This window comes from Streptomyces sp. NPDC001832, from assembly GCF_040297265.1.
Taxonomy (GTDB): Bacteria; Actinomycetota; Actinomycetes; order Streptomycetales; family Streptomycetaceae; genus Streptomyces.
On record NZ_JBEOYU010000027.1, the window covers coordinates 1 to 83368 of the forward strand.

Here is an 83368-nt window from a genome sequence, read left to right on the forward strand (position 1 = left end):
CCGCGCGCAGAAGCAGCTGCGCCGCGCCAGCCGTGTCGTCTCGCGCCGCCGGGGCCCCGACCGGCGCACCGGGCAGCAGGCATCGAAGCGCTGGGAGAAGGCCAACCGGGCCCGGAACAAGGTGCACCACCGGGTCGCGAACCTCCGCGAGGACACCCTCCACAAGATGACGACCCGCCTCGCCCGCGAGTACGGCACGATCGTTGTCGAAGACCTCAACGTTGCCGGAATGGGCCGTAACCGGCGCCTGTCCCGCCGTGTCGCGGACGCCGCGTTCGGCGAGATCCGACGCCAGCTCACCTACAAGACCCGCTGGTACGGCACACGACTCGTCGTCGCCGACCGCTGGTTCCCCTCCTCGAAGACCTGCTCCCGCTGCGGTGCGGTGAAAGCCAAGCTGGCCCTCAGCATGCGCGTTTTCGAGTGTGACAACTGCGGCCTCGTCATCGACCGGGACGCCAACGCCGGACACAACCTGGTCGCCCTCGCGGCCCGGACCACAGGTACCGGAGTGGCCGGAGACCTGGACTACGCCGTCGAGGCGGAGTCGAAGCCCCGTGGAGCCGACCACAAGACCCGCATCACCCGCCCGCGCCGCAAGGCCGGGACGGGGCGGGCAGGTGGCACAAACCCCAGCCCCCGGGCCGGGAAGGAAACGGGAGACCGTCAACAAGCCACCAGGGCACAACTCGCGCTCTGGTGACCCGTTACGGACCATTCCGGTGGAAACATCGGGATTACTGAGATCACTTGATGATCAAAGCAACGGCCAGCTGAGATGGGCGACGGCCGCGTAGTCGATGCCGAGGACCTCGGCGATGAGCGGCTGGGATTCGTCGTTCGAGGTGCTCGCAGCCGCGAGATTTCCCCAGTCGCCAAGCGTTGACGTCGTGTGCAGCAGCGTCTCCCTGCCAAACGGCCGCATCGCGGACGGGACGCGGCTCCTGCGCGGCGACGCCGCCCACCGGGCCGCGGCCGAAATGATCGCCCGGATCTCAGCGCGAGGCGGGGACACCTCCCGTATCACCACCAGCGGACATCTGATCTACACGCGCACCAGAATCAGAGCGCCGCGCGACTGGCCAGGGTCACACGGTAGACGTTGTTGTACATCCCCGTGGCCAGCTCGACCGCAGAGACAGGCACAGCCGTGGGGCCGAAGGCCAGGCGGCAGATCTCCGCAATATCCTGGGCGGTCAGTCACTGCTGGAACGCCTCCGAGGCGCGCTCAACCGGCTGGAAATCCATACCGCTCAGGATGCCCCGCCCGACAGCCGCTCGTCACATCCACCGCGTACAGCGACACGGCGGAAACGTCCGTCCTGCCACGGCCCCGGCTCCCGCCCGCGCACATCCAGCACCAGCCCGTGCGCCTGCACCACCCCGCAGCTCGTCGGCAGAATCCACAACGCCGAATACCCCGCCGAGCCCAGCAACCAGATGGGTCCCGCAGCCACGCTCTTCCGAGCCCGATGCCAGGCATGCGGCGGCAGTACGAAAAGCCGTGGCACCGGACCGGCAGCACACCCATCAACCGGACAGGCCGCCCAGAAAAGTGAAAACCCGCCCAGGGTTACTTGTCACCTGGTTCGCCGCTCGTTAACGCACCCCTCGTTGCCGCCGCCCCGAGGGCCGGGGAGTACAGCCTGCTGTACCTCGAACCGGGCGGCCATCGGGATCGGCCTGCGGGGGGCCTGATCCGTAGCGTCGTGCGACGACGGCGCGAGAGCCCCGTGAACCAGTGGAGGAACTCATGACGAGCACCGACCCCTACCGCCTGACCGTCGTCCCCGGTGATACCGCCGACACCCCGACCGGTGTCCCCCGCGGGGAGGTCGTCCGGACTTTGCTGTGGGCCGTCCTGGTGATCAGCGCGGTCGCCAACGTCGCGGCCTCGTACGCCGGTTCCGGCACCTCGGCGCACCTGGCCTGCGGTGTGGTCACCATGCTCTGCGCGGGCGCCCTCGTCGTGCGCAACCTGCGAGGACGCCGATGAACACCGCAGTCGCCGCCACCACCGCACAGCGCGCGCCCGCCATCGCACTCGCGCAGGTGGGCAAGACATACACGGGCGACGTACGCGCCCTGGACGACGTTTCGCTGACCGTGGAGCACGGCACGTTCCTCGCCGTGATGGGGCCGTCGGGCTCCGGCAAGAGCACGCTGATGCACTGCGCCGCCGGGCTGGACTCGCCGACCTCGGGGAGCGTCCGCATCGACGGCCTCGAGATCACCGGGCTGGACGAGACCCGCCGCACCGAACTGCGCCGGGAGCGCGTCGGTTTCGTGTTCCAGGCGTACAACCTGATCCCTTCGCTGTCCATCGAGGACAACATCACGCTGCCGCTCAGACTGGCGGGCCGGCGTCCGGACCTGGAGTGGGTGGGCACGTTGGTCGAACGGGTCGGTCTGGCCGGCCGGCTCGACCGCCGCCCCGCCGAGCTCTCCGGTGGGCAGCAACAACGGGCCGCCGTCGTACGGGCGTTGGTGGCGAAACCGGCCGTCGTGTTCGCTGACGAGCCGACCGGCGCGCTCGATCTGCGCAGCGCACACCAGGTGCTCGACCTGCTCCGCGCCCTCGTCGACGACCTCGGTCAGACGGTCGTGATGGTCACCCACGACCCGGCCGCCGCAGCCCGCGCGCACCGGGCCCTGGTGATGGCCGACGGCCGCGTGGTCGAGTCCATGGACGCCCCGACCGCGGCCCGACTGGCCGGTCGTCTCGCGTCGTTGGGGGAGTGGTAGGTCATGCTGCGTCTTGCCCGGCACATGGCCGCGCACCGGATCACCGCACTGCTCGCCGTGGCGTGCGCGGTGCTCGGCGGCGCCGCGCTGATCACGACCACTGGCGTGCTCGCCGAGTCGGGACTACGCTCCCAGCTGCCGCCCGGCCGGCTCGCGGGCGCGGACATCGTGGTCGCGGCCGATCAGGAGTTCCACCCGGGTGGGGATCTGCCGGCCGCGCTCCCCGAGCGCGCCACGGTCCCGGCCCGGCTGGTAGACCAACTGGCCGGACTGCCGGGCGTCACCGCAGCGGTCGGCGACATCGGCTTCCCCGCCGCCCTCGTCGACCCGCGCGGACAGGTCCTGTCCACTGACGATCCCCGGACGGCCGGCCACGGCTGGTCCTCGACGAAGCTGCTGGCGGATCCTCGCGTCGAGGGCCGCGCGCCGACCGGTTCCGGCGAGGTCGCCGTGCCCGCCACGGCGGGCATCCAGGTGGGCGAACGGGTCCAGGTCGTCGCGAACGGCCGACCGGCCGCGTCCTACCGAGCCTCGGCCGTGGTCGACGCGCCGGACGCGGGTGTCTTCTTCGCGGACGAGACCGCCGTACGGCTGTCGGAGCGGGCCGGTGAGGACGGCGGCTCGCGCGCCGGAACCGTCGACCTGATCGGCCTCACGACCGAACCCGGCGCCGAGGAGCGGGTCGCCTCCACGGTTCGCGACCGGGTGGCGGGCACCGGGCTGAAGGTCGTCACCGGCGCGGAGCGGGGGGAGACCGTGTCGCCCGGCGTCGGCTCGGCGCGCTCACTACTCGTCCTCCTCGCCGGCTCCCTCGCCGGAATCGTGCTGCTGATCACGGGGTTCGTGACGGCCGGTGCACTGGGCGTGGCGGTCGCCGGACAGCGCCGCGACCTGGCGCTGATGCGGGCCGTCGGCGCGACGCCGAAGCAGATCCGTCGACTGGCCGCCGCCCAGTCGACGGTCGTCGCGGCCGTGGCGCTGGTGCCCGGGATCGCCCTCGGGTATCTGCTGGCCGGGCAGTTCCGCCGCGTGCTGGTGGACCGCAACGTCCTGCCCGCCGAACTTCCTCTGAGTATCAGCCCGTTGCCCGCCCTGGCCGCGCTGCTCCTGCTGGCGGCGACCGTGCAGGTCTCGGCCCGGTGCGCGGCCTGGCGGACCTCGCGGATGCCGGCCACCGAAGCGGTCGCCGAGTCTCGCAGCGAGCCGCGGAAACCGTCGAGGTCCCGGACCCTCGCCGGTCTGCTGCTCATCCTGGCGGCGAGTGTGCTGGCGGTCGTACCGCTGCTGTCCCGGACCGTCCTCGGCGCCACCGCCACGTCCATGGCGGGCATCGTCGCCGCGATCGGTCTGGCACTGGCCGGCCCGGCCCTGGTCAAGGGCGTGGGCGACACCATGATGCGGCGCCTGCGTCCGGGCGTCTCGGCCCCCACCTGGCTGGCGACGGCCAACGTACGCGGGTACGCCCTGCGCCTGTCCGGGGTCGTCAGCCCGCTGGCCATGGCGGTCGTCTTCGTCCTGACGTACACCCTCGTGCAGACCACCGTGCTGGCCGCCACCTCGGACGAAACCCGCACCGGCACCCTCGCCCAGCACCGCCTGAGCGCGCCGGGCCTGGGCGGACTGCCCCAAAACACGGTCGATGCCGTACGGAAGGTGCCGGGCGTACGGGCGGCCGCACCCGTCGGCACGACCAGCGTGGTGTGGCAGTACGAGCTGTTCGGCGAAACCGAGACCGAGTCCGCCTCCGCGACCATCCTGACGCCGGCCGCGGCCGACGTCGTCGACCTCGGCGTACAGGACGGCGGCCTGGACCGGCTCACCGGCAACACGATCGCCGTCAGCAGCGATGCCGTCCGCACGCGCGGAGCGGAACTCGGCGGGCGGGTACGCCTGATCCTCGGCGACGGTGCGCCCGTCGTCGCCCGGGTCGTCGCCGTCTACGACCGTGGCCTCGGCTTCGGCCCGGTGGTCCTCTCCCGCGACCTGGCCGCTGGGCACACCACGACGAGCCTGGACCAGAGCGTCCTCGTCCGCACCGACGATACGGCCGCGGCCGAGCGCCGCCTGACCGCGCTCGTGGCCGCCCACCCCGGGCTGACCATGTCGCGCACCGACGCCGGTTCGACCGCCTGGCAGGACGCCCCGCCCGAGGTGTGGATCAACCTGGCCGTCGTCGTGGTCCTGCTCGGCTACCTCCTGCTCAGCATCGCCAACAAGCTCGTCGCGGCCACGGCCCAGCGCCGGGCCGAGATCGCCGCGCTCCGCCTGGTCGGTACGACACCGCGTCAGATCCGCGCGATGATGCGCCGTGAGGCCGCGGTGATCGCGGCCTCGGCGATCACCGCGGGCCTGGCGCTGTCCGCCCTCCCGCTCGCCTTCCTGGGACAGGGCTTCCTCGGCCACCCCTGGCCGGCCGGCCCCGTCTGGCTCCTGCCCGCCATCGCGGCGATCGTTGTCGCGACCGCGTTCCTCACCACCGAGTTGCCCACGCGGCAGGCACTGCGTACGCCGCCTGCGGATGCCCTCCGCGCGGTGTGAACCGGACGTCCCGGAACACGGGACACGTGCCTCCCAGGCCCCGAAGGGCCCGGGAGGCCGACCCGGGTGACTGACCGTATTGCACCGTATGTTTAATTGTTGACGTAAATGCGTCGGGCGAGGCTCGCACCTCACTCCAGTGCAAGGCTCGGCATGAGGTGTGAGCGGAAAACAGACGAAGGAGGCAGCGCACAATGAAGGCTGCGCGCTACTACGACCGCGGTGACATCCGCATCGAGGACATCCCGGAGCCCACTGTCGGACCGGGCACGGTGGGCATCGACGTCGCGTACTGCGGGATCTGTGGCACCGACCTGCACGAGTACCTCGACGGACCGATCTTCGTCCCGCCGGCCGGCCACCCGCACCCGGTCTCCGGTGAGTCCGCCCCCGTCACGCTCGGCCACGAGATGTCCGGCGTCGTGTACGCAGTGGGTGAAGGCGTCGAGGACCTGAAGCCGGGCGACCGGGTGGTCGTCGAGCCCTACATCCTGCGCCCCGACGTCGACACCAGCGAGAACAACCCGACTTACCACATCTCGCCCGACATGAACTTCATCGGGCTGGGCGGCCACGGCGGCGGGCTCGCGGAGAAGATCGTCGTCGAGCGCCGCTGGGTCCACGCGGTCGGAGACGTCCCGCTGGACCAGGCGGCCCTCATTGAGCCGCTGTCGGTGGCGTACCACGCGTTTCAGCGCTCGGGCGCGAAGGCGGGCGACTTCGCGCTCGTCGGCGGCGCCGGCCCCATCGGGCTGCTCACCTGCGCGGTGCTCAAGGCGATGGGCGTCGAGGTCGCGGTCTCCGAGCTCAGCCCGCTGCGTCGGCAGAAGGCCCTGGACGCCAAGGTCGCCGACCACGTCATCGACCCCGTCGTCACCGATGTCGCCGAGGAGGTCCGGCGCCTCACCGGCGGGAAGGGCGCGGACGTCGCGTTCGAGGCCACGTCCGTCAACGTCGTCCTCGACACGCTGTTCGACGCCGTCAAGCCGGGCGGTGTCATCACCGTCATCTCGATCTGGGGCAAGCCGGCGTCGATCGACATGCAGAAGCTCGTCCTCAAGGAGGTCGACCTGCGCGGCACGATCGCCTACGTCAACTCCCACCCGCAGACCATCAAGCTGGTGCAGGAGGGGCGCATCGACCTGGCGCCGTTCATCACCAAGAGTATCGGCCTGGACGCCCTCGTCAGCGAAGGATTCGAGACCCTGATCCACCACAACGAGACGGCCGTCAAGATCCTCGTGGACCCCCGCAGCTGATACGCCCCCGGACCTGATCCCGGCGGACCCGGCCACGGCCGGGACCCCCTCCGCCCTGACGGTGACAGCGCCATCCGAGCGCAATCAGCCGCCAGAGGTTCGCCCCCCAGCGCCTGTAGGTGCTGCGCAGGCGGACCCCTGGCGGCTTTTTGCGGTCTGGCGGTTACCGGTCGGCGGTGTCGTGCCGGGGGCGCGGGTCAGTCGTGCCGATGTCGAGCGCGTGCCGGGCGAACCGCAGGGCGTACGGCAGCGCGGCCCGGGTGAGCGGGCCGGCACCGATGGCAACGGCGGCGGCAGCGGCCGAGATCACGGGCTCCGCGCATACGACGGCGCGCAGCCGGGCGGGCAGGCCGGGAAGTACGAGGGTCAGGGTCCGGTCGTCGGTGTCGGGACGCGGCCAGGTGAGTTCGATGCGCATGAGACGGCCTCTGCGGATGTGGGGCTCGAACGCCCGCGGCCCGGACGGCGTCGCCCTCGTACAGCGGGACGGCCCGGTCCGCGGAGGAGCGCGGGACGGGCCGGCCGGCGTGCGCAGGGGCCGCGGTCAGGCCGGAAGGGCGGTGAGGGGAGTGACGGTGGTGAGGGTCGGCTTTCTGGAACAAGGGTCGGGACTGGACCGGGCGCTCATGCCGTCACCTCCTCATGCGGGACATGCGCGACTGTTCGGTCTGTGATCCGCGGTGGCTCGCGCGGGGGCGGACCTCAACTCCACCATCCGGCGGCATGCGGATACCTCCAGAGTTGCCGAAGTTGTCGGATCTGGTCAAGGTTGTCGAGAAGGTGAGGTATGTCACTGCCTCGTTTGTATGCCTTACCTGACCTACAAAGGGAGAACGACCATGACTGGCAGTTCCCAAGCGCATGGCACATCCCGTGCGCACGGCTCAGGGGACACGACGGCGCGGCATCCCGTCCAGGAGACGCTGACGCACCCCGTGCAGATGGCGACGACGGCAGTGGAGAAGGTCCCCGGCGCCGACCGGGCCAAGGAGTTCGTCGACGGTGTGCTGGACTCCGTCGGGATTGTCTCGCCCCGCGCACGGCGCGTCGCGGCGTACACCGGTGCCGGGCTGCTCGGTGTGGCCGGCGTGGTCGAGTGGCCAGTGGTCGCGGCGGGCGCCGCCGCCGTGTGGCTCACCCAGCAGCGCCCCAAGGACGCCGAGGCGGCCCGGATGGCCGGCGAGGCCCGTGCCGAGGGGGCGCAGAGGAAGCACGCCGCCAGGTCGGCCAAGGCGTCGACCGCCACCGGCAAGGCGAAGTCCCCTGCCGGCAAGGCCGGTTCGGGTACGGCGAAGACCCGCGCGTCGAAGTCGGCGAGCACCACGGGCGTGGCCAAGGCCAAGCAATCCGGGCGGACCACCAAGAGCGCCTCGGCGGGCACCTCGCGCACCAAGGCGGGTGGGCGGAAGAAGAGCTGACGTCGGCCTCTGTCCGCTCCGACGACCATTCGTTCCGCCCCCCAAGCCCGTGCGGCAGGCCCGCGAAGGTGAGACATGCTGCTCCGCTTACTGACCGGGCTGCCCGCCGCGGTCCTCCGAGACGCCCTGGCGTCCCCCGTCGAGGCCACGCGCCGGATTGCCCCACCGGCCACCGACACGGCGCGGATGGCCGCCGAACTCGTGAGCGCCGGCGCACGTGGCGTCGTGAGCGGCGCGGCGGCGGTGTCGGCGACCGCACTGCGGGTCGGCAGGGTCGCCCGCAACGCCATGACCCCTCAGACCGGTCACTGGCGCGCCGGGTCCCGCATGCACCTCGCGCTGCGGCAGAGTCCGGAGGCGCGGAGGCCCGCCCTGGAGCAGTTCGAGGCCGTCTGCGAGAAGGTGGCCGTCGAGCTGGCCGAACACCCTGATGTGCTGGTCGCCTACTGGGACAGCGGCCTGGAACGGCTGGTCGTGCAGACCACCGAGGCCGCGGTCGGCGAGCAGTTGGTGGACCGGGCGTCCGAGATCGCCGCCCGACACGGGCTGATGCGCGTCGACGAGCAGGCGCTGGAGCACACGCACCCGGGGGCGGCCGGAGGGGTGCGCGTCAATGCCGTCGCCGTGGCCTGCGACGCGGTCGGCATCGCCACGGCCCTCGTGGCGAGGACAACCCTGCTGAGGTCCGTGCCGGAGATCGTCGTGGCCGCGGCCGTCGTGATGCGCGAGGACTCCCGGGTACGGAGGGTGCTGGACCGTGCGCTGAGCCCGGACCTGGCCGACCTGGTGCTCGCCGCGGCCCATGCGGCCGCCTGCGGGATCGGGCAGTCGCCGAGCCCGCTGCTGCTCGACGCGGCCTTGCGGATCGCCCAGGCGGCGGAGTCCGTCGCCCAGCTCGCGGCGTTCGATGCCCTGCACGACACGCTGTGCGCCCCGGGCAGGCCGACGGTGGGCGGAAACGACACCGTGCGTCCGCCGCTGCGTTCGTGCCCCGGCGAGGAGTACGCCGACGCCGCGATCAACGGAATGCTGGGCGGAGCCGTCACCGCGCTCCTGTTCACCCGCAGCGTCGATGGGGCGGCGGAGACCGCACTCGCCGGTTCGCCCAAGGCCGCTCGCTACGGCCCGGCGGCCTTCACCGCGGCGCTCGGCAGTGTCCTGGCACGCGAGGACGTGCTGGTACGCAGCCCGGAGCGGCTGCGCCGGCTGGAGATCGTGGACACCGTCGTCCTGCATTCCGGAGCGCTGCGCAGCACCCGGCGCACCGTGCTGGAGGCCCATCCGAGCAGGGCCGGGTGGAATCACCGTCGGTTGTGGCGGGAGGCCACCGCAGCCCTGAGCACGCCCGGGGACGGGGCAGCGGCGTCCCGGGCAGGGAAGTCGGGAGTCGACCTGCGGCCGGTGCCCGACGAGGCGGTGTCGGACACGGAAGCGCCGGACACGGGCCTGATGATCGCGTCGGTGCGCGGCAGGGACGTCGGTACCGTCCTGGTCGGCCGGGAGCTCGACCCGATGGCTGAGGCCGTGCTGGACGCGGCGCGCCGGGCCGGTCTGCACGTCGTCGTACCCGACGACCACTCGCTGGGCGAGTTCAGGACCCTGGCCGACCAACTCATCCCTCCCGGGCTTCCGTTGGCCGAGGTGGTGGCCGGTCTGCGGAACGGCGGGCGGACGGTCCTGACGGTGGCGCGCGTGCCGGCCGGCCGGACGGCGGCGGAAGGGGCGTCGGCCGACGCCGCCCGCGACGTGCTCGAAGGGCTGCTCGGCAGCGACATCGCCGTGGCCGTCGCCGACGCGCGCGGCGCCGTCGTCTGGGGCGCCGACGTGCTGCCCCTGCGCGGTCTGGAGGGCGCGTGGCGGCTGCTGGCCGCCGTGCCCGCGGCACGGGCGGCCGGTCGTCGGGCCAAGTTCCTCGCCGAGGCGGGTGCCGCGCTCTCCGAACTCCTGGTGCTCACCCGCGGGGCCCGGACCCAGCCGGCCCCCTTCCCCTTCCCCCTCGAACTGCGGATCAGCCCCGTCAGCATCGCCACCGCCGCGTCTTTGGTGTCCGGCTGGTGCGGCGCGCTGGGGGCCGCCTCCGGTGCGCCCCCGCACCCCAGCCCGCGGGTGCCGTGGCACGCACTGCATCCGGAGGAGGTGATGGCCCGGCTGGCGAGGGTGCCACGGGCCGCACCCACCGCGTGGGAAGTGGTGCGGGGCCGGGCCGGCCACACGCTGAACACCGCAGTCGCTCACCCGGTCCTTGCGCCGGTCCGGGTCGGCGTGCGTCTGGCGGGCGCCACCTGGGCCGAACTCGATGACCCGTTCACCCCCGTCCTGCTGATCGGTGCCATCGCGTCCGCGCTGATGGGGTCCGCGGTGGACGCGATTCTCGTGGTCGGGGCCGTCGCGGGGAACGCCCTGGTCGGCGGGGTACAGCGGCTGCGCGCGGAGCGGGCGCTGGCCGAACTCGCCACGGGACAGCGGCGCACGGCCCGACGCCTGCCCGACGTGTCGGCGGACGAGCCGTCCATCGTCGAGGCCGGACGACTGGCGCCCGGCGACGCGATCGAGCTGCGTACCAACGATGTCGTGCCGGCCGACGCACGTCTGCTGGAGGTCAGCGGCTTCGAGGTCGACGAGTCCTCGTTGACCGGCGAGTCGCTGCCCGCCCACAAACAGGTGGCGCCGGTATCGGAGGTGTCCGTCGCGGAACGCAGTTCCATGGCGTTCGAGGGCACCACGGTGGTGGCCGGGCGCGCCCGCGCCGTGGTGGTGGGCACCGGCGATCAGACCGAGGCCGGTCGCGCGGCGTCCCTCGCCGCCCGGGTCCCCCCGTCGGCGGGGGTCCAGGCGCGGCTGCACCAGCTGACCCGCCGGGCCCTGCCGCTCACCCTCGCAGGCGGCGCCGTGGTGGCGGCTCTGTCCCTGCTGCGCGGCCGCCCGGTGCGCACCGCGCTCCAGGGCGGGCTGGCGGTCGCGGTGGCCGCCGTTCCCGAAGGCATGCCACTGGTGGCGACGGTGGCGCAGATGGCCGCGGCCCGGCGGCTCAGCGGGCTGGGCGTCCTGGTCCGCACGCCGCGCAGCCTGGAGGCCCTGGGACGGGTGGACACCATGTGCTTCGACAAGACCGGGACCCTCACCGAGAACCGGTTGCGGGTCGTCCGCCTGGTCACCGTCGCCGGCGCCGAGCACCCGGCGTCCGGCCCCGAAGCGGAACAGATCCTTCGCATCGCCGCCCGGGCCTGCCCCCGCGTGGCCGAGCAGCCGGGCGTTCACGCCCACGCCACCGACGAGGCCGTTCTGGCGGCCGCCCCGCGAGAGACCGGGTGGACCGTCGTGCGGGCCCAGCCCTTCGAAGCGAGCCGGGGCTACGCGGCCGCCGTCGGGAGGGACAAGGACGGTGGGGACACCCTGGTCGTCAAGGGAGCGCCCGAGGTCATGCTGCCGAGCTGTCCCGACGCGGATCCGGCAACCGTCGACAAGGCGCGCGCCCTTGCCGCCCAGGGCCTGCGGCTGCTGGCCGTAGCCAGGCGCCGCCTTGCGGCGGAGGAGGCGGCCGAGGCACTGGACAAGCCGCTCGAATCGCTGGAACTCGTCGGGTTCGTGGCGCTCGCCGACCGTCCTCGCGCCAGTTCGGCCCCGCTCGTGGCCGGTCTCGGCGAGGTCGGCGTACGACCCGTCATGCTCACCGGCGACCACCCCGAGACCGCCCGTTCGGTGGCGTTGACCCTGGGCTGGCCGTCGGATGTCACGGTCGTCACCGGCGACGAACTGGCCGCGCTCGACCGGGCGGGGCGAGCGCGGCTGCTTCGGGACTGCGGCGTCGTGGCTCGCGTCGCGCCCGAGCAGAAGCTGCAGGTGGTCGAGGCGCTCCGGGAGGCGGGGCGCGTCGTGGGCATGGTTGGGGACGGCGCCAACGACGCCGCCGCCATCCGCGCCGCCGATGTCGGGGTCGGCATCGCGGCGCGCGGGTCGGCCGCGGCGCGCAACGCCGCGGACCTCGTGATCATCAACGACGAGCTGTCCGTGCTCATCGACGCCATCGGGGAGGGTCGTGCTCTGTGGCGCAGCGTGGCCGACGCGATCAGCATCCTGCTCGGCGGGAACGCCGGTGAGGTCGGCTTCTCCGTGTTGGGCACCCTGCTGTCCGGTACATCGCCGCTGTCGACGCGTCAGCTGCTGCTGGTCAACCTGCTCACCGACATGTTCCCGGCGATGGCGGTCGCGGTCACCCCGCACGACCCGGAGTCCGCCGGCGAGCCCGCCGCCGTCGGCGTACCCGTGGGTCTCGCCGTCCTCGGGTCGCCGCTGACCCGTCAGATCCGCGACCGGGGCCTGATCACCGGGGTCGGTGCGGCCGTCGCGTGGCTGCTCGGCGTGCTCACCCCCGGCTCGGTCCGGCGCACCAGCACGATGGCCCTGTGCGGTGTGGTCGGAGCCCAGCTCACCCAGACCGTCGTCGGACGCCGCCACAGCCCGCTGGTCCTGGTCACCGTCCTCGGCACCGCCGTCGTGCTCGTCGCCCTCGTCCAGACGCCGGGCGTCAGCCGCTTCTTCGGGTGCACGCCGCTGGGACCGGCGGCATGGACCGGCGTGGCCGTCGCCGTCGCCGCCGCCGCCCTCGGGCCCCGCGTACTGCCGCACGCCGACCAACTGTTGTCCGACCTCACCGCGCGGGTGCGTCCCGTGGTGCGGTTCGTCCGCTGAGGGCCGTCAGCTTCTGAGGGTGGTTCAGCGGGAGGTGGTCGCCCGGCGCCGGCCTCCGCTTGCGCGAGCTGTGCAGCGCGGTGCGCAGGGGTGCCGAGGGGGCGACGTGGGGGGCGGGGGGACGGGAGCTATATTCCTGTTACGGGATAAAAGGTTTGCCTTCCCTAACAAGACACTCAGGTGCTCAGGTGCTCAGGTGGTCGCGGTGGTGAGGATGTCGATGGTCTCAGTGCAGTCGGATGCGCGCCGGAAGGACGGCCCGTCCGTGCCGGTGGAGTCCACGCCGGACGCGAGACTGGCCGACCTGCGCCCGGGGATGAGCGGCCGGGTGACCGACATCGACGAGTCGGTCGAGCCGAGCACCGCGCGACGACTGTTCGACCTGGGGTTCGCCCCCGGCGCGGAGGTCACCGTGCTGCGGAAGGCACCGCTCGGCGACCCTGTTGTCCTGCGGGTCGCGGATTACGAAGTGGCGCTGCGCAAAGCACAGACCGCGGGCATCCACGTACGGCGCAGCGCGTGAGCGGGCACTGCGGTCCGGCGGCCGGGACGGTCACCGGCGAGACTCGCCTGGCTCTGGTCGGCAGCCCGAACTCGGGCAAGAGCACGCTCTTCAATGCCCTTACCGGCCTGCGGACCAAGACCGGTAACTACCCCGGAGTGACCGTCGCGCGCTATGAGGGGTTGGCGCGTGTCGGCGAGCACGAGGTGGTCATCGAGGATCTGCCCGGCACCTACAGTCTCGACCCGATCAGCCCGGACGAGCAGGTCGTCGCCGACGCGCTCGACCCGAACAACTCGGGCATCGGTACGCCCGACGGGATTCTCGTCACGATTGACGCGACGACGCTGCGTCGTTCCCTCGGGCTGCTTGCCCAGGTCATGCAGACCGGCCTGCCGATCTGTGTGGTGCTCACCTTCCGTGACGAGCTGACCCGTCGCGGAGGCACGCTCGACATCCCGGCCCTCCGGCGTGCTCTGGGCGTGCCGGTCGTCGGGGTGACGAGCGGGTCGCGCAACGACCTGACGCAGTTGCAGTCCATGCTGCTCGACCAGTCCGCATGGGAGCGGCCGGTCGTCCCGCCGCCCACCGATCCCTCGCAGCGACGGGCCTGGGTGGAGTCGCTGCTGCAGACCGCGGGCTACGAGGTGCCCGAGGTCGATCACCGCACGCGGCGCATCGATGGCGTGCTGCTGCACCCGCTGTGGGGCACGCTCATCTTCTTCGCGACCATGTTCGCGTTCTTCCAGGTCATCTTCACCGTCGCGGCACCACTGCAGGACGCGGTGCAGAGCTTCTTCGACTGGCTCGGCACGCTGGTCACCGAGCACGTCTCGAACCGCTTGCTCGCCGGCTTCCTCGGCAGCGCCCTGATCGGTGGCGTGGGCAGCGTACTGGTCTTCCTGCCGCAGATCGCCCTGCTGTTCCTCATGATCGCGTTGCTGGAGGGCAGCGGCTACCTCTCCCGCGCGGCATTCCTGATGGACCGGCTCATGGCCAAGGCCGGGCTGGAGGGCCGGGCGTTCGTCGCCCTGCTCTCCTCGCTCGCCTGCGCCGTCCCGGGCATCATGGCCACCCGTTCCCTCCCGTCGGCCAGAGACCGCTTCGCGACCATGATGGGCGCGCCGCTGATGACCTGCTCGGCGCGCCTGACGGTCTATGTGCTGCTGATCGGCATGCTGGTGAGTCCCGATGCCAGGGTCGGTCCCTTCAGCGCCCAGGGCGTCGTCATGTTCGCCCTGTACCTCGTCGGCGCGCTCTCCGCCATGGTGACCGCCTGGGTCTTCAAACGGTTCAGCAGCCGGGGCGGGCCGGTGCTGCCGTTCTACATGGAGATGCCGTCCTACCAGCTGCCGCGCCTGCGGTCGGTGGCCGAGGCCGTCTGGAGCGCGTGCAAGGGCTTCCTGTACAAGGTCGGTAAGGTCATCCTGCTTGTCACCGTCGGGCTGTGGCTGCTGCTCAGCCTGCCCATGCACAGTGATGCCGAACTGCGCTCCGCCGGGGTCGACCCGGCCGACCGGACCGCGGTCGCGGCCTACGAAGTCGACCACAGCTACGCCGCCGACATCGGTCGCGCCATGGAACCCGTCTTCGCGCCCCTCGGCTTCGACTGGCGGATCAACATCGGCGTGCTGGGATCGTTGTCCGCCCGCGAGGTGTTCGTCGCGACCCTCGGCCAGGTCGCCGCCGCCGAGAACCCCGACGAGCCGGCCGACGCCCTGGAAAACATGACCTACACCGACGGGCCGCACAAGGGGCAGAAGGTCTTCACCCCGGCCACGACGTCCGCCTTGCTGGTCTTCTTCGTCTACGCGTTGCAGTGCATGTCGACCATCGGGGTCATGCGCCGTGAGACCGGCTCGTGGAGATGGCCCGCGGTCGCCTTCGGCTACATGTTCGCGCTGGCCTGGACCATGGCCTTCCTGACGCACACCGTCGTGGATCAGCTGACATGAGTGTCGTCCCCATGCATCCCGAGGCCACGGCTGACCCGCAGACCGTCCGCTGGGTCATTCCCGCCGGCACGCTGCCGGTCGTCGGAGAGATCGCCGAGGCACCGGACGAGCTCGGGGAGATGCTCCACTCGGAGGACGTCGCCTCCATCGAGGTGGAGACACAGGCCGTGGTGATCCGGCTCGCCGACGGCCGGAACTGGTCCGGCGCCGGAGCACGGGTGCGCGACGCGCTCGGCGCCGCACTGCGGCACCCTCAGGGGTGGCGGCCGGCCGCCGCGGTCACCGAGGACGACATGCTGCGTGCCGCGCTGCACGCCGTCCTGGACGGATCCATCGGCGACTACATCCGCTCCCACGGCGGCGAAGTGACGGTCGTATCCGCCCACGACCGGCGCGTGGAGGTGCGGATGGCGGGCACCTGCACGCACTGCCCGGCTGCCGGGTTCACCCTCCACTCGCGCCTTGAGTCGGCCCTGCGTGCCCGGTTCCCCGACCTGGTCGAGCTGCGGGCCACGGAGGAGCCCGGCAAGGCGGCGAGGCCCACCTGGCTCACCCTGCGTCGCCGCGGCGCGTGTCCGCCCAGCGGAGGCGCGACGACGGGCCGGCCGTAGCGCTCGCCCCGGCCGGCAGGCGGCGCACGGCTGCCGCGGGCCGTTCCCGGGGGATGGGCGTCACCTTGGCGGCAGCGGTGGGCGGCGGCGGTCCGGGGCCGTGTCGTACGTCGGCGGGGTCGCTGCCGGGTGCGAGTCCAGCAGGTCCAGGGCCACCCGCACCGCGTCGTCCAGCACCGCGTACCGGCCCTCGGCCCAGTCGAGCGGGGTGCGCAGGGCCTCCAGGTCCGGTTCGACGCCGTAGTTCTCCACCGACCAGCCGTACACGTCGAACCAGGCCGCGTTCATCGGCACCGTGATCACCGTGCCGTCGCCCAGCCGGTGCCGGCCGGTCATGCCGACCACACCGCCCCACGTCCGCTGGCCCACCACCGGGCCCAGTTTCAGCAGGCGGAACACGGCGGTGATCATGTCGCCGTCGGAGGACGTCGCCTCGTCGGCCAGGGCGACCACCGGGCCGCGGGGGGCGTTGGAGGCATACGAGACCGGCTGGGCGTTGCGGGTCAGGTCCCAGCCGAGGATCGTGCGGGTGAGCTTCTCGACCACCAGCTCGCTGATGTGGCCGCCCGCGTTGCCGCGTACGTCGACGATCAGGGCCGGGCGGGAGACCTCCATGCGCACGTCCCGGTTGAACTGGGCCCAGCCCGAGCCGCCCATGTCGGGGATGTGCAGATAGCCGCACTTGCCGCCGCTCAGCTCCCGTACGACTTCCCGGCGTTTGGCCACCCAGTCCTGGTAGCGCAGGGGGCGTTCGTCCACCAGCGGAATGACCGCGACCCGGCGGGAGTGGACCTCGCCGCCGGCGGGTCTGAAGGTCAGCTCGACCGTGGTGCCGCCCGCGGCGGAGAGCAGGGGGTACGGCCCCGTCACCGGGTCGACCGGTCGGCCGTCGACATGGGTGAGGACCGCGCCCGCCCTGATGCCGGTACCGGCCAGCGGGGAACGGGCCTTGGAGTCGGAGGAGTCGCCAGGCAGGATGCGCCGGATCGTCCAGTCGCCGTCCCGGCACACCAGGTTGGCGCCGAGCAGGCCGATCGCCCGCTGGTAGTGCGGCGGGCCCTCGTTGCGGCGGGCCGGTGTCACATACGCGTGCGAGGTGCCCAGTTCGCCCAGGACCTCCCGCATCAGATCGGCGAACTCGTCGGGGGAGGCGACCCGTTCGACCAGTGGGCGGTACTGGTCCAGCACCCCCGCCCAGTCGATGCCGCACATGTCCGGTTTCCAGAAGTACGAGCGGATGATGCGGCCGGCTTCCGCGTACGCCTGCCGCCACTCCGCCGCCGGGTCGACCTCGTGCAGGATGCGGCGCAGATCGAGGTAGACCGTCGTGTCGCTGTCGGCGATCTCGGTGGCGGGTACGGCGCGCAGCTCACCCTCGTCCATGACGACCAGTCGCGTCGCGTCGCCACTGACCGCGAACCAGTCCAGATGGCCCACGAGTTCGGTTTTCCGGGCCCTGGAAATGTTGAAGTGTTCCAGCGTGGGACGGCCCGACAGGTCCGCGGGGTTGGCGAACGTCTCGCCGAGCGCGCCCGAGATCGGCCAGCGCAGCCAGACCAGCCCGCCGCCGCTCACCGGACACAGGGCCGAGTACTTCGACGCGGAGACCGGGAACGGCGTCACCCGGTTCTCCAGGCCCTCGAACTCGACGCTGACCGTCGACGGCCCCTCGCCCGCACCGGTCTCCGGAATGTCGGCGACCGGGTCGAGACCGCCCGCCGCCGGGCGCCCCTCGGGGGACAGGGCGAACGGGGAGGGCGTCGCCGAGGAGAGCGGCACCAGGTACGGGCGGCAGCCCAGCGGGAAGGAGAGGTCCCCGGTGTGGACGTCGTACACCGGGTCGAAGCCCCGCCAGGAGAGGAAGGCGAGGTAGCGGCCGTCGCCCGTGAAGACGGGATTCTCGTCCTCGAAGCGACCGTTGGTGACATCGACGATCACCGGCGAGCCGGTGCCCAGGATGCGGGCCAGCTTGATCTGCCGCAGCGAACGGCCGATGCCGGGGTGCGACCAGGTCAGCCAGGCACCGTCCGGGGAGAACGCCATGTCGCGGACCGGGCCGTTGACGGAACGGATCAGTTCCACGGGCTCGCCGGTGGAGGTCTCCTCGTCGGTGTCCAGGAGCAGCAGCCGCCCGTCGTGCGTCGCGATCGCCAGCCGCTCGCCGTCCGGGTCGGAGATCAGCTCGTGGACCCTGCCGACCTGCCCGGAGGCCAGTCGGCGCGGTGCGCGGTCGCCGCTGGCGCGCGGCAGGCCGGCGATCTCGATCGCGTCCTCGCCGTCCGCATCCGTGACATAGGCGATCTGGCCGCCGCTGCCGAGCATCTCGGGCAGCCGGACCCGGACCCCCGGGGTGTCGGCGATCGTCCGGGCGGGGCCGTCGCGGTGGGTGAGCCAGTACAGGCTGCCGCGTACGGAGACGGCGCTGGCCCGGCCCGTCTCGTCCACGGACAGCGAGTCGACGTTGCTGGCGGTGGGCACCTGGTACGTACGCCGCCCGGCGCGCGGCCCGCCGAGCCGTACCTCCAGCTTCCGCGGTACCGCGTCCGGCGACTCCAGGTCGTCCACCAGCCACACATCGCCCGCGCACTGGTACACCACCCGGCTCCCGTCGCTGGACGCGTGCCGGGCGTAGAAGGCGTCGTGGTCCGTGTGGCGGCGCAGATCGCTGCCGTCGGGCAGGCAGGAGTACAGATTGCCGACGCCCTCGTGGTCGGAGAGGAAAGCGATCCGGCCGGCGACGAACATGGGCGAGTCGAGATGGCCGCCGATGTCCGGGAGCAGCCGCTTGCCGTGCAGCCACAGCCGTCCCGTCGCGCCGCCCCGGTACCGCTTCCAGGAGGCCGGTTCGTGCGGCGGCTTCCCGGTGAGCAGCAGCGTGCGCCGCTCGCCGTCGATGTCGGCGACCGCGATGTCGGAGACCGGGCCCCAGGGCAGCTTGCCGCCGGGGCTGCCGTTTGTGGGGAGGGTGTAGGCCCAGGAGACGTGCGAGAACGGCTGGTTGTGCGAGGACACGGCGAGGATCTGGGAGGCGTCGCCCGGGTCGGGGGTCCAGCCGCAGACCCGGGCGTCCGTCGACCCCCAGTAGGTGAGCCGCCGTGCCGGGCCGCCCTCGACCGGCACAAGGTGGATCTCGGGGTCGAGGCTGCGCCAGGTCGTGTACGCGATACGGCTTCCGTCGGGGGAGAACCGCGGATGGCCGACCCGGGTCCGGTCGACGGTCAGCCGCCACGCGCGGTCGGGCCGCTGCCCCTCGGCGGCGAGGGGAGCGATCCAGAGGTCGTCCTCGGCCGCGAAGCAGAGCAGATCCTCGTGGAGGTGCGGGAAACGCAGATACGCGAGTTCGTCACTCACGGCCTCACCCTCCAAATGCTTTCCGCGCGAGAGGGCACCGGCAACTTGTGGGTGGTGTCAGGCGCGGGTCATGAGCGTCAGGCGTGGATCATGCGGGCGCGTGGGTGCCGACGCCCTCGTCGTCGACGTTCTCGCCTTGGATACGCTCCAGGAAACGGATCAGCGGTGCGTTGTCGAGCTGCACCACCTCCACGCCGTCCTTCGAGTGGAGCTCCACGACCAGTTGCGTCCGTCCGCACGGCCACACCCGGACGCCGCCGCGTTCGGCGGGGGAGAGCAGTCCGCGCTCCAGCAGGTCGCGGTCGAACGCCCAGTCGATGCCGCCGGGGAAGGCGACATGGACGGTACGCGGGTCGTCGTCGGCGTCGTACAGCAGATCGACCGGCACCGCCGGCAGGTCAGGGGTGTCATTGACGAGCCAGGCCTCGGCCTGTTCTTGGATCACGGGGGGCATGGCCGACTCCCTCCTGTGCGTTCTCCTTCGTCATTAAATGTCGCATATTTTCCGCCACGGGCGCGTCGAGCGGTCAACAACTGTGACATCCCCGCTCTTGCGAAGAGTTTGCAATAAGGCCCTATCATCGAACGGTTCACGACACCGTCCAGCGGCAACGCAGGATCGCAGGAAGCGGAGCCTCCCCATGCATGTACCCGACGGATTCATCAACGCGCCCGTCTCCGCCGCAGCCGGAGTCGTCGCCGCAGGTGCCGTCGCCGTCAGCCTGCGGGGCGCCCGCCGGGAACTGGATGAACGCACCGCGCCGCTCGCGGGCCTCGTCGCCGCGTTCATCTTCGCCGTACAGATGCTGAACTTCCCGGTCGCGGCGGGCACCAGCGGGCATCTGCTGGGCGGAGCGCTCGCCGCGATCCTGGTCGGGCCCTACACCGGGGTGCTCTGTATATCCGTCGTACTGCTCATGCAGGGCATCCTCTTCGCCGACGGCGGCCTCACCGCGCTCGGCGTGAACGTGCTCGACATGGGCGTCGTGACCACCGTCGTCGCGTACGCCCTCTTCCGCGGGCTCCTCGGCGTCCTCCCGCGGACCCGCCGCTCCGTGACGGCCGCGTCCTTCGTCGCCGCCCTGGTCTCCGTACCGGCCGCGGCCGGCGCCTTCACGTTCATCTACTGGATCGGCGGCACCACCGACATCCCGATCGGCGAGGTCTTCACCGCCATGGTCGGGGTCCACGTCCTGATCGGCATCGGCGAGGCCGTGATCACCGCGCTGACCGTCGGCGCCGTGGTCGCCGTACGCCCCGATCTGGTCCATGGCGCCCGCGGACTCACCGCCCCGCTCAAGCTCCGCGTCGACGGCGAGCTCGTCGACGCCCCCGCCCGGCAGTCCGTCGCTCCGGTCGCCGCCCGCTCAATCCGCGGAATCTGGGCCGTCGGCCTGGCCGCCGCCCTCGTCCTGGCGGGCTTCGTCTCCTTCTACGCCTCCGCCAGCCCCGACGGACTGGAGAAGGTCGCCGCCGACCAGGGCATCGACAAGAAAACCGAGGAGCACGCCGCCAAGGACTCCCCGCTCGCCGACTACGGTGTCAAGGACGTGTCCAACGCCCGCATCTCCGGCGGCCTCGCCGGAGTGATCGGTGTAGGTGCCACGGTCCTGGTCGGCAGCGGCGTCTTCTACGTGGTCCGCCGCCGTCGCACGCCAAAGACGCCCGCGGCTACCTCGGGGATCCGGGAGAACGCCTGACATGGGCGCCGGACACGCGCACCGGCTCTACCGGCACGGGCACTCGCCGGTCCACGACCTGCCGCCGCACTGCAAGCTCGCCGCCGTCTTCTGTTTCGTCGTGGTCGTCGTCTCGACGCCGCGCGAGGCGGTGTGGGCATTCGCGCTGTACGCGGTGCTGATCGGCGCCGTCACCGCCCTGGCACGTATTCCCGTGGGCGTCCTGCTCAAGCGGTTGCTCATCGAGGTGCCGTTCGTCGCGTTCGCGCTGCTCATGCCGTTCGTGGTGCCCGGCGAGCAGACCCACGTCCTCGGCCTCTCCGTCAGCGTCCCCGGCCTCTGGGGCGCCTGGAACGTCCTTGCCAAGGGCACCCTCGGCGTCGCCGCGTCCGTGCTCCTCGCCTCCACCACCGAACTGCGCTCGCTGCTGCTCGGTCTCCAGCGGCTCAGGCTGCCGCCGCTGCTCGTCCAGATCGCCTCCTTCATGATCCGGTACGGCGATGTGATCACCGACGAGATGCGCCGGATGTCGATCGCCCGCCGCTCCCGCGGCTTCGAGGCGCGCGGGGTACGGCAGTGGGGTGTCCTGGCCAAATCGGCGGGCGCGCTCTTCATCAGGTCGTACGAGCGCGGCGAACGCGTCCACCTCGCGATGGTCAGCCGCGGCTACGCCGGTTCCATGCCGGTCATCGACGAGGTGACGGCCTCCAGGACCCAGTGGGCGCACGCCTCGGCCCTCCCCGTACTGGCCCTCGTCATCTGTCTGCTGGGATGGACCGTATGAGCCTGCCCACCGCCCCCGCGCCGTCCCTGGAAGTCAGTGGCCTCGCCTACGCCTACCCCGACGGCCACCAAGCGCTCTTCGGGGTGAACCTGACGGTCGCCCGAGGTGAACGCGTCGCCCTGCTCGGCCCGAACGGGGCCGGCAAGACCACCCTCGTCCTCCACCTCAACGGCATCCTCGACGCCGGTGCGGGCACCGTTCGGGTCGCCGGTCTCCCGGTCGAGAAGCGCAACCTCGCCGAGATCCGCCGCCGCGTCGGCATCGTCTTCCAGGACCCCGACGATCAGCTCTTCATGCCCACCGTCCGCGAGGACGTCGCCTTCGGCCCCGCCGCCTGTGGGCTGCGCGGCGCCGAACTGGAGGAACGCGTCACCGAAGCCCTGCGGCAGGTCGGCATGGACGAGTACGCGAACCGGGCGCCGCACCACCTCTCCTTCGGCCAGCGCCGCCGCGTCGCCGTCGCCACTGTCCTCGCCATGCGGCCGGAGATCCTCGTCCTGGACGAGCCGTCTTCCAATCTGGACCCGGCCTCGCGGCGCGAGCTCGCCGACATCCTGCGGTCCCTGGACGTCACCGTGCTCATGGTTACGCACGACCTGCCGTACGCCCTGGAGCTCTGCCCGCGCGCGGTCGTCCTGAGCGAGGGCGTCATCGCCGCCGACGACCGCACCCAGGACCTGCTCTGCGACGAGGAGCTGATGCGCACCCACCGTCTGGAGCTGCCCTTCGGCTTCGACCCGCGTTCCGTGACTGTGGACATGAGGTGACCCGCCACACGTCCGACCTGCGGCGGGATGCACCATGGGGGGATGAGCGGGAGCGCAGGAGCAGGCGTGGACGTACGGGGCACGGTGGCGGCCGGATTCGAACCGGTCCGGGATGCTTTCGTCCATAACTTCGAGCAGCGTGGCGAACGCGGTGCGGCTGTCACGGTCTACCGGGACGGGCACAAGGTCGTCGATCTGTGGGCCGGTACGAGAGACGTCGACGGCGTCGAACCATGGGCCGTCGACACCGTGCAGATAGTCCGCTCGGCGGGCAAGGGCATCGCCGCCGCCGTACCGCTGATGCTGCACCAGCGCGGCCAGGTCGACCTCGACGCCCCGGTCGGCACGTACTGGCCGGAGTTCAAGGCGGCGGGCAAGGAACGTGTGCTCGTCCGCCACCTCCTCGCCCACCGGGCCGGCATCCCCGCCCTCGACAGCCCGCTGACCCCCTCCAAGGCGGCCGACGGGATCTCCGGGCCACAGGCCGTCGCGGCCCAGCGCCCCCAGTGGGAACCCGGCACCGACCACGGCTACCACGCCCAGACCTACAGCTGGCTCATAGGCGAACTGGTGCGCCGGGTCACCGGCCGCACCGTCGGCCGCTGGGTTGCCGAGGAGATCGCCCGCCCGCTCGGCCTGGACTTCTGGTTCGGTCTCCCGGCGGACGAGGCGCACCGGGTGGGCCGAATCGGGCCCGTCGAACCCTCGGCCGACGCGGGCAACGGCGGCGCCCTGCGGATGCGGCCCAAGCGGTCCGTCACCGAGGCGTACCGCGACCCGGAGTCCCTCACCCGCCGCTCCTTCGGGGCCATCGACCCCCTCCCCGACGAGAACGACCCCTCCTACCGGGTGGCCGAACTCCCCGCATCCAACGGCATCGCCACCGCCCGAGCGCTGGCCCGCTGCTACGCCGCGATGATCGGGCCGGTCGACGGACACCGCCTGTTCGCCCCGGCCACGCTCACCCTCGCCCGCACCGAGGAGTCGGCGGGCCCGGACCGGGTGCTGGTCGTCAACACCCGCTTCGGCCTCGGCTACATGCTGCACGGCCCGGCGGCCCCGCTGCTGGCCCCCGGCTCGTTCGGCCACCCGGGCCGCGGCGGCTCGCTCGGATTCGCCGATCCCGAATCCGGTATCGCTCTGGGCTATGTGACGAACGGTCTGCAGAAGGGAGTCACCGCCGATACCCGTGCCCAGGCCCTGGTCAGGGCAGTACGGTCGGCGCTATGACTCCTCCACGGCCCCGCGGGCGGACGCGTCACGACCCCGCTCGCAGCACCGCCGCCACCACCGGTCCCGCCGCGTCCCCGCCGTGGCCGCCGGCCTGGACGACCGCCGCTGCGGCCAGGTCGTTGCTGAAGCCGGTGAACCAGCTGTTGGACGTCGCCTGGCCGTCCACCTCCGCCGAGCCCGTCTTGGCGCCCTTGTCGCCGCCGACCGAGGCCATCGCGTCCTTTCCGGTGCCCCAACTCGCTGTCTGACGCATCATGTTGGTGAGCTGCTGGGAGACGGCGGGGGACAACGAACGGGCTGCCGTGGCGATCGGCCGGCCGTCCAGGTCCCGGTCCACGAGGATCGGCTGGCGGAAGGTGCCGTTCTTCGCGGTGGCGGTGATGGACGCCACGTTGAGCGCGTTCATCTGGACCGTGCCCTGACCGATGTACTGGGCGGCCGCCTCGCCTCCGGTGGCCTCGGGCACGCTGCCGTCGAAGGACACGACGCCGGTCTGCCAGTCCAGGCCGATTCCGAAGACGTCGCGGGCCTCCTTGGCGAGTGCCGCGTCGTCCTTCGTGTCGTCGATCAGCTTGATGAAGGCGGTGTTGCAGGACCGCGCGAAGCTGGTCGTCAGGGTGCCGTCGGGGATGGAGAAGCCGTCCAGGTTCTGGAAGGTGCGGCCCTGGTACATCGCGGTGGGCGGGCACTCGATCTTCTGGTTGGCGGAGGTGAGGCCCTTCTCGATCAGCATCGCAGCCGTCACGATCTTCATCGTCGACCCGGGCGCCTGCTTGCCCTGCATCGCCGCGTTGAATCCGGTGGCCGGATTGTTGGCGATCGCGCGGATCGCGCCCGTGGACGGTCTGACCGCGACCACCGAGGCCTGGCTGAACTTCTTCACGGCCGCCTCGGCCGCCGCCTGGGCGTTCGCGTCCAGCGTGGTCCGCAGCTTGCCCGGCCTGCCCTTGGTGAGGGTCAGCAATGTCTTGTCGGAGCCGCCCGCGTCCGCGTTTTCGATCCAGGTCTCGATGCCCGCGGTGCCGCCGGCCTTCTCCCCGTACTTCTCGCGCAGCGCGTCCAGAATCGGTCCCAGGGACGGGTACTTCTCCTTGGTGAGCACCGTGCCGTTGTGGTCGACGGCCTCGATCGACGGCGTCGACGCCTCACCCGTCTTGAGCGACGCACCGGCCGTCAGTTCCGGGTGGATCACGGCGGGGTCCCAGTCGATCAGCGGCCTGCCGGTGGTCAGGCCGCGCACCACGGTCAGTTCGGAGGAGTACGACCAGGGCTTGGACTTCCCCTCGAGCGACACGGTCGCCTTCACCGTGTACGGCACCTTCGTGCCCGCCGCCGGGCCCGGAGTGATCACCGCCTCGGTGACATGGGCGCTCTCGCGGTAGCCGGTCAGGGCCGTTTCGGCCTCGGCTGCGTTGTTGGTGAGCTGTGATGCGGCGGCCGCGTCACCGCTCGCCCAGGCCTTGAGGAACTTCTTCGACGCATCGTCGATCTCCGCCTTGGTGACCGGCCCCGTCTTCACCTCGGCGGAGGTGGACCTGCCGTCCGTGCCGTCGCCGCCACCGCCGTTCAGCCCGTCCAGGACGTTGTACGCCCCGTAGCCCACCCCGCCGACCACGACCGCGAACACTCCGCCGACCATCGCAACCTTCGCTCCACTGCGCATTCCTGCAGTCCCCTCCCCAGGAGTTCCCCTTGAACGTGTTCAAGGGGATGCTGCCGGTCACCTTACGGGGCGGTGGTGCCAGCCGAGGCGGTTGTTATCGGAACGCGATATGTGTGGCGTGAATGCATCCGTCAAATCAATATGTGCCGGTCAAATCCATGTATCCAGCCACATTCGGTTCCGCCACGACTCGTCGGGAATAGGCGTTCCCGTATAGATCGGCCAGAAATAAATGAAGTTCCAGATGATCAGCAGTACCAGTACACCCACTGCGATCACCCCCAGCATCCGCCGCCGTTCCTCCGACGGATCACCGGACATCAGTCCGGGTTCCCGTTCGATCCCGGTCCTTGTCGCCGGACTCAGCATCGCGCCGATCATCATCGTGACCGCCAGACACAGGAACGGTACGAACACGACCGCGTAGAAGAGGAAGATCGTCCGCTCCTGGTAGAAGAACCAGGGCAACCAGCCCGCCGCCACACCGCAGGCGATCGCCCCGGCCCGCCAGTCACGCCGGAAGAACCAGCGCCACAGCACGTACACCAGGGCGAAGCACGCCGCCCACCACAGCAGTGGCGTCCCGATGGCCAGCACTTCGCGAGAGCACTTGCCGGTCTCCGAAGCCGCGCAGCCCGGCTGTTCCTCCCAGAAGTACGAGACGGGCCGGCCGAGCACGATCCAGCTCCACGGATTGGACTCGTAGGTGTGGCCGGACGTCAGGCTCACATGGAATTCGTAGACCTGGTACTCGTAGTGCCAAAGGCTGCGCAGCCAGTCAGGCAGCCATGTCCAGTTGCCACCGCTGCCGTCGGTCTGTGCCCAGTCCCGGTAGTAGCCCTTGTTGGTGACGATCCAGCCGGTCCAGGAGGCGATGTACGTGACGAGCGCGACCGGAACCGTCGAGACGAAGGCCGGCGTCAGATCCCGCTTCAGCACCGCCTTGTACGGCCGGCGCGCACCCGCGGTCCGTCGCGCGCCCACATCCCACAGCACCGCCATCAGACCGAAGGCGGCCAGGAAGTACAGACCGTTCCACTTGGTGGCGGAGGCCAGACCCAGCATCAGACCGGCGGTGAGCCGCCACGGACGCCAGCCCAGCCGCAGGTTCTCCGCGACCCCGGCATCCGGGCGCAGCACACCGTCCTCGTCGACCGGTAGCGCGGCGGCGAGGCGGCGCCGCGCCCAGTCGCGGTCGATCAGCAGAGCACCGAACGCCGCCAGCACGAAGAACATCAGCACCGAGTCGAGCAGCGCGGCGCGGCTCATCACGAAATGCAGACCGTCGACGGCGAGCAGCGTGCCGGCCAGACACCCCAGGAACGTCGAGCGGAACAGCCGCCGCCCGATCCGGCACAGCATCAGCACCGACAGCGTGCCGAGCAACGCCACCATGAACCGCCAGCCGAACGGCGTGAAACCGAAGATCAGCTCACCGATCCCGATGATCCACTTGCCGACCGGCGGGTGCACCACATAGCCCGGATCCTCCGGGACTTGCACCTGCGACGGATCCTCGAGGATCAGCTTGTCGATGTCCTTGGGCCAGTCCGCCTCGTACCCCTGGTTGACCAGCGCCCAGGCATCCTTGGCGTAGTACGTCTCGTCGAATATCAGCGCGTGCGGGCTGCCCAGGTCCCAGAACCGCAGCACCCCGGCGAACAGGGCCACCAGCAGCGGACCGCCCCAGGCGGACCACCGCACCAGGCGCTCGGCCATGAGCGGGGAGATCCTGAGCACCGCCCACAACCGGTCGCCGGGGTGGGTGTATGGCGGGACCAGCCGTTCGCGCAGCCCGATTCCGGGCCGGGGAGAATGGCCGAAGCGGCGCAGCCGCTGCTGCCAGGAGGCCGGCTCTTCGCCGTGCGGTTTCCCGGCGTCTTGGCCCTGCGGGGCTTCGGGCGAGGTACTCGTCACCGCGCCATCGTAGGGAACGCATCTGTGCGAGTGCTGCCGCCCGTGCTGGGAGGATGACTCATGTGACTGGAACGACTGGAACGCTGGTACTCGCAGGAACCCCCATCGGCGATGTGGCGGACGCCCCGCCCCGCCTCGCCGCCGAACTGGAAACGGCCGATATCGTCGCCGCCGAGGACACCCGACGGCTGCGCCGCCTCACACAGGCGCTCGGCATCCACACCACGGGGCGGGTCGTCTCCTACTTCGAGGGCAACGAGTCGGCCCGTACGCCCGAACTCGTCGAGGAGCTGACCGGCGGCGCCCGCGTCCTGCTGGTCACGGACGCCGGGATGCCGTCCGTCTCCGACCCCGGCTACCGGCTCGTGGCCGCAGCCGTGGAAAAGGACATCAAGGTCACCGCGGTTCCCGGCCCGTCCGCAGTGCTCACGGCTCTCGCCCTGTCCGCGCTGCCCGTCGACCGTTTCTGCTTCGAGGGCTTCCTGCCACGCAAGGCGGGCGAACGCCTCGGCAGACTGCGCGAGGTCGCCGACGAGCGCCGCACCATGGTCTTCTTCGAGGCCCCGCACCGGCTGGACGACACCCTCGCGGCGATGGCAGAGGTCTTCGGCGCCGACCGCCGGGCGGCTGTCTGCCGGGAGCTGACCAAGACGTACGAGGAAGTGAAGCGCGGCCCGCTGGGCGAGCTGGCGGTGTGGGCGGCCGAAGGGGTACGCGGCGAGATCACCGTCGTCGTCGAGGGAGCGGCCGAATCCGGACCCGAAGAACTGGACGCAGCGGAGCTGGTACGCAGGGTGCGGGTGCGCGAGGAGGCGGGGGAGCGGCGCAAGGAGGCCATCGCCGCCGTTGCCGCAGATGCGGGGCTGCCCAAGCGCGAAGTCTTCGATGCGGTCGTCGCGGCAAAGAACGCGGCGCGAAACGCCCCAGAAGAAGGCAAAGGACTAGCGTAAAAGGCAAAGCGTGAGCCGCGCACCGGGCTTTTCTGCCACGAGAAGGCCAAATCCGCTCCAACACTCGACAGGGCTTGATGCGCTCCAGCCGGTAAGGGCATCCACTGGATGAGGGACGCATTCTCCGGAGTGCTTGTCCGGCGGACAAAGGAGCAGGCATGAGCGAGAGCGCAGCAACCACCGTGCATGAGGCGTATGCCTTCGCCTGTATGAGGTGCGGATACGGCTGGGAGCAGGCCTACGAGATAGAGCACCACGTCGACGGTTCCAATAACGATTTCGTCATCTACAAGGCGGACGGCGAACGGGTGCCCTCACCCCTTTCCAGGCCGACCTGCACGAACTGCGGCGGACACGTGGTCCGGATCATGGGGGCCGGCCGGGTCTCGACCGTTCAGCAGCTGCTTCACAGCCTCGAGCCGACGCGTCCGGCGACCGAGGACACCGGCGCCCGCGAGGGCGAGGCCGCCACCGTCGCATCCGCAGGTGCGGAGCACCACTGGCACCTGTCCGACCTGCTGCACCCCTTCCACCGCAAGTAAGGCCACCGGTCCCACCGCAAGTAGCGGCCTGGTGCACGATAGAGAGTGCACCAGGCCGTAAGGCCACCGGCGCGGTCCTCGTACGATCGTCGTCATGAGCCGTACCGAAGCCCCGCCGCTGCCCGAACCCCTCCGGGTACCGGTCGCCGATTCGCACACCCACCTGGACATGCAGGACGCAACTGTCGAGGAGGGCCTGGCCAGGGCAGCGGCGGTCAATGTGACCACCGTGATCCAGGTGGGCTGCGACGTGGCCGGTTCGCGCTGGGCCGCCGAGACCGCCGCCGCGCATGCGAACGTGCACGCGGCGGTCGCCCTCCACCCCAACGAGGCGCCGCGCATCGTGCACGGCGATCCCGATGGGTGGTCGCGGCAGGGGGCGCGCGAAGGGGGCGGGCAGGCGGCGCTGCACGAGGCCCTCGCGGAGATCGACGCGCTGGCCGCACTCGACCACGTACGCGGTGTCGGCGAGACCGGGCTCGACTGCTTCCGTACCGGCCCCGAGGGCATGGCCGCGCAGGAGGAGTCCTTCCGGGCCCACATCGAGATCGCCAAACGGCACGGCAAGGCACTGGTCATCCACGATCGCGAGGCGCACGCCGATGTGCTGCGCATCCTCGCCGACGCGGGCGCCCCCGAGCGGACCGTGTTCCACTGCTACTCCGGCGACGCCGACATGGCCCGGATCTGCGCGGACGCCGGCTACTTCATGTCCTTCGCGGGCAATGTCACCTTCAAGAACGCCCAGCCGCTGCGTGACGCACTGGCCGTCGCGCCGATGGAACTGGTCCTGGTCGAGACTGACGCACCGTTCCTGACCCCCGCCCCGTACCGCGGGCGGCCCAACGCGCCATACCTCATCCCGGTCACGCTGCGTGCCATGGCGGAGGTGAAGGGCGTGGACGAGGACACCCTGGCGTCGGCCATCTCCGAGAACACCGCCCGCGCATTCGACTATTGACCGGTACTGGCCCAACGGGGGCGAGCCCCCGGCCGCGGCACGGCCGTAGGCTTACCGGGTGAGCACCACTGAGCCCGATGCCCTCCTGGGCCCCGCAGACATTCGCGAGCTGGCCGCCGAGCTGGGCGTACGCCCGACCAAACAGCGCGGCCAGAACTTCGTCATCGACGCCAATACGGTCCGCAGGATCGTGCGGACGGCGGAAGTCCGCCCGGACGATGTCGTCGTCGAGGTCGGTCCGGGCCTCGGCTCGTTGACCCTGGCACTGCTGGAGGCGGCGGACCGGGTCGTCGCCGTCGAGATCGACGACGTACTGGCGGGTGCCCTGCCGGCCACGGTCGCCGCCCGGATGCCGGGGTGCGCCGACCGGTTCTCCCTGGTGCACTCCGACGCGATGCTGGTGCGGGAGCTGCCGGGCCCGGCGCCGACCGCGTTGGTCGCGAACCTTCCGTACAACGTCGCCGTGCCGGTCCTGCTGACCATGCTGGAGCGCTTCCCGTCCATCGAGCGGACCCTCGTCATGGTCCAGGCCGAGGTCGCCGACCGGCTGGCCGCCAGGCCGGGCAACAAGGTCTACGGCGTGCCGTCGGTGAAGGCCAACTGGTACGCGGACGTCAAGCGGGCCGGGTCCATCGGCCGCAATGTCTTCTGGCCCGCCCCGAACGTCGACTCCGGTCTGGTGTCGCTGGTCCGGCGCACCGAGCCGATCACGACGAGCGCGAGCAGGACCGAGGTCTTCGCGGTCGTCGACGCGGCCTTCGCCCAGCGCCGCAAGACACTGCGGGCGGCCCTGGCCGGCTGGGCGGGCTCCGCGCCCGCCGCCGAAGCAGCCCTGGTCGCGGCCGGGATCTCGCCGCAGGCCCGCGGCGAGGCGCTGACCGTCGAGGAGTTCGCCGCCATCGCCGAGAACAAGCCCGTTGGGAGTGGCGAGTGAGCGTCACCGTCCGCGTACCCGCCAAGGTCAACGTTCAGCTCGCGGTCGGCGCCCCGCGCCACGACGGCTTCCACGACCTGGCCAATGTCTTCCTCGCCGTCGGCCTGTACGACGAGGTCACCGTCACCCCCGCCGACGAGCTGCGCATCACCTGTTCGGGCCCGGACGCCGCCAAGGTCCCGCTGGACGCGACGAACCTTGCCGCCCGTGCCGCGATCGCACTGGCCGAACGGCACGGCATCGCACCCGATGTGCACATCCACATCGCCAAGGACATTCCCGTCGCGGGCGGCATGGCGGGCGGCAGCGCCGACGGTGCGGCCGCCCTGCTGGCCTGCGACACCCTCTGGTCCACCGGCGCCGGCCGGGAGGAGCTCCTGGCCATCTGCGCGGAGCTGGGCAGCGACGTCCCGTTCAGCCTGGTCGGCGGCGCGGCCCTCGGCGTCGGACGAGGCGAGCAACTGACCCCGGTCGACGTCGGCGGAACCTTCCATTGGGTCTTCGCGGTCGCCGACGGCGGGCTCTCCACTCCGGCCGTCTACGGCGAGTTCGACCGGCTCATGGCTGGTACGGACGTCCCGGCCCCCGCCGCGTCCGCCGCACTCCTGGACGCGCTGCGGACCGGTGACACCGCGGCTCTCGCAGACGCCCTGAGCAACGACCTCCAGCCTGCCGCGCTCTCCCTGCGCCCCGCCCTCGCCGACACCCTCGCCGCGGGCACCGCGGCCGGCGCCCTGGCCGCCCTGGTCTCGGGCTCCGGGCCGACCACAGCGTTCCTGGTGGCGGACGCGGAGTCGGCGCGGAAGGTCGCCGAGGCGCTGATCACTTCGGGGACGTGCCGGAACGCACGGGCCGCGGTGTCCCCGGCGCCGGGCGCGAAGATTCAGCGGCCGTAGTGGTAGCGGCACGAGACGATACGTACCTCGTCCTCGATCACGCGGTAGATGAGTCGGTGTTCTTCGCTGATCCTGCGGGACCAGTACCCATGGAAATCATGCCGCAGGGGCTCCGGTTTACCGATGCCTTCGTTTCCGTTGCGGACGACGTCCTGGAGCAAGGTGTTGATCCGCTTGAGGATCTTCCGGTCCTGGGTCTGCCACCACACGTAGTCCATCCATGCGGAGTCGTGCCAGACGAGCTTCATTCAAGGAGCTCCCGTACCGTGCCGCCACCACTTTCGAGATCGTCGATCGCCGCCAGGACGCGACGCGCGTTCTCGGGGCTGCGGTACAGGTAGGCCGTCTCCTTCATGGACTCGTACTCATCGAGCGCCACGATCACCACGGGCTCGTGGCCGGCGCGCGTCACTATGACCTCTTCGCGGTCGTCGACAACAGCACTCAGGGTCTCCGCGTACTTGGCGCGCGATTCCGTGTAGGTCATGGTGCGCATACGCGCCTCCCGGCGTGAGTTTATGTACAGGAAGCTGTACGTACGGAAAAGCGTACGTCTCAGGCGGCTGGAAGGCAAGGCCGCCAGCGGAATCCCGCCCTCGGGCCCCGTACCCTGGGAAGTCGATCGATCCCACCGGGGCAGGAGTGAAATGGCCGTCAATCTGGTCAATGTCGAGCAGGTCAGCAAGGTGTACGGCACCCGTGCCCTGCTCGATGGCGTGTCCCTCGGTGTGTCCGAGGGGGACCGGATCGGTGTCGTGGGCCGTAACGGCGACGGCAAGACGACCCTTATCCGGATGCTCGCCAGGCTGGAGGAGGCGGACAGCGGCCGCGTCACCCACAGCGGCGGGCTGCGCCTCGGTGTCCTCACCCAGCACGACTCGCTCGACCCAGGGGCGACCATCCGCCACGAGGTGATCGGCGACCTCGCCGACCACGAGTGGGCGGGCAGCGCGAAGATCCGCGATGTGCTCACCGGACTCTTCGGCGGGCTCGCCCTGCCCGGCTTCGAGCACGGCCTGGACACCGTCATCGCCCCGCTCTCCGGCGGCGAGCGGCGCCGGATCGCGCTGGCCAAGCTGCTCATCGCCGAGCAGGACCTGATCGTCCTCGACGAGCCGACCAACCACCTCGACGTCGAGGGCATCTCCTGGCTGGCCGGCCATCTGCGGGCGCGCCGCTCGGCGCTCGTCTGCGTCACTCACGACCGCTGGTTCCTCGACCAGGTCTGTACGCGCATGTGGGACGTCCAGCGCGGCACGGTCCATGAGTACGAGGGCGGCTACAGCGACTACGTCTTCGCACGGGCCGAGCGGGAGCGGATCGCCGCGACCGAGGAGTCCAAGCGGCAGAACCTGATGCGCAAGGAGCTGGCCTGGCTGCGCCGCGGCGCCCCCGCCCGCACCTCCAAGCCGCGCTACCGCATCGAGGCGGCCAATGAACTGATCGCGGACGTCCCGCCGCCGCGCGACACCAGCGAGCTGATGAAGTTCGCCAACGCCCGGCTCGGCAAGACCGTCTTCGACCTGGAGGACGTGACCGTCCAGGCAGGCCCCAAGACGCTGCTCACCCACCTCACCTGGCAGCTCGGCCCCGGCGACCGGATCGGCCTGGTCGGGGTCAACGGCGCGGGCAAGACCTCACTGCTGCGGGCGCTCGCCGAGGCGGCCCGCACGCAGGGCGACGCGCAGCCCGCCGCCGGGAAGGTCGTCGTCGGCAAGACCGTCAGGCTCGCCTACCTCTCCCAGGAGGTCCACGAGCTCGACCCGAACCTGCGGGTACTCGAAGCGGTCCAGCAGGTACGGGACCGGGTCGACCTCGGTAAGGGCCGGGAGATGACCGCGGGCCAGCTCTGCGAGCAGTTCGGCTTCTCGAAGGAGAAGCAGTGGACCCCGGTCGGCGACCTCTCGGGCGGTGAGCGGCGCCGGCTCCAGATCCTGCGCCTGCTGATGGACGAGCCGAACGTCCTCTTCCTCGACGAGCCCACCAACGACCTCGACATCGAGACCCTTACCCAGCTGGAGGACCTCCTCGACGGCTGGCCCGGATCGATGGTCGTGATCTCCCACGACCGGTTCTTCATCGAGCGGACCACGGACCGGGTGATGGCGCTGCTCGGCGACCGCACGCTGCGGATGCTGCCCCGCGGGATCGACGAGTACCTGGAGCGCAGGCAGCGGATGGAGGAAGCGGCGACGCCCTCCGCCGCTCCCGCGGCCAAGGAGAAGGCCGCTCCGGCCGCGACCGTCTCGCCGCAGGCCGCACGTGCGGCGAAGAAGGAACTGCAGAAGGTGGAGCGGCAGCTCGACAAGATGTCGACGCGGGAGACCGCGCTGCACGCACAGATCGCGGACAACGCCACGGACTTCGAGAAGGTGGCGAAGCTGGACGCGGAGCTGCGCGAACTGGTCGCGGAGCGCGATGAGCTGGAGATGCGCTGGCTGGAACTGGCCGAGGACGCCTGATCGCCGGGGCGCCTTAGGCGTGACCGGTGGCAGGCCGCAGATGATGCTGCGGCACCCGGCGGCGGCCGCTTCGGTCGCGCACGCGAGGATCAGCGGGACCGACGGCGAGGCGGAGAAGTCGAAGAAGTCGATGAAGTCGGCGGTGCGCTTCAGCAGTTGACGGTCCGAGGTGTAACGGCGGCATCACGGGCCGGTTCTCCCTTGGGGACGGGGGGTGGACCGACCCGCAGGGCGGGGTGTTACGGGTGGTACAAAGAAGCCCCGCTCGACTGTCGTAAGCCGCGGGATTCATGCCTGATTCGCCCTTTCCGGGGGGTTCGAGGAGTCTTGTGGGCCTCTTCGAGCCCTGCGGAATCGCGGGGGGAACGGAACGGGCACCGGACCGCACGAAGGGGGGACGTGCTGATGACCCAGCCGCCCAGTCAGCAACCGCCGCAGGGGGGCTTCGGCGCACCGCAGGAGCCGCCGCAGGGAAGTCCTCAGCCGCCGCAGACCCCGCCACCCCCGCAGCCCGGCTACGGCTACCCGCAGACGCCCGGTCAGGCCCCGGGCCAGGCCCCCGGTTACGGCTACCCGCAGCAGCCCGGCCCGTACAACCAGCCGCAGCAGCCCGGCCCCTACGCCCAGCAGCCGGGCCCGTACGCCCAGCAGCCCGGCCCGTACAACCAGCCGACGCAGCCCGGTTTCGGTTACCCGCAGCAGCAGTACCCCGGAGCACCGGGCCCCGGCGGTCCGGGTGGCGGCGGCAAGTCCTCCAAGCGTAAGCCCGCGTTGATCATCGGCGCCGCGGCCGTCGCGCTCCTGGTGATCGGCGGCGGCATATCCATCGCCATGAGCGGGAGCGGCGACGACAAAGAGCCCGTTGCGGAGAAGAGCGGCGACGCCGAGCCGAGCAACTCGCCCGCTGTCAACGAGGGCGACGGCAATGGCGACGGCCGCGAGGTCGACGACGATCTCAACGCCGGGCGCAAGGCCGGCGAGGCGAAGGTCCTCTGGCTGCAGAAGAACGACGTCGACCTGCCACGCAACGGCTCGGACGTGTACGGCCCCTGGGTCGTCGGCGACACCGTGGTCAAGGGTATGTACCGTACGGTCTCCGGCTACTCCGTGGCCGACGGCAAGCAGAAGTGGACCGTGAAGCTGCCCGCCGAGCTGTGCGCGGCACCCTCGCAGCCCACCACCGACGGCAAGATCGTCATCGGGGTCGAGAACGGCACCACCGACACGGCGGACTGCGCGGACCTCCAGATGATCGACCTCAACACCGGCAAGGTCGGCTGGAAGAAGTCGATCAAGAAGAACGGCATCGGGGACATCCTGTCGGACATCTCCCTCGCCATCAGCGGTGACACCGTGGCGGTCGGGCGCATCGGCAACTCCAGCGCCTACCGGGTCAGTGACGGCAAGGAACTGTTCGGCAACCAGCCGGGCGACTGCCAGCCGTTCGCTTTCGCCGGCGGGCCCAAGCTGATCGCCGCGTCCAACTGCCGCACCGATGATGTGGACAATCCCCAGCAGCAGATCCAGGAGCTCGACCCGGTCACGGGGAAGCCCCGATGGACGTACCAGGCCAAGCGCGGATGGGAGATCGACCGGGTCTACTCGGTGAGCCCGCTGGTGGTCTCGCTGAAGCAGGACAAGCAGTGGGGCATCCTCGCGCTCAATGAGAACGGCACGCGCCGCTCCGGGCTCGTCAGCGACAAGGGCGACAAGTTCGAGACGGACTGCGGCAACGCCTTCGCCGCCTTCGGTAATTCCCTGGACGGCTGCACCGGTGTCGCCGCCGATGCCAATACGTTCTACATGTCGACTGCGCCGGAATCCAGCGGCACCGCCAGTACGAACAAGGTCGTGGCATTCGACCTGAACACCGGCAAGTCCAAGTGGAAGGCCGCGGCCCCGGCCGGGCGCACGATGAAGCCGCTGCGCATGGACGGCGGCAATGTGCTGCTCCATGTGAAGGCCGGGTACGACGGGGGTGGCGGGATCGCCACGCTCGCACCGACCGGCGGCACCCCGCAGATGGTGCTGAAGCACCCCGCGTCGACGGCCGAGATCGAGAACTCCTTCTACAACTCGAAGATCGTCTACGCGGGCGGCCGTTCCTTCATCGCGAGCGGACGGGTCAGCGCGCGGAACGACGAGGAAGAGCTGAAGACGAAGACCATGATGGCCTTCGGTAACTGACGGCTCACCCAGGCTTTCGACGGACCCGACCCACCAACTCCCTTTCCCCCGAGGTACGTACGCCATGACGCAGCCCCCCCAGCCGCCCAACGAGCCACCCCAGGGCGGATTCGGTGCCCCGCAGGACCCTCCGCCGGGTGGTTTCGGGGCACCGCCCCCGCCGCCCGCCGACCCGTTCGGCCAGCAGCAGGCCACCCCGCCCGCGGGCGGATTCGGCGCCCCGCAGCCCCCGCCGCCCGCGGGCACTGGGCAGCAGCCAGGCCCGGTTTACGGCTATCCGCAGGGGCAGCCCCCGCAGCCGGGCTACGGCTACCCCCAAGGGCAGCCCCCGCAGCCGGGTTACGGCTACCCGCAGGGGCAGCCCCCGCAACCCGGATACGGCTACCCGCAGGCGCCCGTGCCCGGACAGCCGCAGCAGGGTTACGGATTCCCGCAGGGCATGCCGCCCGGTCAGCCGCCGCAGCAGGGGTACGGCTACCCGACCCCCCCGATGCAGCAGCACCCGCAGCCCCAGCAGAGCGGGAACGGTGGCAAGAAGTTCACCACCCGGATGCAGATCATCGTCGCCGCGTCGGTCGCCGTGGTGCTGATCGTCGCTACGGGTGTCTGGTTGGCCTCCGGCGGCGGTGACGAAGACAAGAAGGGCCAGGCGTCCCAGACGGGCGGCTCCGCCGGCGGCGGTGAGGGCGGCACCATTGGTGGCGACGGCAAGGAGAAGGCACCGGCAGACCCCAATTCCAGGCTCGCCTTCAAGCTGCCGGAACCGAAGGTCGACGACATCACCAAGGTCGACGGTTCCTGGATGACCGACAAGGCGTACGTGAAGACCGGCGTGAACGAGATCGTCGGCTACGACGCGGTCAAGGGCACCAAACTGTGGTCCATCCCGCTGCCGGGCCAGCTCTGCGCAGCCTCCCGGCACATGTCCAAGGACTACAAGACGGCCATCGCCTTCGAGCCCGGCAAGCCGACCAAGGCCAAGAGGTACCAGCCGTGCAACCAGATCGGTGCGCTCGACCTGAACACCGGCAAGCTGATGTGGAGCAAGTCGGTGACCGCCGCCACCAGCGGTGACGAGCCGATCAGGTACAACGAGGTCACGCTCAGCGGCACCACGGTCGCCGCGGCCGGCACCGAGGGCGGCGCGGCGTTCGACCTCAACACCGGCGCCGAGCTCTGGAAGCCCAAGGCGTCCACCGACGGCTGCTACGACGCGGGCTACGGCGGCGGCGAGGCACTCGCTGTCGTCCGCAAGTGCGGTACGTACGACGACCCACAACTCGTCATCCAGGCGCTGAACCCGACCACCGGCGCCCCGCTCTCCTCGTACAACATGCCGCCCGGCGTCGAGTACGCGAGCATCGTCTCCACCAAGCCGCTGGTCGTCGCGGCCGACGTCGGCGACACCGCCGGTGACGGCAGCGGCATCTCGGACTTTTTCTCGATCGACGCCAACACCGGCAAACTGCTCACCAGGATCGCGGCGGACGGCGAGAAGTACGCCGCGCGCTGCCAATCCACCGCGGTCGAGAGCTGCAAGAAGCTGGCCGTCGGCAACAACCGCATCTACGTGCCGACCGAGGCCCACGAGGGCACCGGCGAGTACGGCGACACCAACGAGATCGTCTCCTTCGACCTCACCACGGGCAAGCCGACCAGTGACCGGGCGGACGCGGGCGACCGCTACACGATGTTCCCGCTCCGTATGGACGGCGGCAACATCATCGCGTACAAGACGCCCCCGTACGACAAGGGCGGCCAGATCGTCTCCATCGACGGCTCCACCTTCAAGCAGACCGTGCTGATGGAGAACCCGGCCGAGAAGTCCGTCCGCGACGCCGAGAGCAGCTTCACCCCGGACTACTCCGAAATTCTCTACTCCGCCGGCCGGTTGTACATATCCCAGACGATGCTCAGCAAGTCGAGTGGGGCCTCGTTGAGCGGCAAGAAGTACCTCGCAGTCTCCTTCGGCACCAGCTGATCCGCACGCAGTTGCTGCGACCCGGCCCTGTCCGGTCGATCATCCGACCGGCAGGGCCGATCGTTTTCCCTCGATCGTTTTCCGCCCGTTGAACAGCCCCGAATGACGGATAATCCGACACTCCCGGGGGCTTCTGCCGGGTAAGGGGTCCGGAACGTCGAACAAGCGTGTAACTTGCCGGGTCAGGGCGGGCCGGGGGGCCTGGCGCCGGTGCTTTGGGGGTGCTCGATGAGCGTGCGGCTCATGGTGGTCGATGATCACAGACTGCTCGCCGAGGCGCTCGCTTCGGCGTTGAAACTCCGGGGCCACCGGGTGCTCGCGGCGGCCGCGCCGACCTCGGGGGCGGCGGAGCTGGTGGTCAGCAGGGCTCCGGAGGTCTGTCTGTTCGGTACCGCGGCACCTGCCGAACCGGGCGCCTTCGCCCCGATCGTACGGATCCGGCGCGAGCGCCCCCAAGTGGCCGTGGTGGTGCTCGGGCCCGTGCCCAGTCCGCGCGGGATCGCGGCGGCCTTCGCGGCAGGCGCCGCGGGATATGTGCGGCACGACGAGCGCATGGAGGGCGTCGAACGGGCGATGGTCAAGGCGCGAGCCGGAGAGACCGCGGTGGCGCCGCGACTGCTCCAGGGCGCCTTCGCCGAGCTGCTCAATCCGGCCGCGGCGCCGGACGACGAAGGGCAGCGACTGCTGCAGATGCTCACCCCGCGCGAGGTCGAGGTCCTGGTGCGGGTCGCGGAGGGCGAGGACACCCGGCTGATCGCGGCCGGGATGCGGATCGCGTCGAGCACCGCGCGTACGCATGTGCAGCGGGTGCTGATGAAGCTGGGCGTCGGCTCCCGGCTGGAGGCCGCGGCGCTCGCGGCCCGCACGGGGCTGCTGGACCGGGCGGCGCAGCCGGACAAGCGCGGGCCCGGCGGCAACGGGTGATGCCGCCGGGCCCCTGCTGAAGGCGGTACGTCAGCCGTCGGCCGGGTCCAGGCCGTCAGTCGGTGCCTCCTCGGCGTCCGGGGACTCGGTTCCGTAGACCAGACCGATGCTGAGGACGACGACGAAGCGGATCGCCGGGATCGTGTAGCCGAGCCCGTTCGCAGGGAGCCTCGGCGGCTGTTCTTGTGTTCAAAAACTGAACACTTTCCCGGGGAACTTGTTTGATTGTGATCGTATGGCCGGTAAATCCAGGCAGGAACCGGCAGAGATGGGCCCCGATAGACCCTGCTGCGCATGCAACCCCTGTGCATCATTGACGGGCCTGTTGGCTTGTGGTTCATTGTGTTTGGTTATGTTTGGAGGAACCTGGTGAAGAAGACGGTTACGGCGCTCGCCGACGGCCGGGAGCTGCTCTACTACGACAGCCGTGACGACGTCGTGCGTGACGCCGTCGACCGGCGGCCCCTCGATACCGTCTCGACCTCGTCCGAGATCCGCCGTGACCCGTTCCTCGGTGACAGCGTCGCCATCGCCTCGCACCGCCAGGGCCGCATCTACCACCCACCGGCCGACGAGTGCCCGCTCTGCCCCTCGCGGGACGGCCGGCTGAGCGAGATCCCCGAGGCGGACTACGACGTCGCCGTCTTCGAGAACCGCTTCCCCTCGCTCGCCGGTGACTCCGGCCGCTGCGAGGTCGTCTGCTTCACCTCCGACCACGACGCGTCGTTCGCCGACCTCAGCGAGGACCAGGCCGCCCTGGTCCTGGAGGCATGGACCGACCGCACCGCCGAACTCGCCGGGCTCGACCAGGTCCAGCAAGTGTTCTGCTTCGAGAACCGGGGCGCCGAGATAGGCGTCACGCTCGGCCATCCGCACGGGCAGATCTATGGCTACCCCTTCGTCACCCCACGGACCGAGCTGATGCTCCGCTCGATGGAGGCCCACCGCGCCAAGACCGGCCGCAACCTCTTCGACGATGTGGTGGCCCGCGAGGAGAAGGACGGCTCGCGGATCGTCATCAGCGGCGAGCACTGGGTCGCCTTCGTGCCGTACGCGGCGCACTGGCCGTACGAGGTCCATCTCCACCCCCGTCGCCGCGTCCCCGACCTGCGGGAACTCGACGAGGCGGCGCGCACGGAGTTCCCGCGGATCTATCTGGAACTCTTGAGGCGATTCGACCGGATCTTCGGCCCCGGCGAGCCGCCGACCCCGTACATCTCGGCCTGGCACCAAGCCCCGTTCGGTGTCCCCGGGCGGGAGGGCTTCGGGCTCCATCTGGAGCTTTTCACCATCCGACGCACCTCCGGCAAGCTGAAGTTCCTAGCGGGTTCCGAATCCGGCATGAATGTGTTCATCAACGATGTGCCGCCGGAGGCCGCGGCCCAGCGACTGCGAGAGGTAGCGAGCGAGTGAGCAAGCCCCAGAAGAAGTACCTGGTCACGGGTGGCGCGGGCTACGTCGGCAGCGTGGTCGCCCAGCATCTGCTGGAGGCCGGTCACGCGGTCACCGTCCTCGACGACCTCTCGACCGGGTTCCGGGAGGGCGTCCCGGCCGGGGCCGAGTTCATCGAGGGCCGCGTCCAGGACGCGGCCAAGTGGCTGGACCCCTCCTATGACGGGGTGCTGCACTTCGCCGCGTACTCTCAGGTCGGCGAGTCCGTCACGGACCCGGAGAAGTACTGGGTGAACAACGTCGGCGGGTCCGTCGCGCTGCTCGCCGCGATGCGCGACGCCGGAGTGCGGACCCTGGTCTTCTCCTCCACCGCCGCCACCTACGGCGAACCGGCCACTACCCCCATCACCGAGTCCGACGCGACCGCGCCCACCAACCCCTACGGCGCCACCAAGCTCGCCGTCGACCACATGATCACCGGCGAGGCGGCCGCGCACGGGCTGGCCGCCGTCTCGCTGCGCTACTTCAACGTGGCCGGGGCGTACGGCAGTTGCGGGGAGCGGCACAGCCCCGAGTCGCACCTCATTCCGCTGGTCCTCCAGGTCGCCCTCGGCCGGCGCGAGTCGATCTCGGTGTACGGCGACGACTACCCGACCCCCGACGGCACCTGTGTCCGCGACTACATCCATGTCGCCGACCTCGCCGAGGCCCACTTGCTGGCCCTGGACGCGGCCACCGCGGGCGAGCACCTGATCTGCAACCTCGGCAACGGCAACGGCTTCTCGGTGCGCGAGGTCATCGAGACCGTCCGCGAGGTCACCGGCCACCCCGTCCCGGAGACCACGGCCCCCCGCCGCGCCGGTGACCCCGCCGTGCTGGTCGCCTCCGCCGCCACCGCCCGGGAGCGGCTCGGCTGGACGCCGTCGCGCGCGGACCTGACCGGAATCGTCTCCGACGCCTGGACGTTCGCCCGCCGCGAGGAGCCCACCGCCCCATGACCGACGACGCCGAGCTGCTTACCGCTTTCACCGAGCTGTACGGCACCGCCCCCGAAGGAGTCTGGGCGGCGCCCGGCCGGGTCAACCTGATCGGCGAGTACACCGACTTCAACGACGGCTTCGTGATGCCGCTCGCCCTGCCGCACACCGCACGCGCGGCCGTCGCCCGCCGCACCGACGGCGAGCTGCGGCTCCACTCGACCGACGTACCGGGCGGCGTCGTCCGGCTCCGGCTCGACGAACTGGCCCCGCATCAGGGGCACGGCTGGGCCGCATACCCGGCCGGAGTCGTCTGGGCGCTGCGCGAGGCCGGTCACCCGGTGACAGGGGCGGACATCCAGCTGACCTCCACCGTCCCCACCGGCGCCGGACTCTCCTCCTCCGCGGCCCTCGAAGTCGTCACCGCGCTGGCTCTGAACGACCTCTTCGAACTGGGACTCTCCGCCCCGGAGCTGGCGGTCATCGGCCAGCGCGCCGAGAACGCCTTCGTCGGCGTGCCGTGCGGGGTCATGGACCAGATGGCATCCGCCTGCTGCACCGAGGGCCACGCCCTGTACCTCGACACCCGCGACCTCACCCAGCGCCAGATCCCCTTCGACCTGGCCGCCCACGGGCTGCGGCTGCTGGTCGTCGACACCCAGGTCAAGCACGCGCTCGGCGACGGCGCGTATGCCGAGCGGCGGGCCGGCTGTGAGGCGGGGGCCGCCGCGCTCGGCCTGCGGTCGCTGCGCGAGCTGCCGTTCGACGGGCTCGGCGCGGCCCTGGACACCCTGGCCGAGGCGGACGTCGACGAGTCCGTGGTGCGCTACGTACGCCATGTCGTCAGCGACAACCACCGGGTGGAACAGATCATCGCCCTGCTCGACGCGGGAGACGTGCGGGCCGCGGGCCCGGTCCTCGACGCCGGGCACGCCTCGCTCCGCGACGATCTGCGGGTCTCCTGCCCGGAGCTGGACCTGGTGGTGTCGGCGGCGGGCGAGGCCGGGGCGCTCGGTGCCCGGATGACCGGCGGCGGCTTCGGCGGCTCGGCGATCGTGCTGGTGGACGAGACGCAGGCGGACACGGTCACCAAGTCCGTGCTGGAGGCGTTCGCTTCGGCGGGTTACGCGACGCCGCGGATCTTCCCCGCCGTTCCTTCGGCGGGTGCCCGGCGTCTCAGCTGAGGTCCCCTTCTGTCTCAAGACGGAACATCCACCACAGTCTGCGGAGCAGAGCCGGTCAGTTCTGCGAATCGCCTTCCACACCGGCTCCCCAGCCGTACCCTGATGCACAGCACCGGTGGGGGCCGGTGCTGATTCAGGGGTACGAGACAGTCGGGTACGGCGCCCGGGGCGGGTTGCGGTCGAAACACGGCGGCGGCCGTGGGACTGCGGTCCATTTCCCCGATCCGGGCGGCCGTACCCGCGCCGTTCCGTCCCTTCGTCGGGCCGGGGGCTCAGCAACAAGAGGCGGCATGGGGGTGCCTGTGGTTCGTATCCGGGTTCTCGTGGTGGACGACCACCGCATTTTCGCCGAGTCGCTCGCAGCGGCACTCGCGGCCGAGCCGGACGTCGATGTGGCGGCGGCGGGCAGCGGCCCCACCGCGCTGCGATGTCTGGAACGGGCGGCCGCCGAGGGGCGAGGCTATGACGTGATGCTGATCGATGCCGAACTGGGCATCCTGCCCACAGCGAGGGGCCACCGGGCACCCGTCCCGGTGGCCCGCACCGGGGAGGAAGGCCCGGTGGACGGCATCTCGCTGGTCGCCGGGGTCCATTCGGGCCGGCCGTCCGTGCGTACGGTGGTGCTCGCCGAGAAGGACGACCCGCTCCGGGCCGCGCTGGCGCTGCAGGCCGGGGCCTCGGGCTGGGTCGCCAAGGACTGCTCGCTGCAACGGCTGCTCACGGTCATCCGGGGGGTCCTGCGCGACGAGACGCATCTGCCCCCGGCCCTGCTCACGGGCGTGCTGCGGGAGCTGACGGCAGCGCGCAAGCACCGCACCGAGAGCGAGGAGCTGGTCGAGTCACTGACCCCGCGCGAGCGCGAGGTGCTGCGCTGCATGGTGGCGGGCCTGGGCCGCAAGGCGGTGGCGGAGCGGCTCTACCTCTCCCCGCACACGGTGCGCACGCATATGCAGAACGTGCTGGGGAAGCTCGGCGTGCACTCGACGCTGGCCGCGGTCGCACTGGCCCGACGGGCGGGTGTCGGACCGGTCGATCTGGAACCGGACCGGGCCCTGGTGCCGGGAGCGGCCCTAGCCGGGGATGTTGTCGAACGGGGCGGTCAACTGGCGTAGCAGTCCGGCTAGTTCGCCACGCTGCTGGGCGGACAGCTCGACCAGGATGGCGCGCTCCTGGGCGAGCAGGCCGGCCAGTGACTGGTCGGCCTTGTCGCACCCCTCGGCGGTGAGCCGGACCAGCACGCCGCGGCGGTCGCTGGGGTCGGGGAGCCGCTCGACAAGGTTCTTCTTGGTCAGCCGGTCGATGCGGTTGGTCATCGTGCCCGAGGTGACCAGGGTCTGGGTGAGCAACTGGCCGGGGGACAGCTGATAAGGATCACCCGCACGGCGCAGCGACGTCAGTACATCGAACTCCCACGGCTCCAGATCGTGCTCGGAGAAGGCGATCCGTCGGGCCCGGTCCAGATGACGGGCCAGGCGGGAGACGCGACTGAGTACCTCGAGTGGTTCCACGTCGAGGTCGGGGCGCTCGCGGCGCCATGCAGCGACCAGTCGGTCGACCTCGTCCTCCATGTCGATCAGTGTAGAGGGTCTGTCGACATGAAGTCTCTTGAATTCAAGTGTCTTGACGTCAAGACACTTGAGGCTTGATCCTGGTTCCATGACAACCCCACCCACCTGGGATCCGCAGCAGTACCTGCGCCACGCGGACCATCGCACCCGCCCCTTCCACGATCTCCTGGCCCGCATCGCCGAGCCTCCGGCCGCACCCGCACCCCGTGTCGCCGACCTCGGCTGCGGAGCGGGAAACGTCACTGTCCTCCTCGCCGACCGCTGGCCGAAGGCCCGGATCACCGGCTACGACAACTCCCCGCAGATGCTGGAACGGGCCCGCGCCCACGCCGGCCCCCTCCTGGACTTCGCCGAGGCCGACGCCACGACCTGGGCCCCCGCGGAGCCATACGACCTGATCGTCTCCAACGCCCTGCTCCAGTGGGTCCCGGACCACACCTCCCGCTTCCCTCTCTGGCTGGACGCGATCACCCCCGGCGGGACGTTCGCCTTCCAGGTCCCCGGCAACTTCGACCAGCCCAGCCATGTCCTGATGCGGGAACTCGCCGGGTCCCCGCGCTGGCGCGACCGCCTCGCCGGCGAATTGCGCCACGCCGACGCCGTGCTCAGCCCCGCCGCCTACCTCGACGCGCTGACGGCCCCCGGCATCACGGCGGACGTCTGGGAGACCACGTATCTGCATCTGCTGCACGGCGAGGACCCGGTGCTCGACTGGGTGAAGGGCACCGGCCTGCGCCCCGTCCTGACCGCCCTGGCCGACGACCCCGAGGCCCGCGAGGCATTCCTCGCCGAATACCGCGACCTGCTCCGCACCGCGTACCCGGCGGGCCCGCACGGCACGGTCTTCCCGTTCCGCCGCATCTTTGCCGTGGCCCGCAGGGAGACGCGGTGATCAACGCCGTCGTCAGAGCCGGTCGAGCGCGTCCAGCGTGATGTCGATGTCGATCGGGAACGGCACACCCGTCTTGAGCCGGTCGTGGTGGATCCCGGTCAGGGCGTACGTCTTGGACACGGGGTCCAGCTCGTAGACCCGTACCACCGGGTGCTGGTCTGTGCCGGTCATCTCGACCAACCAGAAATTCGGGATACCGGCCGCGGCGTACTTCTGCGGCTTGGCGTCGCGGTCGCGGGCCTCGGAGTCGGGGGAGACGACCTCGACGGCGAGGAGGACGTCGGCGGCCTGGAAGCGGGTCAGGTCCGGTCCGGTGACGGCTTCGGCGCGGACGACGGAGATGTCGGGCTCGGGGCCGTTGCGGCGGTCGAGGACCACCGTCATCTCACGCACGGCTTTCAGCTCACGAGGTGCGCAGCTGCGCAGCCCGTACATCAACAGGTCGATCATGCGGCTGTGGAAGATCCGCTGTGGACTCACAAAAACCAGGCTCCCGTCGAGCAGTTCAGTGTGCGGCGGGAGATCGGGCAAGGTGAACAGGTCGTCCACCGTGTATCCGTCCTGGGGCGGCACCGGCCAGCGGGAGCTGTGCGCGGTGATCGGCTCGGCGGTCATGGTTCCTCCCATGGACGGGATTCTGGGCCTGCTCCCTCACGGTAGCGGTCGGAATCGAGCGGCGTCATCACAAAGAGTGACGCCGGCCGGTGTCGACCTCGGCCCGGACGAGGAGACCGCCGCACGCGTGCCGCTGTCCCCAGCGGGAGGCCAGCGCGTCGACGATCAGCAGCCCGCGCCCGTCCTCCTGATCCGGCGATGGCGTGCCCGCCACGGTCGCTCCGCCTCGCCCCTCGTCGATCACTCCGACGACGGCCGTCCGGCCGGTACGGGACAGCACCACGGTGATCGAACGGCTCGCGGTGTGTTCCAGGGCGTTGGCGGCGAGCTCTCCGGTGATCAGTTCCAGGGCGTCTGCTGTGTCCGGTGGTAGTCCCCAGGACCGGGCCGTCGTTCGCACGTAACGGCGGGCCGCGCTCGCGGACACGAGGGTTGTGCCGGGTAAGGAGACCAGGCCCAGCGCCTGTGGAGCGGTGGCGCAGTGTGCGAGGGCGTCGTGGACGATTTCGATGAGCGGCGGCATGACCGCACCTCCTTCAGCGCTCGACATCGGCGTCCACCGAGGTGAGGCGGTCGCCGCGGCTTTCGGCGATGAGCAGGGCGTCGCGCAGTGCGTCGGCCAACTGGGCGGTCAGGAGCCTGAGTTCCGAGGTCTCGGGTGTGGCGTCGGAGAGTACGACTCGTACGTGGTCGAGGAGCTTGCCCGCGAGGCCGAGCTGTACGTACTCGATCTGGTCGGCGAGCCGGGACAACGGGCCGGTGCCGTCGGTGGAGAGGTAGCAGGGCCTCCCGTCCTCCCCGGTCCAGGGCAGCAGCCGGATCATCGGGCCACCTCCATGCCATGGATGCGGCGCGGGCCGACGTCGATGCCGTACGTCGCGAGCCAGAGCGCCCGGCGGCGGCTGCGCTGCTCGGGGGTGAGCAGGTAGGGGCGGACCAGGGCGGTGGCCCGGCCGTCGATGGGGGTGTCGGTGGCGTACGGCCCGGGGCAGGAGCCCGGGGAGGCGGCCTGCGGGGGTGTGGGGGAGGGGTGCAGGGCGCGGTGCCGGCCGCGTGGGGCGAAGAGGCTTCGCAGTCGGGCGGTGGTGCGGGTGGCGAGGCTGGTCATGACCTCAACTCCCTTTCCTGGGGCAGGTGGACGGGGCAATTCGCGCAGACCTCCACGGCCCAGCCGAGACGTCCGCCATCGGGGCTGTGGGTGTACGCGTGGCCGCCGGGCCGGAGGGCTTCGGTGCTGCCGCAGCGGGCGCAGGCGAGTCTGGCGAGGCGGAGGCGGGTCTCGGGGGTGAGGGAGATCAGGTCGTGGACCTTGGTGCGTACGTCTTCGGAGCCGGTTGGAGCCGACTTCTTCGCAGGCATGACTCCCATCCCTTCCTTCTGGGCTGACGCGAGAAAGCGCTCCTCTGAGATCGCTAAAAGCGATCAAGAGCACACGTGGAGTGCTTGTTGAGTACCGTGTCATTGAATTTCAATCAGTGATAGCTCTATGGGTGGGATTCCTTCGGAGGGGTGAACGCCGGTGGACCGAGATGAAGCACTGACTGCCGCGTACGCTCGGCGTGTTGATTGCATCGCTGGACAAGCTGGCGGCAAAAACAGCCGCGTTGGAGGAGCACCGTGACCGTACGAGGCTCGGCAGGGCCGGCTGGGCGCATGCAGATCGCCCGTGGGCTGAAGGCGCTTCGCATGCGAGCCGGCCTCACTCAGTCCGAGGTGGCCAAACGGGCCGGTGTCTCCGTCGGAACCGTGAACCGGTACGAGACCTGGCAGGACCGCGCCAAGCTCAGAGTGCCCACCGTGAGCGCGCTCGCGGAAACCTGCGGTGCTTCACCTCAAGAACGCGAGGCGTTGGTCGAACTCGTCCGCAACCAGCAGAACGGCTGGTGGATGGATCACCCCGGTTTGCCTGAAGTCATGGACCCGCTGATGTCCTTCGAAGACGTGGCCGAGTACGAGCACGTCTACGCCAACGCACTGGTTCCCGGGCTGCTCCAGACGCCTGACTACGCGCTTGCGCTCCACCGGGCGCAGGATGTCCGGGCGGAGGTGGAGGCGGACGCGATCGCAGAAAAGGTCGACGCACGAATCAGGCGTCAGGCGATCCTGGAGCGCTCGCCCGCCCTTCACTTGTGGGTCGTTCTCGACGACGCTGTTCTCCGCCGCCCTGTCGGGGGTCCGGACGTGATGTCCGCGCAGATCGACCACCTGAGCACCATGGCCCAGCGTCCCAACGTGGACATCCAGGTGCTCAAGTTTGCCGCGGGGGCTCACGCCGCAGGGTCTGGCGGACACTTTCTGATCCTTGGACGGGACGACGAGAAGAATCCGCTCAACAGCATGAACGTGGTCTACCTCGAACTGCACAAGCGCGGCCTATATCTCGACGCTCCCACCGAAGTGCAGAGCTACAAGCTGATGTTTGATTACTTGCGATCCCAAGCGGCCGATACGTCGAACAGCGTCGAACTGCTGGCCGCAGCACGACAGGAGCTGATCCGATGAACAATGCACCAACCAATGCCCAGTTCGCTGCTACGGACTGGACGAAGAGCAGCTACAGCGCAGCCGACAACGAGTGCGTGGAGGTTGCATTCGCCCGGTTGTGGGTCGGGGTCCGGGACTCGAAAGCAAGGCAGGGGCCCGTACTCCCTGTGACCGTGGAAGCGTTCACCGCGTTCGTGAACGGGGTGAAGGGCGAGGAGTTGACGTGAGAGCGCCAGCCGAATCGCGCCGGCCAAGAGCCTGTCGGGTGATCTCTGATACCGGCGCTTCTGGCGCGGTAGTGGATGGTGGCACCAGCGCCTCTAAGACGGTGAGTTCCGGTGGTGAAGGACCTCGGCTCGACCACTTCTCGCCTCTACTTCGAGTGGGAGAGACTGTGACCTCTTCCTTGGCCCGTACGGCTCTCTCGCCTCGGATCTGTACGGGCATCCCGAGGCATCGACTTGGGTTCGCTCGTTGCCGAGTCGGCTGGACCGTGGACAGCGCGGCAGGACTCACGGCTGGGCCGCCCCAGCTGGGCCGCCCCAGCTGGGGCGGCCCGATCAGGCTGACCGCTCGGGCCGACCGCCCTGGGCGCCGCCCCCTCAGCTCTTGCGGTGCCCCATCAGCCGCGGGTTCGACTCCAGGTTCTCCAGGCCGTGCCAGGCCAGGTTCACCAGATGGGCGGCGACCTCCGACTTCTTCGGCTTGCGGGCGTTGACCCACCACTGGCCGGTCAGGGCGACCATGCCGACCAGCGCCTGCGCGTACAGGGGGGCCAGTTTCGGGTCGAAGCCGCGGGCCTTGAATTCCAGGCCCAGGATGTCCTCCACCTGGGTGGCGATGTCGCTGATCAAGGAGGCGAAGGTGCCCGTCGACTGGGCGACGGGGGAGTCGCGGACCAGGATGCGGAAGCCGTCGGTGTACGTCTCGATGTAGTCGAGCAGGGCGAAAGCGGCCTGTTCCAGGAGTTCGCGGGGATGGCCCGCGGTCAGGGCGCCGGTGACCATGTCCAGGAGCTGGCGCATCTCGCGGTCGACCACGACGGCATACAGGCCCTCCTTGCCGCCGAAGTGCTCGTAGACGACCGGCTTGGAGACGCCCGCCCGGGCCGCGATCTCCTCGACCGAGGTGCCCTCGAAGCCCTTGTCGGCGAAGAGGGTGCGGCCGATGTCCAGCAGCTGCTCGCGGCGTTCCTTGCCGGTCATCCTCACGCGGCGGGTACGCCGCATGGAAGAGGGACGGTTCTTCTCGCTGCTCGTGCTGCCGTCGGTCGCCACATCGTCAATCATGCCGCGTCGGCGCGCGCGGGGTGGCGGCGGGCATCGATCCGGGCGGAGTCCGGCCAGCGCACGTCGTATGCCCAGCCCAGTTTCTCGAACCAGCGGATCAGCCGGGCGCTCGAATCGATCTGGCCCTTCAGCACGCCGTGGCGCGCGCTCGTCGGGTCCGCGTGGTGCAGGTTGTGCCAGGACTCGCCGCAGGACAGGACCGCGAGCCACCACACGTTGCCGGACCGGTCACGGGACCTGAAGGGGCGCTTGCCCACCGCGTGACAGATGGAGTTGATCGACCAGGTGACGTGGTGCAACAGGGCCACCCGTACGAGAGAGCCCCAGAAGAAGGCGGTCGCCGCGCCCCACCACGACATCGTCACCAGCCCGCCGGCCAGCGGCGGAAGCGCCAGCGACACGGCCGTGAAGGTGAAGAAGTGGCGGGAGATCCTGCGGATCGCCGGGTCCTTGATCAGGTCGGGGGCGTACTTCTGCTGCGGGGTCTGCTCCTCGTCGAACATCCAGCCGATGTGCGCCCACCAGAGGCCCTTCATCAGGGCGGGGAGGGTCTCGCCGTAACGCCACGGCGAGTGCGGGTCGCCCTCCACGTCGGAGAAGCGGTGGTGTTTGCGGTGGTCGGCCACCCAGCGCACCAGCGGGCCCTCCACGGCCAGCGAACCCGCGATGGCCAGGGCGACGCGGAGTGGGCGCTTGGCCTTGAAGGAGCCGTGGGTGAAGTGGCGGTGGAAGCCGATCGTGATGCCGTGGCAGCCGATGAAGTACATCGCCACGAGCAGACCCAGATCGAGCCAGCTCACACCTCGGCCCCAGGCCAGCGGCACCGCGGCGACCAGCGCCACGAACGGCACCACGATGAACAGCAGAAGGGCGAACTGTTCGACCGACCGTTTGCTGTCCCCGCCGAGCGTGGCGGAGGGCAGGGTCTGACCGTCGGCCGCCGGTGGCTGGGTGTCGTCGATCACAGCGGGGCTGGTGTTCATGGGGAGTCCCGTGGGGATGAGGAATACGACGGATGGCTCTGACTACGCATCCGTAACCTACGGCTACGAATCAGTGACCTACGGCTACGTAAGCATGGCAGTGCGGAGGCCCGCTGCACGAGAGCGTGACGGGCCGCCCGTGACGGGGAAACCCGATTGGGGTGCGAGCGGCGCCGACGGCATGGAGACCTATCCTGGTGGGGTCGGACAGCGCGGTCCGCACTCTGCCTTCCCGGGGTGGTGTCAGAACCGCTGCCAGCGTCGGGCCCCGGAGATCCCGTTTCCACCCGTCTCCCACCGCCCCCCTTGTTGGGAGTCGCTACGCGACGCACCTTCTCATTCACTGCAAGGAGCCGCACACCGTGAGCAGTGCCGACCAGACCCCCGCCGCCAGCCCCGGGCTGCGCGCCGACATCCGCCGCCTCGGCGATCTGCTGGGCGAGACCCTGGTACGCCAGGAGGGCCAGGAGCTCCTCGACCTCGTCGAGCGGGTCCGCGCCCTGACCCGCACCGACGGCGAGGCCGCGGCCGAGCTCCTCGGCGACACGGACCTGGAGACCGCCGCGCAGCTCGTGCGCGCCTTCTCCACCTACTTCCACCTCGCCAACGTCACCGAGCAGGTCCACCGCGCCCACGAGATGCGTGACCGGCGCGCCGCCGAGGGCGGTCTCCTCGCCCGTACCGCCGACCGGCTGAAGGACGCGGACCCGGTCCACCTGCGCGAGACCGTCAAGAACCTGAACGTACGGCCCGTCTTCACCGCGCACCCGACCGAGGCCGCGCGGCGCTCCGTGCTGAACAAGCTCCGCCGCATCGCCGAGCTGCTGGAGACGCCCGTCATCGACGCCGACCGGCGCCGCCAGGATCTGCGACTCGCCGAGAACATCGACCTCATCTGGCAGACCGACGAGCTGCGCGTGGTCCGGCCCGAGCCCGCCGACGAGGCCCGTAACGCCATCTACTACCTCGACGAACTGCACACCGGCGCCGTCGGGGACGTACTGGAGGACCTGGCGGCCGAGCTGGAGCGGGTCGGTGTGGAACTGCCCGCGGGCACCCGCCCCCTCACCTTCGGTACATGGATCGGCGGCGACCGCGACGGCAACCCCAACGTGACGCCCGCCGTCACCCGGGAGGTGCTGATCCTCCAGCACGAGCACGGCATCACCGACGCGCTGGAGCTCGTCGACCACCTGCGCGCGCAGCTGTCCAACTCCATCCGCTACACCGGCGCCACCGACGAGCTGCTGACCTCGCTCCAGGCCGACCTGGAGCGCCTCCCCGAGATCAGCCCCCGCTACAAGCGGCTGAACGCCGAGGAGCCGTACCGCCTCAAGGCCACCTGCATCCGGCAGAAGCTCCTCAACACCCGTGAGCGCCTCGCCGGCGGCACCCCGCACCGCCCCGGCTGCGACTACCTCGGCACCGCCGACCTCATCGCCGACCTGAAGCTCATCCAGACCTCGCTGCGCGAGCACCGCGGCGGCCTGTTCGCCGACGGGCGGATGGACCGCACGATCCGCACGCTCTCCGCGTTCGGCCTGCAACTCGCCACCATGGACGTACGCGAGCACGCGGACGCCCACCACCACGCCCTCGGCCAGCTCTTCGACCGGCTCGGCGAGGAGTCCTGGCGCTACGCCGACATGCCGCGCGACTACCGGCAGAAGCTGCTCGCCAAGGAACTGCGCTCGCGCCGCCCGCTCGCCCCGACCCCGGCCCCGCTGGACGCCGCGGGCGAGAAGACCCTCGGCGTCTTCCACACCATCAAGGAAGCCTTCGAGCGGTTCGGCCCCGAGGTCATCGAGTCGTACATCATCTCGATGTGCCAGGGCGCCGACGACGTCTTCGCGGCCGCCGTCCTGGCCCGCGAGGCCGGACTGATCGATCTGCACGGCGGCTGGGCCAAGATCGGCATCGTGCCGCTCCTGGAAACCACCGACGAGCTGCGCGCCGCCGACGTGATCCTCGACGAGATGCTCGCCGACCCGTCGTACCGCCGTCTCGTCGCGCTGCGCGGCGAGGTTCAGGAGGTCATGCTCGGGTACTCCGACTCCTCCAAGTTCGGCGGCATCACCACCTCGCAGTGGGAGATCCACCGGGCGCAGCGCCGGCTCCGTGACGTCGCGCACCGATACGGCGTACGGCTGCGGCTCTTCCACGGCCGCGGCGGCACCGTCGGCCGCGGTGGCGGCCCCTCGCACGACGCGATCCTCGCGCAGCCGTGGGGCACCCTCGAAGGCGAGATCAAGGTGACCGAGCAGGGCGAGGTCATCTCCGACAAGTACCTCATCCCGGCGCTCGCCCGGGAGAACCTGGAGCTGACCGTCGCGGCCACCCTCCAGGCCTCCGCGCTGCACACCGCGCCCCGCCAGTCCGGCGAAGCCCTGGCCCGCTGGGACGCGGCGATGGACACCGTCTCCGACGCCGCGCACGCCGCATACCGCAGGCTGGTCGAGGACCCGGACCTGCCCGCGTACTTCTTCGCCTCCACCCCGGTCGACCAGCTCGCGGAGCTGCACCTCGGGTCGCGACCGTCGCGGCGTCCGGACTCCGGCGCCGGCCTGGACGGGCTGCGGGCCATCCCGTGGGTCTTCGGCTGGACCCAGTCGCGGCAGATCGTGCCCGGCTGGTACGGCGTCGGCTCCGGGCTCAAGGCGCTGCGCGAAGCCGGTCTGGACACCGTTCTGGACGAGATGTACGAGCATTGGCACTTCTTCCGGAACTTCATCTCGAACGTGGAGATGACGCTCGCCAAGACCGATCTGCGGATCGCCCGCCACTACGTCGACACACTCGTCCCGGACGAGCTGAAGCATGTCTTCGCCGACATCGAGGCCGAGCACGCGCTCACGGTCCAGGAGGTCTTGAGGGTCACCGGCGGCTCCGAACTGCTCGGCACCAGTCCGGTGCTCCAGCAGACCTTCGCCATCCGGGACGCCTACCTGGACCCGATCTCCTATCTCCAGGTCTCGCTGCTGGCCCGCCAGCGCCGGGCCGCCGAGCGCGGCGAGGAGGCCGACCCGCTGCTCGCCCGGGCCCTGCTGCTCACGGTGAACGGTGTCGCCGCGGGTCTGCGCAACACCGGCTGATCTCGCAGCACGCCAGTGCCCCCACCGGACGCATCCGATGGGGGCACTTTGCTGCGCGGACGTCAGTGCTGCTGGGCCTTGCGGCGGCGCATCACCAGGAAGCCGCCGGACGCGGCGAGTGCCGCGGCGACTGCCGCCATGATGCCGACCGGGGCACTGCTTCCGGTCTCGGCGAGGTTGCCCGAGGCGCCGCCCTGGGAGGCCGAGGCACCGGCCGGGGTGCTCTCCGAGGCGGACGGGGCGCCGGACGGCTGCTCGCCGCCGGGGGTGGACGGGCTGGCGGACGGCGGCGCGGTGGGTTCCCCGCCGGGCTTTGTAGGCTCTTCGCCCGGCTTCGTGGGTTCTTCGCCGGGCTTTGTGGGTTCTTCGCCCGGCTTCGTGGGTTCCTCGCCGGGCTTCGTGGGTTCCTCGCCCGGCTTTGTGGGCTCTTCGCCGGGCTTGCCCGGCTCGCAGTCAGTCTTGAAGACCTTGTGCTTCGCCTTGCCGTTCTCGCCCTCGAAGTTCCAGAACAGCTTGTACTGGCCGTCGGGCAGGGTCATGTCGGCGGTACGGCCGTGGCCGGAACCATCGAGCGCGAAGGCGCCCGTCTTGACCGTCTCGCCCTTGTCCAGGTCATTGTCGGCCCAGGCCTCGATGTGCCACTGGACCTTCTGGGAGGCGTCGAAGCCGAACGCGTCGAGGTAGAAGGAGCAGACCTTCGGCTCGTTCCTTGGAAGCTCCTCGCCGGTCTTGGCGTCGTGGATCTTCACCCTGCCGTTGTCGCCCTTGGGCGTCGCGGAGGCGGAAGGTGCCAGCAGCAGCGAAGCGGTCACCGCGGTGACCAGGGCGCCGGCGGGAATGAGTATGCGCATGGGCAGTCCAACGTGAGAGGTGAGGGATGCCGTGGGGGGTCAGCTCAGCTTCTTGTGGTTGCTTGAGTCCGTCAACGTTGATGTGTGCACATCCGCCCCTTATGCGGCGCTCTGCATCGATGATCCCGGATAACGATCGAGCGAACACATGGTTCCGGCACAGGAGTCCGCACCTCGGGGCGGCCGGGGAGCGGCCCGGAGCGCGGCCCGGGAGTCGTTCAGGGTTCGGCTCAGAGGGCGATGAACGCCGCCATCAGCAGGGTTCCGCCCGCGATCCCGGTGCCCCAGGCGATCCGGGACAGTCGCAGACCGCCGCCGATGATCAGGGCGGCCAGCAACAACGCACCGCCCAGCGGCACCCAGGCATGCAGGAAGCCGGCGGCTCCGGTGCGTACGACGTCGTCCGTGCCGGGCTTCACGACGACGGGGAAGCGGTCGCCCCGCTGCGCCGCGACGGACTTCTCGATCGTCACCCGGACGCGCGCGGTGGCCTGTCCGGACGGTGTGAACGGTCCGGTGCAGACATCGGCGCCGCAGCCCGTGACGGTCATCGTGCCGTGCTCGCGGCCCTTGGCCAGAACGATGTGGTGCGCCGAACTCCAGGAGGACTGCACGCCCGAGATGAGCAGCAGCAGGACGACACAGCCCATGGCGGCGCTGCGGGCGTAGACCAGGGCGCGGTGAGAGGAGCTCCGCTTCATGGGGAGTGATCCTTGGGCAGAGCGACGCGCTTGGTCAACTTGGGCCGACCGGTAAATGGGGGGCGGCACCGCCCATTTACCGGTCGGCCTTATGGCCGAAAATCGCCGGGGTGCCGGCGAGAATGTCAGAGTTGTGCGCGCCGCGACCGTGACTGCGGATGTCAGGAGTTGTACGCGCTCTGCGCGCGCTCCAGTCCCTCCGCGAGCAGGCACTCCACCGAGTCGGCGGCCCGGTCCACGAGGTAGGCGAGTTCCTTGCGCTCGGTGGACGAGAAGTCCTTCAGCACGAAGTCCGCGACCTGCATCCGGCCCGGCGGCCGGCCGATCCCGAACCGGACCCGGTGGTAGTCGGCGCCCATCGACTTGGTCATCGACTTGAGCCCGTTGTGCCCGTTGTCGCCGCCGCCCAGCTTCAGCCGGAGCGTCCCGTAGTCGATGTCCAGCTCGTCATGGATCGCCACGATGTGGTCGGTCGGCACCTTGTAGAAGTCGCGCAGCGCGGTGACGGGGCCGCCGGAGAGGTTCATGTACGACATCGGCTTGGCCAGGATCACCCGGCGGTTCTCCGGTCCCGGCGGACCCATGCGGCCCTCGACGACCTGTGCCTGGGCCTTCTGCGCCCGCTTGAACTTCCCGCCGATCCGCTCGGCGAGGAGGTCGGCGACCATGAAGCCGACGTTGTGCCGGTTCGCCGCGTACTCGGGACCGGGGTTGCCGAGGCCCACGATGAGCCAGGGTTCGGTGGCGTCGGACATCTGCGCTCGGTCTCCTCGCGTACGGATGATTACAGAGAAACGGGGCGACAGGCCCTCGAAGAAGGATCCGCCGCCCCGTCAGTGAAGCAGAGAAGGCGAGGCTGTCAGGCGGCCGCCCGATCAGCGGTCAGCCGACAGCCTCTCAGCCTCAGGCCTCGGCGCCCTCGGCGCCCTCGGCGGCCTCGGCGGCCGGCTCCTCGGCCTGCGCGGCGACGACCTGGAGCACGACGGCGTTCTCGTCGTCGGCCAGCACGGAGCCCTCGGGCAGCGGGATGTCCTTGGCGAGGACGGACGCACCGGCGTCCAGGCCCGCGATGGAGACCGTGACGGACTCGGGGATGTGGGTGGCCTCGGCCTCGACGAGCAGGGTGTTCATCACGTACTCGAGGAGGTTGCCGCCCGGGGCCAGGTCGCCCTCGGTGTGCACGGCGATCTCGACGTTGACCTTCTCGCCGCGCTTGACGGTCAGCAGGTCGACGTGCTCGATGTCGCCCTTGAGCGGGTTGCGCTGCACGGCCTTCGGGATGACCAGGGCGTCCTTGCCCTCGATCTCCAGACCGATCAGGACGTTGGCGGTCTTGAGCGCCATCATCAGGGCGTGGCCCGGCAGAGTGATGTGAACCGGCTCGGCACCGTGGCCGTAGACGACCGCGGGAACCTGGTTGGCGCGGCGGGTGCGGCGGGCGGCGCCCTTGCCGAACTCGGTACGGACCTGGGCGTCGAGCTTGACCTCAGCCATGACTGCACTCCTCGTGGGGTGACGAAATCTGGACGGTCACCCGGCCCACGACAGGCCTGCTACGAAGAGCGCGTCGATAACGGACCGCCGTACGCATGAGTACGGCCTCCCTCGCCGAGCAACTCACTGAGTCTACCCGGCGGGAAGGCCGCGCCCAAAGTGGATCTTCTGTGCTGTGCCGCTTCTGCCGGTCGGCCCTACTGCTCTTCGAAGAGGCTGGTGACCGAGCCGTCCTCGAAGACCTCGCGCACCGCGCGGGCGATCGTCGGGGCGATCGAGAGCACCGTGATCTTGTCGAGCTCCAGCTCGCCGGGGGTCGGCAGAGTGTCCGTGAAGACGAACTCGCTGACCTTGGAGTTCTTCAGACGGTCCGCGGCCGGACCGGAGAGCACGCCGTGGGTGGCCGTCACTATGACGTCCTCGGCGCCGTGCGCGAACAGGGCGTCGGCAGCGGCACAGATGGTGCCGCCGGTGTCGATCATGTCGTCGACCAGGACGCAGACCCGGCCCTTGACGTTGCCGACGACCTCGTGGACCGTCACCTGGTTGGCGACGTCCTTGTCACGACGCTTGTGGACGATGGCGAGGGGGGCGTCCAGGCGGTCGCACCAGCGGTCGGCGACGCGCACGCGGCCGGCGTCCGGGGAGACGATCGTCAGCTTCGAGCGGTCGACCTTGGCACCGACGTGGTCGGCGAGAATCGGCAGCGCGAAGAGGTGGTCGACCGGGCCGTCGAAGAAGCCCTGGATCTGGTCGGTGTGCAGATCCACGGTGAGGATCCGGTCGGCACCCGCCGTCTTCATCAGGTCGGCGATCAGACGGGCCGAGATCGGCTCACGGCCGCGGTGCTTCTTGTCCTGGCGGGCGTAACCGTAGAACGGCACGATCACCGTGATGGAGCGGGCCGAGGCGCGCTTCAGCGCGTCCAGCATGATGAGCTGCTCCATGATCCACTTGTTGATCGGGGCCGTGTGGCTCTGGATCAGGAAGCAGTCGGCCCCGCGGGCGGACTCCTGGAAGCGGACGTAGATCTCACCGTTGGCGAAATCGAAGGCCTTCGTCGGCACGAGGCCGACACCCAGTTGGTGCGCAACCTCCTCGGCCAGCTCGGGGTGGGCGCGGCCGGAGAAGAGCATCAGTTTCTTCTCGCCGGTCGTCTTGATCCCGGTCACAGCACAGTCTCCTCAGACGTGTTTCTGGCGCTGCACGCATGTGTCCCGATGTGCAACGAGCCAGCCGAAATGGGGTGAGTACGTATCACGGTACGCCGTGCGCGGCGCACCTGTTTCCGGTCAGCTTTCGCCGTCGTGCTCCGAGACGGCGGACTGAGCCGCCTGCGCGGCGGCGCTTCCCGGACGCTTGCGGGCCACCCAACCCTCGATATTCCTTTGCTGACCGCGGGCGACGGCCAGCGAACCGGGCGGCACGTCCTTGGTGATGACCGAGCCGGCGGCGGTGTAGACGCCGTCCCCGACCGTGACAGGCGCCACAAACATATTGTCCGACCCGGTACGGCAGTGGGAGCCGATCGTGGTGTGGTGCTTGGCCACACCGTCGTAGTTCACGAAGACGCTGGCGGCACCGATGTTGGTGTGGTCGCCGATCGTCGCGTCGCCCACATAGCTCAGGTGCGGGACCTTGGTGCCCTCGCCGATCGTGGCGTTCTTCATCTCCACGTACGTACCGGCCTTGGACTTCGAGCCGAGCCTGGTGCCGGGCCGCAGATAGGCGTACGGGCCGACCGTCGCGCCCTCACCGACCTCCGCCCCGTCGGCGACCGTGTTGTCCACGCGCGCGCCCGCACGGACGACGGTGTCCTTGAGCCGGGAGTTGGGGCCGACCTCGGCGTCCTCGGCGAGGTGCGTGGTGCCGAGCAGCTGGGTGCCCGGGTGCACGACCGCGTCCCGCTCGTAGGTGACGGTGGCGTCGATCAGCGTGGACGCCGGGTCCACGACGGTCACGCCGGTCAGCATGGCCCGCTCCAGCAGCCGCTGGTTCAGCAAGCGCCGGGCCTCGGCCAGCTGGACCCGGTTGTTGATGCCGAGAATTTCGCGGTGGTCGTCGGCGACACAGGCGCCGACCCGGTGTCCGGCCTCGCGAAGGATGGAGAGCACATCGGTGAGGTACTCCTCGCCCTGGCTGTTGTCGGTACGCACCTTGCCGAGGGCGTCCGCGAGCAGCCGGCCGTCGAAGGCGAAGACCCCCGAGTTGATCTCCTGGATCGCGCGCTGGGCCTCGGTGGCGTCCTTGTGCTCGACGATCTCGGTGACCGCTCCACTGGCCGGGTCGCGGACGATCCTGCCGTAGCCGGTGGAGTCCGGGACCTCGGCGGTCAGCACGGTGACGGCGTTGGAGTCGGCCATGTGGGTGGCGGCGAGCGCGGTCAGTGTCTCGCCGGAGAGCAGCGGGGTGTCGCCACAGACGACGATCACGGTGCCGTCGACGGTCCCGCCGAGCCCGTCGAGACCGACGCGCACCGCGCTTCCGGTGCCCCTCTGCTCGGCCTGGTAGGCGGTCTGCAGGCGATCGTCGATGGCGGTGAGATGCGCGGTGACCTGCTCGCTCTCGTGGCCGACGACCACGACGAGGTGTTCGGGGTCCAGCTCGCGGGAGGCGGCGACGACATGTCCGACGAGCGAGCGCCCGGAGATCTCGTGCAGGACCTTGGGGGTCTTCGACTTCATGCGGGTGCCCTCACCCGCTGCGAGGACTACGACGGCTGCCGGGCGTTCGGAGCTCACGGAAATGCCCTTCGGCTTCGGGTGGTGGACACCTGAAGGATACCGGGGGGGCATGGGGCGGACATGGGTGCGGGCCCCGACCATGATGGTCGGGGCCCGTGTGTGTGGGCTCCGCCGGCTGGATTCGAACCAGCGTCTCAAGGCTCCAAAGGCCTGCGGGATGCCGCTACCCCACGGCGGATCACGCCTCAAACCTTACCGGGTCGATCACCGCACTGAAGCCGGGTGTTGGCGTCGGAAGTTATGCCGGATCACCAGCCCTCGATGCGGCGGTACAAAAAGGCACCTTGCGAGACGCGGATGACGTCATGCCACAGGTCGCCCGAAAATGGGATGCGCCCGCCCGTAGGGTGGACGGCATGACCGCAACGGGGGCATACCGGGAAGCCGCGGGTACGACCGCCCGCGGCTATTGGTGGTGGGAGCGGCGGCGCAGTGTCGCCCTGGACGTGGGGCTGGCGCTCCTGTCGGCGCTGGAATGCGCGCTGGAAGGGGTGGAGTTCGCCGGGGACACCGGGCTGCCGGTGCCCGTCGGCGTCGTGTTCGGGCTGCTCGCGGGGGCCGTGCTGGTGCTGCGGCGGCGCTGGCCGATTGCCGTGGTGCTGGTGGCGATCGCGACGACGCCCGCCGGGATCGGCTTCCTGATGGGCTTGGTCGGCCTCTACACGCTGGCCGCCTCCGACGTACCGCGAAGAATCACCGCGGTGCTGATGGGGATGTCCTTCACGGGGACGTTCATCGTCACGTACGTACAGCTGCGGCAGAGCGTCTCCCAGCAGACCGACTTCGGGCGCGACGGCTGGTACGTACCGCTGACGTCCCTGTTCATGTCGCTCGGACTCACCGCACCGCCCGTGCTGTTCGGCCTCTACATAGGGGCCCGGCGGCGGCTGATGGAGAGCCTTCGGGAGCGGGCGGACTCGCTGGAGCGGGAGCTGTCGCTGCTCGCCGACCGGGCCGAGGAGCGGGCCGAGTGGGCGCGTACGGAGGAGCGCACCAGGATCGCCCGCGAGATGCATGACGTGGTCGCGCACCGGGTCAGCCTGATGGTCGTGCACGCCGCCGCGCTCCAGGCCGTCGCGCCGAAGGACCCGGCGAAGGCGGTACGGAACGCCGCCCTGGTCGGTGACATGGGCCGTCAGGCGCTGACGGAGCTCCGAGAGATGCTCGGGGTGCTGCGGAGCGAGGAGCCCGCGGCGCCCCGGTCCGCGAACGTGCCGCTCGCCTCCGTCGGCCGGGCGGCTGCGGCCGCGGCGGCCGCAGCCACGGAGGAAGGGCCCCGGCTGCACGAGGTGGAGACCCTGGTCGGGGAGTCCAGGGCGGCCGGCATGACCGTGGAGCTCTCGGTGGACGGCGAGCCCCGCCCGTACGCCCCCGAGGTCGAGCAGACCGCGTACCGGGTGGTGCAGGAGGCCCTGACGAACGTGCACAAGCACGCGGCGGGCGCGAAGACGTGGGTGCGGCTTGCGCACCGGGGCTCGGAAGTCGCGATGCAGGTGGAGAACGGCCCGACGGACGCCGCCACGGCGGACGCCGGGCTGCCGAGCGGGGGCAACGGGCTGGTCGGCATGCGGGAGCGGGTGCTGGGGCTGGGCGGCGTCTTCGTCTCAGGGCCGACGGATGCGGGTGGTTTCCGGGTGTCGGCGGTGCTGCCGGCCCAGGGGGCGGCCTGATTTGCCAGCCCGCCCGGCCTGATCGTGCCGGGCGGGGAACCCGGGCCTGATCGTGCAGGGCGGAGAACCCGGGCCTGATCGTGCAGGGCGGAGAACCCGGGCCTGATCGTGCCGGGCGGAGAACCCGGGCCTGATCGTGCAGGCCGGAGAACCCGGGCCCGTCCGGCGTTTGATGACGGGACCGTCGAGCGGGGGCTCCGGTCGACCGGACAGACAGGACGCGGGAGGCGGGGTCAGCCCAGGATGAGCCGCTCCGGCTGGATGCCTCCGACCAGCGTCGCCAGTGCCTGGTCGATGTCCGGGCCGAGGTACCAGTCCCCGGTGTGATCGATGCTGTACACCCGCCCCTGTGCGTCGATCGCGAGGACCGCCTGCCCGTCCCCCTCCTCGCCCAGCGGGCTGACCTCGGTCTCCAGCGCCCGGCCGAGGTCACCGAGCGTGCGGGCGAGATACAGCCCGCTCATCGGGTCGATGCGCACCGGGGCCGGTGCGATCTGCCGGCCCGGCGCGGACGCCGTGATGTGCAGTCCGCCGAACTCCGCCCAGGCCTCCACGGCCGCTGGGAAGACAGCGTGTTGATGACCGGCCGGCGATGCGTGTGAGCGCAGCGCGTCGGCCCACTCCTCGGCCTGTCGGATGTCCCAGCGGCCGGGCTGCCAGCCCGCGGCACGCAGGGCTGCGTCGACGGCGACGGCGAAGCGGGTCGAGGCGTGGCGGTCGCGGCCCGCGGGGCCGGCCTGTTCGGGTAGGTCGGTTCGGTCGTGCATCGGCGTGCGGTCAGCCCTTCTCGGTGGTGGTCGCCGCCCCGGTGGTCGTGAGGTCGACGGGACGTACGCCGAAATGGGCGAGCATCGCTGCGCAGGAGCGGCACGGCGGCGCGTAACTGCCGTGCATCGGGTCGCCGTCCTCGCGGATGCGCCGTGCGGTGAGCCGCGAGTGCTTCAGGGCGCGGCGGGCCTCGCCGTTGGTCAGCGGTTTGCGCTGAGCACGCTTGGAACGGCCGGCTTCGGCCGCGGTGAGCTGCCGGGAGAGCAGTATCGCCTCGGGGCAGCGGCCGGTGAAGCGTTCGCGCTGGCCGCTGGTGAGGGTGTCGAGGAAGTCCTGGACCAGCGGGTGCAGTACGGGCGGCTGGTCGCCCTTGCCCGCCGTGCAGGTGAGCGTCTCACCGCGTACGGACAGCGCTGCGGCCACCGCGGGCAGGATGCCGTCGCGGCGGTGGTGCATACGGGGTGTGCGGTTGGTCCCGGTGCTGCTCCAGCTGAGGCGCGGATCCCCGGATGTGACTGTTTGTGCGCTGTGCATGGTGCTCTTCCTTCCGTGCCCGCAGCGGTAGCTGCGCGATGTGCACGCCCCCCGAGTTGCGGTGACAGCCTGCCAAATGTCCCGGCTGGTGGGGAAGCTGGGGCAGGAAACGCGCCTTTGTGTCACCCGGTAGTGGGCAGGAGCATCGCTCTTCCGTAACCCGGTTGTGACGGTTCGTGACGGAAGGGGAGAGGGGTGGCGTAGGGGCGAGACCCGCTCTTGTGCCACCGCATAGGCTGTGCCCGGACCGTCCCCTTGGGCAGGTCGGTCCTCATCAGTCAGATGCAGCAGGGGGCAACCGCCATGACGACAGGTCGGCTCGGGCAGCAAGCCGCGCCACCGAACGCGGCCTACGCCGGGCAGCTCGTGCATTTCCCGGACCCGGTCCGGGCGTCCCGCCACCCCAGAGGTGTGCGCATGGACGAGAACGGCAGTCCGGACTTCGCGCCGTACGCGCGCGCCGCCGCCGAGATAGCCGAGCCCCCGCAGGGCTTCGGTGTCGACGAACTGCGGCTCACCGACTACGTCTCGGCCAACGCGGCGCTGGCGGCGAGTGGCCATGAACTGTGGGACACGATCCCCGCGGTCGCCACCCCGCACGGCTGGACCTGGCACCACGTACCCGGCGGTCGGCGCGTGGAGCTGATCCCGGTCGAGGTCAAGGCGCTGCTCAGGCACCATGGCGGCCTGGCCGCCACCGCGGTCGACCAGGACAAGCGCGGCACTCGCCCGCTGCAGGAGGCCCGGCCGGCGCACTTCCGGCTGCCCAAGGGTGCCGTGGCGGTGAGCGAGCAGCAGATCCTGGGCGTCGAGGAGGACCTCGGCTACCGGCTGCCCGGTGCCTACCGCTCCTTCCTCAAGGCGGCGGGCGGCTCGGCCCCGGTCGGCGTGGCGCTCGACGCGGAGCTCGGTCTCCTGGTCGACCAGCCGTTCTTCACGGTGCGCGAGGAGGCCGCCGTGAACGACCTGGTGTACGTCAACAAGTGCCTGCGGGACCACCTCACCAAGGACTACCTGGGCGTCGGCTTCGTCCAGGGTGGCCTTCTCGCGGTGAAGGTGAGGGGCGACGGTGTCGGCTCGGTCTGGTTCTGCGCGTATGACGACGCCCGGGATCAGGACGGCTGGAACGTGCAGGAACGGGTGGACCGGCTGCTGCTGCCGTGCGGCGGCGACTTCGACGCCTTCCTGCAGCGTCTGGCGGGCAATCCGCCGGAGCTGGAGACCGTGGCGAACCTGATGGTGGACGGCGGCTTCGCGCGGGCCGTCCCGGTGGAGGGGTGAGCGCGATGGTGACCTTTGCGCAGGCGCAGGAGCGCGCGGACGAGTGGATCAATGGCGACGTGCCCGCGTACCAGCACCGCGAGGTGCGGGTACGGGAGTTCGAGCTGGGCTTCGTGGTGTGGGGCGAGGACCGGGCCGAGGGCCCGGTCTCGGACGGCGGCCGGCAGCGGATGGTGATCGCCCGGGACAGCGGTGAGGCGACCCTGTGGCCCGGACTGCCGGCGGGCGAGGTGATCCGGCGGTACGAGGAGGAGTACGGCGTGCTTGATACGGCACCGGCCGCTCCGGAGCCGCCGCAGCGCATCGATCTGAACCAGACGTCGTTCCTGCTGAGCCCCCCGGAGTGGCTCCAGGAAGCGGCCGACAAGCTGGGCATCCCGGACCATCGGGCGGGCCGGGACGCGGACGTGGCTCCTTCGGCCGCACCGGCCCCCTCGGCTGCTTCGACCACTTCGCCTCCCGCCGCCCCTGCTGCTCCCGCGCCCGCGGCTGCGCTGGGTTCACAGGGTGGGCCGGTCGCGTACGAGCCCACCGTCGACGACGGTGTTCCGGCCTTCCCGCCGAACGTGCCTGCCGGGGCCACGCCCTGGGCCGGGACCGACACCAATGTGGGCTCCGATGATGGTGCGGTGCCCCTGCCGGACACGGTGTTCGCACCGCCGCTCTCGGGCGCCGACGAAGACGGCACCCCGCCGCCGGTCGTACCGGCCGATGCGCCGACCGCCCGGATGTCCGGCGGCGGCCGGCTGCCCCGGACACCGCTCGTCCCCGGCCCGGACCAACAGCAGGCAGTCGGCACACCCGCAACCGGAACGCCTGCCCCGAGTACCCCGAGTGTTCCCCCCGGTGCCGGTGACATCGCGGATGCGGCCACCAGCAAGGCCGTCGTGCCGCCGCGCGGTGCGCGCGGGGGCGGTCCGACGGCCCCGCCGCCGCCCGGTGCCCCTGGCACCCCGGGTGCCAGGCCGGGTGCGCCCGTGCCACCGCCTTCGGGACCGGGTGCGCCCGGCGCCCCTGCCGGCGGGTACCTGCCGACGCAGCTCGTCTCCCAGGTCGGCCCCCCGCCCGGAGCTGCGCAGCCTCCGGCGCCTCCCGGCCCTCCCGGCCCGCCCGGGGTTCCCGGCGCCCCGCAGCCTCCGGCGCCTCCCGGCCCTCCCGGCCCGCCCGGCCCTTCTGGTTCGACGCCTCCGCCGCCCGGTGGTGGGGTGCATCAGGCCGCGACGATGCTCGCGAGCCCGAGCGTGGCCGGCCCGGGTGTGCCGCAGCCTCCGGGGCCGCCCGGGGTTCCCGGAGCTGCGCAGCCTCCGGCGCCTCCCGGCCCTTCTGGTTCGACGCCTCCGCCGCCCGGTGGTGGGGTGCATCAGGCCGCGACGATGCTCGCGAGCCCCGGCCAGGTCGGGCCGTCCGCGCCGCAGCCGCCCGGCCCGCCCGGCCCTCCCGGTCCGCCGGGAATGCCGCAGACCGGCGGCCCCGGCCCCGGCCCCGTACCGCCGAATCCGCACACCCCGCCTCCGGCGAACGGATATCCGCAGGCGCCGACCGGTCAGCCGACCGTCGGCCCCGGCTACCAGGCCGTGCTGCGCTACCGCGCGCCCGACGGCAGCGAGCAGCAGCTGATCCGCCGTTCGGCGCCCGGCACCCCGCACCCCGAGTGGCAGATGCTGTACGAGCTGCGGGCCATGAACGTGCCGCCGCAGCAGGTCATCGAGCTGCACACCGAGCTGGAGTCGTGCGAGCTACCCGGTGGCTACTGCGCGCGGATGATCCGTGAGACCTGGCCGCAGGTGCGGATCACCAGTGTCGCCCCGTACGGCACCGATCACGCCAGTCGCCAGCAGGGCATGCAGCATCTGCTCACCCATCAGGGTGAGCTGCATCAGGTGGCGGATGGACCGGCTCGTCCCGTGCCGGTCCGGGCTCCGCTGCCGCAGATGCCGCCCGCGCCGCCGGTGCCGCCGGAGGCCATCGCCCAGGAGCTGCTGCAGACCTTCGGGCCGCAGGGCGTCCTCCGCTTCGACCAGCGTGCGGTGTCCCGTCAGGGAGTGCCCGAGGCCGTGGCACGGACGCTGGTGTGGGCGGGGCTGCCTGCCGACTTCGGGCCGTTCTTCTGGGCGCAGCCGGGTCAGCCTGTGGTGCCGACGCTGGCTGAGCTGGCCGCACAGCGGCAGGTCCAGGCCGCCCCCGACGCGGGAGCATACCTCGTCATGGGGTCCGACTTCGGGCGGGCGATCTGTGTCCAGTACGGCACCGCGAACATCGTGGCCGTGCCGGTCGAGGCCGGCCCTGGTGGGCAGTCGGTGGAGCCGCAGTTCGTGAACACCGGGCTGCCGGAGTTCCAGCGTTCGATGGCGATGCTCGGCCGGATGTGGCGGCTGCGCTTCGGGCTCAACCCGGAGCAGGCGGGCCGCTGGACAGTCGACTTCCAGGCTCAGCTGGCGGCGCTGGACGCGGCGGCGCTGGCGTCGCCGGAGAGCTGGTGGTCGGTACTCCTTGAGCAGATGTGGGACGGGCTGATCTGACCCGGCAGGCTCTGCGGACGGTGCCCGCCCCCGCACCAGGGGGCCGGGCACCGTGCCATGTGCGGCCTGTGATGCCGGTCGCTTCGGTCCGGAACGCAGGGAAACGATTCCGACTTCTGTGTCAATTGCCGCATCCTTGACGTACTGCAGGTGAGCGGAGAGTCGAAAGAGGCTTCAGGGATGAGTTCTGCACCGGTGTCCGCGCATGGCTTCGTCGTGCTGCGAGGACGTGGCTACCGCCCGGAGCAGGTGGATGGCAAGGTGTCCGACCTGTCGGTGGAGCGTGAGGAAGCATGGGGCGAGGTGGCCCGGCTGACCGCGCTGGCCGAGGAGCTGGCGGCCGAGTCGGCCCGGCTGAACGAGGTCGTCGCCCAGCTCGCCCCGCAGGACTACGCATCGCTCGGTGAGCGCGCCCAGCGGATCCTGGCGCTCGCCGAGTGCGAGGCCGGGGCTCTCCGGGGCGCCGCCCAGGAGGAGGCGCAGGCGCTGCGGGACGCGGCGGACGAGGCGGGTCGGGGGCTTCGCGCCTCGGCGCGCGCGGACGCCGAGGCGATGCAGGCAGCGGCCGAGAAGCAGGCCGACGAGACGCTCTCCATGGCCTGGGGCATCGCCGAGAACACCGTCGCCGAGGCCCGCAAGGAGGCCGCGGAGGTGCGGGAGCAGTCGGATTCCGTGATGACCGAGACACGTCACCGTACTGCGAGCGTCCTCGCGCACCAGGAGCAGGAGCACGCCGAGCGGTGGAAGACGGCCGAACGTGAGGTGGCGGAGGCCGAGGCCGCGCAGGCGGCCCACCACGACAAGCTGATCGAGCAGGGCGAGGCCCGTCTGGCCGAGGCGCGGCGGGCGCTGGCTCAGACCGAGGAGGCCGCACGGCACGGCCAGGAGGACGCCGAGGCGCAGGGTGCGGAGCTGATCGCGGCGGCCAGGTTCCGTGAGGAGCGGGTGGTCCGCGAGACGGAGCGGATCCTGCGGGAGCACGAGGAGGGCCGCGAGGAGGCCCGGGCGCACATGGCGCACGTACGTCACTCACTCGCGGCGCTCACCGGGCGGGTGACCTCGGACCCGGCGGAGGACTGATCGGTTCCGCTGCCACGGTTTTACGCGTTCATGGAACTGGCCCGCGCGGGCGTCCCTGGCCCAGGACGCCCGCGCGGGGTGGCGCCAGGTCGGCGGGAGGGTCAGACCGCCTGGCCGACCGGGCGGACGACGACGGAGTTGATGTCAACGCCGGCGGGCTGGCCCACGGCCCACACCACCGAGTCGGCGATCTGGTCGGCGGTGAGGTTGATGCCGCCCTGGGGTGCGCCACCAGCGGCGTCCCAGAAGCCGGTCTCCACCCGTCCCGGGGCTACCAGGGTGACGCCGACGCCGTCGGCGGTGACCATGCGGCGGGTGTTCTCGGCGAGGCCGGTGACCGCCCACTTGGTGGCACCGTAGATGTTGCCGGGCGTGTAGACGACTCCGGCGACGCTGCCGATCAGCACGATCCGGCCGCGCGTCTCCTTGAGTGCGGGCAGGGCGTAGTGGATCAGCAAGGCCGGGCCGAGAACGTTGGTGAGGACCATGTCGCTCCACCCGGCCGGATCGCCGTCGGCGAGCGAGTCGTGCGTGGCGTACCCGGCGTTGGCGACGACCGTGTCGATGCGGCCGTACGCGTCCAGGGTGGCCTGCACGGTGGCCTCGACGGAGGCGTGGTCGCCGGCGTCGCCGGGGAGCGTGAGGAGGGTGCCGGGCTTGGCGTCGGTCTCGTCGGCGAAGTGCTGGAGCCGTTCGCCGCTACGGCCGGTGACGGCGACGCGGTGCCCCTCGGCGAGAAGCTTGCGGGCGGTGGCCGCGCCGATGCCGCTGGATCCGCCCGTGATCAGGGCTACTGGGGCGATGGCTTCGTCGATCACGAAGTGGTGCTCCTGCTCTGCGAGTTCTGAGGTACGGCAAATGGTCTGGTGTACGGCGAGCAGCTACATGTCAGGCGGCGTTCAGCGCCGCCCCGGCGCCGGTGGCACTCCCGCCAGTATCCGCGGCTCCTCCCCGTCGTACAGCCGGCGGGCCTCGGCTGCCGTGTAACGCGGCAGCACCGTGCCCAGCCAGCCCGCCAGGAATCCGGCCGGGATGGAGACGAGTCCGGTCGTGGTGAACGGGTACCAGTTGAAGTCGTGCTCGGGGAAGACCGAAGAGGGTGCGCCCGAGACCAGATTGGTGCCGGTGATCAGCACCAGGACGGTGACGGTGCCGACAATCAGGGTGCAGAGCAGTCCGGTACGGGTGAAGCGCCGCCAGAACATGCTGTAGATGAGCGCCGGGGCCAGCGCCGACGCGCCGACACAGAACGAGAGCGCCGCCATGGCCTGTACGTTCCAGTGCCTGGCCATGACGGCGAGCGTGGTGGCGAGCAGCCCGACGGCGACCGCCGAGGCCTGTGCCGTACGCATTTCGGACAGACCCCGCAGCGGCTTCCGGTCCGGGGCGCGCACCCCGTGCAGGCCGTGCGCGAAGAGATCGTGCGCAAGGGAGTTCGCGCAGGCCAGGATCATTCCGGCGACCGAGGCGAGCAAGGTCAGGAAGATCGCCGTCGTCATCGTCGTGACGACCAGTGCGCCCAGTTGGCCACCGCCCGCTACCACCTCGCTGATCTGGAGGATCGAGCTGTTTCCGGACGCCCCGGCGGCGGTGATGCGGTCGTGGCCGACGAGAGCCGCCGCACCGAACCCGATCACGACGAGCAGCAGACAGATCCCGGCGACCACGACGACCGCCCAGGACATCGAGCGGCGGATGGCCTGGGTGGAGCGGCTGCTCGTCATGCGCATGGCCACGTGCGGCAGACAGGCGGCACCGAGTACCACGGTCAGTTCGGAGCTGACCATGTCCAGTCCGCTGCCCTCGAACTGGAGCCCCGAGCGCAGATACGCGGCCCCCGCGCCGCTGCTCTGCCGGGCGGCCGAGATCAGGGCGCCGGTGTCCCAGTCGAAATGGTTCATGATCAGTACGGCGATGGTGAACGCGGCGACGAAGAGGACCACGGTCTTCACGATCTGGATCAGCGAAGTGCCCTTCATGCCGCCGATCGCCGCGTAACCGATCATCAGGATGCCGAGCCCGATGATGGCGCCGCTACGGAATCCCGAACTGTCGAACCCCAGGATGAAGGCGAGCAGATCGCCGCTGCTGGCGAGTTGGACGACCATCATCGGAATGAGCGCGGCGAGGGTCGTCGCGCAGGCGGTGATGCGGACCGCGCGGCCGGGGGCGCGGCGCACGAGCACGTCGCCCACGGTGAACCCGCCCGCGTTGCGCAGGGGTTCGGCCAGCAGGAACATCAGCAGGACGAGCGAGAGAGTGATGCTCAGGGCGAGGATTATCCCGTCGTAGCCGGTGAGGGCGATGATGCCGGTGGTGCCGAGAACCGTGGCGGCGGAGAGATAGTCGCCCGCGAGGGCGAGGCCGTTGCGCAGGGGTGAGAGCGTGTGGGAGCCGGTGTAGAACTCGTCGAGGTCGTCGCGGTCCGGACCGGTCATCACGCAGAGGAGCAGGGCGATGGTGGCCACGGCGAGAGAGGCCACCAGGGACATCGACTGCGCGGAGTTGTCGAATCCGTTCACCGGGCCGCTCCCGCTCTTCGGAGCCGGGCGGCGAGCGGGTCGACCGTGTACCGGGCGGTCCGCTCGTACAGGACGACGGCGAGCAGCGTCACCGGGAGCTGGCAGAGCCCCAGCGCCAGGCCGATGTTGAGGCCGCCGAACAGGGAGTGGTCCATCAGGTCCTTGGCGAAGCCGGAGAGCAGCAGGAAGGTAACAAAGTAGCCGAATGCGGTCAGGGCCGCGGTGCGCCGCAGCAGCCGGTACGCGGTGCGCAGCCGGCGCAGATCGCCGTGGCGGGCGGGGGCGGCCGTGGGCCCGGCGGGCGGGTCCGGCCGTTCCGGAGGCGGTGAGGGCTCCGAGCTCTGCCAGGGCAGCAGGTGTTCGGGGTGATGCGGTGGCGGGGGCCGATGCCGCCGGGACGGCTTCGGCAGCTGTTCGGGCCAGGAGGAGTACGGGGACGGGGGCGGGCTTCCGTGCGACATCTGGGTGCTGCTCCTTGCATGGCTCGGGTCCTGGTCTGGACGGCAAGGCAGGAGTGCTGGTGTGCGTTGGAGGCGCGAACATTACTCGCCGGTATGGGAGTTGGGGAGACCTTGGCTGGAACTGCGCAAGGTAATGGCTCAGTTGAGTGAGGTCTTGCCGTATGGAGTCCTTTTGCCTCGCCGTCCGCCCCGTGGTGTGAGGCTCCAGGGCCTGTCCGGGGTTGTGATCTGGATCAGGGAGCGGGGCGTGGTGCGTGCGATCGCAAGGCGGAGGGTCGTCCTCGTACTGGGCGTACGAGGACGATCCCGACAACGCGGCGAGCGTGCGTGCCACGCCCCACGAGCCCAGATCACAACCCCGGACAGGCCCTACGGCGCCGGGGCGTCGTTCCCGGGCTCCTCGGTGAGGACCGGGAAGCGTCGCGGGGCCACGAAGACCAGCACCAGCAGGGCGAGTGCCGCGGCCCCGGCGGCACCCAGGTAGACGTGGTCGACGGCGGCGTCGACGGCCCGCCGCAGGTAGTCCGTCGCCGCTGCCGAGAGCCTGCCCGGGTCGTCCAGGGCGTGCGAGATCGCGTCCAGGTCGCCCGGCAGCCCGGTGACCGGGGCGGCGGCCAGCCGGGAGGTGAGGATTCCGTTGGCGACGGCGCCGAAGAGCGCGGCACCGATGCTCTGGCCGACCTGGCGGCAGAAGAGTACGGAGGCGGTCGTCGTACCGCGCTCGGCCCAGCCGACCGTCGACTGGACCCCGACGATCAGCGGCAGTTGGAACAGCCCGAGCGCCGCGCCGAGCAGCAGCATGATCAGGGCGGGCTGCCAGGGCTCGCCCGGATACGGCAGCAGCGGGAAGGCGAGCAGTATCAGCAGGGCGCAGCTCATGCCGATGATCGCGGTGCGGCGGAAGCCGATGCGGTTGTAGACGCGGTTGGAGAGCGCCGCCGACACCGGCCAGCTCAGGGTCATCACGGACAGCACGAAACCGGCGGCGATCGGGCCGAGACCCAGTACCGACTGGGCGTACGTCGGCAGGAAGACCGTGGGGGCGACCATCAGCAGCCCCATCGCGCCCAGCGCCAGATTGACCGAGGCGATGGTCCGCCGCCGCCAGACCCAGCCGGGAATGACCGGATCGGCGGCGCGCCGCTCGATGACGACGGTCAGCGCGCCGAGCACGACGCTGCCGGCCAGCAGTCCGAGGGACGGGGCGGAGAACCAGGGCCAGGCGACCCCGCCCTGGACGAGCGCGGTCAGCAGCAGGGTGCCGGTGGCGAAGATGGCGAGGGCGCCCGCCCAGTCGATACGGGGGCGGGGCGTGTCGGCCGCACGGCGGGTGCAGGAGGGCTCGTGGAGATGGCGTACGACGAGCCAGAGCGCGAGGGCCCCGACCGGCAGATTGATCAGAAAGATCCAGCGCCAGTCGGCGTACACGGCGAACAGCCCGCCGATCACCGGTCCCAAGACCGCCGATGCGGCCCATACGGTCGACAGCCTGGCCTGGATCCTGGGGCGTTCCTTGAGCGGGTAGAGGTCCGCGGCGATGGTCTGCACAGTGCCCTGCAGAGCGCCGCCGCCCAGGCCCTGGACGACCCGGAAGGCGATCAGTGCGGCCATGTTCCAGGCAGCGGCGCAGAGCACCGAGCCGAACAGGAAGAGGACGATGCCGGCGATCAGGACCGGCTTGCGGCCGAAGGTGTCGGAGAGCTTCCCGTACACCGGCAGGGAGACCGTCACGGCCAGCAGATAGCCGGAGAACAGCCAGGAGAAGACGGAGAAGCCGCCGAGATCGCCGACGATCTGCGGAACGGCGGTGGAGACGATGGTGCCGTCGATGGCCGCCAGGGCCATCCCGAGCATCAGGGCGGCGACCACCGGGCCGCGTCCGCGCGGCGTCGCGGGGGACGGGGCCGGGCCGGCGCCCGGCCCGGACATCGCTTCGGTATTGCCGCCCGCATTGCTGCCCGCGCCGCCCACCAAGGTTCCTTCCCCTTGCACGTATTTTCTCGGGACACTGTCTCACCCGTGGGTTGCGGTGGGGAGGAGCCGCTGCTGGGGGGCGGGTCCGAAGACCTCTGCGGACCTCGGCGCGCGCACCCATGGGTCCAGTCCCTGAGGCGGGTCTCCACCCGGGGGCCGGGCCCCCCTAGGGGGCGCTCCTCAGTTCTGCCCGGGGGTGGTTCCTTCCGGCGGAGGACGTGACGGCCCGGGCCCGTTCCTTAGCGTGTTCCTGCACCGCGACAAGCGGCTGATTCCCGCCGCGAATGCGGCTGACCGCGGGGGCGGGGTGGGGAAAACCCCACCCGAAGACTGCGCTGTGCACCAGTGCGCCGGCCCCCTCGGAACACCAGGCTTCACAGGTACACCCGCGACATCGAACGCTGGCCGAAAAGCGCTGACCGACATAGGAGAAGAACCGTGACAACGGCTGTAACCATTGCCAGGCACGGGGGCACTGGAGGGCGTACGGCCGTCGCCGCGCGAGCGCGGCAGGTCGTCAAGGCATACGGGGCGGGGGAGACCCGGGTCGTCGCGCTCGACCATGTCGATGTGGACATCGTCCGAGGGCAGTTCACGGCGATCATGGGCCCGTCCGGCTCCGGCAAGTCGACCCTGATGCACTGCCTGGCCGGCCTGGACACCGTGACATCCGGTCAGATCCACCTCGACGAGACCGAGATCACCGGGCTCAAGGACAAGAAGCTCACCCAGCTCCGCCGGGACCGGATCGGCTTCATCTTCCAGGCGTTCAACCTGCTCCCGACGCTCAACGCGCTGGAGAACATCACGCTGCCGATGGACATCGCGGGCCGCAAGCCCGAAGCGGCCTGGCTGCGGCAGGTCGTGGAGACGGTCGGTCTGGCCGAGCGGCTGAAGCACCGGCCCACCGAGCTCTCCGGCGGTCAGCAGCAGCGTGTCGCGGTGGCCAGGGCGCTCGCCGCCCGGCCGGAGATCATCTTCGGTGACGAGCCCACCGGAAACCTGGACTCGCGTGCCGGCGCCGAGGTGCTGAGCTTCCTGCGCAGGTCGGTCGACGAACTGGGCCAGACCATCGTCATGGTCACCCACGACCCGGTCGCCGCCTCCTACGCGGACCGGGTGCTGTACCTCGCCGACGGACGCATCGTCGACGAGATGCTGGACCCGACGGCCGATCAGGTCCTCGACCGCATGAAGGACTTCGACTCGCGCGGGCGGACGTCATGACCGTCTGGAAGACATCGAGACGCAACTTCTTCGCGCACAAGGGACGAATGGCGCTCTCCGCCGTCGCGGTCCTGCTGTCGGTGGCGTTCGTGTGCGGCACACTCGTCTTCACCGACACCATGAACACCACGTTCGACAAGCTCTTCGCCGCGACGTCGGCCGATGTCACCGTCAGCCCGAAGACTTTTGAGGACGACGACCGGCTCCCGAAGGACGGCAAGCCCGTCACGCTCCCCGCCTCCGCCGTCCAGCAGGCCGGCAAGGCCACCGGCGTGAAGGACGCCGAGGGCGCGGTCACCAGCATGTCCGTCACCGTCGTCGACAGCCACAACAAGAACATGGGCTCGACAACGGGTGCCCCGACGATCGCGGGCAACTGGACGAAGAACGACCTGCGTTCGATGGAGATCACCTCCGGCCACGCACCGCGCGGCCCGACCGAGGTGATGGTCGACGCCGACACCGCCGACAAGCACGGCCTGAAGATCGGTGACGAGCTGCGCACCATCGCCGCCACCGGCGACATCAACGCGAAGATCAGCGGCATCGCCACCTTCAAGGTCACCAACCCCGGTGCGGCGATCGTCTACTTCGACACTGTCACCGCGCAGACGAAGCTGCTCGGCAAGCAGGATGTCTTCAGCCTCATCTCCGTCACCGCCGAATCCGGCGTCACCGACACGCAGGTGAAGAAGAACGTCGCCGCGGCGCTCGGCGACACCTCCGCGTACAAGCTCCAGACGCAGAAGGAGGCGGCGGACGCCAACAAGGACTCGATGGGCTCCTTCCTCGACGTCATGAAGTACGCGATGCTCGGCTTCGCCGGGATCGCCTTCCTCGTCGGCATCTTCCTGATCGTCAACACCTTCTCGATGCTGGTCGCCCAGCGCACACGCGAGATCGGTCTGATGCGGGCCATCGGCTCCAGCCGCAAGCAGGTCAACCGGTCCGTGCTGATCGAGGCGCTGTTTCTCGGCATCGTCGGCTCCGTCCTCGGCGTCGGCGCCGGGGTCGGCCTCGCCGTCGGCCTGATGAAGCTCATGGGCTCCATGGGCATGGACCTGTCCACCAAGGACCTCACGCTCGCCTGGACGACCCCGGTGGCCGGCCTCGCGCTCGGCATCATCGTCACGGTCGTCGCCGCGTACATCCCGGCCCGCCGCGCCGGGAAGATTTCCCCGATGGCCGCCCTGCGTGACGCCGGCACCCCGGCGGACGGCCGCGCGGGCCGGGTCCGGGCCGGGATCGGCCTGGTGCTCACCCTCGCCGGTGGCGCCGCGCTCCTGGCCGCCACACGGGCCGACAAGTCGAGCGAGGGTTCGCTCTTCCTCGGTGCGGGCGTGGTCCTCACCCTGATCGGCTTCATCGTGATCGGCCCGCTGCTGGCCGGCCTCCTGGTCCGGGTGCTGAGCGCGGTCATGCTGCGGATGTTCGGCCCCGTCGGCCGGCTCGCGGAGCGCAACGCCCTGCGCAACCCGCGGCGCACCGGAGCGACCGGCGCGGCTCTCATGATCGGCCTCGCCCTGGTGGCCTGCCTTTCCGTCGTCGGCTCCTCCATGGTCGCCTCGGCCACCGAGGAACTCGACAAGTCGGTCGGCACGGACTTCATCGTCGAGTCGTCCGGCGGCGCCTTCCAGCTGATCGTGCCGCAGGCCGAGAAAGCCCTGGAGAGCGTGCCGGACATCGAGCACCTCACCTCGTACAAGACCGTCAGCGCCGAGCTCACCGCCCCCGACGGCACCGACCAGGAAGTGGCCCTGGTCGCCGCGGACCCGACGTACAAGGACGACGTCCGCCGTGAGACCCTCTCCGGCAAGCTGGCCGACGCGTACGGCAAGGACGCCATGTCGGTCGGCGAGACGTACGCCACCGAGCACCACATCGAGGTCGGTGACCGGCTCACCGTCGCGTTCAAGGGCGGTGAGACGGTGAAGCTGAAGGTCGCCGCGATCACCTCGGACGACGTGAACATCGACAAGACCGCGATGTACCTCGACATCACGACCGCCGCGCGGTACGTCCCCGCCGACACCCTGCCGGACAACACGATCATGTTCGCGAAGGCGGTGGACGGCAAGGAGAAGGAGGCGTATGCCGCCCTCAAGGACGCCCTCGCCGCGTACCCGCAGTACGAGGTGAAGAACCAGGCCGACTTCAAGGAGCAGTTGCAGGACCAGATCGGCCAGCTCCTGAACATCGTCTACGGCCTGCTGGCACTCGCGATCATCGTCGCGGTGCTCGGCGTGGTGAACACCCTGGCCCTGTCGGTGGTCGAGCGGACCCGGGAGATCGGCCTGCTGCGCGCCATCGGCCTCTCCCGCCGCCAGCTGCGCCGCATGATCCGCCTGGAGTCGGTGGTCATCGCGGTCTTCGGCGCCCTGCTCGGTCTCGGCCTCGGCATGGGCTGGGGCACGGCGGCCCAGAAGCTGCTGGCCCTGGAGGGCATGGACGTCCTGGAGATCCCGTGGCCGACGATCCTCGCGGTCTTCGTCGGCTCGGCCTTCGTCGGCCTGTTCGCGGCCCTGGTCCCGGCGTTCCGGGCGGGCAGGATGAACGTCCTGAACGCGATCGCCACGGAATAGCGAGGGCGACGGCCGATGTAGTGCCCCGCCCGGCAAAACCGACCGCGGCACTAGGATGACGTTTCCGGCTCCGGGGTGTTCCTCCAAACACTCCGGAGCCGGATGCGTGTCCTCGGGGCACGGTCAGGCAGGCATGACAGGGACGTCGTACTTCGGGATCCACAGGTCGCGCGTGACGAGTGTCAGCGCTTCGAGCTGGGCCTGTGCGATGAGAACCCGGTCGAAGGGATCTCGATGAATCTGGGGGAGGCGTCCGGCGCGAACGCTGTGAGCAGCGGTGATGGGCAGCGTGGTGAACTGCATGTCCCGCGCCCGTTCCGCAAGGTCTCCGGAGCCCTCCAGCTTCCCGAGGCTCTGCTTGATCGCGATTTCCCACGGGGTCGCAGCGCTGATGTACACCTCGGGTTCGGTGCGCAACAGGTCCTTGAGGTCGTTGGACAGCTCGGGGGAGGCGTCCAGCCACCACAGGACGACGTGCGTGTCCAGAAGCAGCCTCATCCGCGCATCCCGAATGCATCGGCGATGTCGTCGGGCAGTTCGTCGAAGTCCTCGGCGATGTGGATCTGCCCCCGGAGCGCCCCGTAGTCGGTCCGGTCGACCTTGGGGTGCAGCGGCACGACCTTGGCGATGGGCTTGCCCGCCCTGCTGATCACCACCTCTTCCCCGGTCTCGACCTGTTGCAGTATGCGGGAAAAGTGGGTCTTGGCCTCATGCACGTTGTACTGCCGTGCTGCTTCCACGACTGCCTCGCAGGAAACTGGATCGGACTAGGTGTGGACTAACGCTAGCTCCGGTCTCACCGCACGGGCAACGGCGTTCCCTCGCGCGGGTGACACACCGGCGTCGTACGCTGGAGCCCCCGGCCCGTGAGACGTGTCGGGTCCTTCGTGTTGCCCCCTGGCAGCAGCCGGCTGTCAAACCTCGCCCTAGTTACCCGGACGGAAGCCCTTCATGAGCCTGCACGGTCTGCTGGATGTCGTCGTGACGGATCCGGCACTCTCCGAAGCGGTGAAGGCCGCCACCGACGGCCACCGGATGCACGTCGACCTCGTCGGCCCGGCCGCCGCCCGCCCCTTCGCCGTGGCCGCGCTGGCCCGTGAGGCCGGGCGGACCGTGCTCGCCGTCACCGCGACCGGCCGGGAGGCCGAGGACCTCGCGGCCGCGCTGCGCACCCTGCTGCCGCCGGACACGATCGCCGAGTTCCCGTCCTGGGAGACCCTGCCGCACGAGCGGCTCTCGCCCCGCTCCGACACCGTGGGCCGCCGTCTCGCCGTGCTGCGGCGCCTGGCGCACCCGCGGAAGGACGACCCGGAGACCGGCCCGGTCAAGGTCGTCGTCGCACCGATCCGCTCCGTGCTCCAGCCGCAGGTCAAGGGGCTCGGCGACCTGGAACCCGTAGCGCTGCGCATCGGACAGAGCGCCGACCTCGGCAGGACGGTCGACGCGCTCGCGGCAGCCGCGTACTCCCGCGTCGAACTGGTCGAGAAGCGCGGCGAGTTCGCCGTGCGCGGCGGCATCCTGGACGTGTTCCCGCCGACCGAGGAGCACCCCCTTCGGGTGGAGTTCTGGGGTGACGACGTCGAGGAGATCCGCTACTTCAAGATCGCCGACCAGAGGTCGCTGGAGATCGCCGAGCACGGGCTGTGGGCGCCGCCCTGCCGTGAGCTGCTGCTGACCGACGAGGTGCGCGAGCGGGCCGCCGCCCTGGCCGAACTCCACCCGGAGCTGGGCGAACTGCTTGGCAAGATCGCCGAGGGCATCGCGGTGGAGGGCATGGAGTCCCTCGCCCCGGTCCTCGTCGACGACATGGAGCTGCTGCTCGACGTACTGCCCAAGGGCTCGATGGCGCTGGTCTGCGACCCGGAGCGGGTCCGCACCAGGGCGGCCGACCTGGTCGCCACCAGCCAGGAGTTCCTCCAGGCGTCCTGGGCGGCCACCGCGATGTCCAGCGCGGACGAAGTCCGCTCCGACAAGGGCGGTGGTGGGCGACGGGCGGGCCAGGCCCCGATCGACGTCGGCGCGGCCTCCCTGCGGGGCATCGCGGACGTCCGCGACCGGGCCCGCGAGCTGGGCATGATGTGGTGGTCCGTCTCCCCGTTCGCCGCGGACGACGAGCTCGACACGGACACCCTCAAGCTCACCATGCACGCCCCGGAGTCCTACCGCGGCGACACCGCCCGCGCGCTCGCCGACACCAAGGGCTGGATCGCCGACGGCTGGCGCACGGTGTACGTAACCGAGGGCCAGGGGCTCGCCTCCCGCACCGTCGAGGTGCTGAGCGGCGAAGGCGTCGCCGCCCGCCTCGACCCGGACCTGGCGGACATCTCCCCGTCCGTCGTCCACGTCTCCTGCGGCGCGATCGACCACGGCTTCGTCGACCCCGCGCTCAAACTCGCGGTCCTCACCGAGACGGACCTGACCGGCCAGCGCACCGCCACCAAGGACCTGGGCCGGATGCCGGCCCGCCGCCGCAAGACGATCGACCCGCTGACGCTGGAGACCGGCGACTACATCGTCCACGAACAGCACGGTGTGGGCCGCTACATCGAGATGGTGCAGCGCACCGTGCAGGGCGCCACCCGCGAGTACCTCCTCGTCGAGTACGCTCCCGCCAAGCGCGGCCAGCCCGGCGACCGCCTCTACATCCCGACCGACCAGCTGGAACAGGTCACCAAGTACGTCGGCGGCGAGGCACCCACCCTGCACCGGCTCGGCGGCGCCGACTGGACGAAGACCAAGGCGCGCGCCAAGAAGGCCGTCAAGGAGATCGCCGCCGACCTGATCAAGCTCTACTCGGCGCGGATGGCGGCGCCCGGCCACGTCTTCGGCCCCGACACCCCCTGGCAGCGCGAACTGGAGGACGCCTTCCCGTACGCGGAGACGCCCGACCAGCTCACCACCATCGCCGAGGTCAAGCAGGACATGGAGAAGTCCGTCCCGATGGACCGGCTGATCTGCGGCGACGTCGGCTACGGCAAGACGGAGATCGCGGTACGGGCGGCCTTCAAGGCGGTCCAGGACGGCAAGCAGGTCGCCGTACTCGTACCCACGACCCTTCTGGTCCAGCAGCACCACGGCACGTTCACCGAGCGCTACTCCCAATTCCCGGTCACCGTAAGGGCGCTGAGCCGCTTCCAGTCCGATTCCGAGTCCAAGTCGACCCTGGAAGGGCTCCGCGAGGGCTCCGTCGACCTGGTCATCGGCACCCACCGCCTCTTCTCCTCCGAGACGAAGTTCAAGGACCTGGGCCTGGTCATCGTCGACGAGGAACAGCGCTTCGGTGTCGAGCACAAGGAGCAGCTGAAGAAGCTCCGCGCCAACGTGGACGTCCTCACCATGTCCGCGACACCCATCCCCCGTACGCTCGAAATGGCCGTGACGGGCATCCGCGAGATGTCGACGATCACCACACCTCCCGAGGAGCGCCACCCGGTCCTCACCTTCGTCGGCCCGTACGAGGAGAAGCAGATCGGTGCGGCGATCCGCCGCGAACTGCTCCGCGAGGGCCAGGCGTTCTACATCCACAACCGCGTCGAGTCGATCGACCGCGTCGCCGCGCGCCTGCGCGAGATCGTTCCCGAGGCGAGGATCGCGACCGCCCACGGCCAGATGTCCGAACAAGCCCTGGAACAGGTGGTGGTGGACTTCTGGGAGAAGAAGTTCGACGTCCTGGTCTCCACGACGATCGTCGAGTCCGGCATCGACATCTCCAACGCCAACACCCTGATCGTCGAGCGCGGCGACAACTTCGGCCTCTCCCAGCTCCACCAGCTGCGCGGCCGGGTGGGCCGTGGCCGCGAGCGCGGTTACGCCTACTTCCTCTACCCCCCGGAGAAGCCGCTCACCGAGACGGCCCACGAACGCCTGGCCACGATCGCCCAGCACACCGAGATGGGCGCGGGCATGTACGTGGCGATGAAGGACCTCGAAATCCGCGGCGCCGGAAACCTCCTGGGCGGCGAACAGTCCGGCCACATCGCGGGCGTCGGCTTCGACCTGTACGTACGCATGGTCGGCGAGGCAGTGGCCGACTACCGGGCTTCCCTCGAAGGCGGCGTGGAGGAGGAGCCGCCCCTGGAGGTCAAGATCGAGCTCCCGGTCGACGCGCACGTCCCCCACGACTACGCCCCCGGCGAGCGGCTGCGCCTCCAGGCGTACCGCGCCATCGCCTCCGCCAACAGCGAGGACGACATCAGGGCGGTCCGCGAGGAACTAACCGACCGTTACGGCAAGCTCCCCGAACCGGTCGAGAATCTGCTCCTGGTCGCGGGCCTGCGCATGCTGGCCCGCGCCTGCGGCGTCGGCGAGATCGTGCTCCAGGGCTCGAACATCCGGTTCGCACCGGTCGAGTTGCGTGAATCGCAGGAGCTCCGCCTGAAGCGCCTCTACCCGAAGACGGTCATCAAGCCGGCCGTCCACCAGATCCTGGTCCCGCGCCCCACCACCGGCAGGATCGGCGGCAAACCGGTCGTCGGCCGCGAACTGCTGGCGTGGACGGGGGAGTTCCTGACCACGATCCTCGGCTCGTAGCCCCGGTCGTCCTGAGGCCCCGGCCCCGTCGGACATCCGACGGGGGAAGGGGTGTGGGGTGGTCAGCTGTTGACCTCCCGGGCCACCTGTTCCAGGCGGGCGCGGTGGTTCTTCCACCAGGTCGGGTCTCCGGACGGCATGCTGTCCTGGGCCAGGGTGTAGCCGGTGGCTCCGTCGATGAGCTCCCGCACCACGTCGGCGTGGCCGGCGTGGCGCTGGGTGTCGGAGATGACGCGGAGCAGGATGTGGTGCAACGTCACCTCGGCGCGTTCCTCGGGCCACCATGGGACTCGGCCGGTCGAGTCGAGGTCGAGGGCCTCGATCGTGTTGTCGGAGTGCGCCCAGGCGCGGCGGTACAGCCCGACGATGTCCTCACGGGACTCGTCCGCGGTGGCCCACATGTCCGCGTTGGGCTCCGCGTCCCGCGTGTACCACCAGGACGGCGGCTCCTCGGTGAAGAACGGCCGCCCGAACGTGTCACCGAAGTAGCCCAGCTCCACCCCGGCAAGATGCTTGAGCAGGCCGAGCAGGTTCGTTCCCGTGGGTGTCAGCGGGCGGCGTATGTCGTACTCGGAGAGCCCTTCGAGCTTCCATACGAGGGCGTCACGCCCCTGTTGCAGGTACTGGAGAAGGTCCGCTTTCGGGTTCGGCTCGATCATGCCGGGCAGTCTCGCACCCGGCACTGACATCTCACCCCGACGGATTGATCGAGGTGCGGGAGTGCGCGCTGACCCGGGGGGTGTGATTCCGGCCGCACTGGTGTGCGGCACGGTCATGGACGCGTGTACGTGGGGAAAGCGTACATACGATTTGCTGGTTCGGCTTTCTCCTAGTCAGGACGGCTTCGCGTGTCAGTTCCCCGTGTGTACCAAGTGGCCCTGCCCGCCCTCTGCGTGGCGACGGTGCTGACCCTGGCCGGCTGCGACCCCGAGCCCTCGTCCTCCGAGGGGGAGGGCGGCGGACGGGCCGTCACCGGTTTCGGGGCAAGCCCGCTGAACAACGCCGACGGCACGAAGCCCGGCCTCGCCCCCCTCACCTCCGAGGCGGACAAGGCGGCAGGCCGGGAGATCATCGAGAAGGTGACGACGAAGGGGCGGGGCCCGAAGACCGGGTACGACCGTGACAAGTTCGGCTACGCTTGGAAGGACTCGGTCGACGGGGTACCGCTCGCGAGGAACGGCTGCGACACCCGCAACGACCTCCTCGCCAGGGACGGCAAGGACGTGAAGTTCCGGTCCGGTTCGGACTGTGTGGTCGTGTCGATGACGCTCAAGGACCCGTACACCGGCTCGACCATCGACTGGCGCAAGCAGCAGGCGACCGAGGTCCAGATCGATCACATCATGCCGCTCTCGTACGACTGGCAGATGGGCGCCGCGCACTGGACCGAGGCCAAGCGCCAGCAGATCGCCAACGACCCGCTCAACCTCATCCCGGTCGACGGTTCGGCCAACAGCGCCAAGCGGGATTCCGGGCCCGCGTCCTGGCTGCCGCCGTACAAGCCGGTCCGCTGCTCGTACGCGGTGCGGTTCGCGCAGGTGTCGCTGAAGTACGAACTGCCGGTGACCACCGCCGACAAGCAGGCGATGCTGGCGCAGTGCGGCGGGTGACGGGGGGGCGGGTGCAAGCGTCGCGTGGCCGCGGCCGTGCATCGGGGGCATGTAAAACGGTTTGGCTGCGGGATTGCGGCTGCCTAACGTGTCGTGGATGGAACTGTTAATCACCACCCTTGCAGCGCGCCCCCAGCTTGCCGGGCCCATGCAGGAGATGCCCGATACCTGGCCGGAGTTCGTACTGGAGGACCTCGTGGGGTGGGCCAATTACCCCAGGATCGCCGTCGAGTTCCCGGAATACGTGCTCGTCGCGACCGACCCGGACGGTGCCGTCGTCGCGCGGGCGTTCAGCGTGCCGTTTGCGCTGCATGCACCGGGGCGCGGGACGTTGCCCGAGGGCGGCTGGGACCAGTCACTGCTGTGGGCCTTCTCCGACCTGCGGCATGGGCGTACGCCGGACACGGTCGGTGCGATCGAGATCTCCGTCGCCACGGGGCGGCAGGGGCATGGGATTTCGGGGCAAATGGTCGCCGCGTTGCGGGAGAATACCAGCCGGCTCGGGTTCCGGGAGCTCGTCGCCCCGGTGCGGCCGAGCGCCAAGCATCTGGATGCCTCGTCTCCGATGGAGGAGTACGCCCGCCGGACCCGGGCGGAGGACGGGCTGCCGTACGACCCGTGGCTGCGCGTCCATGTGCGGGCGGGCGGGGTGATCGAGGCGGTGGCACCAGTGTCCATGACGGTGTCGGGCTCCCTCGACCGGTGGCGGTCCTGGACCGGGCTGCCGTTCGACGAGCACGGTCCGGTGGAGGTTCCAGGGGCATTGGTGCCGGTGCACTGTTCGGTGGTGCACGGATACGCGGCGTATGTGGAGCCCAACGTGTGGGTGCGGCACCGGGTGTGAACATGCGCCGGCGCAGGCTTCGCCAAGGGCTGGAGCAGCGTACTCGCCGACATCAGCCACTTCACCGGCTCCATCGCCGAGGACGCCGTGCCTGCGGGCGGGCTCACCGAGGAAACCGCACCACGTCGACGGTGATGGACCCGGGCGGGCTCGCCCGCACCACCAAGTTGATTACGGCCCGGACGACAATGTCGTATCCGAAACGGACCTCGACTTGGCCAACGGCCGTACCAGCACCGGCCTCGGTACTGGTGTGATCGCCTAATCAACTGCCACCAGTTCCCCGGGGGGTCCAGCCAGCTGGTGACCGACCGTGGTCGCCAGCGGGTTGTCGCGCCACCAGGTGGTGGCCTTGTCCTGGTAGCCGGGCGAGTCCGATACGACGGCGTGGGATTCGGCACGGGGCCGGAGAACAGCTGAGAATGGGGGTGAACAACAGTTCCTATTTCTTTCAGTCGATATCTGTCACCTTCGGTGAATATCGTGATGTTGTGAAGCTTTCCGAGTGGGCGGTGCGCAACGGTGTGCATTACCAGACCGCGTGGACGTGGG

72 protein-coding genes and 1 tRNA gene are annotated in these 83368 nt (G+C 70.4%); 41 read left to right on the plus strand and 32 right to left on the minus strand.

Going from position 1 to position 83368, the window contains the following annotated elements:
- Positions 1 to 703 (plus strand): RNA-guided endonuclease TnpB family protein (locus ABT115_RS20730; protein WP_351791755.1); only part of this gene is annotated, 703 nt, incomplete at its 5' end.
- Positions 704 to 757: 54 nt separating this feature from the next.
- Here ABT115_RS20730 and ABT115_RS20735 read toward each other — a convergent pair.
- A complete protein-coding gene (locus ABT115_RS20735) occupies positions 758 to 1015 on the minus strand; it encodes a hypothetical protein (protein WP_351791757.1) in 258 nt (85 codons plus the stop codon).
- Positions 1016 to 1753: 738 nt separating this feature from the next.
- Here ABT115_RS20735 and ABT115_RS20740 point away from each other — a divergent pair.
- The 4 genes from ABT115_RS20740 (at position 1754) to ABT115_RS20755 (ending at position 6542) form a co-directional block, all read left to right on the plus strand.
- On the plus strand, positions 1754 to 1996 hold the full coding sequence (locus ABT115_RS20740; protein ID WP_351791760.1) for a hypothetical protein: 243 nt from the start codon (positions 1754 to 1756) through the stop codon (positions 1994 to 1996).
- Positions 1993 to 2745, plus strand: a complete 753-nt coding sequence (locus ABT115_RS20745; RefSeq protein ID WP_351791763.1) for an ABC transporter ATP-binding protein — start codon at positions 1993 to 1995, stop codon at positions 2743 to 2745. Before ABT115_RS20740 ends, ABT115_RS20745 begins: the two co-directional genes overlap by 4 nt.
- 3 nt (positions 2746 to 2748) lie before the next feature.
- Positions 2749 to 5283 (plus strand): FtsX-like permease family protein, encoded by a 2535-nt coding sequence (locus ABT115_RS20750; protein ID WP_351791766.1) that lies wholly within the window; start codon positions 2749 to 2751, stop codon positions 5281 to 5283.
- A gap of 194 nt (positions 5284 to 5477) precedes the next feature.
- Complete coding sequence (locus ABT115_RS20755; RefSeq protein WP_351791769.1) at positions 5478 to 6542, plus strand: 2,3-butanediol dehydrogenase; 1065 nt, start codon at positions 5478 to 5480, stop codon at positions 6540 to 6542.
- Positions 6543 to 6705: 163 nt separating this feature from the next.
- On the opposite strand, the gene ABT115_RS20760 is transcribed toward ABT115_RS20755, so the two are convergent.
- Positions 6706 to 6960 carry a hypothetical protein gene (locus tag ABT115_RS20760; RefSeq protein WP_351791772.1) on the minus strand — a complete coding sequence of 85 codons (255 nt, stop codon included), beginning with the start codon at positions 6958 to 6960 and terminating at the stop codon, positions 6706 to 6708.
- A gap of 421 nt (positions 6961 to 7381) precedes the next feature.
- On the opposite strand from ABT115_RS20760, the gene ABT115_RS20765 reads away from it, so the two are divergent.
- The 5 genes from ABT115_RS20765 (at position 7382) to ABT115_RS20785 (ending at position 15717) form a co-directional block, all read left to right on the plus strand.
- Positions 7382 to 7960 (plus strand): hypothetical protein, encoded by a 579-nt coding sequence (locus tag ABT115_RS20765; protein WP_351791774.1) that lies wholly within the window; start codon positions 7382 to 7384, stop codon positions 7958 to 7960.
- Positions 7961 to 8035: 75 nt separating this feature from the next.
- The gene (locus tag ABT115_RS20770) at positions 8036 to 12649 is read left to right on the plus strand and encodes a cation-translocating P-type ATPase (RefSeq protein WP_351791777.1); all 4614 of its coding nucleotides are present in this window, start codon (positions 8036 to 8038) and stop codon (positions 12647 to 12649) included.
- Positions 12650 to 12869: 220 nt separating this feature from the next.
- Positions 12870 to 13172 (plus strand): FeoA family protein, encoded by a 303-nt coding sequence (locus ABT115_RS20775; protein WP_351791779.1) that lies wholly within the window; start codon positions 12870 to 12872, stop codon positions 13170 to 13172.
- On the plus strand, positions 13169 to 15106 hold the full coding sequence (gene feoB / locus ABT115_RS20780; protein ID WP_351791782.1) for a ferrous iron transporter B: 1938 nt from the start codon (positions 13169 to 13171) through the stop codon (positions 15104 to 15106). The genes ABT115_RS20775 and feoB overlap by 4 nt, the downstream gene beginning before the upstream one ends.
- Positions 15103 to 15717, plus strand: a complete 615-nt coding sequence (locus tag ABT115_RS20785; protein ID WP_351791784.1) for a NifU family protein — start codon at positions 15103 to 15105, stop codon at positions 15715 to 15717. Before feoB ends, ABT115_RS20785 begins: the two co-directional genes overlap by 4 nt.
- A 60-nt stretch (positions 15718 to 15777) precedes the next feature.
- On the opposite strand, the gene ABT115_RS20790 is transcribed toward ABT115_RS20785, so the two are convergent.
- A complete protein-coding gene (locus ABT115_RS20790; RefSeq protein ID WP_351791787.1) occupies positions 15778 to 19068 on the minus strand; it encodes a S41 family peptidase in 3291 nt (1096 codons plus the stop codon).
- Positions 19069 to 19156: 88 nt separating this feature from the next.
- Positions 19157 to 19522: an SsgA family sporulation/cell division regulator gene (locus ABT115_RS20795; RefSeq protein ID WP_351791789.1), complete on the minus strand. Its 366-nt coding sequence runs from the start codon at positions 19520 to 19522 to the stop codon at positions 19157 to 19159.
- Positions 19523 to 19709: 187 nt separating this feature from the next.
- Here ABT115_RS20795 and ABT115_RS20800 point away from each other — a divergent pair, with 187 nt between their 5' ends.
- From ABT115_RS20800 to ABT115_RS20815, 4 genes are all read left to right on the plus strand, one after another.
- Positions 19710 to 20768, plus strand: a complete 1059-nt coding sequence (locus tag ABT115_RS20800) for an energy-coupling factor ABC transporter permease (protein ID WP_351791792.1) — start codon at positions 19710 to 19712, stop codon at positions 20766 to 20768.
- A gap of 1 nt (position 20769) precedes the next feature.
- A complete protein-coding gene (gene cbiQ, locus ABT115_RS20805; RefSeq protein WP_351791796.1) occupies positions 20770 to 21531 on the plus strand; it encodes a cobalt ECF transporter T component CbiQ in 762 nt (253 codons plus the stop codon).
- Positions 21528 to 22298, plus strand: coding sequence for an energy-coupling factor ABC transporter ATP-binding protein (locus tag ABT115_RS20810; RefSeq protein ID WP_351791799.1), 771 nt, complete (start codon positions 21528 to 21530; stop codon positions 22296 to 22298). The genes cbiQ and ABT115_RS20810 overlap by 4 nt, the downstream gene beginning before the upstream one ends.
- 66 nt (positions 22299 to 22364) lie before the next feature.
- The gene (locus tag ABT115_RS20815; RefSeq protein WP_351791943.1) at positions 22365 to 23528 is read left to right on the plus strand and encodes a serine hydrolase domain-containing protein; all 1164 of its coding nucleotides are present in this window, start codon (positions 22365 to 22367) and stop codon (positions 23526 to 23528) included.
- Between the two features lie 28 nt (positions 23529 to 23556).
- On the opposite strand, the gene ABT115_RS20820 is transcribed toward ABT115_RS20815, so the two are convergent.
- Together ABT115_RS20820 and ABT115_RS20825 are read right to left on the minus strand one after the other, a co-directional pair.
- Positions 23557 to 25194, minus strand: a complete 1638-nt coding sequence (locus ABT115_RS20820; protein WP_351791802.1) for a penicillin-binding transpeptidase domain-containing protein — start codon at positions 25192 to 25194, stop codon at positions 23557 to 23559.
- A 150-nt stretch (positions 25195 to 25344) separates the two neighbouring features.
- Positions 25345 to 27111, minus strand: coding sequence for a dolichyl-phosphate-mannose--protein mannosyltransferase (locus tag ABT115_RS20825; protein ID WP_351791804.1), 1767 nt, complete (start codon positions 27109 to 27111; stop codon positions 25345 to 25347).
- Between the two features lie 53 nt (positions 27112 to 27164).
- On the opposite strand from ABT115_RS20825, the gene rsmI reads away from it, so the two are divergent.
- From rsmI to ABT115_RS20850, 5 genes are all read left to right on the plus strand, one after another.
- Positions 27165 to 28061 (plus strand): 16S rRNA (cytidine(1402)-2'-O)-methyltransferase, encoded by an 897-nt coding sequence (gene rsmI / locus ABT115_RS20830; RefSeq protein WP_351791806.1) that lies wholly within the window; start codon positions 27165 to 27167, stop codon positions 28059 to 28061.
- 158 nt (positions 28062 to 28219) lie between these two features.
- The gene (locus tag ABT115_RS20835) at positions 28220 to 28603 is read left to right on the plus strand and encodes a hypothetical protein (RefSeq protein ID WP_351791809.1); all 384 of its coding nucleotides are present in this window, start codon (positions 28220 to 28222) and stop codon (positions 28601 to 28603) included.
- A 94-nt stretch (positions 28604 to 28697) separates the two neighbouring features.
- Positions 28698 to 29564 carry a TatD family hydrolase gene (locus ABT115_RS20840; RefSeq protein WP_351791812.1) on the plus strand — a complete coding sequence of 289 codons (867 nt, stop codon included), beginning with the start codon at positions 28698 to 28700 and terminating at the stop codon, positions 29562 to 29564.
- A 58-nt stretch (positions 29565 to 29622) separates the two neighbouring features.
- A complete protein-coding gene (gene rsmA, locus ABT115_RS20845; RefSeq protein ID WP_351791815.1) occupies positions 29623 to 30498 on the plus strand; it encodes a 16S rRNA (adenine(1518)-N(6)/adenine(1519)-N(6))-dimethyltransferase RsmA in 876 nt (291 codons plus the stop codon).
- Positions 30495 to 31394 carry a 4-(cytidine 5'-diphospho)-2-C-methyl-D-erythritol kinase gene (locus ABT115_RS20850; protein WP_351791817.1) on the plus strand — a complete coding sequence of 300 codons (900 nt, stop codon included), beginning with the start codon at positions 30495 to 30497 and terminating at the stop codon, positions 31392 to 31394. Before rsmA ends, ABT115_RS20850 begins: the two co-directional genes overlap by 4 nt.
- On the opposite strand, the gene ABT115_RS20855 is transcribed toward ABT115_RS20850, so the two are convergent.
- Positions 31382 to 31642, minus strand: a complete 261-nt coding sequence (locus ABT115_RS20855; RefSeq protein WP_351791820.1) for a Txe/YoeB family addiction module toxin — start codon at positions 31640 to 31642, stop codon at positions 31382 to 31384. The genes ABT115_RS20850 and ABT115_RS20855 overlap by 13 nt on opposite strands.
- A complete protein-coding gene (locus ABT115_RS20860) occupies positions 31639 to 31890 on the minus strand; it encodes a type II toxin-antitoxin system Phd/YefM family antitoxin (RefSeq protein ID WP_351791822.1) in 252 nt (83 codons plus the stop codon). Before ABT115_RS20860 ends, ABT115_RS20855 begins: the two co-directional genes overlap by 4 nt.
- Positions 31891 to 32041: 151 nt before the next feature.
- Between ABT115_RS20860 and ABT115_RS20865 the strand changes: the two genes are divergently transcribed.
- The 9 genes from ABT115_RS20865 to ABT115_RS20905 all read left to right on the plus strand — a co-directional run bounded on the left by ABT115_RS20865 (position 32042) and on the right by ABT115_RS20905 (position 43613).
- Complete coding sequence (locus ABT115_RS20865) at positions 32042 to 33856, plus strand: ABC-F family ATP-binding cassette domain-containing protein (RefSeq protein WP_351791825.1); 1815 nt, start codon at positions 32042 to 32044, stop codon at positions 33854 to 33856.
- Between the two features lie 19 nt (positions 33857 to 33875).
- Positions 33876 to 34016 (plus strand): hypothetical protein, encoded by a 141-nt coding sequence (locus ABT115_RS20870; RefSeq protein ID WP_351791828.1) that lies wholly within the window; start codon positions 33876 to 33878, stop codon positions 34014 to 34016.
- Between the two features lie 245 nt (positions 34017 to 34261).
- Positions 34262 to 36043, plus strand: coding sequence for an outer membrane protein assembly factor BamB family protein (locus ABT115_RS20875; protein WP_351791831.1), 1782 nt, complete (start codon positions 34262 to 34264; stop codon positions 36041 to 36043).
- 64 nt (positions 36044 to 36107) lie between these two features.
- Positions 36108 to 38024 (plus strand): outer membrane protein assembly factor BamB family protein, encoded by a 1917-nt coding sequence (locus ABT115_RS20880; protein WP_351791834.1) that lies wholly within the window; start codon positions 36108 to 36110, stop codon positions 38022 to 38024.
- Positions 38025 to 38252: 228 nt separating this feature from the next.
- Positions 38253 to 38948, plus strand: a complete 696-nt coding sequence (locus ABT115_RS20885; protein ID WP_351791837.1) for a helix-turn-helix transcriptional regulator — start codon at positions 38253 to 38255, stop codon at positions 38946 to 38948.
- 369 nt (positions 38949 to 39317) lie between these two features.
- A complete protein-coding gene (galT, locus tag ABT115_RS20890; protein WP_351791840.1) occupies positions 39318 to 40361 on the plus strand; it encodes a galactose-1-phosphate uridylyltransferase in 1044 nt (347 codons plus the stop codon).
- A complete protein-coding gene (gene galE / locus ABT115_RS20895; protein WP_351791843.1) occupies positions 40358 to 41338 on the plus strand; it encodes a UDP-glucose 4-epimerase GalE in 981 nt (326 codons plus the stop codon). The genes galT and galE overlap by 4 nt, the downstream gene beginning before the upstream one ends.
- Entirely contained in the window at positions 41335 to 42501 is a 1167-nt protein-coding gene (gene galK, locus ABT115_RS20900; RefSeq protein ID WP_351791846.1) for a galactokinase, read from the plus strand. Before galE ends, galK begins: the two co-directional genes overlap by 4 nt.
- 302 nt (positions 42502 to 42803) lie before the next feature.
- Complete coding sequence (locus ABT115_RS20905) at positions 42804 to 43613, plus strand: LuxR C-terminal-related transcriptional regulator (protein WP_351791946.1); 810 nt, start codon at positions 42804 to 42806, stop codon at positions 43611 to 43613.
- Here the strand turns inward: ABT115_RS20905 and ABT115_RS20910 are convergent.
- Positions 43572 to 44069 (minus strand): MarR family winged helix-turn-helix transcriptional regulator, encoded by a 498-nt coding sequence (locus ABT115_RS20910; protein WP_351791849.1) that lies wholly within the window; start codon positions 44067 to 44069, stop codon positions 43572 to 43574. The two genes, ABT115_RS20905 and ABT115_RS20910, sit on opposite strands and share 42 nt — an antisense overlap.
- 88 nt (positions 44070 to 44157) lie before the next feature.
- Here ABT115_RS20910 and ABT115_RS20915 point away from each other — a divergent pair, with 88 nt between their 5' ends.
- Positions 44158 to 44961 (plus strand): trans-aconitate 2-methyltransferase, encoded by an 804-nt coding sequence (locus tag ABT115_RS20915; RefSeq protein WP_351791852.1) that lies wholly within the window; start codon positions 44158 to 44160, stop codon positions 44959 to 44961.
- Between the two features lie 12 nt (positions 44962 to 44973).
- Here the strand turns inward: ABT115_RS20915 and ABT115_RS20920 are convergent, their stop codons facing one another.
- The 5 genes from ABT115_RS20920 to ABT115_RS20940 form a co-directional block, all read right to left on the minus strand.
- Positions 44974 to 45576 (minus strand): Uma2 family endonuclease, encoded by a 603-nt coding sequence (locus ABT115_RS20920; RefSeq protein WP_351791949.1) that lies wholly within the window; start codon positions 45574 to 45576, stop codon positions 44974 to 44976.
- A 67-nt stretch (positions 45577 to 45643) separates the two neighbouring features.
- Entirely contained in the window at positions 45644 to 46099 is a 456-nt protein-coding gene (locus tag ABT115_RS20925) for an ATP-binding protein (RefSeq protein WP_351791855.1), read from the minus strand.
- A gap of 13 nt (positions 46100 to 46112) precedes the next feature.
- Positions 46113 to 46400 (minus strand): hypothetical protein, encoded by a 288-nt coding sequence (locus ABT115_RS20930; protein ID WP_351791858.1) that lies wholly within the window; start codon positions 46398 to 46400, stop codon positions 46113 to 46115.
- Entirely contained in the window at positions 46397 to 46684 is a 288-nt protein-coding gene (locus ABT115_RS20935) for a hypothetical protein (protein ID WP_351791861.1), read from the minus strand. Before ABT115_RS20935 ends, ABT115_RS20930 begins: the two co-directional genes overlap by 4 nt.
- Complete coding sequence (locus tag ABT115_RS20940; protein ID WP_351791864.1) at positions 46681 to 46935, minus strand: hypothetical protein; 255 nt, start codon at positions 46933 to 46935, stop codon at positions 46681 to 46683. The genes ABT115_RS20935 and ABT115_RS20940 overlap by 4 nt, the downstream gene beginning before the upstream one ends.
- A 294-nt stretch (positions 46936 to 47229) precedes the next feature.
- On the opposite strand from ABT115_RS20940, the gene ABT115_RS20945 reads away from it, so the two are divergent.
- Together ABT115_RS20945 and ABT115_RS20950 are read left to right on the plus strand one after the other, a co-directional pair.
- The gene (locus ABT115_RS20945; protein ID WP_351791867.1) at positions 47230 to 48078 is read left to right on the plus strand and encodes a helix-turn-helix domain-containing protein; all 849 of its coding nucleotides are present in this window, start codon (positions 47230 to 47232) and stop codon (positions 48076 to 48078) included.
- A complete protein-coding gene (locus ABT115_RS20950) occupies positions 48075 to 48287 on the plus strand; it encodes a DUF397 domain-containing protein (RefSeq protein WP_351791870.1) in 213 nt (70 codons plus the stop codon). The genes ABT115_RS20945 and ABT115_RS20950 overlap by 4 nt, the downstream gene beginning before the upstream one ends.
- Positions 48288 to 48662: 375 nt before the next feature.
- Here the strand turns inward: ABT115_RS20950 and ABT115_RS20955 are convergent, their stop codons facing one another.
- Complete coding sequence (locus ABT115_RS20955; protein WP_351791874.1) at positions 48663 to 49349, minus strand: TetR/AcrR family transcriptional regulator; 687 nt, start codon at positions 49347 to 49349, stop codon at positions 48663 to 48665.
- Positions 49346 to 50332, minus strand: a complete 987-nt coding sequence (locus ABT115_RS20960; protein WP_351791877.1) for an acyl-CoA desaturase — start codon at positions 50330 to 50332, stop codon at positions 49346 to 49348. Before ABT115_RS20960 ends, ABT115_RS20955 begins: the two co-directional genes overlap by 4 nt.
- A gap of 362 nt (positions 50333 to 50694) precedes the next feature.
- On the opposite strand from ABT115_RS20960, the gene ppc reads away from it, so the two are divergent.
- Entirely contained in the window at positions 50695 to 53424 is a 2730-nt protein-coding gene (gene ppc / locus ABT115_RS20965; RefSeq protein ID WP_351791880.1) for a phosphoenolpyruvate carboxylase, read from the plus strand.
- A gap of 62 nt (positions 53425 to 53486) precedes the next feature.
- On the opposite strand, the gene ABT115_RS20970 is transcribed toward ppc, so the two are convergent.
- The 7 genes from ABT115_RS20970 to ABT115_RS21000 form a co-directional block, all read right to left on the minus strand.
- Positions 53487 to 54275, minus strand: a complete 789-nt coding sequence (locus ABT115_RS20970; protein ID WP_351791883.1) for an LAVTG motif-containing sortase-dependent surface protein — start codon at positions 54273 to 54275, stop codon at positions 53487 to 53489.
- Positions 54276 to 54505: 230 nt separating this feature from the next.
- Entirely contained in the window at positions 54506 to 54976 is a 471-nt protein-coding gene (locus tag ABT115_RS20975) for a hypothetical protein (protein ID WP_351791886.1), read from the minus strand.
- Between the two features lie 161 nt (positions 54977 to 55137).
- Positions 55138 to 55731 carry an aminoacyl-tRNA hydrolase gene (gene pth / locus ABT115_RS20980; RefSeq protein WP_114244947.1) on the minus strand — a complete coding sequence of 198 codons (594 nt, stop codon included), beginning with the start codon at positions 55729 to 55731 and terminating at the stop codon, positions 55138 to 55140.
- Between the two features lie 148 nt (positions 55732 to 55879).
- The gene (locus ABT115_RS20985; protein ID WP_351791889.1) at positions 55880 to 56470 is read right to left on the minus strand and encodes a 50S ribosomal protein L25/general stress protein Ctc; all 591 of its coding nucleotides are present in this window, start codon (positions 56468 to 56470) and stop codon (positions 55880 to 55882) included.
- Between the two features lie 197 nt (positions 56471 to 56667).
- Entirely contained in the window at positions 56668 to 57642 is a 975-nt protein-coding gene (locus ABT115_RS20990) for a ribose-phosphate diphosphokinase (RefSeq protein WP_351791892.1), read from the minus strand.
- Between the two features lie 120 nt (positions 57643 to 57762).
- The gene (gene glmU / locus ABT115_RS20995) at positions 57763 to 59211 is read right to left on the minus strand and encodes a bifunctional UDP-N-acetylglucosamine diphosphorylase/glucosamine-1-phosphate N-acetyltransferase GlmU (protein WP_351791894.1); all 1449 of its coding nucleotides are present in this window, start codon (positions 59209 to 59211) and stop codon (positions 57763 to 57765) included.
- 109 nt (positions 59212 to 59320) lie between these two features.
- Positions 59321 to 59392, minus strand: a tRNA-Gln gene (locus ABT115_RS21000).
- 178 nt (positions 59393 to 59570) lie between these two features.
- Between ABT115_RS21000 and ABT115_RS21005 the strand changes: the two genes are divergently transcribed.
- Positions 59571 to 60884, plus strand: a complete 1314-nt coding sequence (locus ABT115_RS21005) for a sensor histidine kinase (protein ID WP_351791897.1) — start codon at positions 59571 to 59573, stop codon at positions 60882 to 60884.
- Between the two features lie 233 nt (positions 60885 to 61117).
- Here ABT115_RS21005 and ABT115_RS21010 read toward each other — a convergent pair whose 3' ends face one another.
- Both ABT115_RS21010 and ABT115_RS21015 read right to left on the minus strand, forming a co-directional pair.
- The gene (locus tag ABT115_RS21010; RefSeq protein WP_351791900.1) at positions 61118 to 61651 is read right to left on the minus strand and encodes an SUKH-3 domain-containing protein; all 534 of its coding nucleotides are present in this window, start codon (positions 61649 to 61651) and stop codon (positions 61118 to 61120) included.
- A 10-nt stretch (positions 61652 to 61661) separates the two neighbouring features.
- A complete protein-coding gene (locus ABT115_RS21015; protein ID WP_351791903.1) occupies positions 61662 to 62186 on the minus strand; it encodes a YwqJ-related putative deaminase in 525 nt (174 codons plus the stop codon).
- Positions 62187 to 62489: 303 nt separating this feature from the next.
- Here ABT115_RS21015 and ABT115_RS21020 point away from each other — a divergent pair, with 303 nt between their 5' ends.
- From ABT115_RS21020 to ABT115_RS21030, 3 genes are all read left to right on the plus strand, one after another.
- The gene (locus ABT115_RS21020; protein WP_351791906.1) at positions 62490 to 63467 is read left to right on the plus strand and encodes an SMI1/KNR4 family protein; all 978 of its coding nucleotides are present in this window, start codon (positions 62490 to 62492) and stop codon (positions 63465 to 63467) included.
- A 5-nt stretch (positions 63468 to 63472) separates the two neighbouring features.
- The gene (locus tag ABT115_RS21025; RefSeq protein WP_351791908.1) at positions 63473 to 65986 is read left to right on the plus strand and encodes an SUKH-4 family immunity protein; all 2514 of its coding nucleotides are present in this window, start codon (positions 63473 to 63475) and stop codon (positions 65984 to 65986) included.
- 180 nt (positions 65987 to 66166) lie between these two features.
- The gene (locus ABT115_RS21030) at positions 66167 to 67066 is read left to right on the plus strand and encodes a coiled-coil domain-containing protein (protein ID WP_351791911.1); all 900 of its coding nucleotides are present in this window, start codon (positions 66167 to 66169) and stop codon (positions 67064 to 67066) included.
- 101 nt (positions 67067 to 67167) lie between these two features.
- Here the strand turns inward: ABT115_RS21030 and ABT115_RS21035 are convergent, their stop codons facing one another.
- The 4 genes from ABT115_RS21035 to ABT115_RS21050 all read right to left on the minus strand — a co-directional run bounded on the left by ABT115_RS21035 (position 67168) and on the right by ABT115_RS21050 (position 71978).
- Positions 67168 to 67884, minus strand: a complete 717-nt coding sequence (locus ABT115_RS21035) for an SDR family oxidoreductase (RefSeq protein WP_351791914.1) — start codon at positions 67882 to 67884, stop codon at positions 67168 to 67170.
- A gap of 81 nt (positions 67885 to 67965) precedes the next feature.
- Positions 67966 to 69588, minus strand: a complete 1623-nt coding sequence (locus ABT115_RS21040) for a sodium/solute symporter (protein ID WP_351791917.1) — start codon at positions 69586 to 69588, stop codon at positions 67966 to 67968.
- Positions 69585 to 70049 carry a DUF485 domain-containing protein gene (locus tag ABT115_RS21045; protein WP_351791919.1) on the minus strand — a complete coding sequence of 155 codons (465 nt, stop codon included), beginning with the start codon at positions 70047 to 70049 and terminating at the stop codon, positions 69585 to 69587. The genes ABT115_RS21040 and ABT115_RS21045 overlap by 4 nt, the downstream gene beginning before the upstream one ends.
- A gap of 369 nt (positions 70050 to 70418) precedes the next feature.
- A complete protein-coding gene (locus ABT115_RS21050) occupies positions 70419 to 71978 on the minus strand; it encodes an MFS transporter (RefSeq protein ID WP_351791952.1) in 1560 nt (519 codons plus the stop codon).
- Between the two features lie 483 nt (positions 71979 to 72461).
- On the opposite strand from ABT115_RS21050, the gene ABT115_RS21055 reads away from it, so the two are divergent.
- Together ABT115_RS21055 and ABT115_RS21060 are read left to right on the plus strand one after the other, a co-directional pair.
- Positions 72462 to 73250, plus strand: coding sequence for an ABC transporter ATP-binding protein (locus ABT115_RS21055; RefSeq protein ID WP_351791922.1), 789 nt, complete (start codon positions 72462 to 72464; stop codon positions 73248 to 73250).
- Entirely contained in the window at positions 73247 to 75832 is a 2586-nt protein-coding gene (locus tag ABT115_RS21060; RefSeq protein WP_351791925.1) for an ABC transporter permease, read from the plus strand. The genes ABT115_RS21055 and ABT115_RS21060 overlap by 4 nt, the downstream gene beginning before the upstream one ends.
- Before the next feature lie 123 nt (positions 75833 to 75955).
- Here ABT115_RS21060 and ABT115_RS21065 read toward each other — a convergent pair whose 3' ends face one another.
- Positions 75956 to 76330 carry a type II toxin-antitoxin system VapC family toxin gene (locus tag ABT115_RS21065; RefSeq protein ID WP_351791928.1) on the minus strand — a complete coding sequence of 125 codons (375 nt, stop codon included), beginning with the start codon at positions 76328 to 76330 and terminating at the stop codon, positions 75956 to 75958.
- Positions 76327 to 76572, minus strand: a complete 246-nt coding sequence (locus ABT115_RS21070) for a type II toxin-antitoxin system Phd/YefM family antitoxin (protein ID WP_351791931.1) — start codon at positions 76570 to 76572, stop codon at positions 76327 to 76329. The genes ABT115_RS21065 and ABT115_RS21070 overlap by 4 nt, the downstream gene beginning before the upstream one ends.
- 211 nt (positions 76573 to 76783) lie before the next feature.
- Between ABT115_RS21070 and mfd the strand changes: the two genes are divergently transcribed.
- Entirely contained in the window at positions 76784 to 80362 is a 3579-nt protein-coding gene (mfd, locus tag ABT115_RS21075; RefSeq protein WP_351791934.1) for a transcription-repair coupling factor, read from the plus strand.
- 62 nt (positions 80363 to 80424) lie between these two features.
- On the opposite strand, the gene ABT115_RS21080 is transcribed toward mfd, so the two are convergent.
- Positions 80425 to 81021, minus strand: a complete 597-nt coding sequence (locus tag ABT115_RS21080) for a DinB family protein (protein WP_351791937.1) — start codon at positions 81019 to 81021, stop codon at positions 80425 to 80427.
- A gap of 189 nt (positions 81022 to 81210) precedes the next feature.
- On the opposite strand from ABT115_RS21080, the gene ABT115_RS21085 reads away from it, so the two are divergent.
- Complete coding sequence (locus ABT115_RS21085; RefSeq protein ID WP_502969136.1) at positions 81211 to 81972, plus strand: HNH endonuclease family protein; 762 nt, start codon at positions 81211 to 81213, stop codon at positions 81970 to 81972.
- Between the two features lie 97 nt (positions 81973 to 82069).
- Positions 82070 to 82816: an N-acetyltransferase gene (locus tag ABT115_RS21090; RefSeq protein ID WP_351791940.1), complete on the plus strand. Its 747-nt coding sequence runs from the start codon at positions 82070 to 82072 to the stop codon at positions 82814 to 82816.
- Positions 82817 to 83368: the final 552 nt, after the last annotated feature.

Bases quoted from the DNA above. Each gene is read 5' to 3' on its own strand.
- ABT115_RS20760 (WP_351791772.1), bottom strand. From the start codon at position 6,960: ATGCGCATCGAACTCACCTGGCCGCGTCCCGACACCGACGACCGGACC.
- ABT115_RS20920 (WP_351791949.1), bottom strand. From the start codon at position 45,576: ATGACCGCCGAGCCGATCACCGCGCACAGCTCCCGCTGGCCGGTGCCG.
- ABT115_RS20930 (WP_351791858.1), bottom strand. From the start codon at position 46,400: ATGATCCGGCTGCTGCCCTGGACCGGGGAGGACGGGAGGCCCTGCTAC.
- ABT115_RS21050 (WP_351791952.1), bottom strand. From the start codon at position 71,978: ATGTCCGGGCCGGGCGCCGGCCCGGCCCCGTCCCCCGCGACGCCGCGC.
- ABT115_RS20945 (WP_351791867.1), top strand. From the start codon at position 47,230: ATGCAGATCGCCCGTGGGCTGAAGGCGCTTCGCATGCGAGCCGGCCTC.
- ABT115_RS20765 (WP_351791774.1), top strand. From the start codon at position 7,382: ATGACTGGCAGTTCCCAAGCGCATGGCACATCCCGTGCGCACGGCTCA.
- ABT115_RS20935 (WP_351791861.1), bottom strand. From the start codon at position 46,684: ATGACCAGCCTCGCCACCCGCACCACCGCCCGACTGCGAAGCCTCTTC.
- ABT115_RS21090 (WP_351791940.1), top strand. From the start codon at position 82,070: ATGGAACTGTTAATCACCACCCTTGCAGCGCGCCCCCAGCTTGCCGGG.
- ABT115_RS21080 (WP_351791937.1), bottom strand. From the start codon at position 81,021: ATGATCGAGCCGAACCCGAAAGCGGACCTTCTCCAGTACCTGCAACAG.
- ABT115_RS20775 (WP_351791779.1), top strand. From the start codon at position 12,870: ATGGTCTCAGTGCAGTCGGATGCGCGCCGGAAGGACGGCCCGTCCGTG.
- ABT115_RS20865 (WP_351791825.1), top strand. From the start codon at position 32,042: ATGGCCGTCAATCTGGTCAATGTCGAGCAGGTCAGCAAGGTGTACGGC.
- ABT115_RS21030 (WP_351791911.1), top strand. From the start codon at position 66,167: ATGAGTTCTGCACCGGTGTCCGCGCATGGCTTCGTCGTGCTGCGAGGA.
- ABT115_RS21060 (WP_351791925.1), top strand. From the start codon at position 73,247: ATGACCGTCTGGAAGACATCGAGACGCAACTTCTTCGCGCACAAGGGA.
- ABT115_RS20800 (WP_351791792.1), top strand. From the start codon at position 19,710: ATGCATGTACCCGACGGATTCATCAACGCGCCCGTCTCCGCCGCAGCC.
- ABT115_RS20795 (WP_351791789.1), bottom strand. From the start codon at position 19,522: ATGCCCCCCGTGATCCAAGAACAGGCCGAGGCCTGGCTCGTCAATGAC.
- cbiQ (WP_351791796.1), top strand. From the start codon at position 20,770: ATGGGCGCCGGACACGCGCACCGGCTCTACCGGCACGGGCACTCGCCG.
- ABT115_RS20985 (WP_351791889.1), bottom strand. From the start codon at position 56,470: ATGGCTGAGGTCAAGCTCGACGCCCAGGTCCGTACCGAGTTCGGCAAG.
- ABT115_RS21015 (WP_351791903.1), bottom strand. From the start codon at position 62,186: ATGCACAGCGCACAAACAGTCACATCCGGGGATCCGCGCCTCAGCTGG.
- ABT115_RS21025 (WP_351791908.1), top strand. From the start codon at position 63,473: ATGGTGACCTTTGCGCAGGCGCAGGAGCGCGCGGACGAGTGGATCAAT.
- ABT115_RS20975 (WP_351791886.1), bottom strand. From the start codon at position 54,976: ATGAAGCGGAGCTCCTCTCACCGCGCCCTGGTCTACGCCCGCAGCGCC.
- pth (WP_114244947.1), bottom strand. From the start codon at position 55,731: ATGTCCGACGCCACCGAACCCTGGCTCATCGTGGGCCTCGGCAACCCC.
- ABT115_RS20740 (WP_351791760.1), top strand. From the start codon at position 1,754: ATGACGAGCACCGACCCCTACCGCCTGACCGTCGTCCCCGGTGATACC.
- rsmI (WP_351791806.1), top strand. From the start codon at position 27,165: ATGACTCATGTGACTGGAACGACTGGAACGCTGGTACTCGCAGGAACC.
- ABT115_RS21020 (WP_351791906.1), top strand. From the start codon at position 62,490: ATGACGACAGGTCGGCTCGGGCAGCAAGCCGCGCCACCGAACGCGGCC.
- ABT115_RS20940 (WP_351791864.1), bottom strand. From the start codon at position 46,935: ATGCCTGCGAAGAAGTCGGCTCCAACCGGCTCCGAAGACGTACGCACC.
- ABT115_RS20750 (WP_351791766.1), top strand. From the start codon at position 2,749: ATGCTGCGTCTTGCCCGGCACATGGCCGCGCACCGGATCACCGCACTG.
- ABT115_RS20755 (WP_351791769.1), top strand. From the start codon at position 5,478: ATGAAGGCTGCGCGCTACTACGACCGCGGTGACATCCGCATCGAGGAC.
- ABT115_RS20875 (WP_351791831.1), top strand. From the start codon at position 34,262: ATGACCCAGCCGCCCAGTCAGCAACCGCCGCAGGGGGGCTTCGGCGCA.
- ABT115_RS20770 (WP_351791777.1), top strand. From the start codon at position 8,036: ATGCTGCTCCGCTTACTGACCGGGCTGCCCGCCGCGGTCCTCCGAGAC.
- ABT115_RS20950 (WP_351791870.1), top strand. From the start codon at position 48,075: ATGAACAATGCACCAACCAATGCCCAGTTCGCTGCTACGGACTGGACG.
- ABT115_RS20955 (WP_351791874.1), bottom strand. From the start codon at position 49,349: ATGATTGACGATGTGGCGACCGACGGCAGCACGAGCAGCGAGAAGAAC.
- ABT115_RS20960 (WP_351791877.1), bottom strand. From the start codon at position 50,332: ATGAACACCAGCCCCGCTGTGATCGACGACACCCAGCCACCGGCGGCC.
- ABT115_RS20970 (WP_351791883.1), bottom strand. From the start codon at position 54,275: ATGCGCATACTCATTCCCGCCGGCGCCCTGGTCACCGCGGTGACCGCT.
- galK (WP_351791846.1), top strand. From the start codon at position 41,335: ATGACCGACGACGCCGAGCTGCTTACCGCTTTCACCGAGCTGTACGGC.
- ABT115_RS20840 (WP_351791812.1), top strand. From the start codon at position 28,698: ATGAGCCGTACCGAAGCCCCGCCGCTGCCCGAACCCCTCCGGGTACCG.
- ABT115_RS20880 (WP_351791834.1), top strand. From the start codon at position 36,108: ATGACGCAGCCCCCCCAGCCGCCCAACGAGCCACCCCAGGGCGGATTC.
- ABT115_RS21045 (WP_351791919.1), bottom strand. From the start codon at position 70,049: ATGTCGCACGGAAGCCCGCCCCCGTCCCCGTACTCCTCCTGGCCCGAA.
- ABT115_RS20835 (WP_351791809.1), top strand. From the start codon at position 28,220: ATGAGCGAGAGCGCAGCAACCACCGTGCATGAGGCGTATGCCTTCGCC.
- ABT115_RS20820 (WP_351791802.1), bottom strand. From the start codon at position 25,194: ATGCGCAGTGGAGCGAAGGTTGCGATGGTCGGCGGAGTGTTCGCGGTC.
- ABT115_RS20855 (WP_351791820.1), bottom strand. From the start codon at position 31,642: ATGAAGCTCGTCTGGCACGACTCCGCATGGATGGACTACGTGTGGTGG.
- ABT115_RS20785 (WP_351791784.1), top strand. From the start codon at position 15,103: ATGAGTGTCGTCCCCATGCATCCCGAGGCCACGGCTGACCCGCAGACC.
- mfd (WP_351791934.1), top strand. From the start codon at position 76,784: ATGAGCCTGCACGGTCTGCTGGATGTCGTCGTGACGGATCCGGCACTC.
- ABT115_RS20860 (WP_351791822.1), bottom strand. From the start codon at position 31,890: ATGCGCACCATGACCTACACGGAATCGCGCGCCAAGTACGCGGAGACC.
- ABT115_RS21065 (WP_351791928.1), bottom strand. From the start codon at position 76,330: ATGAGGCTGCTTCTGGACACGCACGTCGTCCTGTGGTGGCTGGACGCC.
- ABT115_RS20925 (WP_351791855.1), bottom strand. From the start codon at position 46,099: ATGCCGCCGCTCATCGAAATCGTCCACGACGCCCTCGCACACTGCGCC.
- ABT115_RS21010 (WP_351791900.1), bottom strand. From the start codon at position 61,651: ATGCACGACCGAACCGACCTACCCGAACAGGCCGGCCCCGCGGGCCGC.
- ABT115_RS20910 (WP_351791849.1), bottom strand. From the start codon at position 44,069: ATGGAGGACGAGGTCGACCGACTGGTCGCTGCATGGCGCCGCGAGCGC.
- ABT115_RS20885 (WP_351791837.1), top strand. From the start codon at position 38,253: ATGAGCGTGCGGCTCATGGTGGTCGATGATCACAGACTGCTCGCCGAG.
- ABT115_RS20915 (WP_351791852.1), top strand. From the start codon at position 44,158: ATGACAACCCCACCCACCTGGGATCCGCAGCAGTACCTGCGCCACGCG.
- ABT115_RS20810 (WP_351791799.1), top strand. From the start codon at position 21,528: ATGAGCCTGCCCACCGCCCCCGCGCCGTCCCTGGAAGTCAGTGGCCTC.
- ABT115_RS20745 (WP_351791763.1), top strand. From the start codon at position 1,993: ATGAACACCGCAGTCGCCGCCACCACCGCACAGCGCGCGCCCGCCATC.
- ABT115_RS21005 (WP_351791897.1), top strand. From the start codon at position 59,571: ATGACCGCAACGGGGGCATACCGGGAAGCCGCGGGTACGACCGCCCGC.